The sequence below is a fragment of the Jannaschia marina genome (assembly GCF_013404595.1).
GTDB lineage: Bacteria > Pseudomonadota > Alphaproteobacteria > Rhodobacterales > Rhodobacteraceae > Jannaschia > Jannaschia marina.
Map to the genome: position 1 here is coordinate 609,118 of NZ_JABVAX010000001.1, position 109,528 is coordinate 718,645.

Below are 109,528 nucleotides of genomic sequence, written 5' to 3' on the forward strand. Positions count from 1 at the left end.
CACTCAGAACGGCAGTTTCATGCCCGGCGGCAGACCCATCTCCTCGGCGATCCTGCCCATTTCCGCCTGCGAGCGCTCGGCCGCGCGCGCCTGCGCGTCCTTGATCGCGGCAAGGATCAGGTCTTCCGCCATCTCCTTTTCTGAGGGCACGAAGATCGACGGGTCGATTTCGAGGCCGACAAGCTCGCCCTTCGCCGTTGCGGTCGCCTTCACAAGGCCGGCCCCCGCTTCGCCGGTGACCTTGATGGAAGCGAGGTTCTCCTGCATCTCTCCCATCCTGGACTGCATTTCCTGCGCCTTCTTCATCATGCCGGCCATGTCGCCGAGGCCGCCCAGTCCCTTGAACATCGGTCTTCCTTTCGCTCGCTTATCGCCCTTGACCTAGTGGTCTGCGGCCCCTGCCGCAACTGCGCAGGACGCAGCAAAAAGGCCGCCCCGGACGGGGCGGCCCTTCGTGCGATCGTTTGCTTACCTCAGGCCGCGGCGTTCGAGCCGATGAACCAGGTGTCCTTCTCGACCATGCGGCTCACCTCGGTCAGCAGGTCGGCGGTATCCTCGTCGCCCGCCTCGTCGGCGGCCTCCATGCCCTTGCGGATCATCGCACCGTAGTCCTTGAAACGCGAGACCAGTTCGGCGACGTGCTCCTCCAGTGCGGTCAGCTCCACGGGATAGGGCTTCAGATTGGTGTTGGCGGCGACTTCCTGGGTCGTGCCCCGCGCGAACCCGCCCATCAGCGCGACCCGCTCGGCCATCATGTCGGTGCCTTCGCCAAGCCGGGCCGACACCTCGTCCAGCAGTTCGTGGACGCCGATGAAGCCCTTGCCGCGCAGGTTCCAGTGCGCCTGCTTGACCGCGAGGCGCAGGTCGATGCCGACGACCAGACGCTCGTTGAGCACCTCGCACATCTGCTCCTGGGTTTGCGGGTTCAGTCCTGTGACGAAGCTCTCGGGCATGACGGCCTCCGGTTGTGTGAATGTTCACACGGGGAACGGACGAGCCCGCGATTCGGTTTCATCGAAGAGGGCACTAGTCCTCGTCGAAGGGGTCCCATTCGTCCTCGACCTCGGCGAGACCCTCCTCCGCCGCTTCCTGTTCGAGAACGTCGCGCGTGCGGATCTCCACGAGTTCGGCCCCCGGGAAGGCCTGCAGGATCGCCTGCGTCATGGGATGCGCCATCGCATCGGTCTCCGCCTGTCGCAGCGCGCTGTCGCGGACCTCGGTGATGGTTGGCGCGCCACCCTCGGACACGAGCGAGACGACCCATCGCACACCGGTCCAGCCCTGTAGCCGCCCGGCAAGGCGCGCGGCAAGGTCGGGGGCGGCGTTCGGGGCGGGTTCGAACTCGATCCGGCCGGGGCTGTAGCTGGCGAGGCGCACGCCGCCCTCGACCTCCACCAGCAGTTTCACGTCCCGGTTCGCGCGGATCAGGTCCACGACCTGCGGAAAGGTCTGGAACCGCGCGAGCGCCTGCGCGCTGTCCTGCGCCAGCGCCGGGGAGGCCGAGCCTCGCGCCACCGGACCACTGCCACCGCCGGACGGCGCGGGTCGCGGGGCAGGGGTCGCGCCCTGGGGCATCGGCGCATCGCGCAGCTTGCGCACCAGATCGTCCGGGGAGGGCAGGTCCGCCACATGCGTCAGCCGGATCACCGCCATCTCGGCGGCCATCATCGCGTTCGGCGCGTTGCCGACCTCCTCCAGCGCCTTCAGGAGCATCTGCCACATCCGCGTCAGGCTGCGCATCTGCAGCCCGGTGGCGAAGGCCTGCCCGCGGGCGCGTTCGTCGGGGCTGACGGTCGGGTCTTCGGCGGCGTCGGGCGTGATCTGGATCACGCTGACCCAATGGGTCAATTCGGCCAGATCGCGCAGCACGGCCATCGGATCGGCCCCGTCGCTGTATTGCGCGCCCAGTTCCTCCAGCGCGGCCGCCGCCTCGCCCTTCATGATGAGATCGAAGAGGTCCATCACCCGGCCTCGGTCGGCGAGGCCCAGCATGGCGCGCACCTGATCGGCGGTCGTCTCGCCCGCGCCATGGCTGATCGCCTGATCCAGAAGCGACATCGCGTCCCGCACCGAACCCTCCGCCGCCCGCGCGATGAGGGCGAGCGCGTCGTCCGCGATCTCGGCTCCTTCCTTGCCGGCCACGCCGCGCAGGTGGTCGATCATCACCTCGGGCTCGATCCGGCGCAGGTCGAACCTCTGGCACCGGCTCAGGACGGTGACGGGCACCTTACGGATCTCGGTCGTGGCGAAGATGAACTTCACGTGGGCCGGCGGCTCCTCCAGCGTCTTGAGGAGCGCGTTGAACGCGCTCGTCGAGAGCATGTGGACCTCGTCGATGATGTAGATCTTGTAGCGCGCCGAGGCTGCCCGGTAGTGCACGCTGTCGATGATCTCGCGCACGTCGCCGACACCGGTGTTCGACGCCGCGTCCATTTCGAGCACGTCGACATGACGGCCCTCGGCGATGGCCCGGCAGGGCTCGCATTCGCCGCAGGGTTCGGTCGTAGGACCACCCGTGCCGTCCGGGCCGACGCAGTTCAGGCCCTTGGCGACGATCCGGGCGGTGGTCGTCTTGCCCGTGCCGCGGATGCCCGTGAGGATGAAGGCCTGCGCGATGCGGTCGGCGGCGAAGGCGTTCTTGAGGGTGCGCACCATGGCGTCCTGGCCGATCAGGTCAGCAAAGGTCGCGGGCCGGTACTTGCGTGCGAGAACCTGATATTCCGTCGTCATCTGCGCCCCCTTCTCGGAGCGCCAACCTAGGCCCATCGCGGCGCGGTGGCTAGAGCGTCCAGAGGACGACGCCGACGGTTACGGCTCCGAGGGAGAAGACGATCGCCAGGAAGGTGAAGACGGAGGTCGACTGCGTCTCGGCCTTGTGCGTGTCAAGCCGCTCGCAGGCGCGCTTCGCGTTCCGCCGCGCCGACCAGAAGATCACGATCGCGGCCAGGATGAAGACGGTCGCCACCGCCTTCGGGATCCAGGTCGGCTCCGCCGCGTTGAAGACGGCCCGAAGGCCCACGGCGATGGCGATCGCCGCCATGCCCGTGCGCATCCAGCCCGCGAAGGTCCGCTCGTTGGCGAGCACCGTGCGATCTTCGGCCCAGTCGGTCCGGTCTTCGGCAAGGTTGTTCTTGGACTCGTCTGCCATGGCGGGCGATCTAGGGCCCTGCGTCCGCAAGGCGATGTTCGGCAAACATGAGAGAAAGGTGAGAGACTGGACGACGACCCAAACGGGACTCGCTGTGGCTGCTTCCTTCCGGACCTGACCAGGTTGGCAAGGCGCTTGCCCGCGCCAGCCTCTCGATGTCTCACATAGGCAGGGCACCCGCGGAACGCAACTCCGTTCGAACGGAGTTGCCGAGGCTCAGCCCGGCGTGCGCTCGGCCCAGCCCGCGAAGATGCGCTCGAGGAAGACGACTACGTAGAAAAGCGCGATCCCGAGCACCGCCAGCGCGATCAGCACCGCGAACATCAGGGGATAGTCCGCGTTGATCTTGCCCGAATCGAAGAGGTGGCCCAGCCCGCGGCCATGCGGCTCCACGATCTCCATGAGGTTCGTGCCGATGAAGGCGAGCGTCACTGCGACCTTCAGCGCGCCGAAGAATTCCGGCAGGGTCTTCGGCAGGGCGATCTTGCGGAAGATGGTGAAGTTCGACGCCCCCAGGGAGCGCAGGATGTCGCGGTACTCGGGCTCCAGCGTCGACAACCCGATGGAGACGGAAACCGCGATCGGGAAGAAGGAGATCATGAAGGCGATCAGAATCGTGTTCAGGTCATGCTGCCCGATAAAAAGAAGGGCGATCACCGGCACGACGGTCGCCTTGGGGATCGCGTTGAAGCCCACGAGCAGCGGATAGAGCGCCTCGCGGGCGATGCGGCTGAACCCCATGACCATGCCGAGGAAGACACCGAAGACGACGGCGAGCAGGAGCCCCGCGATCGTGCGCCAGAGCGTCTGCCAGCCGTATTCGAGGAAGAGCCACTTGTACTTCACGAAGGCCGGGCCGAGGTCCGACGGCGAGGCCATCTTGTAGTTCGGCCAGCCGTTCGCCCAGACCAGAAGCTCCCACGCCAGCAGGAAGGCCACGATGGCCGCGGTCGGCACGGCGATCTTGCGCAGGGTGTTCATGCCGCCTCCCGTCCCTGCGCGATCTGGATCTCGCGCCGCAGCTCGGCCAGCAGCTCCACCGCCCGCGGCGCGTAGAGGTCCTCGAGGGTCCGGTCCGGTCCGAGGTCGATCTCTACCGTGCGCTGTGCCCGTGCGGGGCGTGCCGAGAAGACGACCGTGCGATCCGACAGGAACACCGACTCGCGCAGGTCGTGGGTGATGAGGACGCAGGTGAATTTCTCCTGCGCGCGCAGATCGTGCATCGTCTGCCACAGATCCTCGCGCGTGAAGGCATCGAGCGCGCCGAAGGGTTCGTCGAGGATCAGGACCTCGGGGCGGTGCACGATCGAGCGGCAGAGCGACGCGCGCTGGCGCATTCCGCCGGAGAGTTCCGACGGCTTCTTGTCTTCGAAACCCTCGAGCCCGACGAGCGCCAGAAGCTCGCGCGCGCGGTCCTGCTGCTGGGTCTTGCTGAGCCCGCTGCCGACGATCTCGAGCGGGAGCATCACGTTCTGCAGGATGGTCCGCCATTCGAGCAGGACCGGATTCTGAAAGGCCATGCCGACGGTCTTGCGCGGCCCGGTGACCGGCTTGCCGCCCAGCCGGACGACACCCCGATCGGGCTTCATCAGGCCGGCGACGAGCCGCGTCAGCGTGGACTTGCCGCAGCCCGAGGGGCCGACGACGGCGGTGAAGCTGCCCTCGGGCATTTCGAGGCTCAGATCGTCGAGCACCGGCAGCGGCCCGGCCGCCGTCGCATAGGCGTGGGTCACATGTTCGAGGGCGATGGGCAGCGACATGGGTGGCCTTCCGCGGCGGTCATCCTCGGGCCGGGCCCGAGGATCTTCCGTTTGTGAAATCCCCGGGCAAGGCCCGGGGACGTCGTGTCAGCGCAGCATCCGGTCCGCCGCGTCGGGCAGGTACTGCGGATCGAAGTAGAGGCTCGCGTCCGGCTCGGTCTGGAACTCGTAGACGAGCTTCGTCTGCTCGATCGCGGTTGCCATGCGGTCGGCGTCGATGTCGCCCATGCCGTTCTCGGCCACGTAGTCGGTCAGAACGTTCGCGTCGATCGCCAGTTGCAGACGGCGCTCTTCGAGCTCCACGTCGCCCGCCGGGTTGCGGTCGATGACGGCCTGCGCGCCCATGGCCGGATCGGCGATGACGTCCTTCCAGCCCTTTGCCACGGCGCGCAGGAAGCCCTTGACGACCTCGGGGTTCTCGGCGGCGAAGTCGGTGTTGACGATGATCGCGTTGCCATAGAGCTCGACCCCGTGGTCGGCCATCAGGATCGTCGAGATGTCATCCTCCGGCACGCCGAGGCGCACGAGGTTGAGGTAGGACGAGAAGCTGAAACCCGTCACCGCGTCGACCTCGCCCTCGGCCAGCATCGGCTCGCGCGTCGGAAAGCCGACGGGCTCCACCGTGACCGCGCCCGCGTCGATGCCGGCGGTCTCGGCGAAGATCGGGAACTGCGCCCAGGCCCCGTCCGGCGGCGGCGCGCCCAGCACCTTGCCCTCGAGGTCGCCGGGTGCCGAGACACCCTGAGACACCCGGCCGACCACGGCGAAGGGCGGCTTGTCGTAGACCATCATCACGGCGGTGACCGGCGCGCCCGGGTTCTGGTCGAGGAAGCGCATCAGCGAGTTGATGTCGGCGAAGCCAAGCGGGAAGGCCCCGGTGGCGACCTTCGGGATCGCGTCGAGCGAGCCCTGTCCCGCGCTGACCTCGACCGCAAGGTCCTCGGCCGCGAAGTGACCGTTGTCGATGGCGGCGAAGTAGGCCGCCGACGGCCCCTCGAATTTCCAGTCGAGCGCGAAGGGAACCTCCGTCTCGGCCCAGGCCGGCACGGCCAGAAGCATCGCGGCCGCGAGACCGCCGAATTTCGTCAACATATCCATTCTCCCCGTTTGGTCGCCCGAGTGTGTTGCCCCGGCCCCCGAGGGCCAGAGGCGGCGACCCCGGCGTGCAGACTGCGCGGGCTGCTGCCTGTCTTTCAAGCGATTCGGTAACGGGTTGCGTATTTTTTCGGCAGGGGGCTTTGCGTCCCGCGCCGCGCCGCCTATCCCCGACCGATGCAGAAGCGGAGCGCCCCATGAGAGATGCCGAAGCCGTCACGTTCGGAGGGGGCGGACTCGACCGGGCCGAGGATCTGCGCCGCCACCCCGGGGAACTGGCCGCGCTGCCCGCGCGTACGTTGCCGCTCTGGCGGGGAAAGCCGCTCATCGGCGCGGCGCGCGACGGGCTCGCGCTGATGGAGGGGCACGCGCTGGCGGATCACGGGACGCCCGTGCTTCTCGGGCGGGTCGACGGCGCGGCGATCTTCGCGCGCGACGTCTCGACGTTGGCGGTCGAGGGCCTCTCGGACGAACTCGGGGCGTTTCGCGACGAAAGCGAGCAGACCCATCCCGACCTGCCGAACGGCGCGGCCTTCTGCGAATTGCGGCGGATGATGACGCATCTCTCCCCGCGCGACGCCGAACTTGCCGCAACGGCACGGGGGATGCTCGAATGGCACCGGACCCATGGCTTCTGTCCGAATTGCGGTGCGCAGACGCAGGTGGGAAAGGCCGGCTGGATGCGTGGCTGCGCGGGCTGCGGGCGAATGCAGTTTCCCCGTACCGATCCGGTGGTCATCATGCTCGTCACGCGCGGCAACAAGGTGCTGCTCGGCCGCTCGCCCGGCTGGCCCGAGGGGTTCTTCAGCTGCCTTGCCGGCTTCATGGAGCCGGGAGAGACGATGGAGGCCGCGGTGCGCCGCGAGGTCTGGGAGGAGACGGGCGTGCGCGTCGGGGCCGTGAGCTATCTCTCGAGCCAGCCCTGGCCCTTCCCCGGCAGCCTGATGCTCGGGGCCCACGGCACGGCGGTGAGCGAGGCGATCGAGATCGATCCCGAGGAAATCGCCGAGGCTCTCTGGCTCGACCGGGAGGAGCTTGCCGAGGTCTTCGCCGGCACCCATCCCCGCATCCTGCCGGCGCGGCGCGGGGCGATCGCGCATTTCCTCCTGCAGAGCTGGCTCGCCGACCGCTTGGCGTAGACCGGTGACGGCGCTACAGAGCAGGGGATTTGAAGGAGTGCATTCGCCATGAAATTCGTCGCCACCGAGGACATCGCCGCCCCGATCGAGAGCGTCTGGGCGCGGGTCTCCGATCTCGAAAGCTTCGAGGCCCGCGCGAAGCCGCGTGTCGCGGGCCTGCAGCGCGTGCCGCCGGGGCCGCCGGCGGCGGGGACCGAATGGACGGGCACGGCAGAGGTCATGGGCAAGAAGCGCGCGCTCCGCGTCACCGCCCGAACGCTCGACGCGCCGACGCATCTCCTGGCCGAAGGCGGAACGGACGGGATGCATGTGACGGTCGCTGCGGAGTTGCAGGCGCTGGGCCCGAAGCTCACCCGGCTGACGGTCACGTCCGAGGCGAAGGCGCGCAGTCTGGCCGCGCGGCTGATGCTGCAGTCGGCGAAACTGGCGCGCAGCTCGATGGCCAAGCGCTACAAGGGCCGGATTTCGACCTTTGCCAGCAAGATCGAGCGCGAGGCCGGCCGGTAGGTCAGGAGATGGTCGGGTCGAGCCCGACCATGACGGTCGCTGGACAGAAGAGACCTCGGCCGGTTTCTGCCGATAGCCTTCTGTCGCCGTCATCGTCGGGCCTGACCCGGCGATCTCCCTCTATGAGGTGGAGATGAGTGGCCGGGAGATGGTCGGGTCGAGCCCGACCATGACGGTGCCGAGGCCCTACCGGGAGCCGCCGTCGAAGTGGTCGGGGTCGGCCGGGTAGACGCCCAGGATATCGAGCTTGGTGCAGAAATAGGCCAGCTCCTCGAGCGCGCGGGCCACGGGCGGATCCTCGGGGTGCCCCTCGATGTCGGCGTAGAATTGCGTCGCGGTGAACTGTCCGTCGACCATGTAGCTCTCGAGCTTGACCATGTTGACGCCGTTCGTCGCGAAGCCGCCCATCGCCTTGTAGAGCGCCGCCGGAATGTTGCGGACCCGGAAGATGAAGGTCGTCTTGACCGGTCCGTTGCCCGGCGCGGGGTGATCGGGGGCGCGCGACATGATGACGAAGCGGGTCGTGTTGTGCCCCTCGGTCTCGATGTCGCGGGCAAGGACGTCGAGCCCGTAGGTCTCGGCCGCGAGCACCGAGGCCAGCGCGCCCTGCGTCCGGTCGGAGGTCAGTGCGAGCTCTGCGGCCGCGCCGGCGCTGTCGGCGGCGGACTCGGCGCTGATTCCCTGCGCGTCGAGCCAGGCCCGGGCCTGCGGGATCAGTACGAGATGGGCGCGCACGTTGCGAATGTCCCCGAGTGCCGCGCCCGGCAGGCCCATGAGCGCGATGCGGACGCGGGTGAAGGCCTCGCCCACGATATGCAGCCCGGACTGCGGCAGGAGCCGGTGGATGTCGGCCACGCGGCCGTAGGTCGAGTTTTCCACGGGCAGCATGGCAAGGTCGGCGCGCCCGTCCTTCATCGCGGCGATGCAATCCTCGAAGGTGCTGCAGGGCAGGGGCGTATGGTCGGGCCGCGCCTCGACGCAGGCCTCGTGACTGTAGGCCCCGAGGGCCCCCTGGAATGCTATGCTGGGCATTGTGACCCCCGTGCGCGGCGTGCTGATGCGTATAGTCGCAGCCTCTATCCCTTGCGGAAGACATGCGAAACCACATACATGGCGCGCAACGAACCGAATGCGCGACTGACGATCAAGGGGTGAGCCCATGGACACGATGACGATTACAAAGGCCGGCGGCGCCTTCTGCGGCGCATTGCTCGTGCTTCTGCTCGGAGCCTGGGCCGGCGAGGCCATCTATCACGTCGGCACCGCAAGTCACGGTGACGAGGAGCATGCGCAGGGCTACGCCATCGAGGTGGCCGAGGCCGAGACCGGCGGCGAGGACGCGGAAGCCGTCGAGGAGGTCCCCTTCGAGGAGGTCTACACGAACGCGTCGGCCGAGGACGGCGAAAGCCTCTGGCGGCAATGTGCCTCCTGCCACAAGCTCGAGACCGGCGCGAACGGCACGGGGCCATATCTCGCCGGCGTCGTCGACCGCGATATCGGCGCGGCCGAGGGGTACGCCTACTCCGACGCGCTGGCATCGATGGAGGGCGCATGGACGCCCGAAGAGCTCTCGGGCTTCCTGCTCGACCCGAAGGGCTACGCGCCCGGCACAAAGATGGCCTATCGCGGCATGGACGACGTCGAGGACCGCGCGAACCTGATCGCCTACCTCGCGACGCAGTGAACGGCATCCGTTCGACCGGATCGAAGGCCCGCCCCGTGGCGGGCCTTTTCGCGTCCGCAGGACGGGTCCGCGCGACCTTGCCGATCGGGTCCGCTTTTCCGGGCACGATCACGCCCTAGATCACCGCCAAGTGTGGTCCGACCCCTTGAATCCGCGGCCTCCGCCTCGTTACCTGTTGAATAAGTTTCGGAGGGTCATACATGTATCATAAGACGTTGTTCGTCGCCGCTCTTGTCGCCGTCACCGCGCCCGCGGCCGCGCAGGACACAACCCCCGATCACGCCGTTACCACCTTCCCCGGTGGCGAGCCGAAGTATCAGCCCGGCTTCGCGCACCTCGACTACGTGAACCCAGATGCGCCCCGCGGCGGCGAGATCAGCGTCTGGACGTTCGGTGCCTTCGACTCGATGAACCCCTATACGCCGAAGGGCCGGCCGGCCGCGCTCTCGAACGCGCCCTACGAGAGCCTGCTCGCCGCGACGTCGGACGAGATCGGCACCTCGTATTGTTTCATCTGCACGACGATGGACTACCCGGAGGACCGCAGCGAAGTGACCTTCACGCTGCGCGATGACGTCTTCTTCTCCTCCGGCGAGCAACTGACGGCGGAGGACGTGGTCTTCAGCTACGAGACCTTCCGCGACAAGGGCCTGCCGTCGTTCCGTGCCGTGTTCCAGACGCAGGTGGAGAGCGCCGAGGCGCTCGACCCGCAGACCGTGCGTTTCGTCTTCAAACCAGATGTGCCGCACCGGGATCTGCCGGCGACGGTGGGCAGTCTGCCGATTTTCTCGAAGGTCGATTTCGAGACGCGCGGGATCGACTTCGAGCAATCGACGCTCGAGCCGCTGATCGGCAGCGGGCCGTATATCCTCGACACGATGGATGTCGGCCGGTCCGTCACCTACCGTCGGCGCGAAGACTACTGGGGGTGGGATCATCCGATGATGGTCGGCCGCAACAACTTCGACCGCATCGAGATCGAATACTACGCCGACTACGACTCCGCGTTTCAGGGCTTTCGCGGCGGCAACTACACCTTCCGCAACGAAGCGTCGTCCAAATCCTGGGCGACGGGCTACGACTTCCCGGCGGTGCAGGACGGCTCGGTCGTGAAGGCAGAGCTGCCGGACGGTACCATCGCCACCTCGCAGAGCTTCATCTTCAACCTGCGGCGCGACAAGTTCTCCGACCCGCGCGTCCGACAGGCGATCGGAATGATGTTCAATTTCGAGTGGTCGAACGAGACGCTGTTCTACGGCATCTACGACCGGATCGAGAGCTTCTGGGAAAACACCGAGTTCAAGGCCGCTGGCGTCCCCGAGGGACGCGAGCGCGAGATCCTGCAGGCGGTGGTCGATGCCGGCGACCTCGATCCCGCGATCCTGACGGAGGAGGCCGCCACGCCGCCCGCGTCCGGCCCGCGGCAGCTCGACCGGCGCAACCTGCGTGCGGCCTCGGCCCTCCTCGATGAGGCCGGCTGGGTTGTCGGCGGAGACGGGATGCGCCGCAAGGACGGCCGGACGCTCTCGGTCGAGTTCCTCAACGACAGCCAGACCTTCGACCGCGTCATCAACCCCTACGTCGAGAACCTGCGCCGCCTTGGCGTCGATGCCCGCTTGAGCCGCGTCGACAACGCACAGATGCAGGAGCGCGAGCGGTCCTACGATTTCGACGTCGTCACCCACCAGATGCCGATGGCCTATGTGCCCGGCTCCGACCTGCGGCAGTACTTCGGCTCGGGTACCGCCAACGAGAGCGCGCGCAACCTGATGGGGCTCGCGGATCCGGGGATCGACGCGCTCATCAAAGTGGTCGAGGCCGCGGACAGCGAAGAGGAGCTCGCCGCCGCCGTGAGCGCGCTCGACCGTGGCCTGCGGGCGCAGCACTTCTGGGTGCCGCAATGGTTCAAGCCCGCCCATACGGTCGCCTACTACGACTACCTGCGCTACCCGGATCCGTTGCCGCCCTATGCGCTGGGCAACCTCGATTTCTGGTGGGCCGATCAGGACGCCTACGATGCCCTCAAGGCGGCCGGAGCGTTCTGAGCCTTGGGCGCCTATATTCTCAGACGACTGCTGCTCATCATCCCGACGCTGCTCGGGATCATGGTCATCAACTTCACCCTGATCCAGTTCGTCCCGGGCGGACCGGTCGAGCAGGTGCTCGCGCAGCTGCAGGGCGAGGGCGATGCTTTCGCAAACATCGCCGGCGGCGGCGACGGAGCGGGGTCGGAACAGTTCGACAACGACAGCGGCTATCTCGGGGCGCGGGGCCTTCCGCCCGAGTTCATCGAGGAACTGGAGCGCCAGTTCGGCTTCGACAAGCCGCCGCTCGAACGCTTCCTCAACATGATGTGGGACTACGTCCGCTTCGACTTCGGCGAGAGCTACTTCCGCTCGATCTCGGTCGTCGATCTGGTGCTGGAGAAGCTGCCGGTCTCGCTCTCGCTCGGCCTCTGGTCGACGCTTCTGGCCTATCTCATCTCGATCCCGCTCGGGATCCGAAAGGCCGTGCGCGACGGGACATTCTTCGACAGCTGGACCTCGGGCGTCGTGATCGTGGCCTACGCCATCCCGGCGTTTCTCTTCGCGATCCTGCTCCTCGTCCTCTTCGCCGGGGGCTCCTACTACAAGATCTTCCCGCTCAGGGGCCTCACCTCGACCGACTTCGATCAGCTCTCGGCCATCGGCAAGGTGCTCGACTACTTCTGGCACCTGACGCTGCCGGTGCTGGCGATCACCATCTCGTCCTTTGCGGGGCTGACGCTCCTGACGAAGAACTCCTTCCTCGACGAGGTCCGCAAGCAATACGTCATAACGGCCAAGGCCAAGGGCCTGACCGAACGGCGCGTTCTCTACGGTCACGTCTTCCGCAACGCGATGCTGATCGTGATCGCGGGCTTCCCGGCGGCCTTCGTCGGCGTCTTCTTCGGGGCCTCGCTCATCATCGAGACGATCTTCTCGCTCGACGGGCTCGGGCGGCTCGGCCTGCAGGCGGTGGTGGAGCGCGACTATCCGGTCGTCTTCGGGACGCTCTTCGCCTTCTCGCTCCTCGGGCTCGTGATGAACCTCGTGACCGACCTCACCTACATTCTCGTCGATCCGCGCATCGACTTCGAGAGCCGCGAGACATGAAGCTCAGCCCCCTGAACGCCCGCCGCTGGCGCAACTTCAAGCGCAACCGACGCGCCGTATGGTCGCTGTGGATCTTCGCGGTTCTCTTCGGGCTGTCGCTCTTCGCCGAGGTGCTGGCCAACGACAAGCCGCTCCTCGTGAGCTATCGGGGCGAGTGGCGTTCGCCGCTCGTCTCCTTCTATTCGGAGGAGGACTTCGGCGGCTTCTTCCAGACCGAGGCCACATACCGCGAGGTGGAGGTGCAATGCCTGATCGTCTCGGGCGGGCTCGAAGACCCCTGCCTCGACGATCCCGAAGGCATCATCGAGGAAGTGCAAACCGCCGGTACGGCCCTCGGAGAGCCCGCCGAGGCGGGCTGGCTGCTCTGGCCGCTGATCCCCTACAGCTATAACACCAATTCCGACTATCCGGGGGCCGCGCCGCACCCGCCTTCGTCGCAGCACTGGCTCGGCACTGACGACACCGCGCGCGACGTGCTGGCGCGGGTGATCTACGGCTTCCGCCTCTCGGTCGCCTTCGCGCTCATCGTGACGGCGCTGTCGTCCATCCTCGGGATCGCGGCGGGCGCGGTGCAGGGCTACTTCGGCGGCTGGACCGACCTCATCCTGCAGCGCATCGTCGAGATCTGGGCGTCGACGCCGCAACTCTACGTCATCATCATCGTGGTCGCGATCATCCCGGTCAGTTTCTGGCTCCTCGTCGGCCTCACGGTCCTCTTCGGCTGGATCGGCCTCGTTGGCGTCGTGCGTGCCGAGTTCCTGCGGGCGCGCAACTTCGAATACGTGCGCGCGGCCAAGGCGCTCGGCGTCTCCGACCGGACGGTCATGTTCCGCCACGTCCTGCCGAACGCCATGGTCGCCACGCTCACCTTCCTGCCCTTCCTCGTGACGGGGGCCATCGGCGGCCTCGCCTCGCTCGACTTCCTGGGCTTCGGCCTGCCGTCGTCCTCGCCGTCGCTCGGTGAGCTGACGCTTCAGGCCAAGCAGAACCTGCAGGCCCCCTGGCTCGGCTTCACGGCCTTCTTCACCTTCGCGATCATGCTGTCGCTCTTGGTATTCATCTTCGAGGGCATCCGCGATGCCTTCGACCCGCGAAAGACGTTCTCATGAGCCTCCTCGACGTCCGCGACCTCAAGATCGCCTTCCGTCAGGACGGGGCGGAGACGCTTGCCGTGAAGGGCGTGAGCTTCAGCGTCGAGAAGGGCGAGACGGTCGCGCTCGTGGGCGAATCCGGTTCGGGCAAATCGGTCAGTGCGCTCTCGACGGTCGCCCTCTTGCCCGACTCCGCCGAGGTCAGCGGGTCGATCACCTATGACGGCAAGGAGATGGTCGGAGCCGACGAGGGTGAGTTGCGCCGGGTGCGCGGCAACGACATCAGCTTCATCTTCCAGGAGCCGATGACCTCGCTCAACCCGCTGCACACGATCGAGAAGCAACTCGCCGAGTCGATCGAGCTGCACCAGGGCCTGCGCGGCGGGGACGTGCGCACGCGGATCCTTGACCTGCTCGACAAGGTCGGCATCCAGGACGCGGAAAGCCGGCTCACGGCCTACCCGCACCAGCTTTCGGGAGGACAGCGGCAACGCGTGATGATCGCCATGGCGCTCGCCAATGGCCCGGACCTGCTGATCGCGGACGAACCGACGACCGCACTCGACGTCACCATCCAGGCCCAGATCCTGGAGCTTCTGGCCGAACTCAAGGCGCGCGAGGGCATGTCGATGCTCTTCATCACCCATGACCTCGGCATCGTGCGCCGCTTCGCCGACCGGGTCTGCGTGATGCAGAAGGGCGAGATCGTCGAGACCGGCCCGGTGGCCGAGATCTTCGACGCGCCGAAACACCCCTATACCCGCACGCTCCTCGCCGCCGAGCCGAGCGGGGCACCCGACCCGGTGCCCGAGACCGCGCCCGAGATCGCGGCGACCGAACATCTCAAGATCTGGTTCCCGATCACGAGCGGCCTCCTGAAACGGACGACCGGCTACGTGAAGGCCGTCAACGACGCCTCGCTTGCCGTGCGATCCGGCGAGACGGTGGGCATCGTGGGCGAATCCGGGTCGGGCAAGACGACGCTCGCGCTCGCCATCATGCGGCTCATCTCCTCCGAAGGACCGATCACGCTCGAAGGGCGTCGCATCGACGGGCTGCAGTCGAAGGCCCTGCGCCCCCTGCGTCAGGACATGCAGATCGTGTTCCAGGATCCCTACGGAAGTCTCTCGCCCCGCATGACCGTGGCCGAGATCGTCGCCGAGGGGCTGAAGCTCCATGACACCGGCGACGACCGCCCCCACCGGCAGCAGGTGTCCGACATCCTGGCCGAGACGGGCATCGACCCCGCGACGATGGACCGCTACCCGCACGAGTTCTCGGGCGGCCAGCGCCAGCGCATCGCCATCGCCCGCGCCATGATCCTGCGGCCGAAGCTCGTCGTGCTCGACGAGCCCACCTCGGCCCTCGACCAGACGGTGCAGGTGCAGATCGTGGAGCTTCTGCGCGATCTGCAGAAGCGGTACGGACTCGCCTATCTCTTCATCTCCCACGACCTGAAGGTCGTGCGCGCGCTCAGCCACAAGGTTCTGGTGATGAAACGGGGCGACGTCATCGAATCGGGCGATGCCGCGCAGGTCTTCGATGCGCCGCGCGACCCCTATACCCGCGCCCTGATGACCGCCGCCTTCGATCTCAAGTCGGACAGCGCCGCCGCCGTCTGAGGCGAGGCAGGGCGGTCAGCCGCCCAGCATCACGTCGCATTCCACGTCACGGGCGCGCAGCCGCGTGCAGGCGCGCTGCGCGTTGCGCTGCGACAGGCCCACGAAACTCGGCGCGAAGCCGCCGCGGACGCGGTCGACCCGGCGCAGCGCCGTGTCGAGCGTGTCGAGCTCCTGCAGGGCCGTCCGCAGCAGCAGCTTGTCCGCCGCCGACCGCGACCCCTGGGGGCGGAGCGCGATGCCGTAGTTCTGGCCGGCGGTCGAGGCACGGGTGACGACGACCCGGGTCGCGGCGACCGTCTCGGGGCGCGGTTCGGGCTGCACCGTCGGCGTGGTGGCCGAGGCATAGACGGCAAGACCGCCATGGGTGCCGCGCATCACGGGCCGCATGGAGACGGCGGGCGCGGTCGGCCCGGTCGTGGTCGGGCCGCCATAGACCGGCAGGCTCGGCCGCCGCTCGGTCACGTGGCGCGGCGCATTGGCGAAGCCGAGATCGAGGAGCTCAGCGATCCGGGCGTTGCGCGTGGCGGTGGAACGCCCCCCGAAGACCGTCGCGATGACGCGCACGCCGCCGCGCTCGGCCGAGGACACGAGGTTGAAGCCGGCCGCGTTGGTATAGCCCGTCTTGATGCCGTCGGCCCCCTCGTAGGCGTCGAGCAGGCGACGGTTCGTATTGCGCACGCGGGTCACGCCGGCATCCGTCGTCCGCCGGGAGAAGAGGTTGTAATACTGCGGATAATCGTAGAAGAGCCGCCGCCCGAGGGTCGTCATGTCGCGCGCCGTGCTCAGGTGGCCCGACTGCGTGAGGCCGTGGGCGTTGCGAAATGTCGTGTTCGGCATGCCGAGGGCGCGGGCGGTGCGGGTCATCCGTTCCGCGAAGGCGCTTTCCGAGCCGGAGATGGCCTCGGCGATCGCCGTGGCGGCATCGTTCGCCGATTTCACCGCCGCCGCCCGGATGAGATAACGCAGCGCGATCCGCTGCCCCGCGCGCAGACCCAGCTTCGAGGGGATCTCGTTCGCCGCCTTGCGGCTCACCCGGACCTGCGTGTCGAGCGTGATCTCGCCCTGCCGCACCGCCTCGAACGCGATGTAAAGCGTCATCATCTTCGTGAGCGAGGCGGGATGCAGCCGGGTGTCGGCGTTGCGCGAGCGAATGACCTCGCCGGTGCGTGCGTCGATCACCATTTCCGCATAGGGGGCCGCCTCGGCCCGGGGCATCGCGGCCAGTGTCACCGCGCATAGGGTCATAAGCCCCAGAAGGGCCATTCGGATCCGTGTCATGTCCACCAGACTGCTCTGCTGCCTCGGCCCCGATCTTGCGCCGGTGACCCTGTGATTTGTTCCAGATTAACCCGATTTCGCCGCTCGAATCCACAGTCCCGAGGCGTGCCTTGAAAAAACCCAGATTGGCCGGCTGCGGCGCGAGATCTGGTGGGGTTTGGCTCTGGTCGCCACTATCCGCGGGGCCTATCATGGCGAGAATATGGCGCGACCTGCGGGTTTTCGCTGAAATGCCGATCTACGAAAAGGTTGCTTTGCATGGCTGACACGGTGGCGGAGGCGCGCAAGGCGCAGGCGGCGGGCTGGTTCCGGGAGTTGCGCGACCGGATCGTCGCCGCTTTCGAGGGGCTGGAGGATACCGGCGCGCCGGGCCCCTTCGCCGACCTCGCCCCCGGCCGCTTCGAGGTCACGCCGACGCGCCGCAACGCGGAGGACGGGTCGGATGCGGGCGGCGGCCTGATGTCGGTGATGCGCGGCGGGCGCGTCTTCGAAAAGGTCGGCGTCAACTGGTCCGAAGTCCACGGAGAGCTCGGCGCGCGAGCGCAGACGGCCATGGCCGCGCGCGGCGTGCCCGGCATGGCCGAGGACCCGCGCTTCTGGGCCAGCGGCATCAGCCTCGTCGCCCACATGCGCAACCCGCATGTGCCGGCCGTCCACATGAACACCCGCATGTTCTGGACGCCCCATGCCTGGTGGTTCGGTGGCGGGGCCGACCTGAACCCCTGCCTCGAATATGACGCGGACACCGCGCACTTCCACGGCCAGATGAAAGCCGCCTGCGATGCGCACGGCCCGCTCGAAGGCGAAAACCGCTACGACAAGCTCAAGGCCTGGGCCGACGAGTACTTCTTCGTACCCCATCGGGGGCGTGCGCGGGGCGTTGGCGGCATCTTCTACGACGATCTCAACACCGGCGACTGGGAGGCCGACTTCGCCTTTACCCGCGCCGTGGGCGCGCAATTCCTGCCGGCCTTCGTCCCGCTCGTGGAGAACCGGCGGACGCAGGACTGGAGCGAGGAGGACAAGGAGGCGCAGCTTCGGCATCGCGGCCTCTACGCCGAATACAACCTCGTCTACGATCGGGGCACCAAGTTCGGGCTGGAGTCGGGGCACGACGCGAATGCGGTGCTGATGTCGCTTCCGCCCGAGGCCAAGTGGTACTGAGCCGGGCTATTCCGCCGCCGTCGCCGCGTCCTGCCAGACGCCACCGAAGTCCTGTGCGTAGCCTTCGCCGTCGAGCGCGCCGCCCGTCGCCACGATCGCCCCGAGCCGTCCCAGCTCGTCCCCGCACTTCGCCGCCGCGCCATTGCCGCCGATGAGCGCGGTGCATGTGGCGTCGATCCGCTCGATGTAGGGAAAGCCGGTGTCCGTCCAGACGACGGCGCAGGGCTCGGTATGGGTGGCCTCGAAGGACGTGCCCGGCAGGAGGTTCGCAAGCTCCCGCAGGAGCCGAGCGCCCACGTCCGCGTCGCCCGTCCCGTGGAACCACGCGCGCATCTCGGCGGGCGAGGTGATGCGCGGGCTGTCCACCTGTCCGCCGATCTTGAGATAGAGATGCCCGTCCGGGTAGCGCACCGGCGGCAGCACGTAGAGATCGTGGTTCCATCCCTCGGGCACGAAGATAACCGAGGGCATGTCGGCGAGCGCGGCACCCGTCTCCTCCGAGAGCCGCGCAAAGGCGATCGTCCGCGCCCAAACCTTCATCCGCGGCACACGCGGCAGCAGGCCGCCCATTGCCGCATGGGGGCCCGTCGCGACGACGACCTGCGCCGCCTCGATCGTCGTGCCGTCGGTCAGCGTGACGCGCCCGCCGGTCCGTGTTTCGGCAGCCTGCGCGAAGCGCGTCGCTCCGGCCTGTCCCGCCAGCGCGATCTGCGCGTCGCGCATGGCGCGCGGGTCCATCCAGCCGGCGAGGTCGGCCTCGTAGGTCGCCACCGACTCGCTAGGCAGGGCAAGGCCCAGGTCCTCCCAGGTCTCGCAGGCTCCGAGTTCGACCGGCTGCGGCGAAAGATCGCGCGCGACGGCTCGGAAGGAAGCGGTGAACGTCGCCATCGGCCCCTCCTCGGGGCCGGCCATCAACGCGCCGGTCTCGTGGAAGATCGACCGCCCCGCGCGCGCCTCCAGGTCCCGGTAGCGCGCGATGGAGCGTGTGCTGAGCAGGGACCAATCCGCATCCGCCGCTACCCGCCGGGTGATGCGCGCCGCGTCGTAGTGGCTGCCGAAGGGGCCCTGCCACTCGGTCTTCACCGGCGGCTCGGGCGGGGCGACGAGGGCGACGCTGTGACCGGCCTCCGCCAGATGACGCGCGCAGGGTGCGCCCATCATCCCGCCGCCGATCACGATGACGTCGAAGGTCTCCATGTCTCCGGGGTAGACCCGCGGCCCGAGTCGCGAAAGCTATTTCTCGCGCAGGGTCTCGATCATCAGCGTCACGTTCTCGGGGTCCGCGTCCGGCGTGATCCCGTGGCCGAGGTTGAAGATATGCGGCCCGTTCGACAGTGCGTCGCGGATGCGCCGCACCTCGGAGACGAGATCGTCCCCGCCCGTCACCATATGCCGCGAGGCGAGATTGCCCTGCACGCAGCCGCCGGGTTGCACCTTCTCCGCGACCCAGGCCGCATCGACGGAATCGTCCACCGCAACGCAATCGGCTCCGGTCGCGGCGTGGAAGCCGACGTAGCCGTTCCCGGCCTCGCGCGGGAAGGCGATGACCGGGATGCCCGGGTGCCGTGCCTTGAGCGCGGCGGTGATCTCCCGCGCGGGCTCCAGCGCGTACTTGCGGAAGTCCTCGCCCGAGAGCGACCCCGCCCAGCTGTCGAAGATCTTCACGACCTCCGCGCCCGCCTCGATCTGGCGCGAGAGATATTCGATCGTGCCCTTCGTCAGCAGGTCGAGAAGCGCCTCGAAGGTCGCCCGGTCCTCGGCCTTGAGCGCGTGGGCCGGGGCCTGGTCGGGCGTCCCGCGGCCCGCGATCATGTAGGTCGCGACCGTCCAGGGGGCCCCCGCGAAACCGATCAGCGTCGTCTCCGCCGGTAGCGCGCCGGAGAGGTTCCGCACAGTCTGGTAGATCGGCCCGAGCGTCTCGTGGATGTCGTCGACGCCCTTGAGCTTCGCGAGGTCGTCCGGTCCCGTCACCGTCGACAGGCGCGGTCCCTCCCCGGTCACGAACCACAGGTCGGCCCCGAGCGCCTGCGGCAGGAGGAGAATGTCCGCGAACAGGATCGCCGCGTCGAAGCCATAGCGCCGGATCGGCTGCAGCGTGACTTCGGTGGCGAGGTCGGGGTTGTAGCAGAGCGACAGGAAGTCCCCCGCCTCGGCCCGTGTCGCGCGATACTCGGGCAGGTAGCGGCCCGCCTGGCGCATCATCCAGATCGGCGGGGTGTCGAGCGTCTCGCCGGCGAGGGCGCGCAGGATCGTCTTGGTCACGTCATCTTCCTTTGCGGGGTTCGCCGTCCGGGGCTGGACAGCACCCGTGCGGGACGGGCAGGTAGTGTCAACCTGACTTGTCCCCGCCGTGGGGGCGCTGTCAACTCACGCGGCCCGCCGGACGAAAGCGAGACGAATGCCCGACCTGCCCACTCCGGATGCCCCCCTGCGCATCGGCACCCGCGGCTCGCCGCTGGCGCTCGCGCAGGCGCACGAGACCCGCGCGCGGCTCATGGCCGCCTTCGACCTGCCCGAAGCGGCCTTTGCCATCGAGGTCATCAAGACGACCGGCGACCGCGTCCTCGATCGCCCTCTCAAGGAGATCGGCGGCAAGGGCCTCTTCACCCGCGAGATCGAGGAGGCGCTGGCCGCCGGCGTCATCGACATTGCAGTCCATTCGATGAAGGATATGCCGACGCTGCAGCCCGAGGGGCTCGTCATCGACTGCTACCTCCCGCGCGAGGATGTGCGCGATGCCTTCGTCACGCTCGACGGCAAGACCCTGGCGGATTTGCCCGCAGGCTCCGTCGTCGGCTCCTCCTCCCTGCGACGGCGCGCGCAACTGGCGCTTCGGCGGCCCGATCTGAAGCTGGTGGAGTTCCGCGGCAACGTGCAGACGCGGATGAAGAAGCTGGGCGACGGGGTGGCCGATGCGACCTTCCTCGCCATGGCCGGGCTCAACCGGCTCGATATGACCGAGGTGCCGCGTCACCCGACAGATCCGGCCGACATGTTGCCGGCCTGTGCGCAGGGCTGCATCGGGATCGAGCGGCGCGCGGCCGACGACAATGCCGCCGAGATGTTGTCCGCGATCCACCATGCGCCGACCGGTCGGCGCCTCGACTGCGAGCGCGAATTCCTCAAAACCCTCGACGGCAGCTGCGAAACGCCCATCGCCGGCCTCGCCGAGCTCGACGGCGACACCCTCCGCTTCCGCGGCGAGATCCTGCGCCCCGATGGCTCCGATGTGCTGACCGTGGAGGGCGACTGCCCGGTCACGGAGGGAGCCGATCTCGGCTGCCGTCTTGCACAAGACCTGCTCGGCCGCGCGCCAAGGGGGTTCTTCGACTGGCGGAACTAGCGTCACGGGCGTCGCCGCTTGTCTGTTTTCAGAGTAACCGGAGGCTCCGCTCGGACAAGGCGCGGCTATCGGCCTCCCGAACGCCGTCCCCGCTTCAGACACCAAGGTCGGGCAGGGGACAGTCGAGTGGTTCCCGCGTGACGTTGCGCGTCACGAGATCTTCCACCGGATCTGCCCCGTCGAGCCGCGCGTGGAAGCGCCCGTCATCCGCCTCGAGGAAATCCCAGCACTGCGGCGCGGGATCGGTATCGTAGACGAAGCAGATCTGCCCGGTGCGGTTCTCGAACCAGATGCCGCGCTGGCACTCGCCGCCCCCTTCGAAGGCCCAGATGACGCGCTTGTCCTCGAAGTACTGCTCCGAGCCGAAGGGCGCGCCGCCCCTGTCGAAATGCAGCGTCTTGCCCGTCACCATCTGGCTGAACTCTTCGGCCGACACGATTCGCTCGGCGGCGGCGGGCAGCGCCGGGACAGCGAGAGCGGCGAGGCTGGCAAGGCAAATGGCGCGCATCGGGATCTCCTTTGCGCCAGTGTCTCCTCAGGCGGCGGCGCTGTCCATCGGGGATTTGACCGCCAGCGCCTCGACGCGGGGGTTCATCACCCGCCGCCACCACCAGGGCCAGAGCGCGAAGGTCACCATCACCGGGAGCGAATAGGGCAGAAGCGGTGCCTCGGTCCCGATCCCGAGTTCCTCGAAGCCGCGGGTCGGGTGGGCGTGATGATCGGAATGGCGCGGCGCGTGGAGGGTCAGCAGGTTCGTCACCACATGGGGCGCGTTCCAGGAATGCTGCGGCCCGACCGGCTCGTAACGCTCGCCCAGACGCGCGCGGCGCATCCCGTAGTGCAGGACGTAATCGGTGATCAGAAGCTGGCTCTGCGCCAGCAGGCAGAGCGCGACGTAGGCGGCGAGGCCCGACCCACCGAGCGTCGCCCAGGCGAGCCCCATCGCCGCCCAGCCCCCGCCGAGGTAGACCCAGTAGGGGTTGCGCCAGTTCCAGCCGTGCCGGCCCCTGGCCCGCTGCCGGCGCTTCTCGACGGCAAGCCCCTTCCAGAACGAGCCGTGCCAGGCACGAAAGCAGAACATCCACCAGCTCTCGCCATAGCGGGCGGTGTTCGGATCCTCCGGCGTCGCGACGTGGACGTGGTGAACGCCGGGATGCGCCGTGGTCTGGTGCCCGAAGAGGAGCGTGACATAGACCCAGCGGCCGAGGTGGCGGCGGATCCGGCCGCCTGCATGGATGAGTTCGTGGGCGCAGGAATTCATGATCTGGCCGAAATAGAGGCCCGCGGCCGCGAAATAGGCAATCCAGTTCAGAACCGGCCCGCCCTCCGCAAGCGTCCATACGGCGAGCGCGAGCAGGGGGAAATGCGTGACGGCCAGCCCGACGGTCAGGGCCTTGGCCTGACCCGCGTCCGGCGCATCGCTGTGTTCCGGCAGGATGTGATCGAGGCCCGCGACGACCACGGCCATCCAGAGAAGCGAGGCGAAATCCCACGCGCCGTCCCAGAGAGCCCCCCCGACCAGGAGCGCGACCGACAGACCGAGCGCGGCAAGATAGGGGGCGAGAGAAAGCAACCAGTTCTCCAATCGTAAACACGCGTCACCATATACCCCAAAATCGGGAAAAAGAATGGCACCGATGGTCGCGCCCCGGTCTTGCAGGTCGCGCTGAGGCTGCGCAAACAGGGGTGCCGGGGTCGCATTCGCGTAACGCGGGCTCCGGTCGTGCGCCTATTGTGGCGGCAAGCCGATCGGGAGAGAGCCATGCTGGACGGACAGGACACCAAGGGCGTTTGGAAATCCGGCAAGGGCCGGGGCCGTGCGACGCCGAAGGGGCGCCAGTACGACGACACCGCACTCGCGGAGGTGCGCGCACTTATGGGCGACCGGCCGCGTCGGCGAGACCTGCTGATCGAGTTTCTGCATCTCATCCAGGACGAATATGGCCACCAGAGCGCGGCGCACCTGCGCGCGCTGGCCGAGGAGATGCGCCTGAGCATGGCCGAGGTGTGGGAGGTGGCGACCTTCTATGCCCATTTCGACCCGCTGCGCGAAGACGATCCGGTACCGCCGAGCCTGACCATCCGCGTCTGCGATTCGCTCTCGTGCGAGTTGGCCGGATCCGAGGCGCTGATCGAGGCGCTCGAGGCGGGCCACGACCCGAAGGAAGTGCGCGTCCTCCGCGCGCCCTGCATGGGCCGCTGCGATACCGCGCCCGTGCTGGAGATCGGCCACCGCCACGTCGACCACGCCACGCCCGAGCTTGTCGCGAAGACGATCGCGGCGGGCGATTTTCACGCCGATGTTCCCGACTACCAGCCGCTCGCCGCCTACCGCGCCGAGGGCGGCTACGCCAAGCTCGCCGAACTGCGCGCGGGTGGCGATTGGGAAGCCGTGCAGGAGACCATCGCGGCCTCGGGGCTGCGCGGTCTTGGCGGCGCGGGCTTCCCGTCGGGCAAGAAATGGGGCTTCGTGCGCGCCAATGCCGGGCCGCGCCTGATGGCCGTGAACGGGGACGAGGGCGAGCCGGGCACCTTCAAGGACCGCTACTACCTGGAGCGCCAGCCGCATCTCTTCCTCGAGGGGATGCTCATCGCCGCCTGGGCGGTCGAGGCGGAGCGCATCTACCTTTACATGCGCGACGAATATCCGGCGGTACTGCAGATCCTCGCCACCGAGATCGCCGCGCTCGAAGCCGCGGGCCTGATCGAACCCGGTCATGTGGAGCTGCGCCGCGGGGCCGGGGCCTACATCTGCGGCGAGGAATCCGCGATGATCGAGTCGATCGAGGGCAAGCGCGGGCTGCCCCGCCACCGCCCGCCCTACGTCGCGCAGGTGGGCCTCTTCGGGCGGCCGACGCTCGTGCACAACATCGAGACCTGCCACTGGATCGCGCGCATCCTGCGCGAAGGCCCGGAGATCCTCTCCTCGGTTGAGAAAAACGGGCGCACGGGCCTGCGGAGCTATTCCGTGTCCGGCCGGGTCAAGAGCCCCGGTGTCCATCTGCTGCCGGCAGGGTCCACCATCACCGACATCATCGCGGCCGCGGGCGGGATGCTCGACGGGCACGTCTTCAAGGCCTATCAGCCGGGCGGGCCGTCGTCGGGGCTGCTGCCTGCCACGCTCGCCGACGTGCCGCTCGATTTCGACACGCTGCAGCCGCACGGCACCTTCATCGGCTCGGCGGCCGTCGTCGTTCTCTCCGACCGGGACAGCGCGCGGGACGCGGCCCTCAACATGCTGCGCTTCTTCGAGGCGGAGAGCTGCGGGCAATGCACGCCCTGCCGGGTCGGCTGTGAGAAGGCGGTGAAGCTGATGCAGGCGGAAAGCTGGGATCAGCCGCTGCTGGAGGAGGTGAGCCAGGCCATGGTCGACGCCTCGATCTGCGGGCTGGGTCAGGCCGCGCCGAACCCGATCCGCCTCGTGATGAAGCATTTCCCCGAAGAGATCTGAGCCCGCTCAGTTCCGATAGGCCCGGCAGAGGCAGCCCGCGTCCGAGATTGCCCGGCAGAGCCGGATCGCCTGCGCGCGGCTGTCGGCCCCGATGCGCGCCGCGACGATGGCCGTCGCGCGGCCCCGGCGCGCCTGCGGGATGAACTCCAGGCGGCCTGCCGGTGCGGCGCGGCGGCACGCCCGGCTCAGCGCATCGTAGGCGGCGCGGGCGCTGCCCTCGCTGGTGCCGTAACCCACCTGGACACCCCAGGGCGACACCCGCGGCGGCGGCGCGGCAAGCGGCGTCACCCGGCGGTTCGCGGCCATGGCAAGGCACGCTTCCTGGAACGGGGTTTCCCCGTCGAGCGCGAACTCCGGGGCCTCGGGCGGGGTGTCGCGCCAGGTCTCTGCGGTCTCGCCTGTGATGATGCGCACGTAGTCGACCGTCTCGCGCGCCAGCCCACCGGTCCGCGCGATCCAGCCTTCCGCCCGCCGTTCACCGCCGTTGTACCCGATCGCGGCGAGGCCGAGGTTGCCATAGCGGCCCGTCATCTCGCCCAGGTAGGCTGCGGACTTCTCGATGGCATCGGCGGGATTGAACGGATCGTCGAGCCCCCTCAGCCGCGCGGTCGAGGCGATGAACTGCGCGATGCCCATGGCCCGCGCAGGGCTGACGGCATTCGGGTCGAAGCGGCTCTCCTGCCAGAGGAGGCGGGCGAAATAGCCGGGCGGCAGGCCGTTCAGCCGCGCCTCGGCCTCGATCTGGCGGCAGACGTCGGCGGCGAAGCGGTCGGCCCGGATGCAATGGCGCGGCCCGGCAAGGCCCTCGGAACAGGCGATCGCCGGCGGCGGGTCGGCGCGCAGGGGCGAGGCCAGAAGCAGCAGGATCAGGAACGCGCGCAGCATGGGCGGACGGTCGGGCGCGGGGCAGGGGGCTGTCAACCGCACTTTCGTCGCGGCTCCGGGCATATTAGGTGGGGGCAAAGGGGATTGCGCATGTCGTTCTTCAAGAAACTCAAGGATCGTCTGACGCGGTCGTCGTCGAAGCTGGAGGAAGGTCTCGACGCGATCGTCGAGGAGGGAGCGGAGACGGTGCCCGAGCCGCAACCGGAGCCCGTACCACCCCGGGAGCCAGAGCCGGCGGCAGAGATCGCGCAGGAGCCTCAGCCGACTCCGGCCCCCGCGCCCCCGCCCGTCACCGCGATGCCCGATCCGATCCCGGCCGAGGAGACGCCGGCCCCGGCCGCGAAGCCGGGCCTGCTCGGCCGTCTCATGGGGCGCGCGGTTCCGGCCTCCGTACCCCGGCGCGTCCTCGACGACGAGATGCTCGAACAGCTCGAGGATCTGCTGGTGGCCTCCGACATGGGCGTCGAGACGGCACTTCGCGTGACCGCCAACATGGCCGAGGGGCGAATGGGCCGGAAGCTGTCGTCCGAGGAAATCAAGCGCCTGATGGCTACGGAAATCGCGCGGATCATGGAGCCGGTCGCGCGGCCCATGCCGCTCACGCCGCAGCGGCCGCAGGTCGTGCTCGTGGTGGGCGTCAACGGCTCGGGCAAGACGACGACCATCGGAAAGCTCGCCAGCCAGTTCAAGGCGGCCGGGAAATCGGTGGTGATCGCCGCCGGCGACACCTTCCGCGCGGCCGCCGTCGAGCAACTTCAGGTCTGGGGTGAGCGCGCGGGCGTGCCGGTGCTGACCGCGCCCGAGGGCTCCGACCCGGCGAGCCTCGCCTTCGAGGCGATGACGAAGGCCGAGGCCGACGGGGCCGACCTCCTCCTGATCGATACGGCGGGGCGGCTGTCGAACCGGGCCGACCTGATGGAGGAACTGGCCAAGATCGTGCGCGTCATCCGCAAGAAGGACCCGTCGGCGCCGCACAACACCCTCCTCGTGCTCGACGCCACGACGGGGCAGAACGCGCTGACGCAGGTGGATGTGTTCAAGAAGCTCTCCGACGTCTCGGGCCTCGTGATGACGAAGCTCGACGGCACGGCGAAGGGCGGTGTCCTCGTCGCGCTGGCCGACCGCTTCGGATTGCCGATCCACGCGATCGGCGTGGGCGAGCAGATCGACGACCTCGACGCCTTCGACCCCGAGGAGTTCGCCGCCGCGCTCGTGGGTCTCGACGCGTGAGGCGACTGGCGGCGCTGATCGCGGCTTTGGCCGCGCCCGCGGGGGCCGCCATGATCGAAGACTGCGAGGCCCTCGTCTCGCGCCTGCCGGTCGAGGTCGAGACGGTCGATGCGGTCGCGGGCGTCTGCGTACTGGGCGAGGTGCGGTGGGGCGTCGCCCCGGCGACCTGGCGGGCGGCGCGCGTGACGCTCGGGGGCGACGTCGATGCGCTGCCCGACGCGCTCCCCCGGCGGCTGTCGGGCGGGGTGACCGGCCTGATGATCGACCCGGTGGTCGAGGAGATGCCGGGCCTCGCCTGGCTCATGCGGCAGCAGGCGCATCCCGGCATGAGCCTCGGCTTCGATGCGACGTCCGAAGGGGGCGTCCTGCGCGTCAACGCCTTCCGCTTCGCCATGGACGAGACGAACGAGTTGACCTTGACGGCCCGGATCGCCGGCGTGCCCGAGGTCTGGCCCGTCGACCCCGTGGCCGTGGCGGCGATAACGGTGCAGGCGCTCGACGTGGAGATCGCCTTCGACGGGATGTTCGAGGCGCTTCTGTTGTTGCCACTCGGCTCCGCGCTACTCGACCTGACCGTGCCGGCCGAGCCGCAGGTGGCTGCCCTTCGGACGCAGGCCGAGGTGGCGCTCGACGGGTTCGCAGCGGCTGGTCAGGCGGAGGCCGCGGCCGAAGCACGCGCATTCGTGGACGCGCTGCCGCATCCGCGCGGTGTGCTGGAGCTGCGGCTCGGCGGTCGGGGCATCGCCGCGCTTCAAACCGGGGCCGCGCTCGCCGGGGGTCTGACACCGGATTTCGCCGCCCGCGTGGCCGAGGCGGCCGAGCTCGAACTCTTCTGGACGCCGGACGCCCCGTGAGCGATTTCGCCACCCTCAGGATCGGCCCGGAACTGGCCCCCAGGTCGGACCGAGAGCGCGACGACTTCTTGCGTGCGGCGGGGCTTCTGGATCGGGGTGGCTGTCCCTGGGGCTTCGCGGGTCATTCCGCCGTCTGGGCGCGCGACCGCGAGCTGTTGATCGGTCAGGGTGCGTTGGTCGAACTCGACCCGGCCGCGACGGAGCTGCGCGCCCGTCTCGTGCCGCGGGGCCTCGCCCGCGACCTGCGCGTCGCAGCGATCGAGATGCTGGGTGTTCGCGCGGAGTACCGCGAAACGGGCCTCGAAGAGAGGATCGTCCGAGCTTTGGTCGAAATGTTCGCGCGGACCCCGCCCCTGCCGACCGAGGCGGTGATCTACATGGGCGAGATGCGCGCGCCGGTCCTCCTCTCGACGCTTCTGGCCCTCGGGCCGGTCGGAGAGGTCCTGCGATGACGGTCGCGCCGGGATCGCGGCGGTGACCGACTGGATCGCCGCCATCGAGGGCACGGAGACCGGTCACAACGTCGCCCTGCTGCTCGCGCTGGCGGCGGCGTTTCTCCATGCGCTCTTCGGGGCGTTGCAGAAGGGCGGAACCTACGATCCCTGGACGTCGCGCACGGCGATCGACGTCGGCATCTTCGCGCTCTCCGCGCCCGTGGCGCTCTTCGTCGTGCCCTGGCCGCCGCTCGCGCTCTGGTGGGTACTCCTTGGGATGGTCGCGATCCAGTTCACCTACAAGGCGTTGCAGGGGGCGACCTATCAGCGCGGGGCCTATACCGTCGTCTACCCGGTCGTGCGGGGGACGGGCCCGCTCTTCACCGTCTTCGGCGCGGGCCTCATCTTCGGCGAGAGCTTCACGGGGCTCCAATGGCTCGGCGTCGCGCTCCTCTTGGCCGGGCTTTTCGGGCTCTCGGCCTACAACATGGCGAAGATCACGGTCGACCGCGCGACGCTCGGGCCGGCGCTCGGTCTCGCGGTTCTGACCGGGCTTCTGGTGGCGGTCTACACCACCTGGAACGCCTGGGGCATCCGCGCGATGGAGAACCCGTTTACCTTCCTCGCCTGGTTCTTCATGCTCACCTCGATCGACTTCCCCCTGATCGCCGCCCTGCGCGGCAAATGGCACCGGCCGGAGCCCGCTTTGATACGCCTCTCGCTCGTTGGGGCGGTGGTCGCGCTCGGCTCCTTCGGTTCGATTATGATGGCCACGCGCCTCGACAGTGTGGGGGAGGCGGCGATCCTGCGGGAGACGTCGACGGTCTTCGCCGCCCTCATCGGCTGGCTTCTCCTGAAGGAGGCCGTGGGGCCGCGGCGTCTCCTGCTCATGGCGCTCATTGCTTTCGGCGCGGTGGTGGTGGAGTTCGGCGGCTGAAGCCCCTAGATGATGCCAAACGACGAGGAGCGCCGCCATGACCGCAGAGACCAAGGACGTGCCCGGCTGGGTCAAGACGACGCTGGAGCTCGGGCCCGTCCTGCTGTTTTTCGCGGGCTACTTCTACCTCAAGGACGAGACCTATCTGATCGGCGGCAACGAATACGGCGGTTTCATCGTCGTCACGGCGCTGTTCATCCCGCTCATCCTTCTGACGACCGGCATCCTCTGGTGGCTGACGGGCACGCTCAGCAAGATGCAGATCTTCACTGCCGTCCTCGTGACGATCATGGGCGGGCTCTCGGTCTGGCTCAACGACGAGCGGTTCCTGAAGGTGAAGCCGACACTGCTCTACCTGCTCTTCGCCGGCATCCTCTTCGCGGGGCTCCTGCGCGGGCGCAGCTTCCTGGCTGACGTGCTCTCCGAGGCGCTGCCGCTCAACGAGACGGGCTGGATGATCCTGACGAAGCGGATGGCCTGGTTCTTCGTTGCGCTCGCCGTCGCGAACGAGCTGGTCTGGCGGTTCCTGTCGACCGACATCTGGGTCACCTTCAAGACCTTCGACATGCCGGTCGCGCTCTTCGCCTTCCTCATGGCGCAGGCCGGCCTCTTCAAGGCGCACGCGCTCGACGACGACGAGGAGGAGGCCTGAGGCGGGGCCAGCCTATTCGTCGTCAGGCTTCTTCATTCGTTTCTTTGACGGGGCCTTGCGTGGCTTCGAGACGCCGCGCCCTCGCTGACCCCCTTTGCGCAGGCTGACAGAGGTGTCGGCCCGCAGGCGCGCGGTCCGTTCGGCCTTCGTCTCGCGCGGCGTGCTGTCTTTCGGGCGCGCGGCGCGGTCCGGACGACTTCCCGACCCGTCGTTGCGGGTTACCGGAGGCTTGCCGGTTCGCGGCTTGTCGGGGCGGGCCGCGCGATCGGCGCGGTCTGCACGGGGCGGCTTGCCGGCGGGCTTGCCCTTGCCGAAACGCGGCCGTTCGTCGTCACGACCGCGACGTCCGCCTTTTCCCTTGTCGATCAGGCGGTCGCCCGACGGACGTGGCTTGCGGCCCTTGCCGGCTCCCTTGCCGTCGCGCCCCGCACGGGCGTCCTCTTTCTCTTCCGGCATCGGGCTCTCCTTCCGGGCTTCCGCCAGTTCTCCGTCCCAGGTATCGCCCAACTGGTCGCGCAGGACACGGGGCCTGACCTCCTCGACGGCACCGGCGGCGAGGGTGCCCAGCTGGAACGGGCCGTAGCTCACCCGGATCAGGCGGTTCACGTAGAGGTCGACGGCGGCGAAGGCGCGCCGCACCTCGCGGTTGCGCCCTTCGCGCAGGCCCACCGTCAGCCAGGCGTTCGCCCCCTGCTGCCGGTCGAGCGTGATCTGCATGCCCGCGAAGGTCTCCGGTCCGTCGTCGCCCTCGACGGTGATGCCCGTGCGGAGCCGGTCGAGAACCGCGTCCTCCGGCGTTCCGTTCACCCGCACGCGGTAGCGGCGCAGCCAGCCGGTGGCCGGCAATTCGAGTTGCCGTTTCAAGCCGCCGTCGTTCGTCAGGAGAAGCAAGCCCTCGGAGTTGAGGTCGAGCCGCCCGACCGAGAGCACACGGCCAAGTTCCGGCGGCAAGGCATCGAAGACGGTTTCCCGGTCCTTTTCGTCCTTCTCGGTCGTCACGAGGCCCGCGGGCTTGTGGTAGAGCCAGAGCCGCGCGCCCTCGGGCGTCGGCAGCGGCTTTCCGTCAACCGCCACGCGGTCTCCCGGCACGACGTTGTGCGCCACGTTCGACACCGTCCGCCCGTTCACCGTCACGCGCAGGTCGGTCACCATGCGTTCGGCGTCCCGGCGCGAGGCGAGGCCCGCGCGGGCGATGACCTTGGCGATCCGCTCGCCGGCTCTGTCCGTTTTGTCCGTCATGGGGGCGATCTACGCCTCTTGCCCGGTCGGGGAAAGCCTTGCGTGCGGCGGCGGCGCGGGGCATGGGCGGGGGATGTTCCGTTCGTTCATGCCTGACGCGCTGGAAGAGGCGCGCGCCGCTGCCCTGCGCGGCGAGGTGCCCGTCGGCGCGGTCGTCACCCGGGGGGCGGATGTACTCGCCCGGGCAGGGAACCGGACACGTGAGTTGAACGACCCGACCGCCCACGCGGAGATGCTGGCGATCCGCGCGGCATGTGTGGCACTGGGGCAAGAGCGGCTGACGGGCTGCGCGCTCTGGGTCACGCTGGAGCCCTGCGCGATGTGCGCGCAGGCGGTTGCCCACGCACGGCTGGATCGTCTCCATTTCGGGGCGGCCGATCCGAAATCTGGCGGCGTACTCCACGGCGCACGCGTTTTCACGCATCCGCAGACGCACCACCGCCCCGACATCCACGACGGGATCGACGCGGAGGCCTGCGCCGCCCTTCTGCGGGAGTTCTTCGCGGGGCGGCGCGGCTGATCAGTCTTCGGATTCGTCGGTCACGCAGGTGCCCGTCGACGTCAGGTCGGACCCCTGAGGGCAGGGACCGGCATCTTCCCCCACCGGGGCAGTTGTTCCGGGCGCGGCAGCCTGACCGCCACCGGCGGTGTTACAGGCCGCGAGCGCCATGAGGGCAGTCATCAGGAGGGGAAGGGTGGTGCGTGTCATCGGGTCTCTCCGTTGCAGGTGATGCAATCCGAACGCGTCGCATGCCAAAAAGGTTCAAACGCGAAAGCGCCGGTCCGACGGAGTGGCGGACCGGCGCTCACCGAAGCACGAGGGGGAAAGGGCTTCAGTCTTCTGCCGCGATCTTGGTGAAGATCGCCTGCGCCTTGGCGCTGTGTACGCCTCGGTCGCTTTTGATGGTGGTGAGCGTCGGCTGGGCCGCTGCTTCGTCACCGAGGGCCGGGCTGACGCCCAGGGCCAGGGGGGCGGAGAGAGCGGCGACCAGCAGGGCGGGCTTTGCAAGATGGTACATCGTGCTGTCCTTCCTTCGGGTGGTTGCCGGTGGTGGGGTGGCCCGTCCCGGAGACGGGGCGGGCCGGGGGAATTACTCGTCTTCGGCGTTGGCGGCCTGGATGCGGTCGAAGATGGCCTGCGCGGTGGCGCTGTGCGCGGCGTCGCCGCGGGTGGCCGGCGTGGTCGAGACGATCACGTCGCCGCCTTCCTTGCTCTGGTTGAACTTCGCGATGACGTCGGTGTTGGCGAAGGCCGGGGCCGAGAGGGTGGCGAGAACGGCGATGAGGGCGATGAACTTCATGGTGGTCTCCTGTAGGTCTTGCGTTGCGATGCGACCCTGCCGGCCGCGTGATGCAAGGGATATGCGCTCGACCTTACTCACTAACAATGCACGACGGCGTGAATATTCGTAATTTTCGGTGCGCTCATGCGGAGGTCGTGCCTGCGTGTCGCACCAACCTCAAGGTTGCGTGAGACCCCGTCGCATTCGCGTGATCCTTGAGATCCGATGGTGGTCGGAGACCGTACCCGTCGATCAGCGTCCAAACCGTTTCCGCCACGCGGGCCGGAATCCGGACCGCGCGGCGTGGACGCCCCGCGCGATGGCGCGGGCAAGGCAACCGGCGGCGGCGTGGCCAAGGCGCAGCGCATCCCAGACCGGATCGGGCAGCGGCACTGCCCCCGTCGCCGCCGCGAAGACGAGATCGCCGTCGAGCGGCGTGTGGCTCGGCTGGATCGCGCGTGCCATGCCGTCGTGCGCGGCGGTGGCCAGTCGCGTCGCCTCGGCCTGCGTCAGCGCGGCATCTGTCGCGATGATGGCAATGGTGGTCGAACGGCCCGGTGTCGCGTCGCCATAGGGCTCCCACGCCGGATCGAGCTGGCCGGCCGGGCGGCCGCCGAACTCCTCGCCCATCTCCCAGGGGGCCGCGAAGAAGCGGCCGGCGTCGTCGCAGGTCCGCCCGAGCGCGTTGACCGCGACCAGCGCGCCGACGGTCACGCCGCAGTCGAGCATGGCGGAGGCCGAACCGAGCCCGCCCGCGAGGTCGAGCGTCGTCGCCCCGAAGCCGGCTCCGGTTGTGCCGATGTCGAAGTCGGTCGCGGCCGCGTCCAGGGCCGCCCGCCCGAGGCCGCCATACGGATTGTGCGTCCAGAGCTTGTCGCCGCCGTTCAGGAGGTCGAAGAGGATGGCCCCCGGCACGATGGGCACCCGCATGTCGCCGACCGCGAAGCCCCGCCCCATGGCGCGCAGTCCATCCGCGACGCCCGACGCCGCGTCGAGCCCGAAGGCCGAGCCGCCGGATAGGACGAGCGCGTCGACCTCCTGCACCAGCTTGTCGGGGGCGAGAAGATCCGTTTCCCGCGTGCCGGGGGCTCCGCCCATGACATGGACGCCCGCCGTGAAGGGGGCGTCGGCCAGAAGGACAGTCGCGCCACTGCGTAGCGTTTCGTCCTGCGCATTGCCGACCCGCAGGCCGGCGACGTCGGTGATGAGGTTCCGGGGGCCGGGGCGCATGTCACTCCGCCTCGGGCAGAAGCGCGCGGGTGATCCAGCCGGGGAAGCGACCGACGACGCGGAGCCGGTCGGTCGGTCGAAGGTGCACATGAGCGCCGGGCAGCAGCAGGACGAGCGCGTCCGTTTCCGACACCTCCGGCCCGTCGCCTGGATCGAAGTATTGCGCGAGCCGCCGCGCGGCGGGCGGCAGAAGAACCTCGACCTGATCGAAATCGGCCTCCGGGGCAACGTCGAGGAGATGGGCAAAGGCCAGTTGCTGCGTCGCGAATCCGCCCGCCAGCACCCCAATGGAGACACGGAACCGCATCGCTCAGAGCCGCGGCTTCGGGGCGGCGGGCGCGTCGGCATCGCCGGTGTTCGGCTCGCCCTTGGGTTCGATCAGGAGAACCTCGACCTCCACCTCGGCCCGCGGGCGATGGCGCACGCCGGCGGGCACCACGTAGAGGTCCCCGGGTCCGAGCGGCACGCTCTCCTCCCCTTCGATATCCATGACCATCTCGCCCTTCAGGACGAGAAAGAAATCATCGCTGTCCGCGTGCGAATGGAAGGGAAACTCTCCCTTGAACTTCACGACCATCACATCGTTGGTGTTGTAGTCCGCGACGACATGCGGATCCCAGTGGGTGCGGATACGGGCCAGCTTCTCGTCCAGCGTGACCTTCATGGCGCTCTCCTCAGATGCAGCGGCCGCCGTCGACCTCGAGGCCGACCCCGGTGATCATCGCGGCCTCGTCCGAGCAGAGGAAGGTGGCGGCGTGGCCCATGTCCTGCGGGGTGGAAAACCGGCCGAGCGGAATGGTGGCGAGGAACTTCGCGCGCATCTCCGGCGTGTCCTCGCCCATGAAGCTCGCCAGAAGCGGCGTGTCCCCGGCGACCGGGTTCAGGCAGTTCACCCGCACGCCATGGGGCGCAAGCTCCACCGCCATGGCCTTGGTCGCGGTGATCATCCAGCCCTTGGAGGCATTGTACCAGTTGAGGTTCGGGCGCGGCGAAACGCCCGCCGTCGACGCCACGTTGAGGACCGCGCCCGACCCCACGGCCTTCATCCGCGGCACGACCGTCCGCGCCGAGAGATAGACCGACTTGGCGTTCACCGTCAGGACACGGTCGAACTCCTCTTCCGAGACCTCTTCCATCGGTTGCGGCAGGTGGGTGATGCCCGCGTTGTTGACCAGTACGTCGATCCGCCCCCAGTCCGCCATGGCCCTTTCGGTCAGCGCCGCCCAGTCGTCGGCGCGGGCCACGTCCATCGCGGCCCAGTCGCAGCCCTGCGCCGCGGCGACCTTGGCGGCTCCCTCGGTGTCGCGATCCGCGATCAGGACGCGCGCGCCCTCGGCCACGAAGGTGTCCACGATGCCGCGCCCGAAACCCGAGGCCCCGCCCGTCACGATCGCCGTCTTGCCGTCCAGTCTCATCGCGTCCTCCCTTGCGTCTTGATGCCCGAGCGGGCGGGCCCGCGCAATCGCGCGGTTCCGATGTGCTATGCTGGTGGCGTCAATCAGAGGAGGGCCGAGTCGTGACGTTCGAGGAAGTGGCGAATGAACTTGTGAAGGGCTGCCGCGAGGGGCGGGAGGCCGAGAACCTCGAGAAGCTCTATGCCGAGGACGCGGTGAGCGTCGAAGCGGCCGACATGGGAAACGGGCGCGAGACGAAGGGGATCGAGGGCATTCGCGGCAAGCACGCGTGGTTCGAGAGCATGTACGAACAGGTCTCCGGCGACGCCTCCGACCCGATGCCCCATGGCGACGACCGCTTCGCCGTGATCTTCGACATGGATATGAGGAAGCGCGAGACGGGCGAGATCGAGAAGATGCGCGACATCGGCGTCTACACCGTGAAGGACGGCAAGATCGTGCGGGAGGAATTCTTCTACCCGCTTGGCTGACCCCGTGCCTGCCACATGAGGATGAGCGCGATCGGAAGGCCGATGAGGCCGCCCAGATAGGCCGCGTTGTGCATCGCACCGGCGCGGTTGAAGGCGACCGCATCGACACCCTCGGGCCGCCACCAGCGGTCCGGGGGCGAGGGGAAGAGCGTCTCGACGAGCAGGCCCGCGAGCGCGGCGGCGAAGGTCGCGGCGAGGACGACGAGGATGGCGCGCAGCCCGCTGCGGAGATAGGCGCGGCGGTCGCGCAGGAGGATCAATCCGGTCCCGAGGACGGGCAGGCCGATCACGAGCCCCATCCACCAGCTCGCCAGCACCCCGACGAGGGCCGCGCCGAAGCGGGGCGGCATCGTTTCGGGGATGGCGAACTGCCGGAACTTGAAGGCGTGGTAGTAGTCGGGCGAGACGGTGTAGCTGATCTGGTCGTTGATGGCGCCATAGACCGCCGCCGCCAGGCATGCGAAGACGAGGAGCAGGGGAAACGACAGGCGTTTCGGCAGGCCGCCCTCAGCCATGGTGGACCGCGACGGTCTTCAACTGGCTGAACCCGTAGAGGGCCTCGAACCCCTTTTCGCGCCCATGCCCCGATTTCCCCACGCCGCCGAAGGGCAGCTCCACGCCCCCGCCCGCGCCGTAGTTGTTGACGAAGACCTGCCCTGCCTTGAGGTCGCGGGCCATGCGCATCTGTCGCGCGCCGTCGCGGGTCCAGACGCCTGCGACGAGGCCGTAGTCGGTGCCGTTGGCGATGGCGATGGCTTCCGCCTCGGTCTCGAAGGGGAGGACGACCTGCACGGGGCCGAAGATCTCGGCCTGGGCCAGCGGGTGATCGGGCGTCGCGCCGGTCAGGAGGGTCGGGGCGACGTAGTGGCCGCCGTCTCCAACGACCTGACCCTGCGCGGCCACGGTCAGGTCTTCCGCCTTGGCGAGGAAACCCTCGACGAGTTCCCTTTGCCGCGCGGAGATGAGCGGCCCGACGTCGAGGTCGTCGAGCGCCGGACCGACGCGGAGCGCGTGATAGCGCGCGGCCATCCGCGCGACCACGTCGTCGTGCAGCGAACGATGGACGAGGATGCGGGAGGCCGCGGAGCAGGTCTGCCCCGCGTTCTGGATGCCCGCGTTCACGAGAAACGGCAGGGCGGCGTCGAGATCGGCGTCCTCGAAGACGATCTGGGGGGATTTGCCGCCAAGCTCCAGCGTCACGGGGATGACGTTGCGGGCGGCGGCCTCCTGCACAAGCTGGCCCGTGCGGACCGACCCGGTGAAGCTGATGTGGTGGACGCCCGGATGTGCCGTCAGCGCCGCGCCGGCCTCGGCCCCGATCCCCGGCACCACGTTGAGCGCGCCGTCGGGCAGGCCTGCGTCCCGGGCTATGCGCGCGAAGGCGAGCGCGGTCAGGCAGGCTTCCTCCGCGGGCTTCAGGACGCAGGCGTTGCCCATCGCAAGCGCCGCGCCGACGGAGCGACCGATGATCTGCATCGGGTAGTTCCAGGGCACAATATGGCCGGTGACGCCATGGGGCTGCCGCAGGGTGAGGACGGTGTAGCCGTCGAGATAGGGGATCGTCTCCCCATGCAGCTTGTCGGCGGCCCCGGCGTAGAATTCGCAGTAGCGCGCCAGCGCCACGGCATCGGCCCGCGCCTGCTTGAGCGGCTTGCCGACGTCGAGGGCTTCGAGCGTGGCAAGCTCCTCGACCCGGTCCAGCACGGCCTGTCCGATGCGGGCGAGGACGCGGCCGCGCTCGAGCGCGGTCATCCGACCCCATTCGCCCCGGAGCGCCTGATCCGCGGCGGCCACGGCGGCGTCGATGTCGCGGGACTGGCCGCGCGGGATCTCGGCGAGCGTCGTTCCGTCGGACGGATTGCCCAGCGGGAGTGTGTCGGAGGCGCGCAGCCAGCGTCCCCCGATGAGCATTTCGGCGGGGTCGAACCAGAGGGCGTCGGTCATGGGGGCTCCGGGCGTCGTCTCGTGCACGATCGCACGCTCCCGGTTTGAGCGACCGGAATCAAGGGGGCGAGGCCGGATGCGCGTTCGGGCCCAGCATCAGTGTTGGTCGCCGCGCAGCCACTTCGCCGGGATCGTCGGCGCGGCCGCCAGCAGCGCGCGGGTGTAGTCGTGGGCCGGCCTCTCGAAGATGTCCGCGGTCGGGCCTTCCTCCGCGATCCGGCCGGTCTGCATCACCAGAACGCGGTCGGCCACGGCGCGCACCACGGTGAGGTCGTGTGTGATGAAGAGATAGGCGAGGCCGAGACGCACCCGCAGGTCGTTTAGCAGTGCCAGTACCTGCGCGCGCACGCGGACGTCGAGCGCGCTGACGGCTTCGTCCAGCACCAGCACCTCCGGTGCAGTGATGAGCGCACGGGCGATGGCGATGCGCTGCCGTTGCCCGCCGGAGAACTCGTGCGGATATTTGTCGAGGTCGCCGGCGGAGAGCCCCACCTGTTCGAGCGCCGTGATTGCGCGCGCCTCGGCGTCGGCGGGCTTTCCGGTGAGATGGAACGGTTCCTGCACGAGCCGCCGCACCGTCCAGCGCGGGTCGAAGCTGCCGTAAGGATCCTGGAAGACGACGGAGATGCGTGCGCGGTCGGCGCGCGTCATCGCCGGGCCGACGGGGCGGTCGAGGAGCGCGATGCTGCCCTCCTGCACCGGCTCCAGACCGAGTAGCGCGCGGGTCAGGGTGGACTTGCCACAGCCCGACTCGCCCACAAGGCCGAGACACTCGCCCCTGTGGAGCGTGAGAGAGACGCCATCGACGGCGGTGAGTGCGCCGTAGCGGCGGGTGACGGTGTCGGCGGTGAGGACCGGCGCGGGTTCGACGGTTCGGGCCGGGCGGGGCTTCGGCTGCGCGGCGGCAAGAAGGTCGCGGGTGTAGGGATGCGCGCGGGTGCGGAAGAGGGCTTCGGTCGTGTCGGCCTCGACGATTGCCCCGTCCTTCATCACGGCAACCTCGTCGGCGAGACCCGCAACCACGCCGAGGTCGTGGGTGATGAGCAGGAGCGCCATGCCCTCGTCACGCACCAGATCGCGCAGCAGGTCGAGGATCTGGGCTTGCGTGGTGACGTCGAGGGCGGTCGTCGGCTCGTCCGCGATCAGCAGGCGGGGACGGCGCGCGATGGCGAGCGCGATGCACACGCGCTGCCGCTGCCCGCCCGACAGTTCGTGCGGGTAACGGTCGAGCGGGATCGGCCCGAGGCCCACGCGATCGAGCTTCTCGCGCGCGATCCGCAGGGCTTCGGCCCGGGATGTGCCGCGCAGGCGCAGCGTCTCGGAAACCTGCGCGCCGATGGTCTGCACAGGGTTGAGCGCGGTCATCGGCTCCTGGAAGATCATGCCGATGTCGTTGCCCCGGATGCCGAGCCATTGCCGTTCGGCCAGCTGTGTGAGGTCTGTGTCGTCCATATGGATCGCGCCCGTCGTGGCGCTGCCCTTCGGCAGGAGGCCGATCAGAGCGAGGGCGGTCATGGACTTGCCGGAGCCGGATTCGCCGACGAGGCCGGTGATCCGGCCTTCTTCGAGGGTCAGGGAGACGTCGCTCAGGATCGGCGTGCCGTGGATCGCAAGCGAGAGGGAGGCCATTCGGAGAAGCGTCTTGCCCGGCGGCCCTTCCATCCCGGCTGTCACATCCGCACCCGGCGCAGTCTAGGATCGAGCGCATCGCGCAGCCCGTCGCCTAGAAGGTTGAGCCCGAGGACCATTAGTACGATGGCGAGGCCGGGCAGGACGGCCAGCTGCGGCTCGGTATAGATCATCGTCTGCGCATCGGCGAGCATCCGGCCCCAGCTTGCCGTCGGAGGCTGCGCGCCGAGGCCGACGTAGGAGAGCGCGGCCTCCGCCAGGATGCCGAGCGAGAACTGGATCGTCGCCTGCACGATCAGCAGGTTCGCGACATTCGGCAGGATATGCTGCGCCGAGATCAGCAGGCGGCCTTTCCCCGCGACCCGCGCCGCCATGACGTAGTCGAGCGTCCAGAGCGGCAGTGCCCCGCCGCGCGCCACGCGGGCGAAAACGGGGATGTTGAAGATGCCGATGGCTAGAATTGCATTGAGGGCGGAGGGGCCGAAGACAGCGGTGATGAGGATGGCGATAACGAGCGAGGGAAAGGCGAAGATGAGATCGTTGCCGCGCATGATGACCTCGTCCAGCCAGGAGCCGCGCGTTGCCGCCGCCCAGAGACCGAGGGGGACGCCGAGGCCGACGCCGATGCCCACGGCGACAAGCGCCACGGCGATCGACGTGCGCGCCCCGGCCATGAGCATCGAGAGCATGTCGCGGCCGAAGTGATCGGTACCGAGGGGATGTGTGAGCGAGGGCCCGAGGCTGCGCTGCGAGATGTCGAGCGCGGCGATGTCGTGGGGCAGCCAGAAGAGGCTGAGCGCCGCCGCCCCGGCAAAGAGCGCGGTCAGTACCGTGCCGATGAGCATCGCGCCCCTCACCGCGCGGCCCTCCGGCGCAAGCGGGGGTCGGCGAGCGTGTAGGCCAGCTCCACCGCAAAGGTGACGGCGATGACGGCGAAGACGAGGAGCATCGTCACCGATTGCACGACGATCAGGTCGCGTTGGGTGATGCCCTGGAAGATGAGCCGCCCGAGGCCCGGCAGGAAGAAGACGTTCTCGATGATGATCGCGCCCGCGAGCAGGAAGGAGAATTGCAGCCCCAGGATCGTCAGCACCGGGATCGCGGCGTTGCGCAGGGCGTGGCGGATCGTCGTTGCCCGACGGGAAAGCCCCTTGGCGCGGGCGGTGCGGATATAGTCCTGATCGAGCGTGTCGATGAGCGCCCCGCGCAATACGCGGGCGAGGATCGACGCCTGCGGCAAGGCAAGCGCGACGGCGGGCAGGGTGAGCGCGAGGAGCGCGGCCCCCGGGTCGGACCAGCCGGGGAACCCGCCCGCCGAGACCCAGCGGAGCTTCACCGCGAAGAGGAACACGAGCAGCATGGCGAACCAGAAGTTCGGCACCGCGATGCCCAGCTGCGTGGCCCCCATCACGCCCCAATCCGACGCCTGCCCCCGCCGCGTCGCCGCCAGCAACCCGGCGGGCAGCGCGATCAGCACCGTCAGGAGCAGCGCGTAGAGCGCGAGCGGCGCGCTCACCCCGATGCGGTCGGCCACGAGGTCGGCGACCGGCACGCGATAGGTATAGGAGGTGCCGAAGTCACCGGTCAGCATCCCGCCGGCCCAGGCGATATAGCGTTGCACAAACCCGCCCTGGAGCCCGAGCTCGGCGCGCAAAGCGGCGATCGTGTCGGGCTGCGCGTTCAGGCCCAGCATGAAGGCCGCCGGGTCGCCGGGCACCGCCTGCAACATCACGAAGATGACGACGCTCGCCACCACGAGCGACAGCGCGAGCGAGATCAGCCGGGTCAGGAGTGCGCGGGCCATGGGCCGGAGGCTAGACGCCGTGGCAGGGCGGGGGAAGGGCAAAGGCCGTCATGGAACTGTCATGCGGCTGTCACCGGGCGGTGACGCAGGGGGGGCTTCTGGGCGACGACCACAGTTTCCGGAATTTCGTCATGACCCGTCCGTTTCTTCTCTCCGCAAGCCTGATCGCGCTCGCCAGCGCCGCCGGGGCCGACGCCTTCAATCGCATCGCCAGTTTTCCGGTCACGGCGAACCTGCCCGAGGGCACAGGCCCCGAAACCGAGACCGCGCCCGAGATCGTCGCGGCGACGGGCGACGGCATGATGCTCGTCTACACCGACAGCCCGCTGGGCGCGCTCGGCTTCATCGACCTGACCGACCCCGCCGCGCCCGCTGCGGCCGGGGTAATGAGGCTCGACGGGGAGCCCACGAGCGTCGCCGTCGCGGGCGGTCACGCGCTGACCGGGGTGAACACCTCCGAGAGTTTCACCGATCCTTCGGGCAAACTCGTCGCCATCGACATCGCGGACCGGGCCGAGGTCGCTGCCTGCGATCTCGGTGGGCAACCTGATGCCGTTGCCATCGCCCCGGATGCCGCCTTCGTGGCTGTGGCCATCGAGAACGAGCGGGACGAGGACCTGAACGACGGTGTCCTGCCACAGATGCCGGCGGGCAACGTCACGATGTTCGACCTCGACGAAAGCGGGCTGCCGCTCTGCGACACGCGCCGCGTTGCCGACCTGACGGGGCTTGCGGAGGTCGCGCCCTCGGACCCGGAGCCCGAGTTCGTGGCGATCAACGCCGCGGGCGAAACCATCGTGACCCTGCAGGAGAACAATCATCTGGTCGTGCTCTCGCAGTCGGGCGAGGTGCTGTCGCACTTCAGCGCGGGCAGTGTCGATCTCGACGGCATCGACGCCACGGACGAGCGCGGCGCGCTCATTTTCGACGAGAGCCAGCCGGGCCGCCTGCGCGAACCCGACGCCGTTGCCTGGATCGACGGCGATCACTTCGCGACCGCGAACGAGGGCGACTACGAGGGCGGCTCCCGCGGCTGGACGATCTGGTCGAAGGACGGAGAGGTCGTCTGGGACGCGGGGACCAGCTTCGAGCAGGCCATCGTCGAGATCGGCCACTACCCCGACAAGCGGTCGGACGCGAAGGGGGTGGAGCCCGAAAGCGTGGCCTTCGCCGAGGTGGCGGGCATGCCGATGGTCTTCGTCGGTGCCGAGCGGGCGAGCGTGGTCGGCGTCTACGACGTGAGCGATCCCGCTGCCCCGACGTTGACCCAGCTTCTGCCGTCGGGGGTCGGACCCGAGGGCTACGCGGTGCTGGCGGAGCGCGGCCTTCTCGTGACGGCGAACGAGGGCGACCTGATCGAGGATGGCGGCGCGCGGGCGCATGTGATGATCTACGAGTGGCAGTCGGGCGACGCCGTCTATCCGCATCTGACCTCTGCCGGCGCGGACGACCTGATCGGCTGGGGCGCGATTTCGGGTATGGTGGGGGACGGCGACGTCATCCGGGCCGTGTCGGACAGCTTCTACGGATACCAGCCGCGCATCTTCACCATCGACGTCTCGGCGACGCCGGCGCGGATCGTCGACGCGGTGGACGTGACTCGGGCGGGCCGCCCGGCGCAGAAGCTCGACCTTGAGGGCATCACGACGGATGGCGCGGGTGGCTTCTGGCTTGCCTCGGAGGGGCGCACGGAGCGGTTGATCCCCCATGCGCTGATCCGCGTCGATGCGACCGGAGAGATCGTGGACGAGGTCGCGCTGCCGGCTGAGTTGCTGGCCCACGAACGCCGCTTCGGCATGGAAGGCGTGACACGCGTGGACGGCGCGCTCTGGATCGCGCTGCAACGGGAGTGGGGCGATGACCCCGAGGGCCACGTGAAGCTCCTGCGCTACGACCTCGAAAGCGAGGACTGGGCCGCTGTCCGTTATCCGCTGGAGCCGGCCGAGAGCGGCTGGGTCGGCCTGTCGGAGATCACTGCGCACGACGGTTTCCTCTGGATCGTGGAACGGGACAACCAGATCGGCGAGGCCGCCCGCGTCAAGCAGTTGACCCGCGTGGCGCTCGACGGCCTCGCACCGGCACCGCTGGGTGGCGACCTGCCGGTCGTGGAGAAGGAGGTCGTGCGCGACCTGCTGCCCGACCTGCGCGCGACGGGCGGCTTCGTACTAGACAAGGTCGAGGGTTTTGCGGTGACGGGCGATGGGCGTGCCTTCGTCTCAACCGACAACGACGGGGTCGATGACCACTCGGGCGAGACGTTGTTCTTCGAGGTCGACCTGAACTGATTTCTTCAAGCCATTGCACTGAAGATCGGCCCCGGCGTTTCCCCACGCCGGGGTCTTTTCGTTGATCTTCGTCATTTGAGGCCGCGCTTGTATCGCGCAGGGCGCTTTGGCCCCTCAGTCCTGCGCGCGCAGCACCCCCGCCGGCCGCGCCGCCAGCGGCCGCCACGCAAAGGCCAGGCCGGCGAGCAGGGTTGCGAGCGCGCCGCCCGCGACGATGGCCGTCGCCGAGCGCCATTCGAAACTGTAGGGCGCTTCCATCACGAAGGTCAGGATGCCCCAGCCGGCTAGTGCGCCCGCCGCGATGGCCACGACGCCTGCCGCCGCCCCGAGGAGGGCGGAGCGCAGGGCGAAGCTCGTCAGGATCGTCGCGCGGGTCGCGCCGAGGGTCTTCAGGACCGACGCCTCGAAGGTGCGGCCCCGCTCACCCGCCGCTGCCGCGCCGATGAGGACGATGAACCCCGTCAGCAGCGTCGCGCCGGCACCCCAGCTCGTCGCCGCGGCCAGCGCGCCGAGGGCCTCGGTGACGAGCGCGATGGCGTCGCGCACCCGGATCGCGGTGATGTTGGGCGCGTCGCCCGCCACGTCGCGCAGGATCTGCGCTTCCGCCGCTTCCTCGGCATAGACGGTCGAGAGCCAGGTGTGCGGGGCTCCGGCGAGCGCAGCGGTGTTGAAGACGATGACGAAACCGATGCCACCGGAGGAGAAATCGACCTCCCGGAAGTTCGTCACCGTGCCGGTGATGTCGCGGCCGAGGACGTTGAGCGTCACCTCGTCACCCAGCTCGACGCCGAGTTCCTCCGCCTCCTCGCGCGCGAAGCTGATCTGGGGCGGGCCGTCGTAGTCCTCGGGCCAGAACTCGCCCGAGACCACGCGCGTGCCGTCGCCCGGCGTGTCGGCGAAGCTGATGCGGCGATCCCCGCGCGTGACCCAATGGTCGAATTCCGAGGCGGGCGTGCCCGCGATGGAGCGCACGACGCCGCCCAGCATCGGCGCGGTGTCGACGCGGCTGACGGCGGGGTCGTTCTCCACCCGGTCGAGGAAGCCCTCGAGCTGGTTCGGCTGGATGTCGACGAAGAAATAGGACGGCGCGACCTCGGGCAGGTCGCGGTCGATGGCCGCGCGCATGTTGGCGTCGATCTGACCCACCGCGGCCAGAACCGTGAGCCCCAGACCGAGCGAGAGGACCACCGCCGTTGCCTCGCCCCCCGGGCCGCCGACGGAGCCGAGCGCGAGGCGAAGGGCAGGCCAGCCGCGTACCGCGCGGGTCGAGGCGAGGCGGCGGGAGAGGGCGCGTACCCCCCAGGCCGCGAGGATCAGGAGCCCGAGCGCGCCGGCGATGCCCCCCGCCGAGGCGAGTGCCAGTTGCGGGATGCCCGAGAGCAGCGCGGAGGACAGCACGAGCGCCACGGCCGCCGCCACGAGGGCCGCGATGTAGCGTCGGCGCGGCCAGATGCGCGCGTTGCCGGTCGCGTCGCGGAAGAGGCTCGCGGCGCGCACCTGCTCCGTCCGGGCGAGCGGCCAAAGCGTGAAGATGAGCGCCGTCAGCGCCCCGTAGAGCGCGGCTTCGAGGAGTGGGCCGGGGTGCACGCCGAGCGCCACCGGCACCGGCAGTTGCGCCTGGATCACCGGGCCGACGGCGATCGGGATGAGCGTGCCGAGCGCAAGGCCAAGAACGATGCCGAGCGCGGCAAGGACGCCGATCTGCATCATGTAGGCCGCGAAGATCACACGGCCTTCCGCCCCGAGCGTCTTGAGCGTGGCGATCACTCCGGTCTTGCGGTCGAGATAGCTGCGCACCGCCGCCGAAACGCCGACGCCGCCCACCGCCAGCCCGGCGAGGCCCACGAGCACGAGGAAGCTGCCGATGCGGTCGACGAAGCGCTCGACCTGCGGCGCGGCGTTGCGCCGGTCGCGCCAGCGCGCACCCTCGTCGGCGGTCGCGGTGCGGACTTCGGCACGCGCGGCGTCGAGGGCGTCGTCGGTCGCGTCGTCCATATCGATGCGGTACTTCGACTCGAAGAGGCTGCCCTCCGACACGAGGCCCGACCCTTCCAGGGCCTCGGTCAGGACGAGCGTGCGCGGCCCGAGGCCAAAGCCCGCGCCGCCGGCATCCGGCTCCCGCGTGAGCGTGGCGCGCAGGGTGAGCGCCTTGGTGCCGAGGTAGATCTCGTCGCCGATCTCCAGGCCGAGCCGGTCGACGAGCACGGGATGCGCGACGAGACCGCCGTCCGCCAGCGCCTCGGAGAGCGGTATGTCGGGCGAAAGTTCGACCGCGCCGACGAGCGGGTAGAGGTCGTCCACCGCCTTCACCTGCGTCAGCGCGCGGTCGGCCTCCGACCCGGTGCCGGTGGCGGCCATCGAGCGGAAGTCGATGATCTCCGAGACCGTGCCATAGGTTTCCAGAAGCGCCTGCTCCTCCTCGGTGGCGCGGCGGTAGTTGAATTCGACCTCGGCGTCGCCTCCGAGGATGACACCGCCCTCGCGCGCCAGCCCCTCGGTGATCGACACGCGGACTGAGCCCACGGCGGCGATGGCCGCGACACCGAGCGCAAGGCAGGCGAGGAAGATGCGAAAGCCCGCGAGCCCGCCGCGCAGCTCGCGCCGGGCGATCGTCCAGGCCTGGGCGAGCCAGCTCATTCGCCGGCCTTCGCGTAGCCGGTGGCCGCCGCGTCGGTCACGCGCAGGTCGGGGCGATTGCGTGTCTCGGCATCGAGGCGGCCATCGACGAGGCGGATCGTCCGGTCGCAGCGCGCGGCGAGGTCGGGCGAATGCGTCACCATCACGAGGGTCGAGCCGTGCCGGTCGCGCAGGTCGAAGAGGAGATCCATGATCGCCTCGCCCGTCGTCTGGTCGAGGTTGCCGGTGGGCTCGTCCGCCAGCAGGATGTCGGGCCGGGGGGCCGCGGCGCGGGCAAGGGCGACGCGCTGCTGCTCGCCGCCCGACATCTGGGCCGGATAATGGTCGGTGCGATGGCCGAGGCCCACGGCCTCGAGTTCGGCCGCGGCGCGGTCGAACGCGTCCGATGCACCGGCCAGTTCGAGCGGCGTGGCGACGTTCTCGAGCGCGGTCATCGTCGGGATCAGGTGGAAGGACTGGAACACCACGCCCATATGAGAGCGGCGAAAGCGGGCCAGCTGGTCCTCGTCCATCGCGGTCAGGTCATGGCCGAGCGCCCTGACCTCGCCGCCGGTGGCGCGTTCCAGCCCGCCCATCAGCATCAGGAGAGACGACTTGCCACTGCCCGACGGCCCCACGAGCCCCAGCGTATCCCCCTCGGCCACCTCCAGCGAGATGCCGTGCAGGATGTCGACCATTCCCGCATTGCCTTGCAGCGACAGCTCGACATCGCGCAGTGACAGGACCATGGGGGCTCTCCTTCGGGTGGGGCGGGGCGTTGGCAATGGATATGGGGTATTCGCACGGATGAACAAGACGGTTCACTTTTCCCTTGTTGCTCTCTTTTTGGGCAGTGCGGCGCAGGCCGAGACGGTGCAGATCGTGGCCCTGGGCGACAGTCTGACGGCCGGGTACGGTCTGCCCGAGGGGCAAGGCTTCGTGCCGCAATTGCAGGCCTGGCTCGATGCCGAGGGTGTCGATGCCGAGATCGTGAACGCCGGTGTCTCGGGCGACACGACGGCGGGCGGGCTCGCGCGGCTCGACTGGTCCATGACCGAGGAGACGGATGCGATGATCGTGGCGCTCGGCGGCAACGACCTGCTGCGCGGCCTGCCGGTGTCGGCGAGCCGCGCGAACCTCGACGCGATCCTGACGGAGGCGGCGGAGGCGCGGGGGCTGCCGGTGCTGCTGATCGGGCTCGAGGCCCCGGGCAACTACGGACCGGACTATCAATCCGACTTCAACGGCATGTACGCCGACCTCGCCGAGGAGTACGCGGCGCTGATGGAGCCGAACTTCCTCGGCCCCCTTGTCGCCGATGCCGACATGGCGACGGCGCGCGCCCGTTTCATGCAGGACGACGGGATCCACCCGAACGCCGATGGCGTCGGCGTCATCGTGGAGGCGTTCGGCCCGCGCGTGGTGGAACTTGCCGAACGCGCGACCCCCTGAACAGCAACCGCCCCCGCTCTGGAAGCGGGGGCGGTGCGACGGCGCGGCCCGGGGGCAAGGGGGAGAGACGTCCGCCGGACGCGCCGGATCCGGCCTTACTCGCCTTCGGCGCTCTCGGCGCGGATGCGGTCGAAGATGTCGCCGCCGACGCTGGGCGCGCCCGGGGCGGCGAGGGCGGCGGTGGCGAGGAGGGCGGAAGCGATGAGGGTTTTCATTGTCTTGGTCCTTTTGAAGCGGTGGACCCTGTGGTTGCGGCGGGTCCGGTTGGGGTGCGCGGGGCGGTATGCCTTGCTGATGAGGGAGATTTACGGGCGGGGTTCATCACCTTCAATGAACGGACGCGTGAGGATCACGCGAAATAAGTGCGTTCATGCACAGTTGGCCCGCCACCCCGCACCGCCCTCACAGACGGTGCCCACATTCTCCCGCCGGCGTGAAAACCCCGGACGATTTGAAACAAATCGCCCCTCTCCGCTTTCCAAATACTCGGATGGGGTGCGGGTGGTCAGTAATTGACGATCACCGCACGGCCTGCTCGCCTGAACGAACCGAAGCGAACTCATCCGAACATGACGTGCTTGCCCCGACAGGTCCTGGCGGGCAGAACGGGCGCGACGAAAGGGAGGAGCCACATGACCCATATTCTCGCCATCGACCAGGGCACGACGTCGAGCCGGGCGATCCTCTTCGACCGGGATCTGAAGATCGTCGCCACCGAACAGCAGGAGTTCACCCAGCACTACCCCGACAGCGGCTGGGTCGAGCACGCCCCGGAGGACCTGTGGCGGACCGTCGAGGAGACCTGCCGGGCGGTGATGGAGACCGCGGGCCTCTCGGCGCGGGACGTGGCGGCCATCGGGATCACCAACCAGCGCGAGACCACGCTCGTCTGGGACCGCGAGACCGGGGAGCCCGTGCATCGCGCGATCGTGTGGCAGGACCGGCGCACCGCCGCCTTCTGCCGCGAGATGAAGGACCACGAGCCGATGGTGACCGAGCGCACGGGCCTCCTCATGGATCCGTACTTCTCGGGCACAAAGCTGCGCTGGATCCTCGAGAACGTAGAGGGTGCGCGCGCGAAGGCGGAGGCCGGCAGGCTCCTCTTCGGGACGGTCGACAGCTACCTCATCTGGAAGATGACGGGCGGCACGCGCCATGTAACTGACGCGACGAACGCGGCGCGCACGATGCTCTACAACATTCACGAGGGGCAGTGGGACGTCGAGGTCTGCACGCTCCTCGACGTACCGATGGAAATGCTGCCCGAGGTGCTCGACTGCGCCGCCGACTTCGGCACGACCGACCTCCTGGGCGGCGAGACCCCGATCCTGGGCGTCGCGGGCGATCAGCAGGCCGCGACCGTCGGGCAGGCGTGCTTCGGCAAGGGGATGCTGAAATCGACCTATGGCACCGGTTGTTTCGCACTCCTGAACACGGGCGACACGCCCGTCGCCTCGACCCATCGCCTGCTCGGCACGATCGCCTATCAGCTCGACGGCAAGCCGACCTACGCGCTCGAAGGGTCGATCTTCATCGCCGGGGCGGTCGTGCAGTGGCTGCGGGACGGACTCGGCATCATCGGCAAGGCGTCGGACACGCAGCCGCTTGCCGAAAAGGCCGACCCGCAGCAGCGGCTCTACCTCGTGCCGGCCTTCACCGGTCTTGGCGCGCCGCACTGGGACCCGGAGGCGCGGGGGGCGATCTACGGGCTGACGCGCGGCTCGGGGCCGGCGGAATTCGCGCGCGCTGCGCTCGAGTCGGTGGGCTACCAGACGCGCGACCTGCTGGAGGCGATGAAGGCCGACGTGGGCGACCTGGGCGAGACCGTCCTGCGGGTCGACGGCGGGATGAGCGCCTCGGACTGGGCGATGCAGTTCCTCTCGGACGTGCTCGGCGCGCCGGTCGACCGGCCGGAGGTGCTGGAGACGACGGCGCTCGGGGCCGCGTGGCTCGCCGGGATGCAAGCGGGCGTCTACCCCGACCAGGACGGATTCGCGAAGATGTGGGCGCTGGAACGGCGGTTCGAGCCGAAGATGGCGAGCGAGGAGCGCGACGCGCGCTACGCGGGCTGGCGGGACGCGGTGGGCCGAACGCTGACGCGCTGAGCCGTCAGCGCAAGAGGCGGCCCGGCAGGTCGTCGAGCGTCGCCGCGCCGATCTGCGTCATGTTCGCCACCATGTCGGCCGTCAGGATGTCGTGCAGGTGGTCGATCCCCCGCGCCCCGAAGGCGGCGAGGGCGAAGTACCAGGCCTTGCCGAGGAAGACGAACTCCGCCCCGAGGGCGAGCGCGCGCAGGATGTCGAGCCCGCCTTCGAGGCCCGAGCAATAGTAGACGGGCACACTGCCCCCGACCCGCGCGGCCACTTGCGGCAGCGCGTCGAGCGCGGCCGGACCGCCCTCGAACTGACGGCCCGCATGATTTGAGACCCAGATCGCGTCGACGCCCATGTCGACGAGCCGCGCGGCATCCTCCGGCTCCTGCACGCCCTTGACGACGAGCTGGCCGGTCCACTCGCTGCGGAGCGCCTCGATGTAGGTCCAGTCGGGGAAGGCGCGGATGACGCGCCCGGCGTGGGTGAAGGCATCGGGGCCGGTCACGCCCTTGGTATAGCTGGCCGGGAAGGCCATCTGCGGCATCCCCCTGCGTGCCATACCGAGCGCCCAAGCGGGCGAGGCGGCGATCGAGGCGAGGATGCGGGGCGTCATCACGGGCGGCATGGAGACATGGGCCCGCCGCTGCCGCTCCCGCCGGCTTTCGCCCGGGACATCGACGGTGACGGTCAGCACGCGCCAGCCCGACGCCTTGATCCGGGCGAGCATGTCGCGGCGGATCTCCGCATCGTTGACGGGGTAATGCTGAAACCAGCCCAGGTCGCCGACGATCGGCCCGGTGTCTTCGGGCGTCGCCGCGGCAACGGTGCTCTGGCCATAGGGCAGGCGCAGGCGCGCGGCGGCCTCGGCCATGAGGCGCTCCGCATCGGGCCAGAGGACGCCGGCCATGCCGATGGGCGCGATGCCGAAGGGGGCCGGGTGCGTGTGACCGAGGGTGCTGCGGGAGAGGTCGGGGGCAAGTTCGCCCGTCAGGATCGCGGGGCGGAAGCGGACGGCATCGAGCGCGGCGCGGTTCTGCGCGAGTCCCCGCTCGCGCCCCGTCCCGCTGTCGAGATACTCGAAGGCGAAATGCGGCATCCGTCGCCGCGCCCGGGCGCGCAGGTCCGAGAGCGCGGGATGGGTGATGTCGAGATCCATGACCGGAGGGTTGCATGACAGGCCCGCCGGGGGCCAGCCCCCGGACCCGCGGAGTATTTGCGGCAGGAAGATCGGGGATCAGCGGACCTTCAGGACGATCTTGCCGATGTGGTCGCCGGCCTCCATGCGGGCGTGCGCGGCGGCGGCTTCCGAGAGGTCGAACACCTGATCCATGACCGGGGCGATGCTGCCCGCGTCGAGGAGGGGCCAGACCTGGGTTCGCAGGGCCTCGGCGATCCGGGCCTTGGCGAGGTCGGATTGCGGGCGGAGTGTGGAGCCCGTCACCGTGAGGCGCCGCACCATGATCTGGGCGAAGTTCACCTCGGCCTTCGGGCCCTGCAGGAAGGCGATCTGGACGAGACGGCCGTCGTCGGCGAGCGCGCGCAGGTTCTGCCTGATGTAGTCGCCACCGACCATGTCGAGGATGAGGTCCGCGCCGCCGGCCGTCCGCAGGGCGGCGACCCAGTCGGTGTCGCGGTAGTTGAGCGCCTCCGCCCCGAGCTCCGCGCAGACGGCGACCTTCTCGGCGCTGCCGGCGGTGGCGAAGACGCGGGCCCCGAAGCTGCGCGCCAGCTGGATCGCGGTCGTGCCGATGCCGGACGTGCCGCCGTGGACGAGGAAGCGCTCGCCGCCCTTGAGACCGCCGCGCTCGAAGACGTTCGTCCAGACCGTGAAGTAGGTCTCGGGGAGGGCGGCGGCCTCTGCCATCGAAAGGCCCTCGGGCAGGCGCAGGGCATGGTCGGCGGGTGTCGTGGCATACTCGGCGTAGCCGCCCCCGGGCAGGAGCGCGCAGACCCGGTCACCCGCGTGCCAGCGCGTGACGCCCGGCCCCGTCGCCGCGACGATGCCCGCGCATTCGAGACCCGGCAGGTCGGAGGCACCCTTCGGTGGGTCGTAGGCCCCCGCGCGTTGCAGGGCGTCGGGCCGGTTCACCCCCGCATGGTCGATCGCGATCAGGATCTCGCCCGGACCGGGCGTGGGCACCGGGCGCGTGACCTCGCGCAGGACATCCGGGCCGCCGGGTGCGGAGATCTCGATCGCGCGCATCGTCTCGGGAAGGGGCATCGGTCTCTCCTGCGTTGTCTGCGGGATGGCTAGCAGGCGACTGCGGGGGCATCCATCCCCTACAGACGTTGCGTCAGCCGCCCCAGCGGTCTTCGAAGATCAGATCGTCGAGAGGCAGACGCTTGGCCCAGCCCTTCGCCTGCAACTCGGGTTCGCTGTGCAACTCCGCCACGTGACCGAGGCAGAGGTAGGCGACGGGGACGACATGACCCGGGAGCCCGAAGATCGCGCGCAGGTCGGCGTCGGTCACGATCGAGACCCAGCCGACGCCCACGCCTTCGGCCCGTGCGGCGAGCCAGAGGTTCTGCACCGCGCAGACCGTCGAATGCAGGTCCATGTCGGGCGCGTGGGTCCGGCCGAGACCGACCTTCCCGCCGCGCGTGCGGTCGCAGGTCACGAGGAGGTTCACCGGGGCGTCCTCGATCCCCTGGAGCTTGAGCGCGGAATAGAGCGCGCGCTTTTCCTCGGGGAACATCGCCGCGGCCTCCTCGTTGGCGCGGGTGAAGGCGGCGGCGACGCGGGATTTGACGGTGCCGTCGCGCACGACGACGAAGTTCCAGGGCTGCATCAGGCCGACCGAGGGGGCGTGGTGCGCGGCCATCAGGAGCCGGCGCAGCGTCGCGTCGTCGAGGGGCCGGGGCAGGAACTGGCTGCGCACATCGCGGCGCGTCTCGATCGCTCGGTAGACGGCGGCGCGCTCGGCCTCCGAGAAGGGGCCGGCGGGGGTGAGGGTGTCGCTCATGGCGTAGGGGTAGGCGGCGCGGCCTCCGCCCGCAACGGCTATTCCGGCGTGCGCCAGTGCCCCGGCAGGTCCGAGCGGGGGCCGCGCGTCGGGGCCTTGATCCGGTCGAGGATCAGGTTCGGCCCGGCCATCAGGCGCGAGAGGATCGGCGACTTGCGGACGTGACCCTTCACCTTCTCGATCTGCATGACGTCGTCGATCCGCCGGTCGAGGAACTCCCACGTGTCGCGGTAGCCGTCCGATTCGTCCCCAAGCCAGTAGAGGACGGTGGAGGAGTAGACGCCCGAGAGCGTGCCGCGCTTGGTGTACCAGTTCACGTCGTCGGAGGTATCGCCGAGGACCGTCCAGATCGTTTCGGACGTGGCCCAAAGCGCGCGCAGCCCGTCGGGCGCATGCATCGGCAAGGCGAACAGCGTCATGCCGCGGCGCACGGCCTCCCGGTGGCGATCGGCGATCTCGATGCGGGTGCGGATGGCGTGGGCCACGCGGTCGCGGAAGCGCATCTCCGACAGGTCCTGCGCGCGCAGCGTGGCCGCCATCTCGGCGTCGCCGCGGTCGTGGAAGGCGAGGGCGAGGTCCAGCGCGCCGCGCGGGCAGGCGGCCCGGCCCTGCGCGGGCGTGACCTCGGCATCCTCGATCGCGGCGCGGAAGGTCGCCTCGGACCAGCCGTCGAAGGCGACGTGGGGCAGGGCGGCATCGAGCAGGCGCTCTTTCAGGTCGGTCATCGGGGCCTCCGGTCGTGGGCACTGCGGATGCTGGACAAGTTAGGGCCGCGGGCTTATACGGCCACTTCCTGCACGGACTTATCCGTAGACTTCAAACTTAGAAAGGTGGTGAAAACCACATGCAGGTTAGCGTTCGTGACAACAACGTCGATCAGGCCCTCCGGGCTCTGAAGAAGAAGTTGCAGCGCGAGGGTGTCTTCCGCGAGATGAAGCTGAAGCAGCATTTCGAGAAGCCCTCCGAGAAGAAGGCGCGCCAGAAGGCCGAGGCCGTCCGCCGTGCCCGCAAGCTCGCACGCAAGAAGGCGCAGCGCGAGGGGATGATGTAAGCCCCGGCGCAACGCCGAAGAATTGGAACCCCCGGGGCCGGACGGTCGCCGGGGGTTTCTTCTGTCAGGTGTCAGGCGCGGACGGTTGTCCAGGCGAGGCCGGCGGACAGGGCCGCGAGGGCCGCGCCGGCCCAGGCCGCCAATGCAAGGCCCGCTATGAGATCGCCACCGAGGACGAGGCCGAGAAGGGCCGTCGCCACGAGCCCGCCGATCCGGCTGATCGCGTTGTTGACCCCGGATGCCACACCCGAGCGCGCGTCGCCCGCAGCCGTCAGGACGGCGTTTGTCAGGGGCGCGACGGCAAGCGCCATACCGAAAGCCAGCAGGAGGAGCGCCGGCAGGACGTTCTCCACGTATCGGATCTCGGCCTTCGGGAGCTGCGTGAGCCAGAGGAACCCGAGCGCCACGAGCGTCGCGCCGGCGGTCAGGAGCGCGCGCGTGCCGAAGCGGTCGACGAGGTCGCCCCCCGAATAGCGCGACAGCCCGGCGATCAGGAGTGGCAGAGGGAGCATCATCAGGCCGACCGTCGTCGCCGAATGCCCCTGATCCGCGATCAAGACATAGGGCAGAAGGAGCATGAGCCCGCCGAGCGCGGCATAGAGAAAGAGCGTGAAGAGCGACAGGCCCGAGAAGGCGGCACTGGAGAAGAGGTCGAGCGGAACCATGGCCCGCGCGCCCTTCCGCCGCGCGTTCAACGTGAAGAGCGCGAGCAGGGCAACGCCCCCGGCGAGCGCCGTTGCGGTTGCCGCCGTCACCCCCCGCTCCGGCAGGGCGACGAGGGCCCAGACGAGCGCCAGCAGTCCGAGCGACACGAGCGCCGCACCCGATGCGTCGAGCGGGCTGCGCGCGTCGGCGGCGCTCTGGCTTTCGCGCACGGACCGCTGGGCGATCGCGAAGGCCGCCGCGGCGAAGGGCAGGACGGCGACGAAGGACCACCGCCAGCCGAGAAGATCGACGATCAGCCCGCCGGCGACCGGGGCCACGGCGCCGGCAGCGGCCCCGACCCCGGCCCAGGTTCCGATGGCCCGTCCGCGGGCCTCCTTGTCGTAGGCCTCGGCCAGGAGCGCGAGCGAGGTCGGTGCGATCAGCGCGGCCCCGATCCCCTCGAGCGCACGCGCGATCAGAAGGACAGGCAGAGACCACGCCACGGCGGCGAGCGCGCAGGACCCGGCGAAGATCACGAGGCCCGATTGGAACACACGCTTGCGCCCGTAGCGATCGCCGAGCGCGCCGCCCATCAGCACGAGCGCCCCCAGCGGCAGCAGGTAGGCATTGACGATCCACTGCACCCCGGCGGCGTCGGCCCCGAAGGCGGCCTGCATCTGCGGCAGCGCCACGTTGATGATCGAGCCCAGCACGAAGGCGAGGCTCGATCCGATGGTCGTCGCGATCAGGGTGCCGCGCGGATCGTGCCCGCAGGGGGCGGCACCGCTCGCATCGGCGCAGGGCAGGGGAAGGGCGTTCGACATGGGGCGATCCTGTCAGGCCGGACGCCCCCTGTCACCGATACCGTGGCTCAGCCGCCGGTCGTCGTCTCGAAGCCGTCGTCGGTGATCCGGGCGACCGTCGGCCGTTCTGGCGAATGCGGGTCGATCGTGTCGTCGAAGACCTTGCTCGTGCGGACGCCCGGCACGGCCGCGAAGTCGTTCATCAGGCGATCCGGGTACCAGCGGCGGTTGACCTGGTTGAAGCCGAGCTCCTGCAGGATGCCGGAGACCGACTGGCCGCAGGTCGCCTTGTTCGCCGGCCCATGCGCCTGCACCAGCTGGAGCGCGCGCTCGGCCACCTCGGGCGAGACGGTGATCTCCTGGCTGACCATGTGGTAGGTCGGGCGGGCGTGGTAGTCGACGTAGAACTCGAGCATCGTGGGCGTGATGCCGAAGATGACGTCACCCCGCTCGGGGGCCGTCGGATGGTGCCAGGTGCCCGCCGGGTCGAAGATGACCCGCTGGCTGCCCGAAACCATGAGCGCCGAATGGCCGCCCGCGCCAGAGCGGTTGTTGATCGCCGTGAAGAGCGTGAGCGTGGTCGGCCCTTCGGCGCGATAGGCGCGACGCTCCACCTCCTCGAGCGGGGCGTAGACGTTGTCGGCCCCGCAGGCGGCCAGAACCGGCAGCAGGGCCGCGAGGGCGAGCGCGCGAAGGGCCATGGTCAGGTCCGGAAGATGGCGAGGAAGATCAGGATCGCGATGATGACGATCACGGCCCATTTTGTGAAGGTCATGAACCCGGCAAACGTCTTCTCCTGCTCGGTGATGTCCATGCTTCCCGGCTTGTGTTCCTCGGTCATCTATCGGTCCTTCGGTCGTCGCGATTGCTTTCGGCTCGTCCTCTAGCGGAAGTCCCGGCGGGTGTCACGATGTCGCGGGCGCATCGGGCTGCGCCAATGTGTCCGCCGCTTCGGCGGTTTCCTCCAGCGCCCGGGCGAGGCGAAATCCGATCCGCTCGGGCGTCGGGTCGTCCGCGGGCTTCGGCACGGCGCGCAGCAGCACGTTGAGCTGGCTGACATGCTGTATGGCCTGCACCGGAAGGCCGTCGTCGTCCACACCCGAGAAGGTGACGAGATCCGGCGCATGGAAACCGACCCCCTGGATGCGCAGCACGCCCGACGGCCCGCCGGCGAAGGCCATCGCGGCGACCTCGCCGTCGCTCAGCGCCTCCTCGAAGGCCTTGAGGTGCAGGATCACGCGCTGAAAGGCCCATTCCGCCGGGCTCTTGTCCGCCCGGGCGGCCACTTTCGGCGGCACCGGGACGGCGTGGTCGCGCCCGTCGGCGCGCAGGTCGGCGCAACGGTCGAGGGCGGCCGACTCCATCGCCTCGGCGGTCGTGTGCTGGCTGTTCATGGACGTACTCTGCCGGTCCGGCGCGGCGCGCGCAACTCAGACCGTCATCAGACCGCCTGCCAGAGCCAGACACCGTCGTCGCGGGTGGTGCGGGTGACGCGGCCCGTCAGATGCAGGTGCCGCAGATGGGCGATCGCCTCGAAGAAGGCGAGGCCGTAGAGTGCGCCTTCCACCCTGCGCTTGAAGAGCGGCGCGAAGCACGCGCCGCCGGTGCGCGGCACGTCGAGGTGCGCCTCCAGCCGGTCGAGCGCGGTGACGTGATTCTGCCGCAGGCTCGCCATGCGCTTGGGCAGGCCGCGATAGGGCAGCTTGTGCCCGGGCAGGACCAAATGATCTGGCCGGGCGAGCGGCGCGAGCCGGTCGCAGGCGGCGAGCCAGTCGCCGATGGGGTCGGCATTGGCTTCCGTCGGGTAGAGGCCAAGGTTCGGGGAGATGCCCGGCAGAAGTTGATCGCCGCCCAGAACGAGGTCGCCGCCCATCTCGTAGAGGACCGCATGTTCCGCCGCGTGCCCGTCGCCGCGCGCCACGTGCCAGCGGCGATTGCCGAGCGTGACCTCCTCGCCCTCCCGCAGTCGGGTGAAGCCGAGCGGAAGGGGGGCGACGATGTCGGCGAAGTTGAACGGCCGCTCGGTCGCGCGCGCGGCCAGAATGTCCGGGTCCATGCCCCAGCGGCGGCAGAACTCTATGGTTTCGGCTGGCGGCAGCGGCTGATCGTCGAGGGTGAGCATCCGCGCCATGAGCCAGGCCGTGCGGGTCATCAGAAGCTCCGCGCCCTCGCCCTGCAGCCAGCCGGCCAGACCGACGTGATCGGGGTGGTGGTGCGTGACGAGAAGGCGCGTGATCGGCCGCCCGCCGAGCGGGCCCCCGCGCAGCCTGTCCACGATGGCCCGCGTCCGCTTCGTGTCGAAGCCCGTGTCGACCATCGCCCAGCCGTCGTCTTCGCGCAGGAAGTAGACGTTCACGTGATCGAGCGCCATCGGTAGCGGCAGTCGCGCCCAGAGGACGCCCTCGGCCACCTCGACGGCCTCGCCCTCGGCGGGCGGCTCGGCCCAGGGGAACGTCAGGCCGGCATAGCCGTCGGGCAGGTCACTCTTTCCCATGTGCCGCCTCTTCCTGCCCGAAATACTCCGGGGAGCGCGAGGGGCTGGCCCCTCGTAAAAGGACGTAGCGCGAGGGGCCAGCCCCTCGCGTCGCCCGGCTCACGCCGCGATCACCTCGGTCGAGACGGCATAGAGCTCCTCCGCCCCGGTGCGGGCCTTGGCCATCTCGGCCATCGCTTCGGGCAGCATCCGGCCGGCGGCGTAATTGGCCAGTGGCGCGCGCGCGGCGTCGGCGGCCGCCCCTTTCAGGTGGTAGTAGGCCCCGAGCACCCGCGCGAAGGCCGCAAGATAGGCCACGGCCCCGGCGAAGCGGTCCTGCATGTCCTGCGCGAGCATCCACTCGGTCAGCGCGCGCAGGTGCCCGGCCGCATCGGTGAGCGCCGCGTGGCCGAAGCCCTCGATCTCGTCGAGGAGGGCGTATGCCGCCGCGCCACCGTCCATCAGCTTGCGGCCCACGAGGTCCATCGCCTGAATGCCGTTCGTGCCTTCGTAAATCGCGGTGACGCGCACGTCGCGGAGGTACTGCGCGGCCCCCGTCTCCTCGACGAAGCCCATGCCGCCGTGCACTTGGATCCCGTCCTGCGCGACCTTGATGCCGGTGTCGGTGCCGAAGGCCTTGGCGATGGGCGTCAGGAAGGCACCGCGCGCCTTCCAGGCGGCGTCGCCCGTGGCCTTGGCCATGTCGAGCGAAACGGCGCAGTCCATCGCGATCGCGCGGGTCGCAAAGGTGTCGGCCTTCATGCCCAGAACCATGCGACGAACGTCGGCGTGTTCGAGGATGTGGTCGGCGTCGCGGCCGGTCTTGCCCTGCTTGCGGTCGAGCGCATAGCCGATGGCGTGCTGCATCGCGGCTTCGGCCACGCCGAGGCCCTGCACGCCCACGCCGAGGCGGGCGTTGTTCATCATCGTGAACATCGCGGCCATTCCATCGTGCGGCTCGCCGACGAGCCAGCCGGTCGCGCCGTCGTACTCCATGACCGCGGTGGGCGATCCGTGCAGGCCGAGCTTGTGCTCGAGCGAGACGACCTTGAGCGTATTGGCGACGCCCACGCTTCCATCCTCGTTCGGCAGGCGCTTCGGGACCATGAAGAGCGAGATGCCCTTGGTGCCTGGCCCGGCATCGGGCAGGCGCGCGAGGACGAGGTGGCAGACGTTCTCGGAGAAGTCGTTATCGCCCCAGGAGATGTAGATCTTCTGCCCGGTCACAGCATAAGTACCGTCGCCGTTCGGCTCGGCCTTCGTACGCAGCGCGCCGACGTCGGAGCCGGCCTGCGGCTCGGTCAGGTTCATCGTGCCGCACCACTCGCCGGAGATGAGCTTCGGGATGTAGAGGTCCTTGATCTCGTCGGAGGCGTGGGCTTCCAGCGCCTCGATCTGACCCTGCGTCATGAGCGGGTTGAGCTGCAGCGAGAGGCAGGCCGAGCTGATCATCTCGTTCACGCCCATCGTCAGCGTGATCGGCAGGCCCATGCCGCCGTGTTCGGGGTCGGCGGACATGCCGACCCAACCGCCCTCCGCGATGGCGGCGAAGCCCTCGGCGAACCCGGGCGACGTGCGCACGACGCCGTTCTCCAGCGTCGCGGGCGTCAGGTCACCGGCACGGTTCAGGGGGGCGAGCACCTCTTCGCACATCTTGCCGGCCTCGGTCAGGATCGCCTCGACCGTGTCGGGCGTGGCTTCGGCGAAGGTCTCGGTCGCGGCGACTTTCTCGAAGCCGACGACGTGATCGAGGACGAAGCGCAGTTCGGAGACGGGCGCGCGATAGGGCATCTGGAACCTCCCAATTCAGGATGGGGACCGATATAGGTCCGAAACTTGGCTCGAAACTAGGGTGCGCGCCCCCATGGTATCAACCGAAACACAGCGTCACGGGCCCCGCGTCCTCACGCCGCAGCAGGTGCCGGAGGCGGCGGAGGTGCTGCGCGCGGGCGGGCTTCTCGCCTTCCCCACGGAGACGGTCTACGGCCTTGGCGCGGATGCCACCGACGGTCGGGCCGTCGCGCGGATCTTCGCGGCCAAGGGGCGGCCCGCGTTCAACCCGCTGATCGTCCACGTCCGCGACGCGGCCGCCGCGGAGGCCTTTGCACATTTCGGCGCCACCGCGCGCGACCTGGCCGCTCTATTCTGGCCCGGACCCCTGACGCTCGTGCTGCCGCTCCGCGCGGGCCACGGTCTGTCGCCTCTGGTGACGGCGGGCCTCGATACGGTGGCCGTTCGGGTTCCGGCCGCGCCGCTCGCACGTGATCTGCTGCGCGCCACGGGGCGGCCCGTCGCCGCGCCGTCGGCCAATCCCTCGGGCCGGGTGTCGGCCACACGGGCGGCGCATGTGCTCGAGGGTCTTGGAGATCGCGTCGATGCGGTGCTTGATGGCGGGGCCTGCGCGGTCGGCCTTGAGTCGACGATCCTGCGCAGCGGGCCTCCCGCCCTCCTGCGCGAGGGCGGGCTTGCCGCCGAGGAGATCGAGGCGGCGCTCGGACACCCGTTGCCGCGCGACGTGACGCCCGGCAAAGTACAGGCCCCGGGTCAGCTTTCGTCGCATTACGCGCCCGCGCGGCCCGTGCGGCTCGATGTGACGGAGCCGTCACCCGATGCCGCCTGGCTTGGCTTCGGGCCAGTCAAGGGCGATCTCAGCCTCTCGCCCGACGGGGACGTGGTGGAGGCCGCGGCCAACCTCTTCGATCACCTGCACCGCATCGACGCGCTGGCCGCGTCTCAGGGCCGCGACCGCATCGACGTGGCCCCGATCCCCGAGGCGGGGCTCGGCCGCGCGATCAACGACCGGCTCCGCCGGGCCGCCGCGCCGCGCATGTGATGCCATACTCATGCCGCAGGCGTGATTTCCTATGAGGGGCGTGTTTCGCTAGGCAGGTCCACGATGTTGACCTTTTTTCGATTCCTTCTGCTGGCCGCGGCGCTGACGCTGATGACGCCGTTCGGCGCGCGTGCGCAGGTCTCCGACGTGTCGCAGGTGATCTCGGTCGAGGTCATGCCCGGCTGGCGGCGGACCGACGGCAGCCATGTCGCCGGGCTGCGTATCCGGCTGAAACCGGGGTGGAAGACCTACTGGCGTACCGCCGGCAGCGCCGGGATCTCCCCGCAGATGGATTGGCGCGGGTCGCGCAACGTGCGCTCGGTGACGCCGGCCTGGCCCACGCCAACGGTCTTCCGGCAGGGCAACGCGCTTTCCATCGGCTACGACAGCGACTTCGTTCTGCCCCTCGTCGTGCAGCCCGGAGCCGGTGCGGCCGACCTGCGCGGCCGGCTCGACATCGGGGTCTGCGCCGATATCTGCCTGCCCGCGCGCGTGCAGGTCTCGGCGGTGCTCCCGCCGGCGGGGGCGACAGATACCGCGATCTCCGCCGCGCTCTCGGATCGGCCGCGGCAGGTAGCGGCGCGGGCCCGGTGCTTCCTGCGGCCCATCGACCACGGCTTCGCGATCACCGGTCAGATCGAGGTGCCCGCGCAGGGCCGCAACGAGACGGTGGTGTTCGAGATGGCGAACCCGAACGTCTGGGTCACCGATTCCGCGGTGACGCGGCGCGGAGGGCGCATCGACGCGACCGCGCAGCTGCTGGCCTCCGGCAATCGCGCCTTCACCGTCGACCGCAGCCGCATCCGGATGACGGTGATCGGGTCGCGCGGGGCGGTGGAGGTGCGCGGGTGCACCGGATGAGCGCGCATCACGGCAAAATGTCGCGGTCTGCGCATCTTTCCCTTGAAGCCCCCGCCGCACCGCTCCAACTTATGAGTGGAAGAGGAGAGGACGCATGGCATCCAGAAAGCCTACGCTCGGCAAGCTGATCGACGCGGTGACGGACCGCCTGTCGGATCTTCTCGGCGCTCTGGCCCCAGAGCCCGATCGCATCCCGATCCCCGTCCGGACCGACGAGCGCGATCCGCGCCGCTAACTGAGACAGTCTTGATTGGACGATGCCGTGCCTCCCGGGGCGCGGCTTTTTCTTTTGGCGAACCGTGATAGTCGGGCTCGACCCGACGATCTCCTGGCTCGGGGCCTCTCAGGAGGCCGCGCGACGGAGCATGGGGCCGGCGACGGGGTGTTTCTTCGGCTTCACGTGCAGGCGCTGCAGCATCTCGGCCAGCTCCGGCTCATCGACCCGCTTCGCCGCTTCCTTGAGCGAGAACCAGCGGCGAACGCGCTGGTCCTTCTCCTTCCAGTTCGACTTCAACCTGTCGACGATCATCGGATAGACACGCACCCGGCAGGGCTGCTTCGTGCCGTCATCGAGCCGCTTGTCGTAGGAATAGGTCCCGAAGACCTCGCGCCCGATATGGCCTTTCGCGCCGGCCTCTTCCAGCGCCTCGATGGCGGCGGCGGCCCAGGGCTTGACGTCCTTCATCGTCCACCCCTTCGGCACGAGCCAGCGGCCCGTGTCGCGGGAGGTGATCATCAGAACTTCGACCTTGTCCTTGTCGTTCCACCGCAGCGGTAGCGCCGCGATCTGCTCTCTTGCCTTTTTCAAAGGTCCTCTCCTTGGACGCCGAGCGTCGGGGCGAAGTGTCGCACAAAAGTGATTCGCTTGCAAACCGGGGACTTAGCCTGTCGCGAGCGCCTCCGCGAGGGCGGTGAGCGAGAAGACGCGGATCGCAGGGCTGAAATCCGGGATCTCGGTCGTCTGGTAGCCGCCGTCGATATGGGCGTAGGCCACGCCCGCCGCCCGGGCCGTGTGCCAGTCGACGATCGTGTCGCCCACGTAGAGCGTGGTGTCCGCCGTCGCCCCGAGCGCTGCGATGACATGCAGGAGCGGTGCGGGATCGGGCTTGCGAACGGGCAGGCTATCGCCTCCGACGACCGCGTCGAAGGGACCGAGGGCCAGCGCCTCGAGGATCGTCCGCGTCGGGCGCGCGGGCTTGTTGGTGCAGAGCCCGAGATGCAGGCCACGTTCGTGCAGCACATCGAGCAAGGCCTGCGCGCCGGGGTAGGTCGTCGTGCCGCTCATCGGGTCGCGATTGTAGAGCGCGAGGAAGCGGTCGAGGGCCTGCGGATAGGCCTCCGGCTCCGCGCCGGCCCACCGCAGGCAGCGTTCGACGAGTTTGGGCGCGCCGCTGCCGACGAAGCCGATGGTCGTGGGCAGATCCGGCTCCGGCAGGGACAGCTCCGCCATCAGTGCCGCGGCTGCCTGCTGCAGCCCCGGCGCGCTGTCGATGAGCGTGCCGTCGAGGTCGAAGACAACGGCGTCGAGCGATGTCGGGACGCTCACGGGCAGGGCGCGCCGGCGTCGGCCCAGGCGAGGATCGCGGCGACCGTTTCCTCGGGCGTGCCCGGGGCCGGTTCCCGCCCTGGCCCGGGGTCCCACCCCCAAAGCACGAGCGGATCGTGGCTGACGTGATCCGCGACCTCCGCGATGGTGCGGCCGCCGTTCCGCTCCGGGTCCTTCAGCTGTTCGCAGATCTGCGCCGGCGTGCGGGCCGCCCATTGCATCTCGACCGGCGGCAGAGCCCAGCCTTCGGCCCCCGGCGCACTGCCCGGCAAAGTGCCGTTCCGCTCGGTATGGCAGGCGGAGCAGGGCACTGTCTCGATGCCCATCCGGCTCTCGCCGCCCTGCACGTGAAAGCCGTGGGGACGCGTACCGCCCGCGTCCGTCGACCAGAGCGGAATGCCGTCGTCGCCGACATGGCAATTCGCGCAGCGGGGGTGCAGCAGCACCTCGGCGATCGGGTCGAACCCCTGTGCGGCGGCGGGCAGGGCAAAGGTCAGCGCGAGGAGCGCGAGCGTGGATCTCATGCGAAGGTCACCGTCCGGGCGAAGGGCATCTCGCGCAGGCGGGTGCCCGTCGCGGCGAAGATGGCATTGGCGAGCGCCGGGGCCGCGGGCGGCAGGCCCGGCTCCCCCGCGCCGCGGATCGTCGGCAGGGTTTCGAGCGCACGGACCTCCACCTCGGGCGTCTGCCAGAGACGCATCCCCTCGTATTCGTGATAGTTCCGCTGCTGGATCGTGTGGTCCTCGAAGGTGATCTCGGAATGGATCGCGTGGCCGAGCCCGAAGAGGGCACCGCCCGTCAGCTGGCTTTCGAGGTTCACCGGGTCGAGGACGCGCCCCACGTCGGCGGCGATCCAGAGCTTGTCGAGCCGGATGCCTCGCCCGGTGTCGCTCACCTCGATGATCTGCGCGCAGGGCACGCCGAAGGCATAGGTGAAGGCGACGCCCCGTCCCGTGCCGTCGCCCAGCGGCCCGGTCCAGGACGCCATGTCGGCCACGGTGGCAAGCACGTTGCGGGAGGCCGGGTCGTGGATGAGGCGCAGGCGCTCCTCCACCGGGTCGGCCCCGGCTTCGGCGATGAGTTCGTCGAGGAAGGTCTCGAAGAAGAAGCCATTGTGCGACGCTCCGACCGAGCGCCACGACGAAACGGCCACACCCGCGGGAACGCGGTATCCCGTCACGCGACGGTCGGGGATCGCATAGGGCGCATCCCAGGCGGCGGCGACGATGGCGATGTCCGGCCCGGCGGCGGGCAGGCCCGCGCGGCCGATCTGGCTCTCGGTGACGGAATGGGCCGCAATCGACAGATCGAGGCTGCGCACGGTGCCGTTCTCGACCGTGCCGCGTCCGCGCGCGATGGCCATGGGGCGCAGGAAGCCGTGGGTCATGTCCTGTTCCCGGCTCAGCGTCAGGCGCACGGGGCGGCCCGGCACCTGCACCGCGATCTCGGCGGCCTGCTGCACCCAAAGGTAGTCGAGCCGGTGCCCGAAGCTGCCGCCCGAGGCGAGGTTGTGGACCGTCACGGCTTCCGCCTCCTGCCCGGTGATCGCGGCCACGGCGTCGCGCACGAAGATCGGTACCTGCGTCGCCGTCCAGACCTCGGTGCGCTCGGGCCTATATCGCACAGTCGCGTTCGCGGGTTCGAGCGGCGCGTGGTGGAGGAACGGCACGCGGTATTCGGCGGTCACGAGGTTGCCCGGAGCCGCCTCCACGTCGCCGTCGTCGGCGAAGCGGCTGTCGCGGTTCTCCTCGGTGAAGGCGGCCGCATGGGCCTCCCACATCTCCGCGGAGGAGGCGAGCCGCCCCTCGGGCGTGCCCCAGTCGACGTCGATGGCCCGCGCGGCCTTCATCGCGCGCCAGTCGTTGTCGGCCAGAACGGCGAATCCATCGGTGATCGGCAGGATGTCGAGGATGCCGCGCATCGCCCGGGCCGCGCTGTCGTCATGCGACACGACGCCCCCGCCCATCGCCGGGTTGGTGACGACGGTCGCGTGGATCATGTCGTCGAGCACCAGGTCGCCGCCATAACGGAAGGTGCCGGTCGATTTGGCGACGATGTCGGTGCGCCGCGCGGGCTTGCCGAGCCACGTCCAGCTTTCGGGGGCACGTGGCTCCACCGACACCGGGTCGAGCGCGGCGGCCTCCGCGGCGAGATCGGCATAGGGGATCGCGTCGCCGTTCGGCAGCAGGACTTGGCCACCTTCCGTCTTCAGGTCTTCGGGTGTCAGCGTGAAGCGGTTCGCCGCGGCCAGCTTCAGCGTCTCGCGCGCGCTCGCCCCGGCGGCGCGCAGGCGGTCGTACATGTCCGGAACGGTCGTCGAGCCGCCGGTGATGTGCAGCCCGATGAACTTGCCCGCCGGTCCCGCCGCCTTGCGCGCCTGCGTCGACAGGAACCCCGCATCCCAGGCGGCAAAGGGCATCCCCTCGGCGGCGACCTTGCCGTTGTAGTAGGCCCCCGAGGCGGGGCCGAAACTCGTGCGGACGGTCTGGGGATCGACGTCCAGCTCCTCGGCCAAGAGATACGTCTGGATCGAGATTGCGCCCTGGCCCACGTCACCACGCGGGGTGATGAGCGTCACGCCGTCGGCGTCGATCAGCACGAAGGGGTTGAGCGTCGTCTCGCCCGGCTCCAACTCCGCCAGCAACGGGTTCTCGACCGGCTTGCGATACGCATAGACACCGAAGGCCACGCCGCCCGCCACGGCCGCGGAGCCGATGAGGAAGGTGCGGCGGGCGATCTTCCCGAAACTGGCCATCACGCGCCCTCCGACTGGATCGCGCGGCGGATCGCGGCGCGGATGCGCGGATAGCTCGCGCAGCGACAGAGGTTGCCCGACATGGCCGCGTCGATCTCGGCGTCCGTCGGGGCAGGGTTCAGCGCTAGAAGACTTGCCGCCTGCATGATCTGGCCCGACTGGCAGTAGCCGCATTGCGCCACCTGCTCCTCGATCCAGGCCTGCTGGACGGGGTGGGGGGCGTCGGGCGTGCCGAGGCCCTCGATCGTCGTGACCTCCGCGCCCTCGACCTCTTCGGCGGTGATCTGGCAGGCACGGACGGCCAGCCCGTCGAGATGCACGGTGCAGGCCCCGCAGGCGGCGATGCCGCAGCCGTACTTCGGTCCGTGCAGGCCCAACTCGTCCCGCAGGAGCCAAAGGAGCGGCATGTCGGGCTCGACGTCGAGTTCGTGTTCGGTGCCGTCGACGGTCAGTCTCATCCGCGTCTCCCGTGTCGCATGTGTCACAGATACGTCTCGCCCGGCGCGAAGCAAACCGTTCGGTTCATGTTTCACGGTCTTTGCCCAGTGACGTCGGGTCGCCGGTGCGCTGGACCTCTCCGCGGCGATCCGGCAGGAAAGGCCATGATGTCGACGATCGCCGTGACCCCCGACCTGGCTGAGGCCTTCGCCCGCGACGGCGCGGTCGTGCTGCGCGGATTGTTCGCCGACCACGTGACCGCCCTGCGCGACGGCGTGGCCCGCAACATGGCGGAGCCGGGGCCCCATGCGGCGGAGAACACCGTCGCGGGCGAGGCTGGCCGCTTCTTCGACGACTACGTGAACTGGCAGCGCATCCCCGCCTTCGAAGCCGCGGCCCGCGACCCGGCGATCGCAGGCGCGGCGGCGGCGCTGATGCGGTCGGATCGGGTGCAGCTCTTCCACGACCATGTCCTCGTCAAGGAGCCGGGGACGACGCGGGCCACCCCCTGGCATCAGGACGGGCCCTATTACTTCGTCGGTGGCCGTCAGACAGTCAGCTTCTGGGTGCCGCTCGACCCCGTGGAGACGGCGACGCTGCGCCTCGTGGCGGGCTCCCACCTCTGGGAGCGTCCGGTGCTGCCGACGCGCTGGCTCTCGGAAGAGGCATTCTTCGCGGGCGACTACCGCCCCGTGCCCGATCCGGACGCCGAGGGGATGCGGGTGCTGGAGTGGGAAATGGAGCCCGGCGACGCGGTGGCCTTCTCCTTCGACACGCTGCACGGCGCGCGGGGAAACACCGCGACCGCCCGCCGCCGGGCCTTCTCGCTGCGCTATGTCGGCGACGACGCCCGCTATGTCGCGCGCCCCGGCCCGACCTCGCCCCCGTTTCCGGGCCACGGGCACGTCCCCGGCGACCGATTGCGCGAGGATTGGTTTCCCGTCGTCTGGAGGACGCCATGAGCCCGACGCCCCCACCCGGCGGCCTGCCGCCGCAGACCGCCCTCATGACCGGTCGTGCCGTCTTCACCGAGGCCTATGCCGTCATCCCGCGCGGCTGCCAGACCGACATCGTGACCTCTTTCCTGCCCGGATGGCGGGGGATGCGGATGTGGATGCTGGCGCGACCGCTCTCGGGCTTCGCCGAGACCTTCTCGCACTACCTCGTGGAGCTGGAAGCCGGCGGCGGCAGCGACACGCCCGAGGTCGACGACCGGGCGCAGGCCGTTCTCTACGTCGTCGAGGGGCAGTGTGAGCTTGCCGTCGATGGAACCGCCCATGCGCTGGACGCGGGGGGGTATGCCTATCTTCCGGCGGGCTGCGACTGGTGGGTGACCAGCGCCGGGGGCGCGCGTTTCCACTGGATCCGCAAGCGATGGCAACCAGCCCCGGACATCGCCGCACCCGAGGCCTTCGTCACGCGCGAGGCCGATCACGCGCCCGCTCCGATGCCCGACACCGGGGGCCGTTGGGCGACCACCCGCTTCGTCGATCCGGCGGACCTGCGCCACGACTTCCACGTCAACATCGTCACCTTCGAACCCGGCGGTCTCATCCCCTTCGAGGAAACGCATGTGATGGAACACGGGCTTTTCGTTCTCGAGGGCAAGGCCGTCTACCGGCTCAACCGCGATTGGGTCGAGGTGGAGGCGGGAGACTACATGTGGCTGCGCGCCTACTGCCCGCAGGCCTGCTACGCAGGCGGCCCCGGGCGGTTCCGGTACCTGCTCTACAAGGACGTGAACCGGCATGCGCCGCTGGGCGGGATGCTCGGCTGACGGCGCTTCGCCGGGGGCGGACTTGCGCCCGGGCGCGGCGTGGTGTCTGCGTATTTGATGCCAGAGGAAGAGGGGACGGGACATGGCCGGCTATCTGACGACACATGTGCTGGACACGGCACGGGGGCGGCCCGCGGCGGGGCTGGCCATTACCCTGTTCGCACTCGACGGGGGCGCGCGGCGGGCATTGGCTGAGGTGGTCACGAATGCGGACGGTCGCACCGACGGGCCGATCCTGCCCACGGAGGATTTCGCGCCCGGCCCCTATGAGCTCCTGTTCCACGCCGGGGCCTGGCTCCGGGCGGAGGGGCTTGCGGACGGCGGGACGCTCTTCCTCGACGAAATCCCGATCCGCTTCGGGCTGGCGGAGGATGCGCATTACCACGTCCCGCTCCTGCTCTCGCCCTACGGCTATTCCACCTACCGGGGCAGCTGATGCACGATTTTGCCGTCTTCATGGACTGGATCGAGTTCGCGGTCCGCTGGACCCATGTGATCACGGCGATCGCCTGGATCGGCTCGTCCTTCTACTTCATCGCGCTCGACCTCGGGTTGAACCGCAGCATTCCCGGTCCGGTGGACGGCGAGGAATGGCAGGTGCATGGCGGTGGCTTCTACCACATCCAGAAGTACCTCGTCGCGCCCGAGGCCATGCCCGAGCACCTGACCTGGTTCAAATGGGAGAGCTACTTCACCTGGCTCTCGGGTTTCGTCCTCCTGATGCTGGTCTACTGGCTCGGGGCGGAACTCTACCTGATCGACCCGGCGAAGGCAGACCTCGCCGTCTGGCAGGGCGCGCTGCTCTCTGCGGCATTCCTGGTGGCGGGCTGGGTCGGCTACGACCTTCTGTGCCGCTCGCCGCTCAAGTCGAACCCGACCGCGGTGATGCTCGTCCTCTTCGCCGGGATCGTGGTGTCGAGCTGGGCGCTCAACCAGGTCTTCACCGGGCGGGCTGCGCTCCTGCACCTCGGGGCGATGACGGCGACGATCATGTCGGGCAACGTCTTCTTCGTCATCATGCCGAACCAGCGCATCGTCGTCGCCGACCTGAAGGCGGGGCGGGTGCCCGACGCGAAATACGGGCAGATCGCCAAGCTGCGCTCGACCCACAACAACTACCTCACGCTGCCGGTCATCTTTCTGATGCTGTCGAACCACTATCCGCTGGCCTTCGGCACCGATGCAGCCTGGATCATCGCAGCTCTGGTCTTCCTGATGGGGGTCACGATCCGGCACTTCTTCAACACCATGCACCAGCGCAAGGCCCTGCCGTGGTGGACGCTCGGGGCGACGGCGGTGGTCTTCGTGGTCCTCATGTGGCTCTCGACAGCCCCGCTCTTCGACACCTGGGAGGAGGCGGAGGCGCGGGAGATGACGGCGCAGGAGCAAAGGTTCGCCGGCGCGGAGGGCTTCGAGATGGCGCAGGACGTGGTGCTGGGGAATTGCGCCATGTGCCACGCGCGCGAGCCGGTCTGGGGGAACCTGCGCTGGGCTCCCAAGGGGGTTCACCTGGAGACGGCTGCCGACATCGCCGGGAACGCGCGGCGCATCTATTTGCAGGCGGGGGTCAGCCACGCCATGCCACCTGCGGCGCTGCCGCCGCTCTCGGCGGAGGATCGTGCGGCACTGGTGCGGTGGTTCCGGGCCGGACGGGACAGTTCCGCGATGTGAAACCGCAGCTCTCTGCGCCATCTGGGGGCTGGGCGAACGCCGTAAAGTGTGAAAAGGAACATACGCACGTTCGTTTGTGTTCGGTTCGCGGAGGATCCATGCGAGACAGCTACGACCTGTTCATCATCGGCGGCGGCATCAACGGTTGCGGGATCGCTCGGGATGCCGCGGGGCGGGGCCTCGACGTGGGCCTTGCGGAGATGGGCGATCTGGCCGGCGCGACCTCGAGCGCCTCGACCAAGCTCTTCCACGGCGGCCTGCGCTATCTCGAATACTGGGAGGTGCGTCTCGTGCGCGAGGCCCTGCGCGAGCGCGACATCCTGATCCGCAACATGCCGCATATCAGCTGGCCCATGCGTTTCGTCCTGCCGCTCTCGCCCGACATGCGCTTCGAGGGTGGCACGCCGACGTCGAAGCTCCTCGGCACGGTCATGCCCTGGCTCAAGGGGCGGCGACCGAACTGGCTCATCCGGCTCGGGCTTGCGATGTACGACAGCCTGGCGAAGTCGAAGCTCCTGCCCGGCACGCGGACGATCTCGCTCGACGGCACGGTGGAGGGCGCGCCGCTGGAGGACCGCTTCCACAAGGCCTTCGAGTATTCCGACGGCTGGGTCGAGGACTCCCGTCTCGTCGTCCTGAACGCGCGGGATGCGGCGGACCGGGGCGCGGACGTCGCCGTGCGCACCAAGGTCGTGAGTGCCGAGCGCGACGGGGACGAATGGGTCATCACCCTCGGCGGGGAGCGCAGCGGGCAGGTCCGGGCGAAGATGCTGGTGAACGCGGCGGGCCCCTGGGTCGGCGACGTGATCCGGGGGGTCGTGCGGTCGAACGCGACCGAGGGTGTCCGGCTCGTCCGCGGCTCCCATATCGTGACGAAGCGCCTCTTCGAGCACGACAAGAGCTACTTCTTCCAGGGCGGCGACGGGCGGATCATCTTCGCCATTCCCTACGAATACGACTACACCCTGATCGGCACGACCGACGCGGAGCATCACGACGCTGACGCGAAGCCGGTCTGCACGCCCGAGGAGCAACGCTACCTGCTCGACTTCGCCAACGGCTACTTCAAGCGCGACCTGACCGACGCCGACGTGGTCTGGACCTATTCGGGCGTGCGCCCGCTCTATGACGACGGCGCGACGTCCGCGACGGCGGCGACCCGGGACTACGTGCTCAAGGTCGAGGCGGCGGGTGGCGCACCCGTGCTCAATATCTTCGGGGGCAAGATCACGACCTTCCGCAAGCTCGCGAACGCCGCGCTTCTGAAGATCGGGGATCACCTGACGATCACCGGCCCCTGGACGCATGACGCCCCGCTGCCCGGCGGAGACTTCCCGGTCGACGGTCAGGGGGCACAGGCCGAGGCTTTGAAGGCTGACTATCCGTTCCTGTCCGACTGGTGGGCGCTGCGGCTCGTGCGGGCCTACGGGACACAGGCGCGCGCGGTGTTGGGCGCGGCGAAGACGGCGGCGGACCTCGGGCAGGACTTCGGGCACACGCTGACCGAGGCCGAAGTGACCTGGCAGATGGACCGCGAGTGGGCACGGCGCGCGCAGGATGTGCTCTGGCGGCGCACGAAGCTGGGCCTGCGGTTCGAGGCCGCCGAGGTGGAGGCGCTGGAGGCCTTCATGGCGGCGCGCGTTGCCGAGGCAGCGGACGGCGCGGTGGGCTAGGAGATGGTCGGGTCAGGCCCGACCACGACCCGTATCCCTTGACGCCCCTCAGGTCGGCGCATCCGCCCGCACGAGCCCCTCGGCCTTCAACTCGGCCCAGAGGTCGGCGGGGATCTCCGCCGCGGCCGCCTGCAGGTTGCCCTCGGACTCCTTGACGCCCTGACCGCCCGGTATGACCGAGACGGTCGCAGGGTGCAGCAGCGGGAATCGGAACGCCGCATCGACGAGCCGTGTCTTGTGGGCGGTGCAGATCGCCTCGATCCGCGCGACGCGGGCCTTCACCTCTTCGCTCGCCGGTTCGTAGTTGTAGTAAGCGCCCTCGACAGGTCCGGTGGCGAGGATGCCCGAATTGTAGGGCCCTCCTGTGACGATGCCGACGCCCCGCGCCTCGCAGAGCGGCAGGAAGGAGGTCAGCGCCTCTTGTTCGAGAAGCGTATAGCGCCCGGCCATCAGGAACACGTCGAACTCGCCCCGCCCGAGCAGCTGCTCGCAGACCTCCCATTCGTTCACGCCGGCCCCGAAGGCCGCGATCGTGCCCTCCTGCCGCAGCCGGTCGAGCGCATGGTAGCCGCCGGCCATCAGCTGGTCGACCTTGGCGTTCACCGCCTCGCGCGAGCCCTGGTTCGGGACGTCGATGTCATGCACGAAGAGGAGGTCGATCCGGTCGACACCCAACCGCTCAAGGCTCGCCTCGACCGAACGCATCACCCCGTCGTAGGAAAAGTCATAGATTTCCCTCCGCGCCGGCACGTCGAACCATTTGCCGATGCCGTCGCGGGTTGTCTCCGTCGCGGGGGCCAGCAGGCGGCCGACCTTGGTCGAGAGGACGTAGTCATCGCGCGGCTTGTCGCGCAGGAAGCGGTTCAGCCGGGTCTCCGAGAGGCCGAAGCCGTAGAGCGGCGCGGTGTCGTAGTATCGCACGCCCCCGTCCCAGGCGGATTGCAGCGTCTCACCCGCCGATGCGTCGGAGATCGCGCGGTAGAGGTTGCCGAGGGGCGCGGTGCCGAAGCCAAGTTCGGTGAAGGTGAGCCCACCGGTGGCGCGGCGATCCCAGTGGCGTGTCTTGAGGGCCATCATCGTCCTTTCAGTTGCAGAAGAGCAGGTCGGTGAACCGTGCCCGGAGCGCGCGTACCTCGGGCAGGACGTCTTCGGGCGGCTCCCGCAGGACGCGGGCGAGGAGAGCCATGAGCGCGGGCGCGTCGGCGGGCGTCATCCCGCGCCGGGCCATCTCGGGGGTGCCGAGGCGCAGGCCGTTCATGTCGCCCGCGACGCCCGGCAGGGGCAAGCCGATGCCGCAGGCGAGGATGCCCGCGCGTTCGAGCCGCGCCGCCGACCGTTGCCCGCCACTGAAGGCCCGTGCGTCGAGCGCGAACTGGTGGCTGCGGGTGCCACGGTAGACCGGCAGGCCCGCGTCGGTTGCGGCCTGTGCGAGCGCGGTCGCGAGGTCGACCATCGCGCGGGCATAGGCGGTGCCGTGGTCGCGCCAGTCCTGCAGCGTCACGCCGAGGGCCGCCATTCGCCCCGCGTCGAAGTTCGCCGTCAGGCCGGGGAAGGCCACGGCCTCTACCCGCTGGGCGATGGCCGCGTCACCCGTCACGATCAACCCGCCCGGTGGGCCACCGAGCGACTTGTAGGTGCTCATGGTCATCACATGCGCGCCCTCGGTCAGCGGGTTCGCCCACGTGCGGCCCGCGATCATGCCGCAGAGGTGGGCGGCGTCGAACATCAGATGCGCGCCGACTGCGTCGGCGATTGCACGCACCTCGGAGACGGGGTGCGCAAACAGGTTCAGCGACTGACCAAGGGTGATGAGCCGGGGCCGCACGCGATGAGCCAGGGCCCGCAGGCCGTCGACATCGACGGAGTAACTCTCCGCATCGACGGGGGTCTCGTGTATCTCGAGGCCATAGAGCCCCGCGCAGCCCGGCGCGTGATGCGTGACATGGCCGCCGATGGTGGCGGGCGGCACGATGATCGCGTCGCCGGGCCGGGCCAGCGCCATGAAGACCATCAGGTTCGCCATCGCCCCCGAGGGCACCCGCGCCTCCGCGTGGCTGGCCGCGAAGACGTCGCAGGCCAGGCGATGCGTCAGCGTCTCGATCTCCTCGATCTCGCCGAGGCCGGTCTCGTATTTCTCGCCCGGGTAACCCAGCGATGGCCGCGCACCGATGCCGGAGGCCATCAGCGCCTCGGCCCGCGGGTTCATCACGTTCGTGGCCGGGTTCAGGTTGAAGGCCGCGTCGTGCGTGGCGACGGCGGCCCGTGCCAGCGCCTCGATCCGCGCGCCCGGATCCGCCGGCAGGGGCAGGGCGTCGATGCGGGCCTGCGCCGCGGGGCTGAGCCATGGTCGGGGCGCGAGTTCGGTCATGGGCCTCTCCTTCGGCCGCCATCTGACGGCAGCGGCCGGCTCTGGTCAATCGGCGGGCGGACGGGCTAGCTTCCGGCAAGGGGGGACGGATGACGATACTCGTGTTCGGCGACAGCAACAGCCACGGCACGCTGCCGCTCGACCGTCTGGGCGGTCTCGGGCGGCATCCGAAGACGGCGCGCTGGCCCGAGGTGATGGCGCGGGCGCTCGACGCGGAGGTCATCGTCGAGGGCCATCCCGGTCGCACGACGGTGCACGACGACCCGATCGACGGGGCGCACAAGAACGGGCTGCGCGCGCTGCCTGCGCTTCTCGAAAGCCACCGGCCGCTGGGGCTCGTCATCGTCATGCTCGGCACGAACGACTGCAAGGCGCGCTTCGGCCTCCGCGGCTGGGACATCGCGGCGGGGGTCGGGCGACTGGCGCAGGTCATACAGGCCTCGACCGCAGGACCGGGCGGGCGGCCCCCCAGGGTGCTGTTGGTCGCGCCCGTGCCCGTCGAGGAGGCGGGGGTTCTGGCCGAGATGTTTCAGGGCGGCCCGGCCCGCTCGCGCGCCATCGCCCCGGCCCTACGGCAGGAAGCGGCGCGGCTTGGCTGCGCTTTCTTCGACGCCGGTCGCGTCGCCAAGGTCGACGGACGCGACGGCGTGCATCTCGACGCGGCCTCGCAGGCCGCGCTCGGGCTTGCCATGGTCGACGTGGTCGCGCCGCTCTTGAAGGAGGACTGACATGCTCATCGGAGTTCATCCCGCCCTCAACGCCGACGTGCTCCATGCGCTGCGCGCGATGGGCCATGGCGATACGCTCGTGCTCGTCGATACGAACTTTCCGGCCGACAGCGTCGCGCGGCACACGCCACTCGGCCGCGCGCTCGCCATGGAGAACCTCGACACCCGCGCCGCGCTTGGCGCGATCCTGAGCGTCTATCCGATCGACAGCTTCGTCCCGGATTTCGCCGCCACAATGGCCGTCGTGGGCGACCCTGACGCCGTGCCCGAGGTCCACTCCGAAGCCGCGGCGGCGCTCGCGGCGGCGGGCGAGACGCGGCCCGTTCCGGCGGTGGAGCGCTTCGCCTTCTACGATCTGGCCCGCGCCGCCTATGCGATCATCCAGACCGGCGAGCGGCGGCCCTACGGCAACGTCATGCTGCGCAAGGGCGTCGTCGGCCCGGACGGGAGCGTGACCTGATGGGCCATGTCGCGATCCTGGGCGTCTTCGTCGCCGATACCACCTTCACCGCCGACCGCCAGCCGCGGATGGGCGAGACGATCCTCGGCCGGTCGTTCACGCTCGGGCCGGGCGGCAAGGGCTCGAACCAGGCCGTCGCGGCCGGGCGCGCGGGGGCGGAGGTGCAGTTCGTCGCGCGGATCGGGCGGGACGCCTTCGGCGATATGGCGCGGAGCGCCTGGGCCGACGCCGGGGTGACGCCCGCTGTCATCGAGAGCGACGAGGCTACCGGGGCCGCGATGATCTTCATCGAGGCCGGGTCGGGCGACAACGCCATCATCGTCGCGCCCGGGGCGGCCGGGGGGATCACGCCGGCGGATGTCGAGGCGCGTGCGGACGTGATCGGCGGGGCTGCCGTCTTCGTCACACAGCTGGAGCAACCTCTGGACGCCGCCGTGCGCGCGCTGGAGATCGCGCGGGACGGCGGGGCCGTGACGATCCTGAACCCGGCCCCGGCGGCGGAACTGCCCGAGGGAATGCTCGCCCTCTGCGACTACGTGACCCCGAACGAGACCGAGGCGGAGGCGCTTTCGGGCGTCGCCGTGACGGATGCTGAAAGCGCGCGCGCGGCGGCGGAGGTACTCCTGTCCCGGGGCGTGGTGCGGGCGGCGATCGTGACGATGGGCGCGCAGGGCGTGCTCTTCCACTCAGGCGAGCGCACGGAGATGGTGCCGGCCGTCTCCGCTGGCCCGGTCGTAGAAACGACGGGGGCGGGCGATGCCTTCAACGGGGCCTTTGCCGCCGCGCTTGCCGAGGGGCGCGACCCGGTGGAGGCGGCGCGCTTCGGCTGCGCCTGCGCGGGCCTCTCGGTGACGCGGCCCGGGGCGGCGGCGTCGATGCCGGACCGGTCGGAGATCGACGCGCTGCTCTGACGCGGGCGAGGGGCTGGCCCCTCGCGCTGCGACACCCTGCGAGGGGCCAGCCCCTCGCGCTCCCCGGAGTATTGCCGGCAGGAAGATGGGATCAGGCGAGCGCCACCATGACGCCGCGGAGTTCGGCGAGGCCGCGCATCCGGCCGATCAGGGGATAGCCCGGTGCGCTGTCGCGGGTGAGGTCGGAGAGGATCTGCTGGCCGTGGTCGGGGCGCATGGGGATCCGGTGGTCGGGCCGCCCCTCCGCGCGGCGGCGTACCTCCTCCTCCATGAGCGCGCGGATCGTGGCGACCATGTCGGTATCACCGTCGAGGTGCAGCGCCTCGTGGAAGCTCGATCGCGCACCGTCGGGCGCGCCTGTGCGGCGGGTGTTGCGCAGGTGAACGAAGTGGATGCGCGGGCCGAGGGCGGCGACGAAGGCCTCCGGCTCGAAGGCCGGGTCCACGCCGAGCGATCCGGTGCAGAAGGTCACGCCGTTGGCGCGCAGGTCCACGGCCGCGCAGATGGCGGCGTAGTCGGCCTGCGTCGACATCACGCGCGGCAGGCCGAGGAGGGGGAACGGCGGGTCGTCGGGGTGACAGCAGAGGCGCAGGCCAAGCTCTTCGGCAAGGGGCGCGACCTCGGAGAGAAAGTCGACCAGGTTCGCGCGCAGGCGGTCGGCATCCATTCCGTCGTAGGCGGCCAGATGGGCGCGCACCTCGTTGAGCGTCCAGGCGTCGTTCGCCCCCGGCAGGCCGGTGACGACGTTGTCGACGAGGGCACTTCGGGCGGCATCGTCCATCGCGGCGAAGCGGGCGCGGGCGGTGTCGCGGACCTCTGCCCCGTAGTCCTCGGCCGCGCCGGGGCGGGCCAGCAGGCAGAGGTCGAAAACGACGAAATCCACGAGGTCGAAAGCCATGGCGTTGCCGCCGTGCGGCATGGGGTGGCGCAGATCGGTGCGCGTCCAGTCGAGGACCGGCATGAAATTGTAGCAGACCACCTCGATCCCGCAGGCCGCGATGTTGCGCAGGGACTGGCGGTAGGCGTCGAGATGGGCGGCGAGGCCGGGCCCCTGCTGCTTGATCGTCTCGGAGACGGGCAGGCTTTCGACCACCTCCCAGGCAAGGCCCGAGACCCCGCCGCCGGGCAGGGTGGCGATGGCTGCCTGACGTGCGCGGATCTCCTCGACGGGCCAGACGGCACCCGGGTGGATGTGGTGCAGTGCGCTGACCACGCCTTCGACCCCCGACTGCAGCATGTCGGCGGTCGTGACCGCATCATGGGGGCCGAACCAGCGCCAGGTCTGTCTCATGCCGTGCCCTCCGCCATGTTCTGCGCCCGGATCGCCAGCTCCATCGCCTTGAAGGCGTGGGCCTGTGGTATCGCCGTCTCCGTCCGGTCTCGGATGTCGGCGCAGAGCCGGGCGAAATAGGGCAGGCCCGCATCGCCCGCGTCGATCTTCTCGCAGCGGTCCCCGTTGACGAGGATCAGGTGGTCGGTGCCCGCGGCCCCACCCACGTCGACGTATTTGCGCAGCTCGATGTAACCTTCGGTCCCGAGAATCGTGAGCCGTCCGTCGCCCCAGGTCGGGAGCGCGTCGGGCGTGTACCAGTCGACGCGGATATAGCCGTGCGCGCCCTCGGCCTGCAGTACGATCTCGCCGAAGTCCTGCAGCCCGGGGTGCGCCGGGTTGGCGTAGTTGGCGACGTGGGCGCGCATGACCTCCGCCTCGGTCGCTCCGGTGAGGAAGAGGAACTGGTCCACCTGATGAGAGGCGATGTCGGTCAGGATCCCGCCGTAGCGCTCGCGCTCGAAGAACCAGCCGGGGCGCGTGGCCGCGTTGAGACGGTGCGGACCGAGACCCGTGGTCTGCACGACGCGACCGATGGCCCCGTCGGCCACGAGTTCGGCGGCGCGGGTCATCGCCGGCACCTCGAAGCGTTCGGAGAAGTCGACCGACCAGATGCGCCCGGTCTCCGCCTGCGTCCGCTTGAGGGCGTCGAGTTGCCCGAGCGTGATGCACCCCGGCTTGTCGCTCATCACGTCCTTGCCCGCGCGCATGGCGGCGATGGCGAAGTCTGCGCGGTCGGCGGGTACGGCGGCGATCAGGACGAGGTCGATTTCGGGGTCGGAGAGAAGCGCGTCGCGGTCCCGCGCGGGCACGTCGGGGAAGCGCTTGCGGAAGCCCGGCAAGGTTTCGGGCTCCCCCTCCGTCCACCAACCGGCGAACGCGGCCCCCTCGGCCATCAGGTTCGCAGCCATGCCGTAGATGTGCCGATGGTCGAGGCCGAGCGCGGCGAAGCGGATGGACCCGGTCATGCTATCACCTCCACCGCACGGCCCGCGCGGGCGGAACTCCGGATTGCGTCGATCAGGGCATGGACAGGCAGGGCCGCGCGGCCCGGGCAGGCGGGGGCGCGGCCGGTGCGCAGCGCCTGCGCGAAATCCTCGATCACGGCCTGGTGCCAGGCATGGGTGAAGGCCATCGGATCGGCCCCGCCCCCGGTTCCGGCGGCCTCGCCCCGTGTCTCGCTGCGACCGTCGGCCCAGTCGAGGAGCAGCGCGCCGCCGGTCAGGCGGGCGGAGCCCTTGGTCCCGTGAACAGCGATGCCTTCCGCCCCGCCGGGTCGGCTCGCGGTGCTGGCCGTGAGGCTTCCCACCGCCCCGCTCTCGAACTCCAATCCGGCCGTCACGAAATCCTCCGCTTCAATTCGGTGCAGCGCCGTTGTGTGCGCCATGGCCTGCACGCGGCGCACCGGCCCGAGCAGGCTGAGCGCGAGGTCGAGCGTGTGGATCGCCTGGCTGATGAGCACGCCGCCGCCGTCCCGCGCGAAGGTGCCGCGGCCGGGGGCGTTGTAGTAGCCTTGCTCCCGCCACCAGGGCACGGTGATCTCCACGGCGGCGATCTCGCCGAGCGCGCCCCGGTCGAGAAGGTCCGCCAGATCGCGAGACGCGGGGCGCAGACGGTGCTGGAACACGATGCCGAGGGGGACGTCCGCCGCTTCGCAGGTCTCGACGAGGGCGCGGGCGGCTGCGGTCGTGCGCTCCACCGGCTTCTCCATCAGGATCGGCTTACCCGCCTGGGCGAGCGTCTCGACGATCTCGGCCCGCGCATCGGGCGGCGTGCAGAGCAGGGCGAAATCGCAGTCCGAACGGGCAAGCGCGTCGAGGGTCTCGTAGACCGGCGGCGCTTCCCCGAGGACCGAGGCCATGCGCGCGGCGAAAGTCCGCGCGTTCGCCGGGTCGCGCGACAGGACGCCCGCGAGAGTCAGGCCAGGCGCATCGGCCACGGCGCGAACGTGGGTTTCGGCCACCATGCCGACGCCGATCAGGGCCACTTTCATCTGCGATCCTCCCTGCCTTCGGGGTGAGGGGGCGACGCGCGATTGTCAAGCACCGGTGTGCCGGTATACAGGTTTGACCATGCTTGCTGCCACTCCATTCCAGCCGATCGACCCGGCCCGTCCGGCGGGACCGCAGATCGTGGCCGCTCTGCGCAGCGCGATCCTGCGGATGGAAGTCGCGCCGGGGCAGGCGCTCTCGGAGGCGGATCTGGCACAGAGCCTCGGCACGAGCCGCACGCCGCTTCGCGCGGCCCTGCAGGAACTGCGCGATCAGGATCTCGTGGAGACACGGCCGAGCCGCGGCACCTACGTCACCCGCCTCGACGCCGGCCGGCTGCGGGCCGCGCAATTCCTGCGCGAGGCGCTCGAGGTGGCGGCCGTGGCACGGCTGGCGGAAAGCGGCTACGATACCACCCTCGATACGGCGCTCGATGCGGCCCTTTCGGCGCAGGCGCAGGCGGTCGAGGCGGGTGACGCGGCCGGGTTCCAGAGCTTCGACGACCGGTTCCATGCCCTTCTGGCGCAGGCGACCGGCCATGGACGGTTGGCCGAGGTTCTCGCGCGGGAGAAGGCGCAACTCGACCGGCTCCGCGTCTTCTCCCTGTCGGACCCGGCGGTTCTGACCCGCCTTCTGGAGGAGCACCGCGCTATCCTCGCCGCCGTCCGGGCCGGCGATGTGGAGACGGCGGCCGCCGCGATGCGCGCGCATCTGCGCGCCGTGCTGTCCCTGCTCGACGGCCTCGTCGCCACCCGCTCGGAGTATTTCAACGGAGACCCCGCATGAGCGATACGATGACGACCTTGCGCGTGACCGGCCGCGCCGCGGACCTCTACGAGGAATTGCGCGGCCTGCCGATCGTCTCGCCCCACGGCCATTGCGACCCGGCCTGGTTCGCCGGGGACGCGGCCTTTCCGAACCCTTCGGCGCTGCTCATCCAGCCCGATCACTATGTCTTCCGCTTGCTCTACTCGCAGGGCGTGGCGCTCGAGGATCTGGGCCTCGGCACCGGGGCCGGGCGCGACCCGCGGGAGGTCTGGCACGTGTTGGCCGCGCATTGGCACACATTCCTCGGGACGCCCTCGCATCTCTGGATGGCGCAGACCCTGCGGCGCGTCTTCGACATCGACGCACCGCTCACGCCCGGGACGGCCGATGCGATCTACGATGCCATCGACGCCGCACTCCGGACGCCCGCGTTCCGTCCCCGCGCCCTCTTCGAGCGGTTCGGGATCGAGGTGCTGGCGACGACGGACGGCGCGCTCGACGACCTCGCGCATCACCGCGCCATCGCGGGAAGCGATTGGCGGGGCCGCGTCATCCCGACGTTCCGGCCCGATGCCGTGCTCGACCCGGCGGCACCCGAATATGCCGCGAACCTCGACCGGCTCGGCGAGATGACCGGAGAGGACACCGGCACCTTCAAGGGCTATCTCGCCGCGCTCGCGGCCCGCCGCGCGGTCTTCGCCGCCCGGGGCGCGACGGCGACCGATCATGCGGCGACGCGGCTTGTCACCGTCTGGCTCGACGCGCCGACGCGCGAGCGCCTGTTCCGGGGCGCGCGGGCCGGGTCGCTGACGCAGGCGGAGCGGGATGCACTTCACGGGCACATGCTGATCGAGATGGCGCAGATGTCGATCGAGGACGGCCTCCTGATGCAGCTCCACGCGGGCGCGGGCCGCAACACGAACGCGGCGCTCTTCGACGGCTTCGGCCCCGATATGGGGGCCGACATTCCCCTGCGCACCGACTGGGTCGGCGGGCTGGACGGGCTGCTGAACCGCGTCGGCAACGACGCGCGCCTGCGCCTCCTCCTCTTCACGCTCGACGAAAGCACCTACGCGCGGGAGCTGGCCCCGATGGCGGGGCATTGGCCGGCGCTGCGCCTTGGCCCGCCCTGGTGGTTCCACGATAGCGCGAACGGGATCGCCCGCTACCTGGACGGGGTCGTCGAGACGGCGGGCTACTGGAACCTCGCAGGCTTCAACGACGACACCCGCGCCTTCCTGTCGATCCCGGCGCGGCACGATCTCTGGCGGCGGGCCGTGAGCCTGCATCTTGCGGCGCAGATCGAACGGGGGCTGCTCGGCCCTGCCGATGCCGCCCGCGTGGGCCGGTGGCTCGCGCGGGATGCGGCGGTGGATGCCTACCGGCTGGGCGACGGCTGATGCCGCGTCACCTGCATATCGGTCCGGGCAACTTCTTCCGCGCGCATCAGGCGGTCTACACGCAGACGGCGGGCGGCTGGCCGATCACGGCGGTTTCGCTGCGGAACGCGGCGACGCGGGATGCGCTCGCGCCGCAGGGGTTCGACTATGCGCTCGCCATTCGCGATGCAGCGGGCGAGCGGCTGGAGCGGATCGACGTCATCGACGCCATTCTGGTCGCGCCCGAAGATCCGGACGCGGTGCTGTCCCTGTTGACCGACCCGGAGGTCGCGGTGGTCACCATCACCGTGACCGAGAAGGGCTACGACCTGCACGCGGACGGCACGCTCGACCTCGCGGCGGTGCAGGGCGACCTCGATGGCCCGCCCCGGTCACTCGTCGGTGTGCTGGCCCATGGGCTCGCCCGCCGGACCGCGCCGCTGACGGTGCTAAGCTGCGATAACCTGAGCGGCAACGGGCGGCTCCTGCGTGGGGCAGTGGCCGCCTTCGCGGAGGCGGCGGGCCTGACGCTGGCGTGGGATCGCCTCGCCTTTCCCGACACGATGGTCGACCGCATCACGCCCCGCACGCCAACTGACCTCTCGGCGCATGTCGCCGCGGCCGGGCTGCCACCGGCGGCTCCGGTTGCCACCGAGGGCTTTACCGAATGGGTGATCGAGGACGCCTTCGCCGGACCGCGCCCCGACTGGGCCGCCGCCGGGGCGCGCATCGTTCCCGACGTGACGCCTTTCGAGACGCGCAAGCTCAGGATGCTCAACGGGGCGCATTCCTACCTCGCCTATGCCGGGCTGAACCGCGGCTTCGCCCATGTCCACGAGGCGGTCGCCGACCCGGACCTGCGGGCGGGCGTTGCGGCGCTCATGGGGGCGGCGGCGCGCACGGTCGAAGGGTTCGACGCGGCGGAGCTCTCGGCCTATGCCGATGCGCTCCTCGCCCGGTTCGACAACCCGTCGCTGCGACACGCGCTGGCGCAGATCGCGATGGACGGATCGCAGAAGATGCCGATCCGCATCCTCGCGCCGCTGCGCGTGCTCCACGGCGCGGACGGCCCGATCGCCCCCCATGTCGCGGCCCTCGCCGCGTGGTGCGACTTCGTCCGCGCGGCCGAGAGGCTCGACGATCCGCGCGCCGATGCGCTTGCGGCGGCGGCACGCGGGGCGGACCACCGCCGCGCGCTGTGTCGCTATCTCGACGGGAGCCTGCCCGACGCGCTCCTCTTGGCGGTCGAGCAGGCCTGAGCGAGATCAGTGGCCGTGGGCGGAATGGTCGACCTCCGGCGCGTCGGCATCGCGGGCGTCGACGCTGATTTCGACCTCGAGCGGTCCGGCGCGCTCGAAGATCAGCGTCGCGGGCAGCCGCTCGCCCTCCTCCAGCGCATCACCGCCGAGGCCCTCCAGCATGACGTGCAGGCCGCCGGGCTCGAGCACTACGGTCTCGCCCGCAAGGATTTCGATGCCGTCCGCCTGCGGCAGCATCCGGGCAATACCGTCGTCCCCGAGTTCGGTGCGGTGCAGGCTTGTCCCCTCGACCGCCGGAACCTCCACGGCGATCAACCGGTCGGCGGTCTCACCCGTGTTGGTGATCGTGAAGAACGCCAGACCGCTCGGGGCCACGGCCGGGGCCGGGAAGCTGTGGGGATGGTCGACGGTCAGGGGACCGACCTGATACTCGTGTGCGGTTGTCTGGTTCGTCAGGCCAGCCGCGAGAAAGATCCCGGCGGCGAGCCGGGACAGAAGGATAGTCGAACGCATGATGTGTCCTTTCGCGTTTTCGATGTCGTCTGGATCGAAGGGAGACGCGAAAGGGGCGGGGCGCGGGCTCCGTGGCAGCGGGCCATAGCCCGGACCGGTGGCAGAGCCGCAGGTACGGCGAAGGTTGCGGTGACGACCGGGCGCTCGGCCGGCGCCGGGGCCGTTGGGTCCGCGGCGTCGAGCAGCTGACAGAGCGGGCAATCACCCGGATGGTGCCCCGCGCCGCCGCAAATCTCGGCGGGCGAGAGGCCGAGCACCTGTAGCGCCCGCTCCTGTCGTTGCGCATCGACGCGGGCCTGCGCCCCGAACCCGGCCTCCGCCGTGGCGAAGAGCATCAGGAGCATCGCAAGAGCGATGGAAAGGCGGGACGACACGCGCATGCCGTCCGAGTGCCCTGCACGCGCGGGGGTGTCTACCCTCGGATGGCTGTAAACCGGTCAGGCCGTCGCGACGAGCCGCGGACGGGCGGGCAGGGATGCCGCAGCGGTCTTCGCCCGGGTGATGAACACGACCGCCGGGGCCGCGACCTCTGCCGTGCCGAGGTCGCGCAAGACCATGCGCGCGTGGGTTTCGCCGGAGCGGGAGGCTTCGCTGATGACGTCGACCGGCGTGTCCCCGGGCACGCCCTCGGACAGCAGCCGCGCCGCGATCTCCGGGGCCGCGCGGGCTGCCATGTAGAGCGCGAGCGTCGTCCCGGGCAGGAGCATCCCGGCCCAATCGGGCGCAGTGTCGCCCGGGCGCGTGGTCCCGGTGGCGAAGGTGACGCGGTCGGTCTGCCCCCGCTCGGTCAGGGAGCGGCCGATCGCGGCGGCGGCGGCGCTCGCGGCGGTGATGCCGGGCACGATCTCCACCGGTACGCCGTGAGCGCGGGCGGCGGCCAGTTCCTCCTCGGCCCGCCCGAAGACGGCCGGGTCGCCCGATTTCAGGCGCACCACCCGCTGCCCGGAGCGCGCGGCGGCGGTGATGACGTCGTTGATGCGGTCCTGCGGCCAGGCGCAGGCCCCGACCGCCTTGCCCACATAGACCCGCTCCGCGTCCCGCCGCGCGAGGTCCAGCACCGCCGGGTCGACAAGCCGGTCGTAGAAGATCATATCCGCCTCCTGCAGGTGCCGCAGGGCGCGGAGCGTCAGGAGGTCCGCCGCACCGGGGCCTGCGCCCACGAGGGCGATCGAGCCGCCCTCCGCCACATCGGGTGCACCCCCGCCGGCGATGGCCGTCTTGATGGCCTGCGCCGCCTCGCGCTCCGCCCCGCGCTCCCAGGTGGCACGCGCCGCGCCGTCGAAGACCCACCGCCAGAAGTCGCGCCGCTTGGCCTTTGGCACGCCCGCAGCGACCGCGCCGCGCAGCCGCCCGGCGAGGGCGGCGAGACCACCGAGGTTCGGGGCGAGGTCGCGCTCGATGCGGGCGCGCAGCTGACGGGCCAGCACGGGCGCCGCGCCCTCGGTGCCGATGGCGACGACGAGGGGGCTGCGATCCACGATCGAGGGTGTCGTCGCGTCGCAGAGTGCGGGTTGATCCACCACGTTCACGGTCGCGCCGGCGGCCTTGGCGAGCGCGTGCAGTGCGGCATCGCGCCCCGGGCAACCGGTGGCGACGAAGACGAGCGCCGCCCCGGCGAAATGCGCGGCGGTCGGCGGCGTGACGTCCTGTTCGGCCCGGCCCGAGGCCACGAGGTCGGCGAGTTCCGGCTCCAGCGTGTCGGCGAGGAGGACAATCCGCGTCTCGGTCTTGAGCATCAGCCGGGCCTTCTGCGCCGCCTGCTCGCCGCCGCCGGCGATGACGACATGCCGCCCTTCGAGCCGCAGGAACATCGGAAAACTCTTCATGGCATGTCTCCTTCAGGCGACGAGCGAGGGGGTGCGGGCAGCCCAAAGGCGGCGCGCATCGGCGAGGGCGTCGGTGTGGCCCAGCGTCTCGAGGGCGAGCGCGGCGGTGCCGGTGACGACGTCTTCCGCGAAGGGATCGCGTGTCTCGCCCGACCAGAGCGCGGCGAGGTCGATGGTCCGGTCCCCGAGGCGGCGGTGCCCCTCGGTCAGCGGCGATAGGTCCATCTGGCCGGGCTGCCCCGCGCGTAGGGTCGTCAACTGGATCGGCTTGTCCGGATGCCGTTCGAACTCGCCGCCACCGCCCTTCAGCACGCTGAGATCGCGCAGGCCGAGAAGCGCCGCCGCGTCCTGTTGCAGCCCGCGATAGGTCGGATGGAAGACGCCCTGCACCGCGGCGGGGGCGTTCCCCGGGTTCAACATGCGGCAGACGGTGTTCACCACCGAGCGCAGGCCCAGGACCTCCCGCAGCTTCAGGAGCGCGAGCGCCTCGGGCGCGAAGGCTTCGAGTGGCAGGTAGGCGATGTCGTCGCGCTTCAGGGCCACCTCCGCCGTTGCGGGTGTCTCGGCGAACGTGATGTCCGCCGCGCCGAGGTGCGCACGGACGGAGGCGATCGGGGCCTGGTGCGAGTTCCAGCCGTGGATCAGCACGGGATGCCCCGCCGCCGCGACGAGCCGCGCGGACAGAAGGAAGAGCGGCGCGCCCCGGCTGCGCCCGGCGGCGTAGCTCGGCCAGTCGAGCGCGGGGCGCGGGCAGGGACCGAGCGTCGCGCGCATCGCCTCGGTGAAGCCCGCGACTTCCGCCGCCGTCTCGCCGTGAAACCGCATCAGCATCAGGAGCGCGCCCACGGCTTCCCGCGCGGCGCGGCCCGAGAGGATCTCGGCCATGGCATCCCGCGCTTCCTCCTGCGTCAGGTTGCGCGCCCGCGACGGGCCGCGCCCGAGGGTGCGGATGTGCGCGGCGAGGCTCATTCCGCCGCCTGCGGGAGGGCATGGGCGGCGAGGAGCGCGGCCAGTTCCGGGCGGCAGGAACCGCAGGAGGTGCCCGCGCCGAGGGCCGCGCCGATCGCCTCCACGCTCATCAGCCGGTCTTCGGCGATCGCCGTCAGGATCGTGTTCACGCCGACGTTGAGGCAGGCGCAGACGGTCGGCCCAGGGTCGGGCCGGTCGGCGGGCGGTTGCCCGGCGAGGACGGCGGCCGCGCCTTCGGTCAATGCCTCCGACAGGTAGCCGCGGGCCAACGCCACCGGCTCGCGCCCGGTGAAGAGCGCGCCCGCGACCCGGCCGTCGCGGCAGATCGCGACGCGATGCGTGCCGCGCCGGGGGTCTGCGATGGTCACCGCCTCTCCCGGTCCGAAAAGCGCCTGCGCGAAGGCAGCCCAGTCGTCCGGTTCCGCCGCGCCCGCCAGCTCCACCTGCCAGCCCGTCGCGGTGCGCGCGCGGGCCCAGTAGCCGGTCGCGGGCCGGGGGCAGTCGGTCGAGACGGCGAAGCCGAACCAGGCCATGTCGGCGGGCGCGAGCGAGATCGGCGTGGCCTTGCTCTCGGGTTGACCGGAGACCGGGTCCACCGCTCCGGCGACGACCGCGTCGATGCGGCCAGTCGGGGCCTGTTCCGCCGTCCAATGGAGCGGCGCGAAGACCTGCCCCGGCGCGACGCGATCGCTGACCTGCACACGCAGGAGCGCCGTGCCGTGATCCGAGGCGACGCGGGCAAGCCCCGCGGGCCGCAGGCCGAGGCGCGCGGCATCGGCCGGGTGCACCTCGACGAAGGGTTCCGCGATGTGCCGGTTGAGGCGCGGGGCGAGCGCGCTGCGCGTCATCGTGTGCCATTGGTCGCGGATGCGCCCGGTGTTGAGCACGAAGGGCCGCGCGGCATCGGTTGCACGGGCGAGGGGACGTGTGCGCAGGGGCAGCATCCGGCCCCGGCCGTCCGGCGTATGGAAGCGGCCGTCGGCGAAGAACCGGTCGCGGCCCTCGCCCCCCGCGGGTGCGGGCCAGATCGTGGGGGCGAGCGCCGCGTAATCGGCGGATCCGAGGCCCGAGACGTCGAAATCGCCCCCGAGGCGTGCGGCCACGCCCGAAAGCGCGGCGTGCTCGCGGAAGACCTCGGCGGCGTCGCGGTAGTCGAAGGCCGCGCGCCAGCCCATGCGCTGCCCCACCTGCGCGAAGTGCCACCAGTCGGGCCGGGCAAGACCGGGCGGCGGCAACACGGCGCGCTGACGGGAGATGCGGCGTTCGGAGTTGGTGACGGTGCCGTCCTTCTCGCCCCAGCCCGTCGCCGGAAGGAGCACGTCCGCGAGCCGGGCCGTATCGGTGCGGTCGGTCACGTCGGAGACGACCACGAAGTCGCATCCGGCAATTGCGTCCCGCACGCGGTCGGCCTCGGGCAGGGAGACGGCGGGGTTCGTGCAGGCGATCCAGAGCGCCTTGATGCGCCCCGCTTCCACCGCGTCGAACATCTCTACCGCCTTCAGCCCCGCCCGCGGGGCGAGCGTGGGGGCCTGCCAGAAGTCCCGGACGGCGGTGCGGTGCGCGGGCGTGTCGATGTCGAGATGCGCGGCCAGCATGTTGGCGAGCCCGCCGACCTCGCGCCCGCCCATGGCGTTCGGTTGGCCCGTGGCGCTCAGCGGCCCGCAGCCCGGTTTGCCGATGCGGCCCGTCGCGAGGTGGCAATTCAGGATCGCGTTGACCTTGTCGGTCCCGCTCGTCGACTGGTTCACGCCCTGCGAATAGACGGTGACGACGCGCTCGGTCGTGGCCCAGAGGTCGAGGAAGCGGGCGAGATCGGCGGGCGCGAGCCCCGTGTCCGTGCCCGCGTCCGCCCGGGCGGACGTGATGGCGGCGTCGACCCCGTCGAGGTGCGCGCAGAATGCCGCATCGAGGCGGCCCGTGTCGGCCAGGTGGGCGAGGAGCGCGTTGAAGACGGCCACGTCGGCCCCGGGGGCGAGGGCAAGGTGCAGGTCCGACTGCTCGGCCGTGGCGGTCCGGCGCGGGTCGATGCAGACGATCCGCGTTCCCCGCTCGGCCCGCGCGGCCAGGAGGCGCTGGAAGAGGACGGGATGGCACCAGGCGAGATTGGAGCCGACCAGCACGACGAGATCCGCCGCGTCCAGATCGGCGTAGAGGTTCGGGACGGTATCGCTGCCGAAGGCCCGTTTGTGACCCGCGACCGAGGAGGCCATGCAGAGCCGGGAGTTCGTGTCGATGTTGGCCGAGCCGATGAACCCCTTCATCAGCTTGTTCGCGACGTAGTAATCTTCGGTCAGGAGCTGGCCCGAGACGTAGAAGGCGACGCTGTCGGGGCCGTGGCGGGCGATCGTCTCGGCGAAGCGGGCCGCGACGTGGTCGAGGGCGGTCTCCCAGTCGGTCTCCTTGCCGTCCACGCGGGGCGCGAGGAGCCGCTCGTCGAGGCTCATCGTCTCCCCGAGGGCCGCGCCCTTGGAACAGAGCCGTCCGAAATTGGCCGGATGGTCCGGGTCGCCCTCGATGGTCAGTCCGCCCTTACCGTCGGGCCGTGCAAGGATGCCGCACCCCACGCCGCAGTAGGCGCAGGTGGTGCGGACCGGCGCGCTCACGCCGCGGCCCCGAGGCGGGTTGCGTCGATCAGGACACGCCCGCCTTCGACGCGGCAGGGGTAGGTCGCGACCTTGCCCTCGTCCGCCCCTTGCGCCGCGCCGGTGTTGAGGTCGAAGACCCAGTTGTGCAGCGGGCAGGTGACCGAGGTGCCATGGACGATGCCCTCGGACAGCGGGCCGCCGCGGTGCGGGCAGCGGTCGTCGAGGGCGTGGACGGTATCGGCCCCGGTGCGGAAGACGGCGACGCAGCCATGGGCCGTGCGCAGCTTGCGTGCCCCCCGCAGCGGGATGTCGTCGAGCGCGGCGATGTCGATCCAGCTCATGGCGTCGGCCTCTTCGAAGGTGGCGGGTGCGGGAGCGTGGGTCATTCCGCGGCCTCCAGCGTCAGGTCGGCGACGGGCTGATAACTCTCCGCCTTGCGCGCGGCGTGATCGGCCCAGGGATCGCGGCGATAGACGGATTGCGAGATCTCGAAACGCTCGACCAGCGCGGCGCGGGCCTCCGTGTCCTCGATCTGCTCCCGGATCCAGTCCATCCCGACCTTGCCCATCCACTTGTAGATGCGGTCGAGGTACTTGGCGTTCTCGCGGTAGAGCTGGGTGACGGCGCAGACGACGGCGATGGCCTCCGCTTCGGTCGCCACGTCGATCAGGCGCTCCGTCTCCTTCACGTCCATGCCCGCGGCCCCGCCGATCCCGATCTGGTAGCCCGAGTCGACGCAGACCACGCCGATGTCCTTGCAGGTCGCTTCGGCGCAGTTGCGGGGGCACCCCGAGACCGCGAGCTTCAGCTTGTGCGGCGTCCAGGAGCCCCAGAGCACCTTCTCGAGCTGGATGCCGAGGCCGGTCGAATCCTGCGTGCCGAAGCGGCAGTGGTCGGTGCCCACGCAGGTCTTCACCGTGCGCAAGCCCTTGGAATAGGCATGGCCCGAAACCATGCCCGCGTCGTTCAGGTCGGCCCAGATCGCCGGCAGGTCCTCGCCCTTGACGCCCAGGAGATCGATCCGCTGGCCGCCGGTCACCTTGACCGTGGGCACATCGTATTTGTCGGCGGCATCGGCGATGGCGCGCAGCTCGTCCGGCGTCGTGATCCCGCCCCACATCCGCGGCACGACGCTGAAGGTGCCGTCCTTCTGGATGTTGGCGTGCTTGCGCTCGTTGATGAAGCGGCTCTGCGGGTCGTCGGCATAGTCGAGCGGCCAGTCGGCCAGCAGGTAGAAATTGAGCGCGGGGCGGCAGACGTGACAGCCGTCGTGGGTGCGCCAGCCGAGTTCCTGCCAGACGGCGGGCATCGACTTCAGGCCCTGCGCCTTGATGAGGCGGCGCACCTCCTCGTGGCTGAGGTCGGAGCAGCCGCAGATGGACTGCTTCGTCTCGACCTCCGCACCTGTCGTCACCGCGATCAGCTGCTCCACGAGACCCGTGCAGGTGCCGCAGGAGGCGCTGGCCTTGGTGCAGGCCCGGACCGCGCCGAGGTCGGTCGCTCCGCCGGCGATCGCGCCGACGATGTCACCCTTGCACACGCCGTTGCAGCCGCAGATTTCCGCATCATCCGGCAAGGCTGCAACGGCTGAGAGAGGGTCCACGGCGGCCCCCCCCTGGTAGGCGGGACCGAAGATCAGCGTGTCGCGCATCTCCGAGATGTCCGTCCGGTCCTTAATGAGGCCAAAGAACCAGTTGGAGTCCGCCGTGTCCCCGTACATGACCGCGCCGACGACCCGGTCGTCCTCGATCACGAGGCGGCGATAGACGCCCCGGCCCGGATCGCGGAAGACGATGTCCTCGCGGCCCTCTCCTTCCGCGAAGTCGCCCGCGGAGAAGAGGTCGCAGCCGGTAACCTTCAGCTTGGTCGAAAGATCCTTCTGCACGAACCGCGCCTCTTCGCCGCAAAGCGTGGCGGCGGCCACTTTCGCTTGATCGTAGAGCGGGGCCACGAGCCCGAAGAGCGCGCCGTCGTGCTCGACGCACTCTCCGACGGCGAGCACATCTGCATCGGAGGTGACCATCTGGTCGTCCACGTGGATGCCGCGCCCGACAGCCAGTCCGGCGTCCTGCGCCAGCGCGACGTTCGGGCGGATGCCGACCGCCATCACCAGCAGGTCGCAGGGCAATTCCGTCCCGTCGTCGAGGAGGAGCGCGCGGACGCGGCCGCCTTCGCCCAGGATCTCCTTGGAATTGGCAGAGCACCTGACCGTGATCCCCTTGTCCACGAGCGCCTTGCGCAAGAGGTAGCCCGCCGCCTCGTCGAGCTGCCGCTCCATCAGATGCGGCATGATGTGGACAACCGTGACGTCGGCCCCGCGCGCGGCCATCCCCGCCGCCGCCTCGAGCCCCAGAAGCCCGCCGCCGATGACCACGACGCGCTTGTCCGCGCCCATGGCCATCATACGCTCGGTGTCCTCGAGGTCGCGGTAGGCGATCACCCCGTCGAGGTCGTGGCCCGGCAGCGGGATCATGAAGGGGTTGGAGCCCGTCCCGATCAGCAGCTTGTCGTAGGGCAGCACCTCTCCGGTCTCTGCCGTCACCGTCTTCGCGGTTCTGTCGATGTTCGAGATGCGCTCGCCGAAGCGGCAGGTTACGCCATTCTCAGCGTACCAGGCGTCGTCGTGGGTCACGATCTCGTCGTAGGTCTTCTCGCCCGAGAGGACAGGCGAGAGCATGATACGGTTGTAGTTGCCCCGCGGCTCCGCGTTGAAGAGCGTGACATCCCAGCCTTCGGGCTCCCGTTCCAGGAGATGTTCGAGCGCGCGGCCCGTGGCCATGCCCGCGCCGATGACGATGAGCTTCTTCTTCATCTCTTTCACTCCGCTGCGATTGCGGTGGGTTTCGGCTTGGGCGTGGCCCCGTGCTCGTACTCCTCGAGGAAATCGAGCACCTCCTGCCGGTAGTCGTAGTAGTCCGGGTGCTCGAGCAGCGCCTTGCGGCTGCGCGGGCGGGGCAGATCGACGTCGACGATCTTGCCGATGGTGGCGCGGGGACCGTTCGTCATCATCACCACGCGGTCGGCCAGCAGGATCGCCTCATCCACGTCGTGCGTGACGCAGATCGCCGTCACCTTCGTGCGCGACCAGACCTCCATCAGCACCTCCTGAAGTTCCCAGCGGGTGAGCGAATCCAGCATCCCGAAGGGCTCGTCGAGAAGGAGGAGCTTGGGCGAAAGCGCGAAGGCCCGCGCGATGCCGACCCGCTGTTTCATGCCGTTCGAGAGGTCCGCGGCCTGCTTGTCCATCGCGTCGGCGAGGCCCACGCGTTCGAGGTAGTAGTCGACCACGTCCTGCCGTTCGGCCCGGCTGGCGCGGGGATAGACCTTGTCGACGCCGATCGCGACGTTCTCCCGCGCGGTGAGCCAGGGGAAGAGGTTGGGCGACTGGAAGACGACCGCGCGCTCCGGGTCGGCCCCCTCGACGTGGCGGCCGTCGAGCTTGATCGCGCCCTTCGAGATCGGGTTCAGGCCGGCCGCCATCGTGAGCACGGTCGACTTGCCGCAGCCCGAATGCCCGATGAGCGAGATGAACTCGCCGCGATCCATCTTCAGGTCGAAATCCTCGACTACGGTGAGCGGACCCTTGGGCGTCGGATATACCTTGTGGAGCTGGCTGAAGTCGAGGAAGCGGGTGTCGAGAAGCCCCTCCTGCGCTTTCGCGACCGCCACCGGGACGCCGTGGATCGGTGTCACGTTCGGGAGCACCCGTGCGCCTTCGGTCTTGGCGTCGATGCCGATGTCCATGAGGTATGTGGTCACCGCCGCGCGCAGGGCCTTGAAGGCGGCATCGGTGTTCATCGCGCCCCGGTCCCGCGGGCGGGGCAGCGTCACGTCGAAGCTCTGCCCGAGCGTGCCCTCGGGCGTCAGAGTCAGGATGCGATCGGCCAGCAGGACAGCCTCGTCGACGTCGTTGGTGATGAGGAGACAGGTCTTCCTGTCGCGCTCCCAGATCTGGAGGATCTCGTCGGCGAGGTTGGCCCGCGTGAGCGCGTCGAGCGCCGAGAGCGGCTCGTCGAGGAGGAGCATCTCAGGGTTCATGGCGAGCGCGCGGGCCACGGCGACCCGCTGGCGCATTCCGCCCGAGAGTTCCGCAGGGCGGCGCGACATGGCGTGGCTGAGCCCGACCATCTCCACGTAGTGGACGATTTTGTCGCGCCGCTCCGCCTTCGTCAGCCGTGGGAAGACCGCATCGACGGCAAGGCCCACGTTCCCCTCGACCGTGAGCCAGGGCATCAGGCTGTAGGACTGGAAGACGAGGCCGCGCTCCGGCCCCGGCTCCTTCACCGGCAGGCCCTTGAAAGTGACGGTCCCGGCGTCCGGCTGTTCCAGCCCCGCGATCAGGTTCATCAGGGTCGACTTGCCCGAGCCCGAGAAGCCGAGGATCGCCACGAATTCGCCTTCGGCCACGTCGAGGGAGATGTCGCGCAGGACGGGCGTGTCGCCGAAGCCCTTCGAGACGGTGTCGAATGTCAGGATACCCATGGCGCTCACCGGTTGGCCGAGAAGGTGAAGAGCGATTGCAGCGCGTACATCACCCGGTCGAGCAGGAAGCCGATGATCCCGATGGTGAAGACGGCGACCATGATCTTGGCGAGGCTCTGCGACGATCCGTTCTGGAACTCGTCCCAGACGAACTTTCCGAGGCCCGGGTTCTGGGCCAGCATCTCGGCCGCGATCAGGACCATCCAACCGACACCCAGCGAGAGGCGGAGACCGGTGAAGATGAGCGGCAGCGCAGAGGGCAGCACGAGCTTGGTGATCTTCGACCACGTGCCCATCTTGAGCACCTTCGAGACGTTCACGAGGTCGCGGTCGATGGAGGCCACGCCGAGCGCGGTGTTGATGAGCGTGGGCCAGAGCGAGCAGAGCGTCACGGTGATGGCGGAGACGAGGAAGCTCTTGGCGAAGAGCCCGTCCTGCGTCACGTAGACGGCCGAGACGACCATGGTCACGATCGGCAGCCAGGCCAGGGGACTGACCGGCTTGAAGACCTGGATCAGCGGGTTGATCGCGGCGTTCGCCGTGGGCGAGAGGCCGGCGAGGATGCCGAGCGGCACGGCGATGACCGTCGCGATCAGGAAGCCGAAGAAGACGGTGCCGATCGAGGTGCGGATCTGGTCGTAGTAGCTCGGTGCCCCGGTATAGGCCCGCTGGACCGGTTCCTGCCCCGCGGCGACGCGACGCTCGTTCAGCGTGGCGACCTGTTCGGCGAACTGCGCCTTGCGCGCGGCCTTGGCGGCGGCGTCCTCGTGCAGGCTGACGGCCTGTTCCCAGACCGCGACGGGACCGGGGATCGCGCCGAGCGAGGTCTGCACCGTTGGGGCGAGCGTGCCCCAGACCGCGAGGAAGCCCAGGATCGCCAGGAGCGGGACGCCGAGAAGCCGCCAGATCTCGCCCATCTGACCCCGCGGGTTGTCGCCGGCGGCGGCCTTCAGGATCGGGGTGATCCAGGCGAGGCCAAGCACGCGGAACCATTTGTCGGCGCTGTTGATGCGGGTGAAGAGGCGGGCGCGCCGGGCCTCTCGGGCCAGGGCGGCGTCGGTGCCGGGGTCGATGGCGGTCATGGCTGTCTCCCTTCGGGGATGATGTCGGTCGCGGCGATGCTGGAGCGCGGCGGTGTACTGGAGGCGCACGGCGGGTGGACCGGGGATGCCCCTGCGTCGGGGGCCCCGGTCGCGGGTCTCAGCCCTGCACCTCGCCGTTGACCACGCGCTGGTCGCCCTTCAGGCCGATGGGCAGGCTCTCGAGGTAGGCGTTGGGCTGAGAGCCGTCATAGGCGATGCCGTCGATGATGTCCCCGGCGGGCGTCGGCTCCTTGAAGCCATTGCTGTCCCAGGGGAAATCCGCCTCGTTCGCCAGCCCTTGATCGACCAGCAGACGGGCCGCCTCCAGATAGATGTCGGGGCGATAGACCGACTCGGCGGTGTCGAAGAACCACTCGTCGGTCTGCGGCTCTGCGATCTGACCCCAGCGGCGCATCTGGGTCAGGTACCAGATCGCGTCCGAGTAGTAGGGATAGGTCGCGTTGTAGCGGAAGAAGACGTTGAAGTCGGGCACCTCGCGCACGTCGCCCTTCTCGTACTCGAAGGTGCCGGTCATGGAGTTCGCGATGACCTCGGCATCCGCGCCGACGTACTCGGGCCGGGCGAGCATCTCGACGGCGGCCTGCCGGTTGGCGTTATCGTTCTCGTCGAGCCAGATCGCGGCCCGGATGAGCGCCTTGACGATGGCCTTCGTCGTGTTCGGGTTTTCCTCGGCGAATTCGGCGGTGATGCCGAAGACCTTCTCGGGGTTGTTCTTCCACATCTCGTAGTCGGTGATGACAGGCACGCCGATGCCCTTGGCGACGGCCTGCTGGTTCCATGGCTCGCCCACGGCATAGCCATAGATCGTGCCGGCCTCGAGCGTGGCGGGCATCTGCGGCGGCGGCGTCACCGAGAGGAAGGCCTCGGCCCCGATCGTGCCGGAGACGTCGGTCGGGGAGTAGTAGCCCGGTTCGATCCCGCCGGCGGCGAGCCAGTAGCGCAGCTCGTAGTTGTGGGTCGAGACTGGGAAGACCATGCCCATGTTGAAGGGCTTGCCCTCGGCGGCGTAGCTCTCGACCACGGGGGCCAGCGCTTCGGCCGAGATGGGGTGCTGAGGGCGGCCGTCTTCCATGAGCGGCACGTTCGGCTTCATCGCTTCCCAGACCTCGTTCGACACGGTGATGCCGTTGCCGTTCAGGTCCATCGAGAAGGGCGTGATGATATGCGCTTCGGTGCCGTAGCCGATGGTGGCGGCCAGCGGCTGTCCGGCCAGCATGTGCGCGCCGTCGAGCTGACCATCGATCACGCCGTCGAGCAGAACCTTCCAGTTGGCCTGCGCCTCGAGCGTGACGAAGAGCCCCTCGTCGAGGAAGTAGCCGTTCTCGTAGGCCACGGCGAGCGGAGCCATGTCGGTCAGCTTGATGAAACCGAAGGTCAGCTCGTCTTTTTCCAGTTCGAGCAGTTCGGCCGACGCGGCCGTGGCTGTCAGCAGCAGTGAGGTGGTCAGGGTTGCGATGCGAAACATGTGAAGGTCCTTTCCGGGCCCGCAGGCGATGGGAAAACGCGAAAAGCCGCTTGCGTCACGAACGACCCTCGGGTCGCACGGAACAAGCGGCGTTGCTTGGCAGGTGCCCTACTTCGGTGGAGAGCGGCGCGGGACGTCATTGTCCCGGACAACTTCACGTTCGCCGAACCGATGATGTTTGCAAAGGCGATTCTACACCGCAGCAATGCGAGTGCAGAAGATGCTCAAGAATGAGGCGCTCAATCGCCCGGATCGAAGGCTTTTCCATCGAAGAAGCGATCTGCGGGCAGAATCACGCGCCCCTCGGCCGAGGCGAGGGCCGTGGGCTGGGTCAATGCGCCCTCGACCTTGCTGGCCGCCGAAGGCATGTCCGCCCCGAGCCCGGAGAGATGCGCGCGGAAGAGGTCGCTGCGGAAGACCTGACGGCCGCGGGCGCGCGCGTCCGCGCGATCATGGCCGAGCCGCCGGGCGAGCCGATCCGCGATCCAGGCGGCCTGGCTGCGCCAGGGGAAGGCCGCGGCCCCGTCGTGGAAATGCACGAAACCGGGCACGTCGCGAGTCGTGCCGTCGGGCGCGACGACGAGGCGTCCCTGCATGGCCCGGTCGAGCAGTTCCGCCGGCTGACCGAGCAGCGCGGGCCGCGCGAGCATCTCGACTGCGGTCGCCCGTGCGCCGGGGTCTGCCAGCCATCGTCCCGCGCGCCAGACGGCCCGCATCAGCGCGCGGGCGAGCTCGGGGTTGGCCTCGGCCCAGCCGGTGCGCGTGGCCAGCACCTTCTCGGGCGCGAAGGACCAGATCGCCGACCCGGGCAGGATCAGGTGCGCAAGCCCGCTGTCCACGGCGACCGACCCCCAGGGCTCGCCCACGCAGAAGAGATCGACCGTCCCCGACCGGAGCGCCTCGGCCATCTGCGGCGGCGGTACCGTGCGGATCTGCAGCGGCGCGTCGTCACCGAGCCAGCGGTGCAGAAGCTCCCGGTGCATCGAATAGCCGAAGGGAACCGCGACGCGCAGGGGCGTGGCGGCCAGCAGGCGCGCGCGCAGGGCAACCGGATCGGCGAAGGGCAGGGGGCCGTCGGTATCGCTGAGGCGCTCCGCCAGCGCGCGCGAGAGACCGACGATGGTGCCGTTCACGGACAGAACCTGCAGCGCCTCGAAGCCCTGCGGCAGTGGGCCGAGGCCGAGCGCCTGCGCGATGGGAACCGGAGCCAGCATATGCGCGGCGTCCTCCGCTCCGGTGGCGAGCCGGTCGCGCAGCGTGGCCCAGGACGGCGCGGGCGTGAGCCGCAGGGCAAGCCCCTCGTCCCGGTCGAAGCCAAGCTCGCGCGCCACGACCAGCGGCGCGCAGTCGGTCAGCGGGATGTATCCCACGTGGAGCGGCTCGGGGCTCATCCGAGCAGGTCCGCGGCTGTGACCAGTGCCTGCGCCACGTCGGCCAACCGTTCCTTGCGGTCCATCGCCGTCTTTCGCAGGAGCGCGTAGGCCTCCGCCTCGTCGAGGCCCTTCGCGCGCATGACGATGCCCTTGGCGCGGTCGATGACCTTGCGCTCCTCAAGGGCGCGGCGCGTCTCCTCCAGCTCGGTCTGCATTCGCCGCATCAGCTGGAAGCGCGCGATCGCGGCCTCGAGGATCGGCTTGATCCGTTCCCGCCGCAGGCCGTCGACCACATAGGCCGACATGCCCGCCTCGACCGCCTGCCGGGCGAGCCCCTCGCTGTCGCGATCCACGAAGAGCGCGACGGCCCGGTCCTGCGGCCCGGACATGAGCGTGATCTCTTCGATGGCGTCGCGCGACGGGTCGGCGATGTCGACGAGCACGATGTCGGGTCGGATGTCGCGGACCGCGCGCGCGAGCTGGTCGAGCTCGCCCACGGTCTCGATGGTGCAGGGCACCGCCTCGCGCAGCGCTTCCGCGATCAGCGCGGCACGCTCGGCGTCGCGTTCGACGACGATGACGGAGAGGGAGCGGTCCATGGCTTCGCAGGGGTCCGGCGCGCCGTCCGAAAGGCAAGCGAAGCGGCGGGGCGGCGGTCCCGCCCGCGCGGAATGCGCGTTCCTTGGGCAGATGCGGTTCGGCCTGCGCATTCTCGGGGCAGCCTTGCGACGGCCGCCGTCGCGGGCTCAGGGCATCGTGGCCTCGAGCGCGGGCAGGCGTCGGCACGCGGCCTCGAGCCGGGCCTCGCTCGCCGCGCGTCCCGGATCCAGCTCGAGGAGCGCGCGGCGCAGCGTGCCAGGCTCCTCGGGCGGCGCGTCGAGGTCCAGCAGTCCGGCGAAGAGGCCGCCGAAGACGTGCCGGGCCTGCGCCGGCGTATAGGCCCGGACGGACGCGAGGATCTCCCCTTCGGAGGCGTGCCGACCGAAGCACTCGCCAATGCGGCTGGCAGGGCCGTCGGCGAGGTAGGCGTCTATGCCGAGCTGCGCGGCGAGCCCGCGGGCCCTCTGCGAGGGCGGCAGGTCGGCGGCGGCAGGCGTCACATCGAAGCGCGGCGCGACCGAGAGGCTGATCCGCGCTCCGGCCGGGCCCGTCCATTGGCCGAGGGTGAGGCGCGCGTCCACCGCCTCGATCGCGGCCCAGTCGTCCGTTGCCCAGGCGGCATCGAGCCGTGCCCGATAGTCCGCAAGGGCGCTGCGGACTTCCTCTTGCGGCGGCCAGGGCGTGTCGAAGACCCGTTGCGACAGGCAGCGGGCGTGGCGGGACGCGACACTGCGTTCCCGCGCGCAGAAGATCGTCTGGTCCCCGGCCCAGTCGAAGGGTCGCAGACTGTCGAACAGGGTCAGGATCGCGTCGATGTCCACCTGCGCGGTCCCCTCTATCCGCTCGTCGAATTCCCCGCTGAGATCGCGCCCCGCGTCGGGATCGAGCGCGTCGAAGTTGTAGAAACCGAGGTCCAGTTCCGCGACCTGTCCGAAGGCGACGTAGAGATCGCCGCGCGCCGGCACGAAGGGCAGGGTGACGGCCGTGTCCCCGCTCCGCAGTCGGATCACCGGCGGGCGGGGCCGATCGGTCTCGAACGGCGTCAGCAGGATCTGCGTCGGGCCGTCGGAGCGCAGGCGGAGGTCGCCCGCATCGTAGGTCGATCGCGCGAGGCTCTCGGACAGGAATTCGCCCGGTCGCAGGTCGAGGGCCTCGGGCGGCCCGGATGTGCCGCGCGTCGAGGCAAGGACGAAGAGCGCCACCGCAAGCGCACCCGCGACCGCGGCGGCGAGCGTGTAACGGCGCGGCGTCACCCGGCGCTCCGGATCCGCCCCAGATCGCCGTAGAGGATCGCCTGCAGGTCCGGGTTGGGGCCGTCGCCCAGGCGTTGCTCGATGCCCGCCCCCTCGAACCAGTAGCCGCTGTCGAGCAGGATCTGCGGGGCGTTGCCGGTCGCGGCCGAAGGCCAGTCGAACTGGTTCTGCTCGGCCCGGATGAAATGACGGACCACGTCCTGGAACCACGGCGTCCGGACGTTGGGATTGGTGAAGTCGCCGCCGTCCGAGAAGGCGTACATCAGGGGCTGCTCGTCGTGGGGTCGCTCGGACCGGCTGATGCCCACGCGGTCGCGGCGGGACAGCCGATAGGGCTCCTCGGTGAAGGAGAACTGCGCGCGGATCCCGTTGAAGCGCGAGTCCGTCCCGAAGGAGGTGAAGAGATCGACCTTTTCGAGCGCGTTCATGAAGCGCGCGAAAGCCCGGTCCGAGCCAAGGGCCGCGCGGTCCGATCCGGGGACGCTCGAGAGCGTATACATGAAGGTCTGCAGGATCGTCCTCTGTTCGTGGTCGATGATCGACAGGCTGTCGCCGATGCGGTTTTCGGCGATGGCGCGCAGACCGTTGCGCAGCCAGCCGCCCGCCGTCGATCCGAAACTGCCGCTCGCGCCATAGACCGGGTGGTCGCCCGCGTGGTTGGACAGCACGTAGTCGACGAAGCGGTCGAAGCAGGCGATGAATTCCTCGACGCGGCCATCGCGGAAGAAATTGAAGCGCTGCTCGTGGATCTGGCAGAACCAGAGGACCGCGCCGAGGTCCATGTAGATGGCGAGATTGCCGTAGGTCAGGCGGCGCAGGCCGGTCAGCGTCTCGTCGTAGGTCACGCCGGTCAGCACGCCCGCGACGCCCTCCTGTAGGTCGAAAGGCAGCCAGTCGGCGTCGGGTCCGACGCCCGATCCGTCCTCGAGGACGAGGTCCGCGTCGGCGGCCTCCGCCCGGTTGCCCCAGCCCGCGAGGTTTTCGGCGGCGAGGTCCATGCCGTAGCCGATATGCGTCGAGCCGAAGGCCGCCCCGCCGGCGAACTTGAGCCGCTTCGCCTCGCCGAGCGGCTTGAGGTAGATGTCGGCGTAGTCGGCAGAGATCGCCAGATTGCGGCGGCGAAAGGCGCGGAAGTCCTCGAGACGGCAGACATCGTCGGAACAGAGGTTCTTTACACGCAGGACACGCTCCATCACCTCGGCGAAGACCTGTTCGCACTCGCATTCGTGACAGCCCTGGGCGACGACGCCACCGGCCGTGGCGGCGGTCGAGAACGGGTTGCCGCTGCCGACTTCGCCTGCCTCTTCGCGCAGGATGCGTGGTTCGTGCCACCCGAGAAGCTGTCGTATCGTCGTCATGGTATCGCCTTCGTCGTCCCGTGGGCCGTGGCGGCCCTGTCCCTCAGATGCGACATCTGCGCCGGCAGACGCCCGGGGTCCACACCCTCGAGCGGCGGGCCCTCGCCGGTGAGCCAGCCGATGGCCACGTAATCGGCAACGAGACGCTCGGAGGTCAGGCCCGCGCGCCATGCTGCGCTGGCCAATGTCTCGATCACGTCGTCCGGTGCCCCGGTGCAGCGGTCCGACGGCGCGCCGTAGCTCTCCTCGAGCCAGAGACGCAGGCGGATCAGGAATCGCGTCGTTGCGGCGCGGCGCAGGGCGGTCACGTCCGCGTCGCGCAGGGTAAAGGCGCTGCGCCCGGTGTCGCGGGCCTCTGCGGCGGCATGGACGTGGAAGCTCCGGCCGTCGGGCGCGGCGACGATCGCGTCGATCCGGTCCAGGAAGAGCGCCCGCGTGCGTGCATCGCCCGAGGTCAGAACGCCGTCGAGGAACGCGGCCTCCCAGAAACGCCAATAGTACCACTTGCCCGTCTCGTCGCGGACCTTGGTGAAGCGGCGAAGATGCCGGCGGAGGTCTTCGAACGTATTCGCCGTCCGCAGGAAGATGCCCGGCCCGCTGTCCCAGAGCTGATCGGGGCCGTCGCCGTGGGTGAAGAGCGCGCGTGTGAGCGGATGCGACTCCTGCAGGCGCACAAGCCAGGGGGCGACATCTCCGAGGTCTTCGGCGGCGCTGCCCTGGAACAGGCAGGCGTGGGCGAGGTCACTGTGCTCCAGCCTGTCCGGCAGTCCCGGGATCTTGGCTGCATCCAGAACGGCATAGGTGTCGGCGGGCTGCACGTCTTCGGACGTCGCGGATACCGCCGGACCGAAGAGCGTCCCCCGCAGTGTCGGCGGAACGCTCAGCGGCTCCGGCACGCCGAGTTGCGCATCGAGGGGAACGACGGCACCGACCACCGTCACGGTCGACCTGCGGTCCGATGGGTCGTCTGGCGGATCCGTCAGGTTTCCGTCGCTTGCCATGGCCCACCACTCGATACGCATCACAATGGCAGCGATCCTGCGGCAAGCGCGCCCCGAATGCCAGCCCTCGCCTAGCCTCCGTTCGCCTGCGCCAGGTCGCCGTAACCGCGCGTGAGCCAGCCGAGGAGGCGCTGCTCGCCGACCTCTCCGGTCAGTTGGGCGTGGTAGGGCAGAAGCCCCTCGGTGACGCGCATGATGTAGTTGCGCGTCTCGGAAAACGGAACGTCCTCGATCCAGTCGACGATGTCGTCCCCGGCATTCGCCGGGTTGCCGAGCCGTCCCGACCAGCGTCGCGCCCGGCTGGGGCCGGCGTTGTAAGCCGCGGCGACGAGGACCGGCGAGAAGCCGAACTCGATCTCGAGCTCGTTGAGATAGGTCGTGCCGAGGCGCGCGTTGTAAAGCGGCTCGGTCGTCAGTGCGGACTGGCGATAGGGCAGGCCGACGAGCCCCGACATTTCCCGCGCGGTGCCGGGCATCAGCTGCATCAGACCCATGGCCCCGGCGCTCGAGACGACCACGGGGTCGAACTCGCTCTCGCGGCGGGCGATCGAGAGCGCGAGCTCGGGCGCGACGGGGCTGTCGATGGTGGCGAGGTCGGTGACCGGGAAGTAGCCCCGGTGCAACTCGTGCCCCGCCTGCGCGGCGCGCTTGGCGGTCAGCAGGGCGATGTGTGGGTCGTCGAAATCGTCGAGGATCACGTCGATCAGCGTGCCGATCTCGGCACGGGGCAGCGTCTCGGCCATGTGGGTGGCGAAACGCTCCGCCAGGTTGCGCTCGCCGATGCCGTCGAGCAGCCGGGCCGCGGCCAGGACCGTGCTGTCGCCGAGGCCGGTTTCGGCGAGGGGCGGAAAAGTTTCGGTTCCCGTCAGGAGCGGATCGACCGGCAGCCCTGCGCGTTCGGCGGCGAGCTGTCCGTAGAAGCTGGTCTGGAAGCGCGCCCCCGCGGCATAGGCGGCTCCGGCCCCCTCCGCGTCGCCCGTGGCTTCGAGCGCGCGCCCGAGCCAATAGCCCGCGCGGCCCTTGGAGATGGGCGAAGCCACGTTGGCGTCGAACGTGCGGAAGTGCTCGGCGGCGGTTTCGGGCCGGTCGAGGAACCGCAATGCGATGTAACCCGCGAGCCACTCGTTCGCGGCAATGTCCCCGTCGCCGTCGGGCAGGTGATGGTTGGCCGCGACGCGATAGGCGTCCTCCACCCGGCGATCCTGCATCAGCCCGCGGGCGAGGCGTTCGCGATGCTGGCCCCAGGCGGTCGGCTCCGCCAGCGTATCGGCGCTTTCGTCGTAGGCGAAGAGCAGTTCCAGCGCGCCGTCCGTCCGGCCGCGATCGAGCCGCCAGCGGAAGCGCTCGTAGGCGAGGCCGGGATGGTCGCGCAGCGCCTCGGGGACGGCCTCGATCAGGCTGTCGACGCCGTCGCGCCCGTCGCGGAGCGCGATGCGGGCGCGGGCCAGTGCGGCTTCGGGGCCTCTCACCCGGGCCAGAGTACGATCGGCCGACTGCAGGTCTCCCGACCAGATCATGGCGTCCAGGCGCGCCGCGTCGAAGGGACGCAGGATGTCGCCGAAGACCTCGAGGAAACCGGCCTCCGAGGATGAAGGCATCGGCTTCGTCAGCCAGGCGTCGATCGCGGTGATCTCGGCCGCCGTTTCGTCGCCGGCGGCTCGCTCCGCGATGGCGAGCATCAGCGCCCCGCGGGACGTGCGCGGTGGCTCGCCGGTGAAGAACTCCATCACTTCCCCGGGCGAGAGCACGAAGGGCATGTCGAGTTCCACCCGCGTCCGCAGAAGCGGCAGGCCGGGCCAGTCCGCGTTGCGCGCGAGAAAATCCTCGCCCTCGCGGAAGGTGCCTTTCCGGTCGCGCAGCAGGTGCCAGAGGATCAGGTCGCGCACCACCGGATCCTGTGCGCGGGCGAGGGCGGCGCGGCTCGCCTCCTCGTCGCCCGAACGCAGCGCGGCGAGCCCGGCCTCCAGCGTCGGTGTGGCCCGGGCGGGACCGGGCGCGGCCCCGAGCGAAATCGCCAGCAATACGGCGGGAAGGAGAGGTCTGAATATCATGGCCCGACATATAGGGGGCTCTGGCCGCGATGACGACCGTGGATGCTGATGCGCACCATCACAAAGCATTGCTTGTGGGCCCTCGCGACCCCGGATAGGTTCCGCGCGACTTCGCAAACGGCTTGAAGGAGGACGCGACGATGTTCAAAGGCTCGATGCCCGCACTGGTCACGCCCTTCAAGGACGGTGCCGTGGATTTCGAGGCGCTCGACGCACTCGTCGACTGGCAGATCGAGGAGGGCTCGCACGGGCTCGTCCCCGTCGGCACGACGGGAGAGAGCCCGACGCTCAGCCACGAAGAGCACGAGGCCGTCATCGCCGCCGTCGTGAAACGCGCGGCCGGCTGCGTGAAGGTGATCGCCGGGGCCGGGTCGAACAACACCGCCGAGGCCCTGCGCTTCGTGGAGTTCGCCAAGACGGCGGGCGCGGATGCGGCGCTGGTCGTCACGCCCTACTACAACAAGCCGACCCAGGCCGGGCTGATCGCGCATTTCACAGCGCTGGCCGAGGTTGGGCTGCCGATCATCATCTACAACATTCCGGGCCGCTCGGTCGTCGACATGACGCCGGCCACGATGGGCGCGTTGGCGAAGTTGCCGATGATCGTCGGCGTCAAGGACGCGACGGGCGACCTCGCCCGCGTGTCGCAGCAGCGCATGACCTGCGGCAAGGACTTCGTCCAGCTCTCGGGCGAGGATGCGACGGCGCACGGCTTCAACGCGCAGGGCGGCGTGGGCTGTATCTCGGTGACCTGCAACGTCGCGCCGCGTCTCCTGAGCGAGATGCAGGAGGCGACGCTCGCCGGTGACTACGCCACCGCCCTAGAGATCCAGGACCGGCTCATGCCGCTCCATCAGGCCATCTTCGCCGAGCCGGGGGTCGTCGGGGCCAAGACGGCGCTGGCGATGCTGGGCAAATGCTCGGACGAGGTGCGCCTGCCGATCACCCCGGCGACCCAGGCGACGCGCGGCCGGATCGGGGATGCCCTGCGCCACGCCGGCCTTCTGAATTGACGGCGGCGGGGCAGGGGATGCCCCCGGGCCTCGTCCCCATCCTCTCGGCCGCGAACTTCGTGATCGGCATGGGGGCTTTCCTCGTGATCGGGGCCCTCGGTCCACTCGCGCGCGATCTCGGCATGGGGCCGGCGCAGGCGGGCTGGGTGCTGACGACCTACGCGCTGGCCTATGCCGTTCTCTCGCCACTCCTCGTCGCCGTCACCGGCCGGTTCGGACGGCGGCGGGTCATGGCGTTCGGCATGGCCGTCTTCGCGCTCGCCGCGCTCGCCTCCGCGCTCGCGCTGACGGCCGGCACGCTCTTTGCGGCACGGGCGATCGCCGCGGCCGGAGCGGGGCTGACCACACCGGTCGTCGCCGCCGTCGCCGCCGGGCTGGCGGCCCCCGAGCGACGGGGCAAGGTGCTGGCTTCGGTCTTCCTCGGGTTGACGCTGGCGCAGGTCGTGGGCGTGCCGGCGGGCAGCTGGATCGCCTACACCTTCGGCTGGCGCGCGGCCTTCGCCCTCGTCGCCCTGCTCGCGCTCCTCTGTGCCGCGCTCATCTGGCGGCGCGTCCCGGCCGGGCTCGCGTTCCAGCCCGTACGGCTTGCCGACCTGGCGGAGGTGCTCGCCACACCGCGCCTGATGCTCGCAATCGGGTTCACCGCCGTCTTCCTCGGCGCGATCTACGTGCCCTTCACCTATCTCGCGCCGCTTCTGGAGGAGAAGATGGGCCTCGGCCGGGGCGGCGTGACCGCGGCGCTCGTCGTCTGCGGGTTGGGGGCCGTGGTCGGCAACCTCGTCGGCGGCTGGGTCGCCGACCGGCTTGGGGCCGCGCGCACGATCCTCGCGCTCTGCGCGCTCCAGGTGTGCCTGATGCCGCTCCTGTCGCTCCTGCCCCTGCCGCTTGGCCTCGCCATGGGGCTCTTCTTCGTCTGGAACGCCTGCGGCTACGGCTTCAACGCCGGACAGCAGATGCGCCTCGTGGCGCTTGCCGGGGTGCGGGCCCCCGTCGCACTCGCGCTCAACGCCGCCTGCATCTACGTCGGCGCGGCCCTCGGCGCGGCGCTCGGCGGCTGGGTCATCGCGGGGGCGGGCCTGGGCGCGCTCGGGATTGCGGGCGGCCTTGCCGGCCTTCTCGCCGTGGGCACCATCCTGTGGTCGATGCGCCTGAGCCCCGTGGACACCGCGCCCCGCCGCGCCTAAGTGCGGTGCATGGCCAAGGACGACAAGGACAAGAACTACAAGGTGATCGCTGAAAACCGGCGGGCGCGCTACGATTATGCCATCGAGGACGACATCGAATGCGGTATCGTGCTCGAGGGCTCCGAGGTGAAGTCCCTGCGCCAGGGCGGCTCCAACATCGCCGAGAGCTATGCCGAGGTGAAGGAAGGCGAACTCTGGCTCGTCAACGGCTATGTCGCGCCCTACGCCCAGGCCAAGACCTTCGGTCACGAGGAACGCCGGCGGCGTAAGCTATTGGTCTCCAAGCGCGAGCTCTCGAAGCTCTGGAACGCGACCGCGCGGGAGGGTTACACGATCGTCCCGCTGGTGATGTACTTCAACCACCGCGGGATCGTGAAACTCAAGATCGGGGTCGGCAAGGGCAAGAAGAATCACGACAAACGCGAGGCGACCGCCAAACGCGACTGGCAGCGCCAGAAATCGCGCCTGATGAAGGATCACGGTTAAGCGGCTGATCTTATGGAGCCAAATGGGCACTTGCTGCGTTGGGAGGGCGAATGATGCCCTCAACGAGGTCCACGGATGCCCAACGCGACGAAGCCCTGCTTCAGCGCGCGCAGCTTTCAGTTCTTCGAAGACCTGGCGCGCGAGAACACAACCCATTGGTTCGACGAGAACCGCGACATATACGACGAGGCGGTCGATGCCCCGTTCCAGCACGTGCTCTCCGATCTTTCGGAGCGGCTCTCGGATGCCGAGGTGCCGCTGCGTGGATCGGAAGAGACCTGCTTTCGCATAAACCGCGACGTTCGCTTCACCCATGACAAGACGCCCTACAACCTCTGCCGGTCGGCGCTGCTGACGCCCTCCGGGCGCAGGAGCGAGGCCGGCGCGCTGTTCTATCTGCAGTTCGCTTCGGCGGGCGGGATGACGTTCTGCGGCTTTCATGCGCTCGATGCGACGACGCTCGCGCCGATGCGCCGTCAGGTCCTCGACGCGCCCGAAGACTTCGACGAAGTGCTCGAACGTCTCGACGCCGCCGGCTGCGCGCTCGAAACCGACGACGCGCTCGCCGCAATGCCGCGCGGCTTCGAGGCCTGCGCGGACCATCGGCACGCCGACATCCTGCGGCTGCGGACGCTCGGCGTGCGCCGGCCGCTGCCCAAGGTCGCCTGGACTTCGGGCGACGTGGTCGATCGCTGCGAGACGATGGCGCGGGAGGTGATGCCGCTTCTGGCCTTCTTCCGCTAGCCGGCATCTTGCGGCCGGGTGCGGCGACGTGCAGGCATGCGCGGGACCGCACGCGAGGCCGCTCCGATGTCCATCTTCTCCGCCCTGCGCCTGAGCCGCGCGCCCGTGGCGGCCTTCATGGCCGTCGGCCTCACCTGGGGCTGTATCGCGGCGATGGCTCCGGTGCTGAAGGCACGGGTCGGGGTGGACGACGCGACCTTCGGGCTCATCCTGCTCGGGACGTCGATCGGCCTGTCGACCACACTCTACGTGGCCCCCCGGTGGGACCGCGCCTTCGGGCGGCTTGCCCTTCCGCTCGGCACACTCCTCCTCGGCGCGGCCGTGCTCCTGCCGGCCGTGGCCCATACGGTTCCGCTCCTCTTCGTCATCCTGATGGTACTCGGCGGGGTGTCCGGGCTGACGGACGTGGTGATGAACTCCCGCGTGTCCGAGATCGAGGCGCGCGAGGGGCGCAGCCTGATGAACGTCAATCACGCGATGTTCTCCGTGGCCTATGCGGTGTCGGCCCTGCTGACGGGCGCGATGCGCGAGGCGGGGTGGGGACCTGAAATCATCTTTCCCGTCACGGCCGGGCTGATCCTGGCGACCGCGCCCTTCCAGATGATGAACGTCGTCGCCCGAAGCGACGGGGACGGACCGGCCCCGAAGCTGCCCTTCGGCCTGATCGCGCTTTGCGGGGCGATCGTGCTCGTGGCCTTCATGGCGGAGGCCACGGTCGAGGCATGGTCGGCGCTCCATATCGAGCGCACGCTCGGCGGGGGAGCGGCCGAAGGGGCGTTCGGCCCGGCCATGCTGGGTCTGACGATGGCCGTCGGCCGTTTTTCGGGGCAGGCGGTGGCGGCACGACTGTCGGAAGTTGCGGTGATCCGCATCGCGACGGGTCTTGCGGTGGCCGGCGTGCTCATCGCGGCGGCAGCCCCTGTGCCGCTCGTCGCCTACGTCGGTTTCGGTCTTCTCGGGCTCGGCATCTCCGTGATCGGGCCGATGGGGCTTGCGCTCACGGGCCGTCTCGCCGCCCCCCGCCTGCGCACGGCGGCCATCGCACGTGTCGCGGTGATCGGTTTCATGGGGTTCTTCATCGCCCCCGCCATGATGGGCCTGGGCGCGCAAGCGTTCGGCCTCCGCTGGGCCTTTGCCGGGGTGGCGATCCTGCTCGCGCTCCTCTGGCCGCTGGTGCGCTCGGCTGAGCGACTGCCGTCGGCGGGCGGGCGGCCTGTGACGGGCTGAGCGGGCGCTATGGGGCGCAGAGGCCCCCGGGTCAGGCCCGAGGGTGACCTGAGTTCACGCGTTCCGCTCGACCCGGTCCCAATCGCCGGCAAACCCCTTCGGAACCAGCAAGTTGTGCGGCCCGAGATCGTGAACGTGCTTCTCGCCGCAGAGCGCCATGGTCGTGTCGAGCTCCTTGCGGATGACCTCCAGCGCCTCCTCGACCCCCTGCTGCCCCCGCGCGCCGAGCCCGTAGATGAAGGCCCGGCCGATGTAGGTGCCGCGTGCGCCGAGGGCCAGCGCCTTCAGGACGTCCTGGCCCGAGCGGATGCCGCCGTCCATGTGGACCTCGATCTCGGAGCCCACGGCCTCCATGATCGCGGGCAGCATCCGGATCGAGGAGAGCGCACCGTCGAGTTGCCGCCCGCCGTGGTTCGAGACGATGATCGCGTCTGCGCCGACCTGCAGCGCCATCTTCGCGTCCTCGGCATCCAAGATGCCCTTCAGGATCAGCTTGCCGCCCCATTTCTCCTTGATGCGCGCGATCTTGGACCAGTCGAGCCTTGGGTCGAACTGCTCCGCCGTCCAGGACGACAGGCTCGACGTGTCGGTGACACCCTTCGCGTGACCCACGATGTTGCCGAAGGTGCGGCGCGTCGTCTTCGACATCTCGAGGCCCCAGCCCACCTTGGTCAGCAGGTTCGCGATCGTCGCGGGCGTCAGCTTGGGCGGCGCGGAGAGGCCGTTCTTCAGATCCTTGTGCCGCTGCCCGAGGATCTGGAGGTCGAGTGTCAGGACCAGCGCGTCACAGCCCGCGGCCTTGGCCCGCCCGATCAGGTTGTCGACGAACTCCTCGTCCTTCATCACGTAGAGCTGGAACCAGAACGGGGCCTTCGTGCGCGCCGCCACGTCCTCGATCGAGCAGATCGACATCGTCGAGAGCGTGAAGGGCACGCCGAATTTCTCCGCCGCCTTGGCCGCCAGGATCTCGCCGTCGGCGTGCTGCATTCCCGTCAGGCCCACGGGCGCGAGTGCCACCGGCATCGCCACTTCCCGACCGATCATCGTGGAGCGGGTCGAACGGCCCTCCATATCCACCGCCACCCGCTGACGCAGGCGGATCTCGGCGAAGTCGCTTTCGTTGTCGCGGAAGGTCTGTTCGGTCCAGCTGCCGGATTCGCAGTAGTCGTAGAACATCTTCGGCACGCGCCGTTTGTAGATGGCGTGCAGGTCGTCGATGTTTGTGATGACGGGCATTGGCGAACTCCGCGAATTGGTAAGGGTTTCTAACCAATACGCGGCCCGTCGGCAATCATCCTTCGTCGTCGGTTTCGACGAAGGGATCATCCGCGTAGCCCACGCCGGTCAGGCACAACCCGTCCGGCGGTGCCACAGGCCCGCAGGCGGCGCGGTCGCGGGCCGCGAGGGCGTCGCGCACCCGGTCGGGGGGCCATGATCCGGCCCCGACGCGCTCCAGCGTTCCGGCGATCGAGCGGACCTGATTGTGCAGGAACGACCGGGCGCGCAGGTGTAGGCGAATGTCCTGCCCGCCGGGATAGGGATGCTCTTCGAGGGTGATCTCGTCCATGGTCTTCACCGGCGATTTCGCCTGGCAGATCGAGGCGCGGAAGGTCGTGAAGTCGTGCCGTCCCACCAGATGGGCCGCTCCCGCGCGCATGGCCCTCAGGTCGAGCGGTCCGATCACGCGCCAGGCCTGACCCGCGTCGCGCGTCAGCGGCGCGCGCCGGGCGATGATGCGAAAGGTATAGCGTCGCTCCCCCGCCGAGAAGCGGGCGTGCCAGTCGTCGGCCACACGTGCGCAGGCGGTCACCGCGACGGGCGCGGGCTTCAGGTGCCAGTTCACCGCCTCCGACAGGCGGAACGGCTCCCACGCGCGGGTCATGTCGGCATGGGCGACCTGGCCTGTCGCGTGGACGCCAGCGTCCGTCCGCCCGGCCGCGGCGATCGACGGCACGTCCGGATCGAGCGCGCGCAGCGCCTCTTCGAGGCACTGCTGCACGGAGGCCGGGCCGTCCTGGCGCTGCCAGCCGGCAAAGGAGCGGCCGTCGTATTCGATGCGGAAGGCGTAGCGGGGCATGGGGCGGTCATAGCCGCGCCGGCGCAGGGGGGCCAGCCCCCCCCGGACCCCCTGGTGTACGTGTTCACATGGTCTGACGCGCAGCGATTTTCGCGCTCAACGATTTCAAGGGGGTCTATATACTTGACTAGCCAGATTTTGCTGGGTGTGGCCCATCAGGTCGGCTAGTAAGTCACCATAGCGAGACGACGACGCCCGAGACGCTTTTCTCTTTCGAGTTCTTCCCGCGCTTCCCCGACGATAAAGGCCGCTTGGAAATTCTTCGAGAACCGCCGTTGGGTCGATGAGCCGGTGTGCGGGCACTGCGGTTCGGTCAACGTAGTCGACGTAGTCGAGTGCAAGGACTACAAGCCGATGCTCTACTGCTGCCGCGACTGCCGGAAACAATTCAGCATCCGCACGGGCATGGTTCTGGCTTAAAGTTACTTCCCCCTGCTGAAATGGCTGCTGGCGATCTACATGCTCACCAGCGTCCGGAAGGGTATCCCCAGCAGCCAGATGGCCCGCGATGGCGACATGGGCGGAAACGTCCAGGTCGATTACTGGAGTTGGAGTTTCCCTGGTTTTGTGGACGGTTATGGGCTTAGAGATTCCAGCCCTTCAGCGGCAGTCCTTTCGTAGTTGATCGGCGACTTGCACCCCAAAGCTGAGTGACGGCGCGAGGGGT

107 protein-coding genes, 1 other RNA gene and 1 pseudogene (1 of these 109 cut by a window edge) are annotated in these 109,528 nt (G+C 69.7%); 41 read left to right on the forward strand and 68 right to left on the reverse strand.

Annotation, left to right across the window (positions count from 1 at the left end):
• From recR to HSX43_RS03185, 9 genes are all read right to left on the reverse strand, one after another.
• A protein-coding gene (recR, locus tag HSX43_RS03145) for a recombination mediator RecR (RefSeq protein ID WP_179378621.1) crosses the window boundary here: on the reverse strand, positions 1-3 show its beginning. The gene continues 594 nt to the left of window position 1, outside the view; the window shows 3 of its 597 coding nt (coding positions 1-3); the start codon lies at positions 1-3; its stop codon lies off the left edge, out of view.
• Positions 4-348: a YbaB/EbfC family nucleoid-associated protein gene (locus HSX43_RS03150; protein WP_179378622.1), complete on the reverse strand. Its 345-nt coding sequence runs from the start codon at positions 346-348 to the stop codon at positions 4-6.
• 125 nt (positions 349-473) lie between these two features.
• Positions 474-953 carry a DNA starvation/stationary phase protection protein Dps gene (gene dps / locus HSX43_RS03155; protein WP_179378623.1) on the reverse strand — a complete coding sequence of 160 codons (480 nt, stop codon included), beginning with the start codon at positions 951-953 and terminating at the stop codon, positions 474-476.
• Positions 954-1,026: 73 nt separating this feature from the next.
• Complete coding sequence (locus tag HSX43_RS03160) at positions 1,027-2,766, reverse strand: DNA polymerase III subunit gamma/tau (protein WP_268884015.1); 1,740 nt, start codon at positions 2,764-2,766, stop codon at positions 1,027-1,029.
• Positions 2,767-2,779: 13 nt separating this feature from the next.
• Entirely contained in the window at positions 2,780-3,148 is a 369-nt protein-coding gene (locus tag HSX43_RS03165) for a YidH family protein (protein ID WP_179378625.1), read from the reverse strand.
• A 56-nt stretch (positions 3,149-3,204) separates the two neighbouring features.
• An RNA gene (ffs, locus tag HSX43_RS03170) (signal recognition particle sRNA small type) lies at positions 3,205-3,303 on the reverse strand.
• A 61-nt stretch (positions 3,304-3,364) separates the two neighbouring features.
• On the reverse strand, positions 3,365-4,129 hold the full coding sequence (locus tag HSX43_RS03175) for an ABC transporter permease (protein ID WP_179378626.1): 765 nt from the start codon (positions 4,127-4,129) through the stop codon (positions 3,365-3,367).
• On the reverse strand, positions 4,126-4,908 hold the full coding sequence (locus HSX43_RS03180; protein ID WP_179378627.1) for an ABC transporter ATP-binding protein: 783 nt from the start codon (positions 4,906-4,908) through the stop codon (positions 4,126-4,128). Before HSX43_RS03180 ends, HSX43_RS03175 begins: the two co-directional genes overlap by 4 nt.
• A gap of 87 nt (positions 4,909-4,995) precedes the next feature.
• Complete coding sequence (locus HSX43_RS03185) at positions 4,996-6,000, reverse strand: ABC transporter substrate-binding protein (RefSeq protein WP_208454444.1); 1,005 nt, start codon at positions 5,998-6,000, stop codon at positions 4,996-4,998.
• 200 nt (positions 6,001-6,200) lie between these two features.
• On the opposite strand from HSX43_RS03185, the gene nudC reads away from it, so the two are divergent.
• Entirely contained in the window at positions 6,201-7,142 is a 942-nt protein-coding gene (gene nudC / locus HSX43_RS03190) for an NAD(+) diphosphatase (RefSeq protein WP_179378629.1), read from the forward strand.
• Between the two features lie 48 nt (positions 7,143-7,190).
• Positions 7,191-7,649 (forward strand): SRPBCC family protein, encoded by a 459-nt coding sequence (locus HSX43_RS03195; RefSeq protein WP_179378630.1) that lies wholly within the window; start codon positions 7,191-7,193, stop codon positions 7,647-7,649.
• 186 nt (positions 7,650-7,835) lie between these two features.
• Here HSX43_RS03195 and HSX43_RS03200 read toward each other — a convergent pair whose 3' ends face one another.
• Positions 7,836-8,681: a prephenate dehydratase gene (locus HSX43_RS03200; RefSeq protein ID WP_179378631.1), complete on the reverse strand. Its 846-nt coding sequence runs from the start codon at positions 8,679-8,681 to the stop codon at positions 7,836-7,838.
• A 127-nt stretch (positions 8,682-8,808) separates the two neighbouring features.
• On the opposite strand from HSX43_RS03200, the gene HSX43_RS03205 reads away from it, so the two are divergent.
• The 5 genes from HSX43_RS03205 to HSX43_RS03225 all read left to right on the forward strand — a co-directional run bounded on the left by HSX43_RS03205 (position 8,809) and on the right by HSX43_RS03225 (position 15,180).
• On the forward strand, positions 8,809-9,333 hold the full coding sequence (locus tag HSX43_RS03205) for a c-type cytochrome (protein ID WP_179378632.1): 525 nt from the start codon (positions 8,809-8,811) through the stop codon (positions 9,331-9,333).
• Between the two features lie 200 nt (positions 9,334-9,533).
• A complete protein-coding gene (locus HSX43_RS03210) occupies positions 9,534-11,378 on the forward strand; it encodes an extracellular solute-binding protein (RefSeq protein WP_179378633.1) in 1,845 nt (614 codons plus the stop codon).
• A gap of 3 nt (positions 11,379-11,381) precedes the next feature.
• Positions 11,382-12,467, forward strand: coding sequence for a microcin C ABC transporter permease YejB (locus HSX43_RS03215; RefSeq protein ID WP_179378634.1), 1,086 nt, complete (start codon positions 11,382-11,384; stop codon positions 12,465-12,467).
• Positions 12,464-13,576 carry an ABC transporter permease gene (locus HSX43_RS03220; protein ID WP_179378635.1) on the forward strand — a complete coding sequence of 371 codons (1,113 nt, stop codon included), beginning with the start codon at positions 12,464-12,466 and terminating at the stop codon, positions 13,574-13,576. Before HSX43_RS03215 ends, HSX43_RS03220 begins: the two co-directional genes overlap by 4 nt.
• Entirely contained in the window at positions 13,573-15,180 is a 1,608-nt protein-coding gene (locus HSX43_RS03225) for an ABC transporter ATP-binding protein (protein WP_179378636.1), read from the forward strand. Before HSX43_RS03220 ends, HSX43_RS03225 begins: the two co-directional genes overlap by 4 nt.
• Positions 15,181-15,195: 15 nt before the next feature.
• Here the strand turns inward: HSX43_RS03225 and HSX43_RS03230 are convergent, their stop codons facing one another.
• Positions 15,196-16,458 (reverse strand): D-alanyl-D-alanine carboxypeptidase family protein, encoded by a 1,263-nt coding sequence (locus HSX43_RS03230; protein WP_179378637.1) that lies wholly within the window; start codon positions 16,456-16,458, stop codon positions 15,196-15,198.
• A gap of 258 nt (positions 16,459-16,716) precedes the next feature.
• Between HSX43_RS03230 and hemF the strand changes: the two genes are divergently transcribed.
• On the forward strand, positions 16,717-17,622 hold the full coding sequence (hemF, locus tag HSX43_RS03235) for an oxygen-dependent coproporphyrinogen oxidase (protein WP_179378638.1): 906 nt from the start codon (positions 16,717-16,719) through the stop codon (positions 17,620-17,622).
• Between the two features lie 6 nt (positions 17,623-17,628).
• On the opposite strand, the gene HSX43_RS03240 is transcribed toward hemF, so the two are convergent.
• Positions 17,629-18,819, reverse strand: a complete 1,191-nt coding sequence (locus HSX43_RS03240) for an NAD(P)/FAD-dependent oxidoreductase (protein WP_179378639.1) — start codon at positions 18,817-18,819, stop codon at positions 17,629-17,631.
• A 36-nt stretch (positions 18,820-18,855) separates the two neighbouring features.
• Positions 18,856-19,884, reverse strand: a complete 1,029-nt coding sequence (gene hemE, locus HSX43_RS03245; protein ID WP_179378640.1) for a uroporphyrinogen decarboxylase — start codon at positions 19,882-19,884, stop codon at positions 18,856-18,858.
• Positions 19,885-20,020: 136 nt separating this feature from the next.
• On the opposite strand from hemE, the gene hemC reads away from it, so the two are divergent.
• Complete coding sequence (gene hemC / locus HSX43_RS03250; RefSeq protein WP_179378641.1) at positions 20,021-20,965, forward strand: hydroxymethylbilane synthase; 945 nt, start codon at positions 20,021-20,023, stop codon at positions 20,963-20,965.
• Positions 20,966-21,059: 94 nt separating this feature from the next.
• Here hemC and HSX43_RS03255 read toward each other — a convergent pair whose 3' ends face one another.
• Together HSX43_RS03255 and HSX43_RS03260 are read right to left on the reverse strand one after the other, a co-directional pair.
• The gene (locus HSX43_RS03255; RefSeq protein ID WP_179378642.1) at positions 21,060-21,473 is read right to left on the reverse strand and encodes a hypothetical protein; all 414 of its coding nucleotides are present in this window, start codon (positions 21,471-21,473) and stop codon (positions 21,060-21,062) included.
• 27 nt (positions 21,474-21,500) lie between these two features.
• Complete coding sequence (locus HSX43_RS03260; protein WP_235962454.1) at positions 21,501-22,538, reverse strand: alkane 1-monooxygenase; 1,038 nt, start codon at positions 22,536-22,538, stop codon at positions 21,501-21,503.
• Positions 22,539-22,727: 189 nt separating this feature from the next.
• Between HSX43_RS03260 and HSX43_RS03265 the strand changes: the two genes are divergently transcribed.
• The gene (locus tag HSX43_RS03265) at positions 22,728-24,416 is read left to right on the forward strand and encodes an NAD(P)H-dependent oxidoreductase subunit E (RefSeq protein ID WP_179378643.1); all 1,689 of its coding nucleotides are present in this window, start codon (positions 22,728-22,730) and stop codon (positions 24,414-24,416) included.
• Between the two features lie 6 nt (positions 24,417-24,422).
• On the opposite strand, the gene HSX43_RS03270 is transcribed toward HSX43_RS03265, so the two are convergent.
• Positions 24,423-25,301 carry a lytic transglycosylase domain-containing protein gene (locus tag HSX43_RS03270; RefSeq protein ID WP_235962455.1) on the reverse strand — a complete coding sequence of 293 codons (879 nt, stop codon included), beginning with the start codon at positions 25,299-25,301 and terminating at the stop codon, positions 24,423-24,425.
• 90 nt (positions 25,302-25,391) lie between these two features.
• Between HSX43_RS03270 and ftsY the strand changes: the two genes are divergently transcribed.
• The 5 genes from ftsY to HSX43_RS03295 are packed head-to-tail and all read left to right on the forward strand — an operon-like array spanning position 25,392 to position 29,408.
• A complete protein-coding gene (gene ftsY, locus HSX43_RS03275; protein ID WP_179378644.1) occupies positions 25,392-26,531 on the forward strand; it encodes a signal recognition particle-docking protein FtsY in 1,140 nt (379 codons plus the stop codon).
• 50 nt (positions 26,532-26,581) lie between these two features.
• On the forward strand, positions 26,582-27,385 hold the full coding sequence (locus tag HSX43_RS03280; protein ID WP_179378645.1) for a hypothetical protein: 804 nt from the start codon (positions 26,582-26,584) through the stop codon (positions 27,383-27,385).
• Positions 27,382-27,837: a hypothetical protein gene (locus tag HSX43_RS03285; RefSeq protein WP_179378646.1), complete on the forward strand. Its 456-nt coding sequence runs from the start codon at positions 27,382-27,384 to the stop codon at positions 27,835-27,837. Before HSX43_RS03280 ends, HSX43_RS03285 begins: the two co-directional genes overlap by 4 nt.
• 22 nt (positions 27,838-27,859) lie before the next feature.
• Positions 27,860-28,756, forward strand: coding sequence for an EamA family transporter (locus HSX43_RS03290; protein WP_179378647.1), 897 nt, complete (start codon positions 27,860-27,862; stop codon positions 28,754-28,756).
• Positions 28,757-28,793: 37 nt separating this feature from the next.
• Positions 28,794-29,408 carry an inner membrane-spanning protein YciB gene (locus tag HSX43_RS03295; RefSeq protein ID WP_179378648.1) on the forward strand — a complete coding sequence of 205 codons (615 nt, stop codon included), beginning with the start codon at positions 28,794-28,796 and terminating at the stop codon, positions 29,406-29,408.
• Positions 29,409-29,420: 12 nt separating this feature from the next.
• Here the strand turns inward: HSX43_RS03295 and HSX43_RS03300 are convergent, their stop codons facing one another.
• Positions 29,421-30,647, reverse strand: a complete 1,227-nt coding sequence (locus HSX43_RS03300) for a pseudouridine synthase (RefSeq protein WP_179378649.1) — start codon at positions 30,645-30,647, stop codon at positions 29,421-29,423.
• A gap of 73 nt (positions 30,648-30,720) precedes the next feature.
• Between HSX43_RS03300 and HSX43_RS03305 the strand changes: the two genes are divergently transcribed.
• Positions 30,721-31,167, forward strand: a complete 447-nt coding sequence (locus tag HSX43_RS03305) for a nucleoside deaminase (protein ID WP_235962456.1) — start codon at positions 30,721-30,723, stop codon at positions 31,165-31,167.
• Here the strand turns inward: HSX43_RS03305 and HSX43_RS03310 are convergent, their stop codons facing one another.
• The 7 genes from HSX43_RS03310 to HSX43_RS03340 all read right to left on the reverse strand — a co-directional run bounded on the left by HSX43_RS03310 (position 31,168) and on the right by HSX43_RS03340 (position 34,575).
• Positions 31,168-31,356 (reverse strand): hypothetical protein, encoded by a 189-nt coding sequence (locus HSX43_RS03310; protein ID WP_179378650.1) that lies wholly within the window; start codon positions 31,354-31,356, stop codon positions 31,168-31,170.
• A gap of 124 nt (positions 31,357-31,480) precedes the next feature.
• Positions 31,481-31,666, reverse strand: coding sequence for a hypothetical protein (locus HSX43_RS03315; protein ID WP_179378651.1), 186 nt, complete (start codon positions 31,664-31,666; stop codon positions 31,481-31,483).
• Positions 31,667-31,738: 72 nt separating this feature from the next.
• Positions 31,739-31,948 (reverse strand): hypothetical protein, encoded by a 210-nt coding sequence (locus HSX43_RS03320; RefSeq protein ID WP_179378652.1) that lies wholly within the window; start codon positions 31,946-31,948, stop codon positions 31,739-31,741.
• A 234-nt stretch (positions 31,949-32,182) separates the two neighbouring features.
• Positions 32,183-33,160, reverse strand: coding sequence for a P1 family peptidase (locus HSX43_RS03325; protein ID WP_179378653.1), 978 nt, complete (start codon positions 33,158-33,160; stop codon positions 32,183-32,185).
• A gap of 1 nt (position 33,161) precedes the next feature.
• Complete coding sequence (locus tag HSX43_RS03330) at positions 33,162-33,467, reverse strand: hypothetical protein (protein WP_179378654.1); 306 nt, start codon at positions 33,465-33,467, stop codon at positions 33,162-33,164.
• 3 nt (positions 33,468-33,470) lie between these two features.
• The gene (locus HSX43_RS03335; protein WP_179378655.1) at positions 33,471-33,824 is read right to left on the reverse strand and encodes a cupin domain-containing protein; all 354 of its coding nucleotides are present in this window, start codon (positions 33,822-33,824) and stop codon (positions 33,471-33,473) included.
• Between the two features lie 10 nt (positions 33,825-33,834).
• Positions 33,835-34,575, reverse strand: coding sequence for an SDR family oxidoreductase (locus tag HSX43_RS03340; protein WP_179378656.1), 741 nt, complete (start codon positions 34,573-34,575; stop codon positions 33,835-33,837).
• Positions 34,576-34,676: 101 nt separating this feature from the next.
• Between HSX43_RS03340 and HSX43_RS03345 the strand changes: the two genes are divergently transcribed.
• A complete protein-coding gene (locus tag HSX43_RS03345; RefSeq protein ID WP_179378657.1) occupies positions 34,677-35,045 on the forward strand; it encodes a SnoaL-like domain-containing protein in 369 nt (122 codons plus the stop codon).
• On the opposite strand, the gene HSX43_RS03350 is transcribed toward HSX43_RS03345, so the two are convergent.
• The 5 genes from HSX43_RS03350 to HSX43_RS03370 all read right to left on the reverse strand — a co-directional run bounded on the left by HSX43_RS03350 (position 35,030) and on the right by HSX43_RS03370 (position 40,422).
• Positions 35,030-35,560, reverse strand: coding sequence for a hypothetical protein (locus HSX43_RS03350; protein WP_179378658.1), 531 nt, complete (start codon positions 35,558-35,560; stop codon positions 35,030-35,032). The genes HSX43_RS03345 and HSX43_RS03350 overlap by 16 nt on opposite strands.
• Complete coding sequence (locus tag HSX43_RS03355) at positions 35,553-36,989, reverse strand: aldehyde dehydrogenase family protein (RefSeq protein ID WP_179378659.1); 1,437 nt, start codon at positions 36,987-36,989, stop codon at positions 35,553-35,555. Before HSX43_RS03355 ends, HSX43_RS03350 begins: the two co-directional genes overlap by 8 nt.
• A 96-nt stretch (positions 36,990-37,085) precedes the next feature.
• Entirely contained in the window at positions 37,086-38,618 is a 1,533-nt protein-coding gene (locus HSX43_RS03360; RefSeq protein ID WP_235962457.1) for a dipeptide ABC transporter ATP-binding protein, read from the reverse strand.
• A 41-nt stretch (positions 38,619-38,659) separates the two neighbouring features.
• Positions 38,660-39,463: an ABC transporter permease gene (locus HSX43_RS03365; RefSeq protein WP_208454446.1), complete on the reverse strand. Its 804-nt coding sequence runs from the start codon at positions 39,461-39,463 to the stop codon at positions 38,660-38,662.
• 8 nt (positions 39,464-39,471) lie between these two features.
• Positions 39,472-40,422: an ABC transporter permease gene (locus HSX43_RS03370; RefSeq protein WP_179378662.1), complete on the reverse strand. Its 951-nt coding sequence runs from the start codon at positions 40,420-40,422 to the stop codon at positions 39,472-39,474.
• Between the two features lie 131 nt (positions 40,423-40,553).
• Between HSX43_RS03370 and HSX43_RS03375 the strand changes: the two genes are divergently transcribed.
• Positions 40,554-42,707, forward strand: a complete 2,154-nt coding sequence (locus HSX43_RS03375; protein WP_179378754.1) for an esterase-like activity of phytase family protein — start codon at positions 40,554-40,556, stop codon at positions 42,705-42,707.
• Between the two features lie 114 nt (positions 42,708-42,821).
• Here HSX43_RS03375 and HSX43_RS03380 read toward each other — a convergent pair whose 3' ends face one another.
• Positions 42,822-45,344 carry an ABC transporter permease gene (locus HSX43_RS03380; RefSeq protein WP_179378663.1) on the reverse strand — a complete coding sequence of 841 codons (2,523 nt, stop codon included), beginning with the start codon at positions 45,342-45,344 and terminating at the stop codon, positions 42,822-42,824.
• Positions 45,341-46,072, reverse strand: coding sequence for an ABC transporter ATP-binding protein (locus HSX43_RS03385; protein ID WP_179378664.1), 732 nt, complete (start codon positions 46,070-46,072; stop codon positions 45,341-45,343). Before HSX43_RS03385 ends, HSX43_RS03380 begins: the two co-directional genes overlap by 4 nt.
• Positions 46,073-46,130: 58 nt before the next feature.
• On the opposite strand from HSX43_RS03385, the gene HSX43_RS03390 reads away from it, so the two are divergent.
• On the forward strand, positions 46,131-46,775 hold the full coding sequence (locus tag HSX43_RS03390; protein WP_179378665.1) for an arylesterase: 645 nt from the start codon (positions 46,131-46,133) through the stop codon (positions 46,773-46,775).
• A 632-nt stretch (positions 46,776-47,407) separates the two neighbouring features.
• On the forward strand, positions 47,408-48,880 hold the full coding sequence (gene glpK, locus HSX43_RS03395) for a glycerol kinase GlpK (RefSeq protein WP_179378666.1): 1,473 nt from the start codon (positions 47,408-47,410) through the stop codon (positions 48,878-48,880).
• Between the two features lie 4 nt (positions 48,881-48,884).
• Here the strand turns inward: glpK and HSX43_RS03400 are convergent, their stop codons facing one another.
• The 4 genes from HSX43_RS03400 to HSX43_RS03415 all read right to left on the reverse strand — a co-directional run bounded on the left by HSX43_RS03400 (position 48,885) and on the right by HSX43_RS03415 (position 52,556).
• Positions 48,885-50,024: an alpha-hydroxy acid oxidase gene (locus tag HSX43_RS03400; RefSeq protein WP_179378667.1), complete on the reverse strand. Its 1,140-nt coding sequence runs from the start codon at positions 50,022-50,024 to the stop codon at positions 48,885-48,887.
• A gap of 78 nt (positions 50,025-50,102) precedes the next feature.
• The gene (locus HSX43_RS03405; protein WP_179378668.1) at positions 50,103-51,089 is read right to left on the reverse strand and encodes an NAD(P)H-quinone oxidoreductase; all 987 of its coding nucleotides are present in this window, start codon (positions 51,087-51,089) and stop codon (positions 50,103-50,105) included.
• Between the two features lie 73 nt (positions 51,090-51,162).
• The gene (bluB, locus tag HSX43_RS03410) at positions 51,163-51,831 is read right to left on the reverse strand and encodes a 5,6-dimethylbenzimidazole synthase (RefSeq protein WP_179378669.1); all 669 of its coding nucleotides are present in this window, start codon (positions 51,829-51,831) and stop codon (positions 51,163-51,165) included.
• Positions 51,832-51,869: 38 nt separating this feature from the next.
• A complete protein-coding gene (locus tag HSX43_RS03415; protein WP_179378670.1) occupies positions 51,870-52,556 on the reverse strand; it encodes a COQ9 family protein in 687 nt (228 codons plus the stop codon).
• Between the two features lie 119 nt (positions 52,557-52,675).
• Between HSX43_RS03415 and rpsU the strand changes: the two genes are divergently transcribed.
• On the forward strand, positions 52,676-52,882 hold the full coding sequence (gene rpsU, locus HSX43_RS03420) for a 30S ribosomal protein S21 (RefSeq protein ID WP_055082236.1): 207 nt from the start codon (positions 52,676-52,678) through the stop codon (positions 52,880-52,882).
• A gap of 71 nt (positions 52,883-52,953) precedes the next feature.
• Here rpsU and HSX43_RS03425 read toward each other — a convergent pair whose 3' ends face one another.
• From HSX43_RS03425 to HSX43_RS03450, 6 genes are all read right to left on the reverse strand, one after another.
• A complete protein-coding gene (locus tag HSX43_RS03425; protein ID WP_179378671.1) occupies positions 52,954-54,351 on the reverse strand; it encodes an MFS transporter in 1,398 nt (465 codons plus the stop codon).
• 47 nt (positions 54,352-54,398) lie between these two features.
• On the reverse strand, positions 54,399-55,031 hold the full coding sequence (locus HSX43_RS03430; protein WP_179378672.1) for a hypothetical protein: 633 nt from the start codon (positions 55,029-55,031) through the stop codon (positions 54,399-54,401).
• 2 nt (positions 55,032-55,033) lie between these two features.
• Positions 55,034-55,171, reverse strand: coding sequence for an aa3-type cytochrome c oxidase subunit IV (locus HSX43_RS03435; protein ID WP_179378673.1), 138 nt, complete (start codon positions 55,169-55,171; stop codon positions 55,034-55,036).
• A 64-nt stretch (positions 55,172-55,235) separates the two neighbouring features.
• Positions 55,236-55,724, reverse strand: a complete 489-nt coding sequence (locus HSX43_RS03440; RefSeq protein WP_179378674.1) for a DUF6173 family protein — start codon at positions 55,722-55,724, stop codon at positions 55,236-55,238.
• A gap of 47 nt (positions 55,725-55,771) precedes the next feature.
• On the reverse strand, positions 55,772-56,824 hold the full coding sequence (locus HSX43_RS03445) for an MBL fold metallo-hydrolase (RefSeq protein WP_179378675.1): 1,053 nt from the start codon (positions 56,822-56,824) through the stop codon (positions 55,772-55,774).
• A gap of 99 nt (positions 56,825-56,923) precedes the next feature.
• Positions 56,924-58,594 (reverse strand): acyl-CoA dehydrogenase, encoded by a 1,671-nt coding sequence (locus HSX43_RS03450; protein WP_179378676.1) that lies wholly within the window; start codon positions 58,592-58,594, stop codon positions 56,924-56,926.
• A gap of 73 nt (positions 58,595-58,667) precedes the next feature.
• Between HSX43_RS03450 and HSX43_RS03455 the strand changes: the two genes are divergently transcribed.
• The 3 genes from HSX43_RS03455 (at position 58,668) to HSX43_RS03465 (ending at position 60,732) form a co-directional block, all read left to right on the forward strand.
• A complete protein-coding gene (locus tag HSX43_RS03455; RefSeq protein WP_179378677.1) occupies positions 58,668-59,636 on the forward strand; it encodes an L-threonylcarbamoyladenylate synthase in 969 nt (322 codons plus the stop codon).
• Between the two features lie 66 nt (positions 59,637-59,702).
• Positions 59,703-60,497: a protein-disulfide reductase DsbD domain-containing protein gene (locus tag HSX43_RS03460; RefSeq protein ID WP_179378678.1), complete on the forward strand. Its 795-nt coding sequence runs from the start codon at positions 59,703-59,705 to the stop codon at positions 60,495-60,497.
• A gap of 94 nt (positions 60,498-60,591) precedes the next feature.
• Positions 60,592-60,732 (forward strand): hypothetical protein, encoded by a 141-nt coding sequence (locus tag HSX43_RS03465; RefSeq protein WP_179378679.1) that lies wholly within the window; start codon positions 60,592-60,594, stop codon positions 60,730-60,732.
• A gap of 108 nt (positions 60,733-60,840) precedes the next feature.
• Here HSX43_RS03465 and HSX43_RS03470 read toward each other — a convergent pair whose 3' ends face one another.
• The 5 genes from HSX43_RS03470 to HSX43_RS03490 all read right to left on the reverse strand — a co-directional run bounded on the left by HSX43_RS03470 (position 60,841) and on the right by HSX43_RS03490 (position 65,256).
• A complete protein-coding gene (locus tag HSX43_RS03470; protein WP_179378680.1) occupies positions 60,841-61,305 on the reverse strand; it encodes an NUDIX hydrolase in 465 nt (154 codons plus the stop codon).
• Positions 61,306-61,377: 72 nt separating this feature from the next.
• Complete coding sequence (gene gph, locus HSX43_RS03475; RefSeq protein WP_179378681.1) at positions 61,378-62,043, reverse strand: phosphoglycolate phosphatase; 666 nt, start codon at positions 62,041-62,043, stop codon at positions 61,378-61,380.
• Entirely contained in the window at positions 62,040-62,567 is a 528-nt protein-coding gene (locus HSX43_RS03480) for a hypothetical protein (RefSeq protein WP_179378682.1), read from the reverse strand. The genes gph and HSX43_RS03480 overlap by 4 nt, the downstream gene beginning before the upstream one ends.
• Complete coding sequence (locus HSX43_RS03485) at positions 62,564-64,798, reverse strand: xanthine dehydrogenase family protein molybdopterin-binding subunit (RefSeq protein WP_179378683.1); 2,235 nt, start codon at positions 64,796-64,798, stop codon at positions 62,564-62,566. The genes HSX43_RS03480 and HSX43_RS03485 overlap by 4 nt, the downstream gene beginning before the upstream one ends.
• On the reverse strand, positions 64,798-65,256 hold the full coding sequence (locus tag HSX43_RS03490; RefSeq protein WP_179378684.1) for a (2Fe-2S)-binding protein: 459 nt from the start codon (positions 65,254-65,256) through the stop codon (positions 64,798-64,800). The genes HSX43_RS03485 and HSX43_RS03490 overlap by 1 nt, the downstream gene beginning before the upstream one ends.
• A gap of 147 nt (positions 65,257-65,403) precedes the next feature.
• On the opposite strand from HSX43_RS03490, the gene HSX43_RS03495 reads away from it, so the two are divergent.
• The 5 genes from HSX43_RS03495 to glpD all read left to right on the forward strand — a co-directional run bounded on the left by HSX43_RS03495 (position 65,404) and on the right by glpD (position 70,357).
• Positions 65,404-66,198, forward strand: coding sequence for a phytanoyl-CoA dioxygenase family protein (locus HSX43_RS03495; protein WP_179378685.1), 795 nt, complete (start codon positions 65,404-65,406; stop codon positions 66,196-66,198).
• Positions 66,195-67,013, forward strand: coding sequence for a bifunctional allantoicase/(S)-ureidoglycine aminohydrolase (locus tag HSX43_RS03500; RefSeq protein ID WP_179378686.1), 819 nt, complete (start codon positions 66,195-66,197; stop codon positions 67,011-67,013). Before HSX43_RS03495 ends, HSX43_RS03500 begins: the two co-directional genes overlap by 4 nt.
• A gap of 82 nt (positions 67,014-67,095) precedes the next feature.
• Positions 67,096-67,449, forward strand: coding sequence for a hydroxyisourate hydrolase (gene uraH, locus HSX43_RS03505; RefSeq protein WP_179378687.1), 354 nt, complete (start codon positions 67,096-67,098; stop codon positions 67,447-67,449).
• Positions 67,449-68,684 carry a urate hydroxylase PuuD gene (locus tag HSX43_RS03510; RefSeq protein WP_179378688.1) on the forward strand — a complete coding sequence of 412 codons (1,236 nt, stop codon included), beginning with the start codon at positions 67,449-67,451 and terminating at the stop codon, positions 68,682-68,684. The genes uraH and HSX43_RS03510 overlap by 1 nt, the downstream gene beginning before the upstream one ends.
• Positions 68,685-68,782: 98 nt before the next feature.
• Positions 68,783-70,357 carry a glycerol-3-phosphate dehydrogenase gene (gene glpD, locus HSX43_RS03515; protein ID WP_179378689.1) on the forward strand — a complete coding sequence of 525 codons (1,575 nt, stop codon included), beginning with the start codon at positions 68,783-68,785 and terminating at the stop codon, positions 70,355-70,357.
• Positions 70,358-70,405: 48 nt separating this feature from the next.
• On the opposite strand, the gene HSX43_RS03520 is transcribed toward glpD, so the two are convergent.
• Positions 70,406-71,431 (reverse strand): aldo/keto reductase, encoded by a 1,026-nt coding sequence (locus HSX43_RS03520; RefSeq protein WP_179378690.1) that lies wholly within the window; start codon positions 71,429-71,431, stop codon positions 70,406-70,408.
• A gap of 10 nt (positions 71,432-71,441) precedes the next feature.
• The gene (locus HSX43_RS03525; RefSeq protein ID WP_179378691.1) at positions 71,442-72,725 is read right to left on the reverse strand and encodes a serine hydroxymethyltransferase; all 1,284 of its coding nucleotides are present in this window, start codon (positions 72,723-72,725) and stop codon (positions 71,442-71,444) included.
• 89 nt (positions 72,726-72,814) lie between these two features.
• Here HSX43_RS03525 and HSX43_RS03530 point away from each other — a divergent pair, with 89 nt between their 5' ends.
• From HSX43_RS03530 to HSX43_RS03540, 3 genes are read left to right on the forward strand one after another with little or no spacing between them, the layout of a single operon-like run.
• Positions 72,815-73,453: an SGNH/GDSL hydrolase family protein gene (locus HSX43_RS03530; protein WP_179378692.1), complete on the forward strand. Its 639-nt coding sequence runs from the start codon at positions 72,815-72,817 to the stop codon at positions 73,451-73,453.
• A gap of 1 nt (position 73,454) precedes the next feature.
• Positions 73,455-73,913: an RbsD/FucU family protein gene (locus tag HSX43_RS03535; RefSeq protein WP_179378693.1), complete on the forward strand. Its 459-nt coding sequence runs from the start codon at positions 73,455-73,457 to the stop codon at positions 73,911-73,913.
• Positions 73,913-74,824 carry a ribokinase gene (locus HSX43_RS03540; protein WP_179378694.1) on the forward strand — a complete coding sequence of 304 codons (912 nt, stop codon included), beginning with the start codon at positions 73,913-73,915 and terminating at the stop codon, positions 74,822-74,824. The genes HSX43_RS03535 and HSX43_RS03540 overlap by 1 nt, the downstream gene beginning before the upstream one ends.
• A gap of 91 nt (positions 74,825-74,915) precedes the next feature.
• Here the strand turns inward: HSX43_RS03540 and uxuA are convergent, their stop codons facing one another.
• From uxuA to HSX43_RS03555, 3 genes are read right to left on the reverse strand one after another with little or no spacing between them, the layout of a single operon-like run.
• Positions 74,916-76,115, reverse strand: a complete 1,200-nt coding sequence (gene uxuA / locus HSX43_RS03545; protein ID WP_179378695.1) for a mannonate dehydratase — start codon at positions 76,113-76,115, stop codon at positions 74,916-74,918.
• Positions 76,112-77,122 carry a Gfo/Idh/MocA family protein gene (locus HSX43_RS03550; RefSeq protein ID WP_179378696.1) on the reverse strand — a complete coding sequence of 337 codons (1,011 nt, stop codon included), beginning with the start codon at positions 77,120-77,122 and terminating at the stop codon, positions 76,112-76,114. Before HSX43_RS03550 ends, uxuA begins: the two co-directional genes overlap by 4 nt.
• Positions 77,119-78,147 (reverse strand): Gfo/Idh/MocA family protein, encoded by a 1,029-nt coding sequence (locus HSX43_RS03555; protein WP_179378697.1) that lies wholly within the window; start codon positions 78,145-78,147, stop codon positions 77,119-77,121. The genes HSX43_RS03550 and HSX43_RS03555 overlap by 4 nt, the downstream gene beginning before the upstream one ends.
• A 79-nt stretch (positions 78,148-78,226) precedes the next feature.
• Here HSX43_RS03555 and HSX43_RS03560 point away from each other — a divergent pair, with 79 nt between their 5' ends.
• The 3 genes from HSX43_RS03560 to HSX43_RS03570 are packed head-to-tail and all read left to right on the forward strand — an operon-like array spanning position 78,227 to position 81,551.
• Positions 78,227-78,931: a GntR family transcriptional regulator gene (locus HSX43_RS03560; protein ID WP_179378698.1), complete on the forward strand. Its 705-nt coding sequence runs from the start codon at positions 78,227-78,229 to the stop codon at positions 78,929-78,931.
• Entirely contained in the window at positions 78,928-80,313 is a 1,386-nt protein-coding gene (uxaC, locus tag HSX43_RS03565) for a glucuronate isomerase (RefSeq protein WP_179378699.1), read from the forward strand. The genes HSX43_RS03560 and uxaC overlap by 4 nt, the downstream gene beginning before the upstream one ends.
• Positions 80,313-81,551: a mannitol dehydrogenase family protein gene (locus HSX43_RS03570; RefSeq protein WP_179378700.1), complete on the forward strand. Its 1,239-nt coding sequence runs from the start codon at positions 80,313-80,315 to the stop codon at positions 81,549-81,551. Before uxaC ends, HSX43_RS03570 begins: the two co-directional genes overlap by 1 nt.
• Before the next feature lie 6 nt (positions 81,552-81,557).
• Here the strand turns inward: HSX43_RS03570 and HSX43_RS03575 are convergent, their stop codons facing one another.
• The 15 genes from HSX43_RS03575 to HSX43_RS03645 all read right to left on the reverse strand — a co-directional run bounded on the left by HSX43_RS03575 (position 81,558) and on the right by HSX43_RS03645 (position 102,130).
• Positions 81,558-82,064: a copper chaperone PCu(A)C gene (locus tag HSX43_RS03575; RefSeq protein WP_179378701.1), complete on the reverse strand. Its 507-nt coding sequence runs from the start codon at positions 82,062-82,064 to the stop codon at positions 81,558-81,560.
• 437 nt (positions 82,065-82,501) lie between these two features.
• Positions 82,502-83,890, reverse strand: a complete 1,389-nt coding sequence (gene cysG / locus HSX43_RS03580; RefSeq protein ID WP_179378702.1) for a siroheme synthase CysG — start codon at positions 83,888-83,890, stop codon at positions 82,502-82,504.
• A gap of 12 nt (positions 83,891-83,902) precedes the next feature.
• Positions 83,903-84,859 (reverse strand): glycosyl transferase family protein, encoded by a 957-nt coding sequence (locus tag HSX43_RS03585; protein WP_179378703.1) that lies wholly within the window; start codon positions 84,857-84,859, stop codon positions 83,903-83,905.
• Positions 84,856-87,462 (reverse strand): molybdopterin-dependent oxidoreductase, encoded by a 2,607-nt coding sequence (locus tag HSX43_RS03590; RefSeq protein ID WP_179378704.1) that lies wholly within the window; start codon positions 87,460-87,462, stop codon positions 84,856-84,858. The genes HSX43_RS03585 and HSX43_RS03590 overlap by 4 nt, the downstream gene beginning before the upstream one ends.
• On the reverse strand, positions 87,459-87,785 hold the full coding sequence (gene nirD / locus HSX43_RS03595) for a nitrite reductase small subunit NirD (RefSeq protein WP_179378755.1): 327 nt from the start codon (positions 87,783-87,785) through the stop codon (positions 87,459-87,461). The genes HSX43_RS03590 and nirD overlap by 4 nt, the downstream gene beginning before the upstream one ends.
• Positions 87,786-87,826: 41 nt before the next feature.
• The gene (nirB, locus tag HSX43_RS03600; RefSeq protein WP_179378705.1) at positions 87,827-90,256 is read right to left on the reverse strand and encodes a nitrite reductase large subunit NirB; all 2,430 of its coding nucleotides are present in this window, start codon (positions 90,254-90,256) and stop codon (positions 87,827-87,829) included.
• A 5-nt stretch (positions 90,257-90,261) separates the two neighbouring features.
• Positions 90,262-91,926 (reverse strand): ABC transporter ATP-binding protein, encoded by a 1,665-nt coding sequence (locus tag HSX43_RS03605; RefSeq protein ID WP_179378706.1) that lies wholly within the window; start codon positions 91,924-91,926, stop codon positions 90,262-90,264.
• A 5-nt stretch (positions 91,927-91,931) separates the two neighbouring features.
• Positions 91,932-93,008 (reverse strand): ABC transporter permease, encoded by a 1,077-nt coding sequence (locus tag HSX43_RS03610; protein ID WP_179378707.1) that lies wholly within the window; start codon positions 93,006-93,008, stop codon positions 91,932-91,934.
• A gap of 118 nt (positions 93,009-93,126) precedes the next feature.
• Positions 93,127-94,494 (reverse strand): CmpA/NrtA family ABC transporter substrate-binding protein, encoded by a 1,368-nt coding sequence (locus tag HSX43_RS03615; protein ID WP_179378708.1) that lies wholly within the window; start codon positions 94,492-94,494, stop codon positions 93,127-93,129.
• Positions 94,495-94,733: 239 nt separating this feature from the next.
• Positions 94,734-95,885 carry a CmpA/NrtA family ABC transporter substrate-binding protein gene (locus tag HSX43_RS03620; RefSeq protein WP_179378709.1) on the reverse strand — a complete coding sequence of 384 codons (1,152 nt, stop codon included), beginning with the start codon at positions 95,883-95,885 and terminating at the stop codon, positions 94,734-94,736.
• On the reverse strand, positions 95,882-96,466 hold the full coding sequence (locus HSX43_RS03625) for an ANTAR domain-containing response regulator (RefSeq protein WP_179378710.1): 585 nt from the start codon (positions 96,464-96,466) through the stop codon (positions 95,882-95,884). The genes HSX43_RS03620 and HSX43_RS03625 overlap by 4 nt, the downstream gene beginning before the upstream one ends.
• 147 nt (positions 96,467-96,613) lie before the next feature.
• Entirely contained in the window at positions 96,614-97,720 is a 1,107-nt protein-coding gene (locus tag HSX43_RS03630) for a hypothetical protein (protein WP_179378711.1), read from the reverse strand.
• Entirely contained in the window at positions 97,717-99,078 is a 1,362-nt protein-coding gene (locus HSX43_RS03635; RefSeq protein WP_179378712.1) for a DUF2515 family protein, read from the reverse strand. The genes HSX43_RS03630 and HSX43_RS03635 overlap by 4 nt, the downstream gene beginning before the upstream one ends.
• Positions 99,075-100,100, reverse strand: coding sequence for a DUF4123 domain-containing protein (locus HSX43_RS03640; protein ID WP_179378713.1), 1,026 nt, complete (start codon positions 100,098-100,100; stop codon positions 99,075-99,077). The genes HSX43_RS03635 and HSX43_RS03640 overlap by 4 nt, the downstream gene beginning before the upstream one ends.
• A 50-nt stretch (positions 100,101-100,150) precedes the next feature.
• Positions 100,151-102,130 (reverse strand): lytic transglycosylase domain-containing protein, encoded by a 1,980-nt coding sequence (locus HSX43_RS03645; protein ID WP_179378714.1) that lies wholly within the window; start codon positions 102,128-102,130, stop codon positions 100,151-100,153.
• A gap of 140 nt (positions 102,131-102,270) precedes the next feature.
• Between HSX43_RS03645 and dapA the strand changes: the two genes are divergently transcribed.
• The 5 genes from dapA (at position 102,271) to HSX43_RS03670 (ending at position 106,784) form a co-directional block, all read left to right on the forward strand.
• A complete protein-coding gene (dapA, locus tag HSX43_RS03650) occupies positions 102,271-103,143 on the forward strand; it encodes a 4-hydroxy-tetrahydrodipicolinate synthase (protein ID WP_179378715.1) in 873 nt (290 codons plus the stop codon).
• 17 nt (positions 103,144-103,160) lie between these two features.
• Positions 103,161-104,327, forward strand: a complete 1,167-nt coding sequence (locus HSX43_RS03655; RefSeq protein WP_179378716.1) for an MFS transporter — start codon at positions 103,161-103,163, stop codon at positions 104,325-104,327.
• A gap of 9 nt (positions 104,328-104,336) precedes the next feature.
• Complete coding sequence (gene smpB, locus HSX43_RS03660) at positions 104,337-104,813, forward strand: SsrA-binding protein SmpB (protein ID WP_179378717.1); 477 nt, start codon at positions 104,337-104,339, stop codon at positions 104,811-104,813.
• Between the two features lie 75 nt (positions 104,814-104,888).
• Positions 104,889-105,557: a TIGR02453 family protein gene (locus tag HSX43_RS03665; protein ID WP_179378718.1), complete on the forward strand. Its 669-nt coding sequence runs from the start codon at positions 104,889-104,891 to the stop codon at positions 105,555-105,557.
• 36 nt (positions 105,558-105,593) lie between these two features.
• Positions 105,594-106,784, forward strand: coding sequence for an MFS transporter (locus HSX43_RS03670; protein WP_235962459.1), 1,191 nt, complete (start codon positions 105,594-105,596; stop codon positions 106,782-106,784).
• Positions 106,785-106,838: 54 nt separating this feature from the next.
• On the opposite strand, the gene HSX43_RS03675 is transcribed toward HSX43_RS03670, so the two are convergent.
• Both HSX43_RS03675 and truA read right to left on the reverse strand, forming a co-directional pair.
• Positions 106,839-108,020, reverse strand: a complete 1,182-nt coding sequence (locus HSX43_RS03675) for an alpha-hydroxy acid oxidase (protein ID WP_179378719.1) — start codon at positions 108,018-108,020, stop codon at positions 106,839-106,841.
• Positions 108,021-108,075: 55 nt separating this feature from the next.
• Positions 108,076-108,861, reverse strand: a complete 786-nt coding sequence (gene truA, locus HSX43_RS03680; RefSeq protein ID WP_179378720.1) for a tRNA pseudouridine(38-40) synthase TruA — start codon at positions 108,859-108,861, stop codon at positions 108,076-108,078.
• A 194-nt stretch (positions 108,862-109,055) separates the two neighbouring features.
• Between truA and HSX43_RS03685 the strand changes: the two are divergent.
• Positions 109,056-109,371: pseudogene (locus tag HSX43_RS03685) on the forward strand (transposase); the annotation flags it as partial.
• Between the last annotated feature and the right edge of the window lie 157 nt (positions 109,372-109,528).

What these genes read in the sequence shown, in the direction of transcription:
- HSX43_RS03390 (WP_179378665.1), top strand. Translation starts at nt 46,131, where the DNA reads ATGAACAAGACGGTTCACTTTTCCCTTGTTGCTCTCTTTTTGGGCAGT.
- hemF (WP_179378638.1), top strand. Translation starts at nt 16,717, where the DNA reads ATGGCTGACACGGTGGCGGAGGCGCGCAAGGCGCAGGCGGCGGGCTGG.
- glpK (WP_179378666.1), top strand. Translation starts at nt 47,408, where the DNA reads ATGACCCATATTCTCGCCATCGACCAGGGCACGACGTCGAGCCGGGCG.
- HSX43_RS03340 (WP_179378656.1), bottom strand. Translation starts at nt 34,575, where the DNA reads ATGAGACTGGACGGCAAGACGGCGATCGTGACGGGCGGGGCCTCGGGT.
- HSX43_RS03360 (WP_235962457.1), bottom strand. Translation starts at nt 38,618, where the DNA reads ATGGCCTCCCTCTCGCTTGCGATCCACGGCACGCCGATCCTGAGCGAC.
- bluB (WP_179378669.1), bottom strand. Translation starts at nt 51,831, where the DNA reads ATGAGCGACACCCTCACCCCCGCCGGCCCCTTCTCGGAGGCCGAGCGC.
- HSX43_RS03435 (WP_179378673.1), bottom strand. Translation starts at nt 55,171, where the DNA reads ATGACCGAGGAACACAAGCCGGGAAGCATGGACATCACCGAGCAGGAG.
- HSX43_RS03165 (WP_179378625.1), bottom strand. Translation starts at nt 3,148, where the DNA reads ATGGCAGACGAGTCCAAGAACAACCTTGCCGAAGACCGGACCGACTGG.
- HSX43_RS03555 (WP_179378697.1), bottom strand. Translation starts at nt 78,147, where the DNA reads ATGAAAGTGGCCCTGATCGGCGTCGGCATGGTGGCCGAAACCCACGTT.
- HSX43_RS03175 (WP_179378626.1), bottom strand. Translation starts at nt 4,129, where the DNA reads ATGAACACCCTGCGCAAGATCGCCGTGCCGACCGCGGCCATCGTGGCC.
- ftsY (WP_179378644.1), top strand. Translation starts at nt 25,392, where the DNA reads ATGTCGTTCTTCAAGAAACTCAAGGATCGTCTGACGCGGTCGTCGTCG.
- HSX43_RS03500 (WP_179378686.1), top strand. Translation starts at nt 66,195, where the DNA reads ATGAGCCCGACGCCCCCACCCGGCGGCCTGCCGCCGCAGACCGCCCTC.
- HSX43_RS03510 (WP_179378688.1), top strand. Translation starts at nt 67,449, where the DNA reads ATGCACGATTTTGCCGTCTTCATGGACTGGATCGAGTTCGCGGTCCGC.
- HSX43_RS03575 (WP_179378701.1), bottom strand. Translation starts at nt 82,064, where the DNA reads ATGCGTTCGACTATCCTTCTGTCCCGGCTCGCCGCCGGGATCTTTCTC.
- HSX43_RS03330 (WP_179378654.1), bottom strand. Translation starts at nt 33,467, where the DNA reads ATGCGGTTCCGTGTCTCCATTGGGGTGCTGGCGGGCGGATTCGCGACG.
- HSX43_RS03530 (WP_179378692.1), top strand. Translation starts at nt 72,815, where the DNA reads ATGACGATACTCGTGTTCGGCGACAGCAACAGCCACGGCACGCTGCCG.
- HSX43_RS03465 (WP_179378679.1), top strand. Translation starts at nt 60,592, where the DNA reads ATGGCATCCAGAAAGCCTACGCTCGGCAAGCTGATCGACGCGGTGACG.
- HSX43_RS03255 (WP_179378642.1), bottom strand. Translation starts at nt 21,473, where the DNA reads ATGCGCGCCATTTGCCTTGCCAGCCTCGCCGCTCTCGCTGTCCCGGCG.
- HSX43_RS03625 (WP_179378710.1), bottom strand. Translation starts at nt 96,466, where the DNA reads ATGGACCGCTCCCTCTCCGTCATCGTCGTCGAACGCGACGCCGAGCGT.
- HSX43_RS03525 (WP_179378691.1), bottom strand. Translation starts at nt 72,725, where the DNA reads ATGACCGAACTCGCGCCCCGACCATGGCTCAGCCCCGCGGCGCAGGCC.
- HSX43_RS03655 (WP_179378716.1), top strand. Translation starts at nt 103,161, where the DNA reads ATGCCCCCGGGCCTCGTCCCCATCCTCTCGGCCGCGAACTTCGTGATC.
- HSX43_RS03265 (WP_179378643.1), top strand. Translation starts at nt 22,728, where the DNA reads ATGCTGGACGGACAGGACACCAAGGGCGTTTGGAAATCCGGCAAGGGC.
- rpsU (WP_055082236.1), top strand. Translation starts at nt 52,676, where the DNA reads ATGCAGGTTAGCGTTCGTGACAACAACGTCGATCAGGCCCTCCGGGCT.
- HSX43_RS03645 (WP_179378714.1), bottom strand. Translation starts at nt 102,130, where the DNA reads ATGATATTCAGACCTCTCCTTCCCGCCGTATTGCTGGCGATTTCGCTC.
- HSX43_RS03380 (WP_179378663.1), bottom strand. Translation starts at nt 45,344, where the DNA reads ATGAGCTGGCTCGCCCAGGCCTGGACGATCGCCCGGCGCGAGCTGCGC.
- dps (WP_179378623.1), bottom strand. Translation starts at nt 953, where the DNA reads ATGCCCGAGAGCTTCGTCACAGGACTGAACCCGCAAACCCAGGAGCAG.
- HSX43_RS03350 (WP_179378658.1), bottom strand. Translation starts at nt 35,560, where the DNA reads ATGGCTGAGGGCGGCCTGCCGAAACGCCTGTCGTTTCCCCTGCTCCTC.
- HSX43_RS03160 (WP_268884015.1), bottom strand. Translation starts at nt 2,766, where the DNA reads ATGGGCCTAGGTTGGCGCTCCGAGAAGGGGGCGCAGATGACGACGGAA.
- HSX43_RS03450 (WP_179378676.1), bottom strand. Translation starts at nt 58,594, where the DNA reads ATGCCCTATCGCGCGCCCGTCTCCGAACTGCGCTTCGTCCTCGATCAC.
- HSX43_RS03320 (WP_179378652.1), bottom strand. Translation starts at nt 31,948, where the DNA reads ATGAAGTTCATCGCCCTCATCGCCGTTCTCGCCACCCTCTCGGCCCCG.
- HSX43_RS03200 (WP_179378631.1), bottom strand. Translation starts at nt 8,681, where the DNA reads ATGCCCAGCATAGCATTCCAGGGGGCCCTCGGGGCCTACAGTCACGAG.
- HSX43_RS03195 (WP_179378630.1), top strand. Translation starts at nt 7,191, where the DNA reads ATGAAATTCGTCGCCACCGAGGACATCGCCGCCCCGATCGAGAGCGTC.
- uxuA (WP_179378695.1), bottom strand. Translation starts at nt 76,115, where the DNA reads ATGAGACAGACCTGGCGCTGGTTCGGCCCCCATGATGCGGTCACGACC.
- HSX43_RS03365 (WP_208454446.1), bottom strand. Translation starts at nt 39,463, where the DNA reads ATGCTCATCGGCACGGTACTGACCGCGCTCTTTGCCGGGGCGGCGGCG.
- HSX43_RS03300 (WP_179378649.1), bottom strand. Translation starts at nt 30,647, where the DNA reads ATGACGGACAAAACGGACAGAGCCGGCGAGCGGATCGCCAAGGTCATC.
- HSX43_RS03405 (WP_179378668.1), bottom strand. Translation starts at nt 51,089, where the DNA reads ATGCCCCTTCCCGAGACGATGCGCGCGATCGAGATCTCCGCACCCGGC.
- glpD (WP_179378689.1), top strand. Translation starts at nt 68,783, where the DNA reads ATGCGAGACAGCTACGACCTGTTCATCATCGGCGGCGGCATCAACGGT.
- HSX43_RS03180 (WP_179378627.1), bottom strand. Translation starts at nt 4,908, where the DNA reads ATGTCGCTGCCCATCGCCCTCGAACATGTGACCCACGCCTATGCGACG.
- HSX43_RS03485 (WP_179378683.1), bottom strand. Translation starts at nt 64,798, where the DNA reads ATGGCCAGTTTCGGGAAGATCGCCCGCCGCACCTTCCTCATCGGCTCC.
- HSX43_RS03240 (WP_179378639.1), bottom strand. Translation starts at nt 18,819, where the DNA reads ATGGAGACCTTCGACGTCATCGTGATCGGCGGCGGGATGATGGGCGCA.
- HSX43_RS03605 (WP_179378706.1), bottom strand. Translation starts at nt 91,926, where the DNA reads ATGGGTATCCTGACATTCGACACCGTCTCGAAGGGCTTCGGCGACACG.
- HSX43_RS03640 (WP_179378713.1), bottom strand. Translation starts at nt 100,100, where the DNA reads ATGCGTATCGAGTGGTGGGCCATGGCAAGCGACGGAAACCTGACGGAT.
- HSX43_RS03230 (WP_179378637.1), bottom strand. Translation starts at nt 16,458, where the DNA reads ATGACACGGATCCGAATGGCCCTTCTGGGGCTTATGACCCTATGCGCG.
- HSX43_RS03430 (WP_179378672.1), bottom strand. Translation starts at nt 55,031, where the DNA reads ATGGCCCTTCGCGCGCTCGCCCTCGCGGCCCTGCTGCCGGTTCTGGCC.
- HSX43_RS03665 (WP_179378718.1), top strand. Translation starts at nt 104,889, where the DNA reads ATGCCCAACGCGACGAAGCCCTGCTTCAGCGCGCGCAGCTTTCAGTTC.
- HSX43_RS03385 (WP_179378664.1), bottom strand. Translation starts at nt 46,072, where the DNA reads ATGGTCCTGTCACTGCGCGATGTCGAGCTGTCGCTGCAAGGCAATGCG.
- HSX43_RS03295 (WP_179378648.1), top strand. Translation starts at nt 28,794, where the DNA reads ATGACCGCAGAGACCAAGGACGTGCCCGGCTGGGTCAAGACGACGCTG.
- HSX43_RS03610 (WP_179378707.1), bottom strand. Translation starts at nt 93,008, where the DNA reads ATGACCGCCATCGACCCCGGCACCGACGCCGCCCTGGCCCGAGAGGCC.
- HSX43_RS03415 (WP_179378670.1), bottom strand. Translation starts at nt 52,556, where the DNA reads ATGACCGACCTGAAAGAGCGCCTGCTCGATGCCGCCCTGCCCCACGTC.
- HSX43_RS03220 (WP_179378635.1), top strand. Translation starts at nt 12,464, where the DNA reads ATGAAGCTCAGCCCCCTGAACGCCCGCCGCTGGCGCAACTTCAAGCGC.
- HSX43_RS03560 (WP_179378698.1), top strand. Translation starts at nt 78,227, where the DNA reads ATGCTTGCTGCCACTCCATTCCAGCCGATCGACCCGGCCCGTCCGGCG.
- HSX43_RS03315 (WP_179378651.1), bottom strand. Translation starts at nt 31,666, where the DNA reads ATGTACCATCTTGCAAAGCCCGCCCTGCTGGTCGCCGCTCTCTCCGCC.
- HSX43_RS03225 (WP_179378636.1), top strand. Translation starts at nt 13,573, where the DNA reads ATGAGCCTCCTCGACGTCCGCGACCTCAAGATCGCCTTCCGTCAGGAC.
- HSX43_RS03490 (WP_179378684.1), bottom strand. Translation starts at nt 65,256, where the DNA reads ATGAGACTGACCGTCGACGGCACCGAACACGAACTCGACGTCGAGCCC.
- HSX43_RS03550 (WP_179378696.1), bottom strand. Translation starts at nt 77,122, where the DNA reads ATGACCGGGTCCATCCGCTTCGCCGCGCTCGGCCTCGACCATCGGCAC.
- hemC (WP_179378641.1), top strand. Translation starts at nt 20,021, where the DNA reads ATGCCCGACCTGCCCACTCCGGATGCCCCCCTGCGCATCGGCACCCGC.
- HSX43_RS03355 (WP_179378659.1), bottom strand. Translation starts at nt 36,989, where the DNA reads ATGACCGACGCCCTCTGGTTCGACCCCGCCGAAATGCTCATCGGGGGA.
- HSX43_RS03150 (WP_179378622.1), bottom strand. Translation starts at nt 348, where the DNA reads ATGTTCAAGGGACTGGGCGGCCTCGGCGACATGGCCGGCATGATGAAG.
- HSX43_RS03310 (WP_179378650.1), bottom strand. Translation starts at nt 31,356, where the DNA reads ATGACACGCACCACCCTTCCCCTCCTGATGACTGCCCTCATGGCGCTC.
- HSX43_RS03270 (WP_235962455.1), bottom strand. Translation starts at nt 25,301, where the DNA reads ATGCTGCGCGCGTTCCTGATCCTGCTGCTTCTGGCCTCGCCCCTGCGC.
- HSX43_RS03325 (WP_179378653.1), bottom strand. Translation starts at nt 33,160, where the DNA reads ATGCGCCCCGGCCCCCGGAACCTCATCACCGACGTCGCCGGCCTGCGG.
- cysG (WP_179378702.1), bottom strand. Translation starts at nt 83,890, where the DNA reads ATGAAGAGTTTTCCGATGTTCCTGCGGCTCGAAGGGCGGCATGTCGTC.
- HSX43_RS03370 (WP_179378662.1), bottom strand. Translation starts at nt 40,422, where the DNA reads ATGGCCCGCGCACTCCTGACCCGGCTGATCTCGCTCGCGCTGTCGCTC.
- HSX43_RS03535 (WP_179378693.1), top strand. Translation starts at nt 73,455, where the DNA reads ATGCTCATCGGAGTTCATCCCGCCCTCAACGCCGACGTGCTCCATGCG.
- HSX43_RS03400 (WP_179378667.1), bottom strand. Translation starts at nt 50,024, where the DNA reads ATGGATCTCGACATCACCCATCCCGCGCTCTCGGACCTGCGCGCCCGG.
- HSX43_RS03425 (WP_179378671.1), bottom strand. Translation starts at nt 54,351, where the DNA reads ATGTCGAACGCCCTTCCCCTGCCCTGCGCCGATGCGAGCGGTGCCGCC.
- truA (WP_179378720.1), bottom strand. Translation starts at nt 108,861, where the DNA reads ATGCCCCGCTACGCCTTCCGCATCGAATACGACGGCCGCTCCTTTGCC.
- nirB (WP_179378705.1), bottom strand. Translation starts at nt 90,256, where the DNA reads ATGAAGAAGAAGCTCATCGTCATCGGCGCGGGCATGGCCACGGGCCGC.
- HSX43_RS03455 (WP_179378677.1), top strand. Translation starts at nt 58,668, where the DNA reads ATGGTATCAACCGAAACACAGCGTCACGGGCCCCGCGTCCTCACGCCG.
- HSX43_RS03205 (WP_179378632.1), top strand. Translation starts at nt 8,809, where the DNA reads ATGGACACGATGACGATTACAAAGGCCGGCGGCGCCTTCTGCGGCGCA.
- HSX43_RS03375 (WP_179378754.1), top strand. Translation starts at nt 40,554, where the DNA reads ATGACCCGTCCGTTTCTTCTCTCCGCAAGCCTGATCGCGCTCGCCAGC.
- HSX43_RS03440 (WP_179378674.1), bottom strand. Translation starts at nt 55,724, where the DNA reads ATGAACAGCCAGCACACGACCGCCGAGGCGATGGAGTCGGCCGCCCTC.
- dapA (WP_179378715.1), top strand. Translation starts at nt 102,271, where the DNA reads ATGTTCAAAGGCTCGATGCCCGCACTGGTCACGCCCTTCAAGGACGGT.
- HSX43_RS03520 (WP_179378690.1), bottom strand. Translation starts at nt 71,431, where the DNA reads ATGGCCCTCAAGACACGCCACTGGGATCGCCGCGCCACCGGTGGGCTC.
- HSX43_RS03620 (WP_179378709.1), bottom strand. Translation starts at nt 95,885, where the DNA reads ATGAGCCCCGAGCCGCTCCACGTGGGATACATCCCGCTGACCGACTGC.
- HSX43_RS03540 (WP_179378694.1), top strand. Translation starts at nt 73,913, where the DNA reads ATGGGCCATGTCGCGATCCTGGGCGTCTTCGTCGCCGATACCACCTTC.
- HSX43_RS03670 (WP_235962459.1), top strand. Translation starts at nt 105,594, where the DNA reads ATGCGCGGGACCGCACGCGAGGCCGCTCCGATGTCCATCTTCTCCGCC.
- nudC (WP_179378629.1), top strand. Translation starts at nt 6,201, where the DNA reads ATGAGAGATGCCGAAGCCGTCACGTTCGGAGGGGGCGGACTCGACCGG.
- HSX43_RS03615 (WP_179378708.1), bottom strand. Translation starts at nt 94,494, where the DNA reads ATGTTTCGCATCGCAACCCTGACCACCTCACTGCTGCTGACAGCCACG.
- nirD (WP_179378755.1), bottom strand. Translation starts at nt 87,785, where the DNA reads ATGAGCTGGATCGACATCGCCGCGCTCGACGACATCCCGCTGCGGGGG.
- uxaC (WP_179378699.1), top strand. Translation starts at nt 78,928, where the DNA reads ATGAGCGATACGATGACGACCTTGCGCGTGACCGGCCGCGCCGCGGAC.
- HSX43_RS03635 (WP_179378712.1), bottom strand. Translation starts at nt 99,078, where the DNA reads ATGACGACGATACGACAGCTTCTCGGGTGGCACGAACCACGCATCCTG.
- HSX43_RS03335 (WP_179378655.1), bottom strand. Translation starts at nt 33,824, where the DNA reads ATGAAGGTCACGCTGGACGAGAAGCTGGCCCGTATCCGCACCCACTGG.
- uraH (WP_179378687.1), top strand. Translation starts at nt 67,096, where the DNA reads ATGGCCGGCTATCTGACGACACATGTGCTGGACACGGCACGGGGGCGG.
- HSX43_RS03480 (WP_179378682.1), bottom strand. Translation starts at nt 62,567, where the DNA reads ATGAGATCCACGCTCGCGCTCCTCGCGCTGACCTTTGCCCTGCCCGCC.
- HSX43_RS03495 (WP_179378685.1), top strand. Translation starts at nt 65,404, where the DNA reads ATGTCGACGATCGCCGTGACCCCCGACCTGGCTGAGGCCTTCGCCCGC.
- HSX43_RS03305 (WP_235962456.1), top strand. Translation starts at nt 30,721, where the DNA reads ATGTTCCGTTCGTTCATGCCTGACGCGCTGGAAGAGGCGCGCGCCGCT.
- HSX43_RS03280 (WP_179378645.1), top strand. Translation starts at nt 26,582, where the DNA reads ATGATCGAAGACTGCGAGGCCCTCGTCTCGCGCCTGCCGGTCGAGGTC.
- smpB (WP_179378717.1), top strand. Translation starts at nt 104,337, where the DNA reads ATGGCCAAGGACGACAAGGACAAGAACTACAAGGTGATCGCTGAAAAC.
- HSX43_RS03210 (WP_179378633.1), top strand. Translation starts at nt 9,534, where the DNA reads ATGTATCATAAGACGTTGTTCGTCGCCGCTCTTGTCGCCGTCACCGCG.
- HSX43_RS03185 (WP_208454444.1), bottom strand. Translation starts at nt 6,000, where the DNA reads ATGTTGACGAAATTCGGCGGTCTCGCGGCCGCGATGCTTCTGGCCGTG.
- HSX43_RS03570 (WP_179378700.1), top strand. Translation starts at nt 80,313, where the DNA reads ATGCCGCGTCACCTGCATATCGGTCCGGGCAACTTCTTCCGCGCGCAT.
- HSX43_RS03585 (WP_179378703.1), bottom strand. Translation starts at nt 84,859, where the DNA reads ATGAGCCTCGCCGCGCACATCCGCACCCTCGGGCGCGGCCCGTCGCGG.
- HSX43_RS03675 (WP_179378719.1), bottom strand. Translation starts at nt 108,020, where the DNA reads ATGCCCGTCATCACAAACATCGACGACCTGCACGCCATCTACAAACGG.
- HSX43_RS03445 (WP_179378675.1), bottom strand. Translation starts at nt 56,824, where the DNA reads ATGGGAAAGAGTGACCTGCCCGACGGCTATGCCGGCCTGACGTTCCCC.